The organism is Maribacter litoralis (genome assembly GCF_003075045.1).
GTDB lineage: Bacteria > Bacteroidota > Bacteroidia > Flavobacteriales > Flavobacteriaceae > Maribacter > Maribacter litoralis.
Genome location: NZ_QCZD01000001.1, coordinates 1 through 115,343, shown reverse-complemented (window position 1 = coordinate 115,343; position 115,343 = coordinate 1). Strand labels below are relative to the sequence as shown.

At 35.2% G+C, this 115,343-nt stretch carries 103 protein-coding genes and 2 tRNA genes (1 of these 105 running past the window's edge); 59 read left to right on the top strand and 46 right to left on the bottom strand.

All coding sequences use genetic code 11. The annotated features are described in order from the left end of the window. From DCS95_RS00525 to DCS95_RS00505, 5 genes are all read left to right on the top strand, one after another. Positions 1 to 399, top strand: partial view of a DUF6146 family protein gene (locus tag DCS95_RS00525; protein ID WP_116768909.1) — the 3' portion only. The gene continues 66 nt to the left of window position 1, outside the view; 399 of the gene's 465 nt are visible here — the last part of the coding sequence; its start codon lies off the left edge, out of view; it ends in the stop codon at positions 397 to 399. 30 nt (positions 400 to 429) lie between these two features. Beyond that, positions 430 to 744, top strand: coding sequence for a DUF6787 family protein (locus tag DCS95_RS00520; protein WP_116768908.1), 315 nt, complete (start codon positions 430 to 432; stop codon positions 742 to 744). Between the two features lie 110 nt (positions 745 to 854). Then, positions 855 to 1,109, top strand: a complete 255-nt coding sequence (locus DCS95_RS00515; protein ID WP_116768907.1) for a hypothetical protein — start codon at positions 855 to 857, stop codon at positions 1,107 to 1,109. A 68-nt stretch (positions 1,110 to 1,177) separates the two neighbouring features. Continuing rightward, positions 1,178 to 3,571 carry a TonB-dependent receptor gene (locus tag DCS95_RS00510; RefSeq protein ID WP_116768906.1) on the top strand — a complete coding sequence of 798 codons (2,394 nt, stop codon included), beginning with the start codon at positions 1,178 to 1,180 and terminating at the stop codon, positions 3,569 to 3,571. Between the two features lie 37 nt (positions 3,572 to 3,608). Then, the gene (locus DCS95_RS00505) at positions 3,609 to 4,163 is read left to right on the top strand and encodes a type 1 periplasmic binding fold superfamily protein (RefSeq protein WP_116770096.1); all 555 of its coding nucleotides are present in this window, start codon (positions 3,609 to 3,611) and stop codon (positions 4,161 to 4,163) included. A gap of 52 nt (positions 4,164 to 4,215) precedes the next feature. On the opposite strand, the gene DCS95_RS00500 is transcribed toward DCS95_RS00505, so the two are convergent. The 4 genes from DCS95_RS00500 to folE all read right to left on the bottom strand — a co-directional run bounded on the left by DCS95_RS00500 (position 4,216) and on the right by folE (position 6,958). After that, positions 4,216 to 4,701, bottom strand: a complete 486-nt coding sequence (locus tag DCS95_RS00500; protein WP_116768905.1) for a monoheme cytochrome C — start codon at positions 4,699 to 4,701, stop codon at positions 4,216 to 4,218. Further along, positions 4,702 to 5,922 carry a sulfite oxidase gene (locus DCS95_RS00495; RefSeq protein WP_116768904.1) on the bottom strand — a complete coding sequence of 407 codons (1,221 nt, stop codon included), beginning with the start codon at positions 5,920 to 5,922 and terminating at the stop codon, positions 4,702 to 4,704. It lies immediately after the preceding gene. Positions 5,923 to 5,974: 52 nt separating this feature from the next. Beyond that, entirely contained in the window at positions 5,975 to 6,274 is a 300-nt protein-coding gene (locus tag DCS95_RS00490; protein ID WP_116768903.1) for a hypothetical protein, read from the bottom strand. Positions 6,275 to 6,358: 84 nt separating this feature from the next. Next, on the bottom strand, positions 6,359 to 6,958 hold the full coding sequence (gene folE / locus DCS95_RS00485; protein WP_116768902.1) for a GTP cyclohydrolase I FolE: 600 nt from the start codon (positions 6,956 to 6,958) through the stop codon (positions 6,359 to 6,361). 228 nt (positions 6,959 to 7,186) lie between these two features. Here folE and DCS95_RS00480 point away from each other — a divergent pair, with 228 nt between their 5' ends. The 3 genes from DCS95_RS00480 to DCS95_RS00470 are packed head-to-tail and all read left to right on the top strand — an operon-like array spanning position 7,187 to position 9,197. After that, positions 7,187 to 7,867 (top strand): ABC transporter ATP-binding protein, encoded by a 681-nt coding sequence (locus DCS95_RS00480; protein WP_116768901.1) that lies wholly within the window; start codon positions 7,187 to 7,189, stop codon positions 7,865 to 7,867. An 11-nt stretch (positions 7,868 to 7,878) separates the two neighbouring features. Further along, a complete protein-coding gene (locus tag DCS95_RS00475; protein WP_116768900.1) occupies positions 7,879 to 8,436 on the top strand; it encodes a CPBP family intramembrane glutamic endopeptidase in 558 nt (185 codons plus the stop codon). Continuing rightward, positions 8,433 to 9,197, top strand: a complete 765-nt coding sequence (locus DCS95_RS00470; RefSeq protein ID WP_116768899.1) for a TIGR02757 family protein — start codon at positions 8,433 to 8,435, stop codon at positions 9,195 to 9,197. Before DCS95_RS00475 ends, DCS95_RS00470 begins: the two co-directional genes overlap by 4 nt. Here the strand turns inward: DCS95_RS00470 and DCS95_RS00465 are convergent. The 3 genes from DCS95_RS00465 to DCS95_RS00455 form a co-directional block, all read right to left on the bottom strand. Continuing rightward, on the bottom strand, positions 9,194 to 11,032 hold the full coding sequence (locus tag DCS95_RS00465; RefSeq protein ID WP_116768898.1) for a cytochrome-c peroxidase: 1,839 nt from the start codon (positions 11,030 to 11,032) through the stop codon (positions 9,194 to 9,196). The genes DCS95_RS00470 and DCS95_RS00465 overlap by 4 nt on opposite strands. 78 nt (positions 11,033 to 11,110) lie before the next feature. After that, positions 11,111 to 12,742 carry an alkaline phosphatase PhoX gene (locus DCS95_RS00460; RefSeq protein WP_116768897.1) on the bottom strand — a complete coding sequence of 544 codons (1,632 nt, stop codon included), beginning with the start codon at positions 12,740 to 12,742 and terminating at the stop codon, positions 11,111 to 11,113. A 190-nt stretch (positions 12,743 to 12,932) separates the two neighbouring features. Continuing rightward, positions 12,933 to 14,069, bottom strand: a complete 1,137-nt coding sequence (locus DCS95_RS00455; protein WP_116768896.1) for a Gfo/Idh/MocA family protein — start codon at positions 14,067 to 14,069, stop codon at positions 12,933 to 12,935. A 221-nt stretch (positions 14,070 to 14,290) separates the two neighbouring features. Here DCS95_RS00455 and DCS95_RS00450 point away from each other — a divergent pair, with 221 nt between their 5' ends. Further along, on the top strand, positions 14,291 to 15,775 hold the full coding sequence (locus DCS95_RS00450; RefSeq protein ID WP_116768895.1) for a S10 family peptidase: 1,485 nt from the start codon (positions 14,291 to 14,293) through the stop codon (positions 15,773 to 15,775). Positions 15,776 to 15,783: 8 nt separating this feature from the next. Here the strand turns inward: DCS95_RS00450 and DCS95_RS00445 are convergent, their stop codons facing one another. After that, positions 15,784 to 16,239, bottom strand: a complete 456-nt coding sequence (locus DCS95_RS00445; protein WP_208630721.1) for a YfiM family lipoprotein — start codon at positions 16,237 to 16,239, stop codon at positions 15,784 to 15,786. Positions 16,240 to 16,353: 114 nt separating this feature from the next. On the opposite strand from DCS95_RS00445, the gene DCS95_RS00440 reads away from it, so the two are divergent. The 3 genes from DCS95_RS00440 to DCS95_RS00430 all read left to right on the top strand — a co-directional run bounded on the left by DCS95_RS00440 (position 16,354) and on the right by DCS95_RS00430 (position 19,167). After that, a complete protein-coding gene (locus tag DCS95_RS00440) occupies positions 16,354 to 16,812 on the top strand; it encodes a hypothetical protein (protein ID WP_116768894.1) in 459 nt (152 codons plus the stop codon). Between the two features lie 12 nt (positions 16,813 to 16,824). Then, the gene (locus DCS95_RS00435; RefSeq protein ID WP_116768893.1) at positions 16,825 to 17,514 is read left to right on the top strand and encodes an SGNH/GDSL hydrolase family protein; all 690 of its coding nucleotides are present in this window, start codon (positions 16,825 to 16,827) and stop codon (positions 17,512 to 17,514) included. A gap of 102 nt (positions 17,515 to 17,616) precedes the next feature. After that, a complete protein-coding gene (locus tag DCS95_RS00430; protein WP_116770095.1) occupies positions 17,617 to 19,167 on the top strand; it encodes a M28 family metallopeptidase in 1,551 nt (516 codons plus the stop codon). A 131-nt stretch (positions 19,168 to 19,298) separates the two neighbouring features. Here DCS95_RS00430 and DCS95_RS00425 read toward each other — a convergent pair. After that, positions 19,299 to 19,374, bottom strand: a tRNA-His gene (locus tag DCS95_RS00425). Between the two features lie 156 nt (positions 19,375 to 19,530). Here DCS95_RS00425 and DCS95_RS00420 point away from each other — a divergent pair. Next, complete coding sequence (locus DCS95_RS00420; protein ID WP_116768892.1) at positions 19,531 to 21,579, top strand: tetratricopeptide repeat-containing sensor histidine kinase; 2,049 nt, start codon at positions 19,531 to 19,533, stop codon at positions 21,577 to 21,579. Between the two features lie 208 nt (positions 21,580 to 21,787). Further along, positions 21,788 to 23,887, top strand: coding sequence for a tetratricopeptide repeat-containing sensor histidine kinase (locus tag DCS95_RS00415; protein ID WP_116768891.1), 2,100 nt, complete (start codon positions 21,788 to 21,790; stop codon positions 23,885 to 23,887). On the opposite strand, the gene bshB1 is transcribed toward DCS95_RS00415, so the two are convergent. Together bshB1 and DCS95_RS00405 are read right to left on the bottom strand one after the other, a co-directional pair. Continuing rightward, positions 23,884 to 24,600, bottom strand: a complete 717-nt coding sequence (gene bshB1 / locus DCS95_RS00410; RefSeq protein WP_116768890.1) for a bacillithiol biosynthesis deacetylase BshB1 — start codon at positions 24,598 to 24,600, stop codon at positions 23,884 to 23,886. The genes DCS95_RS00415 and bshB1 overlap by 4 nt on opposite strands. 33 nt (positions 24,601 to 24,633) lie before the next feature. Beyond that, positions 24,634 to 25,785, bottom strand: a complete 1,152-nt coding sequence (locus DCS95_RS00405) for a trans-sulfuration enzyme family protein (protein WP_116768889.1) — start codon at positions 25,783 to 25,785, stop codon at positions 24,634 to 24,636. Positions 25,786 to 26,082: 297 nt separating this feature from the next. Here DCS95_RS00405 and DCS95_RS00400 point away from each other — a divergent pair, with 297 nt between their 5' ends. Further along, on the top strand, positions 26,083 to 27,351 hold the full coding sequence (locus DCS95_RS00400) for a M14 family metallopeptidase (RefSeq protein ID WP_116768888.1): 1,269 nt from the start codon (positions 26,083 to 26,085) through the stop codon (positions 27,349 to 27,351). 58 nt (positions 27,352 to 27,409) lie between these two features. Here the strand turns inward: DCS95_RS00400 and DCS95_RS00395 are convergent, their stop codons facing one another. After that, positions 27,410 to 30,589, bottom strand: coding sequence for a cytochrome c biogenesis protein (locus DCS95_RS00395; RefSeq protein ID WP_116768887.1), 3,180 nt, complete (start codon positions 30,587 to 30,589; stop codon positions 27,410 to 27,412). 138 nt (positions 30,590 to 30,727) lie between these two features. Between DCS95_RS00395 and DCS95_RS00390 the strand changes: the two genes are divergently transcribed. The 8 genes from DCS95_RS00390 (at position 30,728) to galK (ending at position 39,795) form a co-directional block, all read left to right on the top strand. After that, complete coding sequence (locus DCS95_RS00390) at positions 30,728 to 31,492, top strand: Rossmann-like and DUF2520 domain-containing protein (RefSeq protein ID WP_116768886.1); 765 nt, start codon at positions 30,728 to 30,730, stop codon at positions 31,490 to 31,492. Beyond that, entirely contained in the window at positions 31,476 to 32,003 is a 528-nt protein-coding gene (locus DCS95_RS00385; protein WP_116768885.1) for a KdsC family phosphatase, read from the top strand. The genes DCS95_RS00390 and DCS95_RS00385 overlap by 17 nt, the downstream gene beginning before the upstream one ends. A gap of 4 nt (positions 32,004 to 32,007) precedes the next feature. Continuing rightward, positions 32,008 to 32,595: a Maf family nucleotide pyrophosphatase gene (locus DCS95_RS00380; RefSeq protein ID WP_116768884.1), complete on the top strand. Its 588-nt coding sequence runs from the start codon at positions 32,008 to 32,010 to the stop codon at positions 32,593 to 32,595. A 14-nt stretch (positions 32,596 to 32,609) separates the two neighbouring features. Beyond that, positions 32,610 to 33,566, top strand: a complete 957-nt coding sequence (locus tag DCS95_RS00375; RefSeq protein WP_116768883.1) for a septum formation inhibitor Maf — start codon at positions 32,610 to 32,612, stop codon at positions 33,564 to 33,566. Positions 33,567 to 33,569: 3 nt separating this feature from the next. Then, on the top strand, positions 33,570 to 34,148 hold the full coding sequence (locus tag DCS95_RS00370) for a mechanosensitive ion channel domain-containing protein (protein WP_116768882.1): 579 nt from the start codon (positions 33,570 to 33,572) through the stop codon (positions 34,146 to 34,148). Positions 34,149 to 34,230: 82 nt separating this feature from the next. Beyond that, the gene (locus DCS95_RS00365) at positions 34,231 to 36,762 is read left to right on the top strand and encodes a PIG-L family deacetylase (RefSeq protein ID WP_116768881.1); all 2,532 of its coding nucleotides are present in this window, start codon (positions 34,231 to 34,233) and stop codon (positions 36,760 to 36,762) included. A 111-nt stretch (positions 36,763 to 36,873) separates the two neighbouring features. Then, positions 36,874 to 38,610, top strand: a complete 1,737-nt coding sequence (locus DCS95_RS00360) for a sodium:solute symporter family protein (RefSeq protein ID WP_116768880.1) — start codon at positions 36,874 to 36,876, stop codon at positions 38,608 to 38,610. Positions 38,611 to 38,637: 27 nt separating this feature from the next. Further along, positions 38,638 to 39,795 carry a galactokinase gene (gene galK / locus DCS95_RS00355; protein ID WP_116768879.1) on the top strand — a complete coding sequence of 386 codons (1,158 nt, stop codon included), beginning with the start codon at positions 38,638 to 38,640 and terminating at the stop codon, positions 39,793 to 39,795. Between the two features lie 71 nt (positions 39,796 to 39,866). Here the strand turns inward: galK and DCS95_RS00350 are convergent, their stop codons facing one another. Beyond that, complete coding sequence (locus DCS95_RS00350) at positions 39,867 to 40,712, bottom strand: DUF2911 domain-containing protein (protein WP_116768878.1); 846 nt, start codon at positions 40,710 to 40,712, stop codon at positions 39,867 to 39,869. A gap of 88 nt (positions 40,713 to 40,800) precedes the next feature. Then, entirely contained in the window at positions 40,801 to 41,997 is a 1,197-nt protein-coding gene (locus DCS95_RS00345) for a hypothetical protein (RefSeq protein WP_116768877.1), read from the bottom strand. A gap of 169 nt (positions 41,998 to 42,166) precedes the next feature. Between DCS95_RS00345 and DCS95_RS00340 the strand changes: the two genes are divergently transcribed. From DCS95_RS00340 to DCS95_RS00315, 6 genes are all read left to right on the top strand, one after another. After that, complete coding sequence (locus DCS95_RS00340) at positions 42,167 to 42,664, top strand: SRPBCC family protein (RefSeq protein ID WP_116768876.1); 498 nt, start codon at positions 42,167 to 42,169, stop codon at positions 42,662 to 42,664. Beyond that, positions 42,665 to 43,354, top strand: a complete 690-nt coding sequence (locus DCS95_RS00335) for an SDR family NAD(P)-dependent oxidoreductase (RefSeq protein WP_116768875.1) — start codon at positions 42,665 to 42,667, stop codon at positions 43,352 to 43,354. Next, a complete protein-coding gene (locus DCS95_RS00330; RefSeq protein WP_116768874.1) occupies positions 43,355 to 44,665 on the top strand; it encodes a cryptochrome/photolyase family protein in 1,311 nt (436 codons plus the stop codon). It begins immediately after the preceding gene. Between the two features lie 111 nt (positions 44,666 to 44,776). Beyond that, positions 44,777 to 46,204, top strand: a complete 1,428-nt coding sequence (locus DCS95_RS00325; protein WP_116768873.1) for an amidohydrolase — start codon at positions 44,777 to 44,779, stop codon at positions 46,202 to 46,204. 81 nt (positions 46,205 to 46,285) lie between these two features. After that, on the top strand, positions 46,286 to 46,729 hold the full coding sequence (locus DCS95_RS00320) for a VOC family protein (protein WP_116768872.1): 444 nt from the start codon (positions 46,286 to 46,288) through the stop codon (positions 46,727 to 46,729). A gap of 19 nt (positions 46,730 to 46,748) precedes the next feature. Then, a complete protein-coding gene (locus DCS95_RS00315; protein ID WP_116770094.1) occupies positions 46,749 to 47,747 on the top strand; it encodes a pirin family protein in 999 nt (332 codons plus the stop codon). An 80-nt stretch (positions 47,748 to 47,827) separates the two neighbouring features. Here DCS95_RS00315 and murA read toward each other — a convergent pair whose 3' ends face one another. The 3 genes from murA to DCS95_RS00300 all read right to left on the bottom strand — a co-directional run bounded on the left by murA (position 47,828) and on the right by DCS95_RS00300 (position 50,173). Then, the gene (gene murA / locus DCS95_RS00310) at positions 47,828 to 49,135 is read right to left on the bottom strand and encodes a UDP-N-acetylglucosamine 1-carboxyvinyltransferase (protein ID WP_116768871.1); all 1,308 of its coding nucleotides are present in this window, start codon (positions 49,133 to 49,135) and stop codon (positions 47,828 to 47,830) included. Positions 49,136 to 49,150: 15 nt separating this feature from the next. Further along, positions 49,151 to 49,804 carry a DUF4290 domain-containing protein gene (locus DCS95_RS00305; RefSeq protein ID WP_116768870.1) on the bottom strand — a complete coding sequence of 218 codons (654 nt, stop codon included), beginning with the start codon at positions 49,802 to 49,804 and terminating at the stop codon, positions 49,151 to 49,153. Positions 49,805 to 49,885: 81 nt separating this feature from the next. Next, complete coding sequence (locus DCS95_RS00300) at positions 49,886 to 50,173, bottom strand: DUF493 family protein (protein WP_116768869.1); 288 nt, start codon at positions 50,171 to 50,173, stop codon at positions 49,886 to 49,888. Positions 50,174 to 50,260: 87 nt separating this feature from the next. Between DCS95_RS00300 and DCS95_RS00295 the strand changes: the two genes are divergently transcribed. The 5 genes from DCS95_RS00295 (at position 50,261) to DCS95_RS00275 (ending at position 54,786) form a co-directional block, all read left to right on the top strand. Next, positions 50,261 to 50,830 carry an AAA family ATPase gene (locus DCS95_RS00295; RefSeq protein ID WP_164674087.1) on the top strand — a complete coding sequence of 190 codons (570 nt, stop codon included), beginning with the start codon at positions 50,261 to 50,263 and terminating at the stop codon, positions 50,828 to 50,830. Further along, the gene (locus DCS95_RS00290) at positions 50,823 to 52,718 is read left to right on the top strand and encodes a RecQ family ATP-dependent DNA helicase (RefSeq protein WP_116768867.1); all 1,896 of its coding nucleotides are present in this window, start codon (positions 50,823 to 50,825) and stop codon (positions 52,716 to 52,718) included. The genes DCS95_RS00295 and DCS95_RS00290 overlap by 8 nt, the downstream gene beginning before the upstream one ends. A gap of 1 nt (position 52,719) precedes the next feature. After that, positions 52,720 to 53,667: a methionyl-tRNA formyltransferase gene (fmt, locus tag DCS95_RS00285; RefSeq protein WP_116768866.1), complete on the top strand. Its 948-nt coding sequence runs from the start codon at positions 52,720 to 52,722 to the stop codon at positions 53,665 to 53,667. A 170-nt stretch (positions 53,668 to 53,837) separates the two neighbouring features. Continuing rightward, positions 53,838 to 54,113, top strand: a complete 276-nt coding sequence (locus DCS95_RS00280; RefSeq protein WP_262885585.1) for an HU family DNA-binding protein — start codon at positions 53,838 to 53,840, stop codon at positions 54,111 to 54,113. 112 nt (positions 54,114 to 54,225) lie between these two features. Beyond that, positions 54,226 to 54,786 (top strand): YqgE/AlgH family protein, encoded by a 561-nt coding sequence (locus DCS95_RS00275; protein WP_116768865.1) that lies wholly within the window; start codon positions 54,226 to 54,228, stop codon positions 54,784 to 54,786. Here DCS95_RS00275 and DCS95_RS00270 read toward each other — a convergent pair. Then, the gene (locus tag DCS95_RS00270; RefSeq protein WP_116768864.1) at positions 54,783 to 55,640 is read right to left on the bottom strand and encodes an aminotransferase class IV; all 858 of its coding nucleotides are present in this window, start codon (positions 55,638 to 55,640) and stop codon (positions 54,783 to 54,785) included. The genes DCS95_RS00275 and DCS95_RS00270 overlap by 4 nt on opposite strands. Before the next feature lie 51 nt (positions 55,641 to 55,691). Continuing rightward, positions 55,692 to 56,075 carry an START-like domain-containing protein gene (locus tag DCS95_RS00265; RefSeq protein WP_116770093.1) on the bottom strand — a complete coding sequence of 128 codons (384 nt, stop codon included), beginning with the start codon at positions 56,073 to 56,075 and terminating at the stop codon, positions 55,692 to 55,694. A gap of 138 nt (positions 56,076 to 56,213) precedes the next feature. Here DCS95_RS00265 and DCS95_RS00260 point away from each other — a divergent pair. From DCS95_RS00260 to DCS95_RS00250, 3 genes are all read left to right on the top strand, one after another. Next, a tRNA-Met gene (locus tag DCS95_RS00260) sits at positions 56,214 to 56,290 on the top strand. A 50-nt stretch (positions 56,291 to 56,340) separates the two neighbouring features. Further along, positions 56,341 to 57,294 carry a hypothetical protein gene (locus tag DCS95_RS00255; protein WP_116768863.1) on the top strand — a complete coding sequence of 318 codons (954 nt, stop codon included), beginning with the start codon at positions 56,341 to 56,343 and terminating at the stop codon, positions 57,292 to 57,294. Between the two features lie 171 nt (positions 57,295 to 57,465). Then, positions 57,466 to 57,690, top strand: coding sequence for a hypothetical protein (locus tag DCS95_RS00250; RefSeq protein ID WP_116768862.1), 225 nt, complete (start codon positions 57,466 to 57,468; stop codon positions 57,688 to 57,690). Positions 57,691 to 57,976: 286 nt separating this feature from the next. Here DCS95_RS00250 and DCS95_RS00245 read toward each other — a convergent pair whose 3' ends face one another. From DCS95_RS00245 to DCS95_RS00225, 5 genes are all read right to left on the bottom strand, one after another. Then, a complete protein-coding gene (locus DCS95_RS00245) occupies positions 57,977 to 58,438 on the bottom strand; it encodes a transposase (RefSeq protein WP_164674086.1) in 462 nt (153 codons plus the stop codon). Between the two features lie 508 nt (positions 58,439 to 58,946). After that, positions 58,947 to 59,831, bottom strand: a complete 885-nt coding sequence (locus DCS95_RS00240; protein ID WP_116768860.1) for a PorP/SprF family type IX secretion system membrane protein — start codon at positions 59,829 to 59,831, stop codon at positions 58,947 to 58,949. A 31-nt stretch (positions 59,832 to 59,862) separates the two neighbouring features. Further along, the gene (locus DCS95_RS00235; protein WP_116768859.1) at positions 59,863 to 63,045 is read right to left on the bottom strand and encodes a BspA family leucine-rich repeat surface protein; all 3,183 of its coding nucleotides are present in this window, start codon (positions 63,043 to 63,045) and stop codon (positions 59,863 to 59,865) included. Positions 63,046 to 63,316: 271 nt separating this feature from the next. Beyond that, positions 63,317 to 64,471 (bottom strand): helix-turn-helix domain-containing protein, encoded by a 1,155-nt coding sequence (locus tag DCS95_RS00230; RefSeq protein WP_164674085.1) that lies wholly within the window; start codon positions 64,469 to 64,471, stop codon positions 63,317 to 63,319. Between the two features lie 745 nt (positions 64,472 to 65,216). Continuing rightward, on the bottom strand, positions 65,217 to 65,396 hold the full coding sequence (locus tag DCS95_RS00225; protein ID WP_116768857.1) for a hypothetical protein: 180 nt from the start codon (positions 65,394 to 65,396) through the stop codon (positions 65,217 to 65,219). 218 nt (positions 65,397 to 65,614) lie between these two features. Here DCS95_RS00225 and DCS95_RS00220 point away from each other — a divergent pair, with 218 nt between their 5' ends. The 4 genes from DCS95_RS00220 to DCS95_RS00205 are packed head-to-tail and all read left to right on the top strand — an operon-like array spanning position 65,615 to position 67,640. Next, positions 65,615 to 66,136: a DUF421 domain-containing protein gene (locus DCS95_RS00220; RefSeq protein WP_116768856.1), complete on the top strand. Its 522-nt coding sequence runs from the start codon at positions 65,615 to 65,617 to the stop codon at positions 66,134 to 66,136. 4 nt (positions 66,137 to 66,140) lie between these two features. Next, a complete protein-coding gene (locus tag DCS95_RS00215; RefSeq protein WP_116768855.1) occupies positions 66,141 to 66,416 on the top strand; it encodes a SemiSWEET family sugar transporter in 276 nt (91 codons plus the stop codon). After that, a complete protein-coding gene (gene gntA, locus DCS95_RS00210) occupies positions 66,397 to 67,062 on the top strand; it encodes a guanitoxin biosynthesis heme-dependent pre-guanitoxin N-hydroxylase GntA (protein ID WP_116768854.1) in 666 nt (221 codons plus the stop codon). The genes DCS95_RS00215 and gntA overlap by 20 nt, the downstream gene beginning before the upstream one ends. After that, positions 67,059 to 67,640, top strand: coding sequence for a DUF1989 domain-containing protein (locus DCS95_RS00205; protein ID WP_116768853.1), 582 nt, complete (start codon positions 67,059 to 67,061; stop codon positions 67,638 to 67,640). The genes gntA and DCS95_RS00205 overlap by 4 nt, the downstream gene beginning before the upstream one ends. A gap of 134 nt (positions 67,641 to 67,774) precedes the next feature. On the opposite strand, the gene DCS95_RS00200 is transcribed toward DCS95_RS00205, so the two are convergent. The 6 genes from DCS95_RS00200 to DCS95_RS00175 form a co-directional block, all read right to left on the bottom strand. Continuing rightward, complete coding sequence (locus tag DCS95_RS00200; RefSeq protein ID WP_208630720.1) at positions 67,775 to 68,866, bottom strand: phytochrome family protein; 1,092 nt, start codon at positions 68,864 to 68,866, stop codon at positions 67,775 to 67,777. A 46-nt stretch (positions 68,867 to 68,912) separates the two neighbouring features. Further along, positions 68,913 to 69,740: an alpha/beta fold hydrolase gene (locus tag DCS95_RS00195; RefSeq protein WP_116768851.1), complete on the bottom strand. Its 828-nt coding sequence runs from the start codon at positions 69,738 to 69,740 to the stop codon at positions 68,913 to 68,915. Positions 69,741 to 69,862: 122 nt separating this feature from the next. After that, positions 69,863 to 72,073, bottom strand: a complete 2,211-nt coding sequence (locus DCS95_RS00190; RefSeq protein WP_116768850.1) for a xanthine dehydrogenase family protein molybdopterin-binding subunit — start codon at positions 72,071 to 72,073, stop codon at positions 69,863 to 69,865. 11 nt (positions 72,074 to 72,084) lie between these two features. After that, the gene (locus tag DCS95_RS00185; RefSeq protein WP_116768849.1) at positions 72,085 to 73,068 is read right to left on the bottom strand and encodes an FAD binding domain-containing protein; all 984 of its coding nucleotides are present in this window, start codon (positions 73,066 to 73,068) and stop codon (positions 72,085 to 72,087) included. 1 nt (position 73,069) lies between these two features. Then, the gene (locus DCS95_RS00180; protein WP_116768848.1) at positions 73,070 to 73,549 is read right to left on the bottom strand and encodes a (2Fe-2S)-binding protein; all 480 of its coding nucleotides are present in this window, start codon (positions 73,547 to 73,549) and stop codon (positions 73,070 to 73,072) included. Positions 73,550 to 73,891: 342 nt separating this feature from the next. Beyond that, the gene (locus DCS95_RS00175; RefSeq protein WP_244178348.1) at positions 73,892 to 74,977 is read right to left on the bottom strand and encodes an endonuclease/exonuclease/phosphatase family protein; all 1,086 of its coding nucleotides are present in this window, start codon (positions 74,975 to 74,977) and stop codon (positions 73,892 to 73,894) included. A gap of 195 nt (positions 74,978 to 75,172) precedes the next feature. On the opposite strand from DCS95_RS00175, the gene DCS95_RS00170 reads away from it, so the two are divergent. The 10 genes from DCS95_RS00170 (at position 75,173) to DCS95_RS00125 (ending at position 87,279) form a co-directional block, all read left to right on the top strand. Continuing rightward, the gene (locus DCS95_RS00170; RefSeq protein ID WP_116768847.1) at positions 75,173 to 76,012 is read left to right on the top strand and encodes a LytTR family DNA-binding domain-containing protein; all 840 of its coding nucleotides are present in this window, start codon (positions 75,173 to 75,175) and stop codon (positions 76,010 to 76,012) included. 102 nt (positions 76,013 to 76,114) lie between these two features. Continuing rightward, positions 76,115 to 76,468, top strand: a complete 354-nt coding sequence (locus DCS95_RS00165) for a hypothetical protein (RefSeq protein WP_116768846.1) — start codon at positions 76,115 to 76,117, stop codon at positions 76,466 to 76,468. Positions 76,469 to 76,519: 51 nt separating this feature from the next. After that, the gene (locus DCS95_RS00160) at positions 76,520 to 77,329 is read left to right on the top strand and encodes a hypothetical protein (RefSeq protein ID WP_164674084.1); all 810 of its coding nucleotides are present in this window, start codon (positions 76,520 to 76,522) and stop codon (positions 77,327 to 77,329) included. Positions 77,330 to 77,612: 283 nt separating this feature from the next. Then, a complete protein-coding gene (locus DCS95_RS00155; protein ID WP_116768844.1) occupies positions 77,613 to 78,515 on the top strand; it encodes a mechanosensitive ion channel family protein in 903 nt (300 codons plus the stop codon). A 35-nt stretch (positions 78,516 to 78,550) separates the two neighbouring features. After that, a complete protein-coding gene (ku, locus tag DCS95_RS00150) occupies positions 78,551 to 79,324 on the top strand; it encodes a non-homologous end joining protein Ku (RefSeq protein WP_116768843.1) in 774 nt (257 codons plus the stop codon). 3 nt (positions 79,325 to 79,327) lie between these two features. Beyond that, positions 79,328 to 81,751 (top strand): DNA ligase D, encoded by a 2,424-nt coding sequence (gene ligD / locus DCS95_RS00145; protein WP_116768842.1) that lies wholly within the window; start codon positions 79,328 to 79,330, stop codon positions 81,749 to 81,751. Positions 81,752 to 81,837: 86 nt separating this feature from the next. Then, positions 81,838 to 83,052 carry a sensor histidine kinase gene (locus DCS95_RS00140; RefSeq protein WP_116768841.1) on the top strand — a complete coding sequence of 405 codons (1,215 nt, stop codon included), beginning with the start codon at positions 81,838 to 81,840 and terminating at the stop codon, positions 83,050 to 83,052. Positions 83,053 to 83,230: 178 nt separating this feature from the next. Then, positions 83,231 to 85,291 (top strand): ATP-dependent helicase, encoded by a 2,061-nt coding sequence (locus DCS95_RS00135; protein ID WP_116768840.1) that lies wholly within the window; start codon positions 83,231 to 83,233, stop codon positions 85,289 to 85,291. 9 nt (positions 85,292 to 85,300) lie between these two features. Beyond that, positions 85,301 to 86,695, top strand: coding sequence for an exonuclease domain-containing protein (locus DCS95_RS00130; protein WP_116768839.1), 1,395 nt, complete (start codon positions 85,301 to 85,303; stop codon positions 86,693 to 86,695). A 131-nt stretch (positions 86,696 to 86,826) separates the two neighbouring features. Further along, complete coding sequence (locus DCS95_RS00125) at positions 86,827 to 87,279, top strand: ferritin-like domain-containing protein (RefSeq protein ID WP_116768838.1); 453 nt, start codon at positions 86,827 to 86,829, stop codon at positions 87,277 to 87,279. A gap of 121 nt (positions 87,280 to 87,400) precedes the next feature. On the opposite strand, the gene DCS95_RS00120 is transcribed toward DCS95_RS00125, so the two are convergent. The 14 genes from DCS95_RS00120 to DCS95_RS00055 all read right to left on the bottom strand — a co-directional run bounded on the left by DCS95_RS00120 (position 87,401) and on the right by DCS95_RS00055 (position 106,580). Beyond that, positions 87,401 to 87,865, bottom strand: coding sequence for a DUF4199 domain-containing protein (locus tag DCS95_RS00120; RefSeq protein WP_116768837.1), 465 nt, complete (start codon positions 87,863 to 87,865; stop codon positions 87,401 to 87,403). A 441-nt stretch (positions 87,866 to 88,306) separates the two neighbouring features. Further along, positions 88,307 to 89,095, bottom strand: coding sequence for an aspartate dehydrogenase domain-containing protein (locus tag DCS95_RS00115; RefSeq protein ID WP_116768836.1), 789 nt, complete (start codon positions 89,093 to 89,095; stop codon positions 88,307 to 88,309). A 47-nt stretch (positions 89,096 to 89,142) separates the two neighbouring features. After that, positions 89,143 to 90,594 carry an SLC13 family permease gene (locus DCS95_RS00110; RefSeq protein WP_116768835.1) on the bottom strand — a complete coding sequence of 484 codons (1,452 nt, stop codon included), beginning with the start codon at positions 90,592 to 90,594 and terminating at the stop codon, positions 89,143 to 89,145. Position 90,595: 1 nt separating this feature from the next. After that, entirely contained in the window at positions 90,596 to 91,405 is an 810-nt protein-coding gene (locus tag DCS95_RS00105) for an aspartate/glutamate racemase family protein (protein ID WP_116768834.1), read from the bottom strand. 35 nt (positions 91,406 to 91,440) lie between these two features. Further along, positions 91,441 to 92,331: a BPSS1187 family protein gene (locus DCS95_RS00100; protein ID WP_116768833.1), complete on the bottom strand. Its 891-nt coding sequence runs from the start codon at positions 92,329 to 92,331 to the stop codon at positions 91,441 to 91,443. Between the two features lie 29 nt (positions 92,332 to 92,360). After that, positions 92,361 to 93,218, bottom strand: a complete 858-nt coding sequence (locus tag DCS95_RS00095; protein ID WP_116768832.1) for a creatininase family protein — start codon at positions 93,216 to 93,218, stop codon at positions 92,361 to 92,363. Positions 93,219 to 93,326: 108 nt separating this feature from the next. Further along, the gene (locus DCS95_RS00090; RefSeq protein WP_116768831.1) at positions 93,327 to 95,369 is read right to left on the bottom strand and encodes an amidohydrolase family protein; all 2,043 of its coding nucleotides are present in this window, start codon (positions 95,367 to 95,369) and stop codon (positions 93,327 to 93,329) included. Positions 95,370 to 95,414: 45 nt separating this feature from the next. After that, positions 95,415 to 96,536 (bottom strand): FG-GAP repeat domain-containing protein, encoded by a 1,122-nt coding sequence (locus DCS95_RS00085; RefSeq protein ID WP_116768830.1) that lies wholly within the window; start codon positions 96,534 to 96,536, stop codon positions 95,415 to 95,417. 8 nt (positions 96,537 to 96,544) lie between these two features. Beyond that, positions 96,545 to 98,542 carry an amidohydrolase family protein gene (locus DCS95_RS00080; RefSeq protein ID WP_116768829.1) on the bottom strand — a complete coding sequence of 666 codons (1,998 nt, stop codon included), beginning with the start codon at positions 98,540 to 98,542 and terminating at the stop codon, positions 96,545 to 96,547. A gap of 47 nt (positions 98,543 to 98,589) precedes the next feature. Then, positions 98,590 to 99,744 (bottom strand): dipeptidase, encoded by a 1,155-nt coding sequence (locus DCS95_RS00075; RefSeq protein WP_116768828.1) that lies wholly within the window; start codon positions 99,742 to 99,744, stop codon positions 98,590 to 98,592. Between the two features lie 117 nt (positions 99,745 to 99,861). Then, the gene (locus tag DCS95_RS00070; RefSeq protein WP_164674083.1) at positions 99,862 to 101,265 is read right to left on the bottom strand and encodes a RagB/SusD family nutrient uptake outer membrane protein; all 1,404 of its coding nucleotides are present in this window, start codon (positions 101,263 to 101,265) and stop codon (positions 99,862 to 99,864) included. Between the two features lie 12 nt (positions 101,266 to 101,277). After that, positions 101,278 to 104,616: a TonB-dependent receptor gene (locus tag DCS95_RS00065; protein WP_116768826.1), complete on the bottom strand. Its 3,339-nt coding sequence runs from the start codon at positions 104,614 to 104,616 to the stop codon at positions 101,278 to 101,280. A 139-nt stretch (positions 104,617 to 104,755) separates the two neighbouring features. Then, positions 104,756 to 105,820, bottom strand: a complete 1,065-nt coding sequence (locus DCS95_RS00060) for a FecR family protein (protein ID WP_116768825.1) — start codon at positions 105,818 to 105,820, stop codon at positions 104,756 to 104,758. Between the two features lie 118 nt (positions 105,821 to 105,938). Then, positions 105,939 to 106,580 (bottom strand): RNA polymerase sigma factor, encoded by a 642-nt coding sequence (locus DCS95_RS00055; RefSeq protein WP_116768824.1) that lies wholly within the window; start codon positions 106,578 to 106,580, stop codon positions 105,939 to 105,941. Positions 106,581 to 107,060: 480 nt separating this feature from the next. Between DCS95_RS00055 and DCS95_RS00050 the strand changes: the two genes are divergently transcribed. Further along, complete coding sequence (locus DCS95_RS00050; RefSeq protein WP_116768823.1) at positions 107,061 to 107,498, top strand: response regulator; 438 nt, start codon at positions 107,061 to 107,063, stop codon at positions 107,496 to 107,498. On the opposite strand, the gene DCS95_RS00045 is transcribed toward DCS95_RS00050, so the two are convergent. Then, entirely contained in the window at positions 107,491 to 107,928 is a 438-nt protein-coding gene (locus DCS95_RS00045; RefSeq protein WP_116768822.1) for a response regulator, read from the bottom strand. The two genes, DCS95_RS00050 and DCS95_RS00045, sit on opposite strands and share 8 nt — an antisense overlap. Positions 107,929 to 108,154: 226 nt before the next feature. On the opposite strand from DCS95_RS00045, the gene DCS95_RS00040 reads away from it, so the two are divergent. Next, positions 108,155 to 108,430: a hypothetical protein gene (locus DCS95_RS00040; RefSeq protein ID WP_116768821.1), complete on the top strand. Its 276-nt coding sequence runs from the start codon at positions 108,155 to 108,157 to the stop codon at positions 108,428 to 108,430. A gap of 35 nt (positions 108,431 to 108,465) precedes the next feature. On the opposite strand, the gene DCS95_RS00035 is transcribed toward DCS95_RS00040, so the two are convergent. Further along, entirely contained in the window at positions 108,466 to 108,849 is a 384-nt protein-coding gene (locus DCS95_RS00035; protein ID WP_116768820.1) for a response regulator, read from the bottom strand. Positions 108,850 to 109,193: 344 nt separating this feature from the next. On the opposite strand from DCS95_RS00035, the gene DCS95_RS00030 reads away from it, so the two are divergent. The 6 genes from DCS95_RS00030 (at position 109,194) to DCS95_RS00005 (ending at position 115,027) form a co-directional block, all read left to right on the top strand. Further along, positions 109,194 to 110,249, top strand: coding sequence for a polysaccharide lyase family 7 protein (locus DCS95_RS00030; RefSeq protein ID WP_116768819.1), 1,056 nt, complete (start codon positions 109,194 to 109,196; stop codon positions 110,247 to 110,249). 30 nt (positions 110,250 to 110,279) lie between these two features. After that, a complete protein-coding gene (locus DCS95_RS00025; RefSeq protein ID WP_116768818.1) occupies positions 110,280 to 111,443 on the top strand; it encodes a DUF3095 family protein in 1,164 nt (387 codons plus the stop codon). A gap of 133 nt (positions 111,444 to 111,576) precedes the next feature. Further along, entirely contained in the window at positions 111,577 to 111,921 is a 345-nt protein-coding gene (locus DCS95_RS00020; protein WP_116768817.1) for a hypothetical protein, read from the top strand. Between the two features lie 2 nt (positions 111,922 to 111,923). Beyond that, positions 111,924 to 112,082, top strand: a complete 159-nt coding sequence (locus DCS95_RS00015; RefSeq protein WP_116768816.1) for a lmo0937 family membrane protein — start codon at positions 111,924 to 111,926, stop codon at positions 112,080 to 112,082. Between the two features lie 109 nt (positions 112,083 to 112,191). Then, entirely contained in the window at positions 112,192 to 113,829 is a 1,638-nt protein-coding gene (locus DCS95_RS00010; RefSeq protein ID WP_116768815.1) for an ABC-F family ATP-binding cassette domain-containing protein, read from the top strand. Between the two features lie 595 nt (positions 113,830 to 114,424). Then, positions 114,425 to 115,027 carry a hypothetical protein gene (locus tag DCS95_RS00005; RefSeq protein ID WP_116768814.1) on the top strand — a complete coding sequence of 201 codons (603 nt, stop codon included), beginning with the start codon at positions 114,425 to 114,427 and terminating at the stop codon, positions 115,025 to 115,027. Positions 115,028 to 115,343 lie beyond the last annotated feature (316 nt).

Sequence of the window (115,343 nt, the reverse complement as noted above, 5' to 3'; positions counted from 1 at the left end):
AATTGCGGTACAAGCAACAAGTCATTGTCCATCACAGAAGATGAAAAAGAGGTTTTCAATCAAGTAGAAGGAGATACCGTTTCAATTGCTAGTGATAAAACGGAATATGAGATAATAATTATAGAACCTGGTTTTAATATTTGGCTTGCATCAATAGCCAAACCAGAAGGCTATTACTCGCAAAGTTTCTTAGAAAACAGAAACCAAATAATGGTACTGGAATGGAACCAAAGAGTGCTACAGCCAACACGCTACAATCCTAATCTATATGAAATGCAAATAGACTATTCTAGGCAAATAGATTATGGCTACGAGGTAAACTACAAGCTTTATAATTATTTTATTTACTTCCAAAGAAAATACAATCAGCGTTTAGGTCCTTTTATACCACGTATATAAAAAGTATATTTGACCCTTTTAATAGAAGTCATGCAGAAATTAAAGGAACGCTGGGGAATCACCAGTAATTTTCAATTAATCATCATATTTGTTGTATTTGCTATTACGGGATCTTCATCTGTATATGTAGCTAAACCTTTTTTAAACTTAATTGGTCTTCAACAAGAAAATTTTTCTGAAGCCTGGTGGGGAGGTCCATTGTACTGGACATTACGAATTTTATTAATTTTCCCTTTCTATCAAGTATTATTGATAATTTATGGATGGTTATTTGGGCAATTTAATTTCTTCTGGGCTTTTGAGAAGAAAATGTTGAAGAGAATTGGACTTGGATTTTTATTCTAACACACCTCTGTTTGGTTTTCTTTAACATACAGTTCTTCATCTTTTAGTACTTTAGCGAAGTGAAGAACTCAATATTTACATATTTTTCTGTATTCACGTTGTTTTGCCTTATGCTAATTAAGGTAACCTCTTTTCATGTCTATACGCATCAAGATAATACTGCAGACACCATTGAAAACTGTAGTATCTGTGATTTGGCTGTTCAAAATCAAAATTCTGAATTTACTTTTGTAGCCATTTTATTGTTCGTATTTGCTTCGGCACTTATCATTACCGAAAAAAAACTGATACCTTTTTCAACAAAGGTAACTTCTACCTATTTTAGGTATTCAACTTTTGGTCGCCCCCCACCCTTCCAGGCTTAGTATCCATTCCAATTTATTCTATCGGTTTTCTTATTAAATCCGATTTTAAACTGCGCTAAACTTATATAATGAAGTATTATTTATGTGTTTTCGCAATCTTTTGTAGCACGTTGGTATATGCTCAAGATTGCAATTCAATATTACTAGGAGAAATAGTTGATTTCCATGACAACAGTCCGTTGAGTGGTGCAACTATTAATATTACCGGTAAAGACTATACAGCCACATCAAAAGAGAATGGCAAGTTCAGCATTAAGCAACTTTGCGATGGTGTTATAGAGCTTGAAATTTCGCATCCGGAGTGTACTACCAAATTTGTGACATTGACCATAAATGGGGACACGTATTCAGAGATACGATTAGAGCACCATTTGGAAGAATTAAAAGAAGTTAAGGTTGTTGGTGATGTTCCAAAAAACACCAACTCGGGACAAGAAAATATTTTATCGGTAAAAGACATAGAACAAAACAGTGGTAAAAGTTTAGGGGACGCTTTAAAAAAGATCGCCGGAGTTTCTACCTTAAATACCGGAGGCAATATTGTTAAACCGGTAATACAAGGATTAAATGGTAGTAGAATCTTAATACTGAACAACAATGTTCGTATGCAGGATATGGAGTGGGGAGAAGAACACGCCCCAAATGTAGACGTTAATGCAAATCAAAACATTAGCATTATTAAAGGTGCTGCAGCTATTGAATATGGCGGTGATGCCATTGGTGGTGTTATCGTACTTGAGCCTCTACCAATTGTAAGAACGGACTCCTTATTTGGTAAAACACAACTTAATCTTGCGTCAAACGGGCGCGGGGGAAACATAACATCATCATTGACCAAATCATATAAATCTGGGCTCTACATAAAAGGTCAGGGTTCATATAAAAGATTGGGAGATTTAGAAGCACCAGATTACATGTTATCAAATACAGGTATAAAAGAAAGCGGTGCTTCTTTAAGTGTTGGAAAGCGCGATTTTATACAGGGTTGGGAAGGTTATTATTCCTATTTCAATTCAGAAATTGGCATATTAAGAGCCTCACATATTGGTAACGTCGATGATTTAATATCGGCTATTAATAGTGATGTGCCTAGTGTTGTCAATGATTTTACTTATGATATAGACCAACCGTACCAAGAAGTTACCCACCATTTAGGAAAATTAAGTTATTACCGAAGATTTGAAGGTTTAGGTAAGTGGACCACACAGTATGATTTTCAACAAAATAGAAGATTTGAATACGATGTTCGCGTAGGCGATGATGCCGATAAAGCTTCATTAGACCTTAAGCTAACCACACATTCTATTTTAACCAATATTAAATTCGATGCAAAACAAGGCTTGGATTTTAAGGTTGGAGCGTTAGGTAGATATCAATCAAACTTCGCAAATCCTGATACCGGTGTAAGGAGACTTATTCCTGATTATGACAAATACGATTTTGGTCTCTTTGCCTTAGGAAGCTATGAGCTTAATAATGACTGGACCTTAGATGCAGGAGCGCGATACGACTTTAGCAGAATAGATGCTAAGAAATTTTACAGAACCTCTAGATGGGAAGAACGCGGGTATGATGTAGACTTCTCCGATATTATTCTTGAAGACCTAGACACTCAGTTACTTACCAATCCTGTTTTTGATTACCATAACTTTTCCGGCACATTAGGTTTTCACTACGAAATTAATGGCAAAGATCATTTACGCTTTAATTATGCATACGCACAAAGGGCTCCAAACCCTTCAGAATTATTTAGTGACGGCCTGCACCATTCTGCGGCACGTATAGAATTGGGCGACTTAAGAATAAAAAGCGAAACATCTTCTAAATTTTCTGCATCATTAGAAAGAAATACCACTAAATGGGGTTATACGGTCGCTCCCTTTTTAAATAGTATTAATGATTTCATACTGGTTGAACCAACTGGTGTAGAATTCACGATTAGAGGAGCTTTCCCGGTATGGTCTTATAGACAGACCGATGCCGTTTTATTAGGCGTAGATGCTTCATTATACAATAATTGGTCGTCTAGTATTAGAACAGATCACAAGTTTGCTTGGGTAAGAGGTACCGATACGGAAACGGACACTCCGTTAATTCATATACCTGCAGCTAATTTCACAAACAGCATTTCATATACCAACCCTAGGTGGAACAACTTTCTAATTAGTTTAGAAAGCCAGTATGTATTTGAACAAACCAGATACCCAGAGAACATTGAGGTTTATTCCCCAGAGCAACAAGAAAATGTAATCTTGGACATCAACACTCCGCCAGATGCTTATCACCTATTGTCGTTAAATACCGAAGCATCATTCACATTAAAGAACACAAACGATTTAACAATTGGTCTAAGTGCAACCAATTTATTGAATACAAATTATCGTGATTACTTAAATCGCCAACGATACTTTGCAGACGATTTGGGCAGAAATATTAATCTGCGCCTAATTTTTAACTATTAATACTAACGATTACTAACAAATGAAAACAAGTACAACTATGAAAAGAAACAAAACCTTAAAAACAGTTTTAGCATTAAGTTTAATGGCCACGGTAATGACATCATGTTCTAGTGATGACGATACACCAGAAGTAGTAAACGAAGAAGAAATTATTACTACTATGACGGTAACGTTAACAAACGCAGATGGTACCGCTACGCTGCAATCTCAAGATTTGGATGGTGACGGACCAGATGCACCAGTAGTAACTGCAGACAATTTAACCGCTAACACAACCTATACAGGAAGTATTGTTTTATTGAACGAAACTGAAACTCCTGCTGAAGACATTACCGAAGAGGTAGAAGAAGAAGCTGACGAGCACCAGTTTTTCTTTGGACTAACAGGCTCTCTTTCAGAGGTAACTTATTCTGATGAAGATGGTGATGGAAATCCAGTAGGTATTGAATTTGAATTGACAACAGGTGATGCAGGTACTGGTACTATTACAATTACATTGCGTCATGAGCCAACCAAGCCAAATAACGGTACTTTAGCTGACGCTGGTGGAGAAACCGACATTGCTCAAACTTTTACTGTAACAGTAGAATAAAAAACATATTGTTAAAAAAGCCTTTGAATTAAATTCAAAGGCTTTTTTATTTTTATTCCTCAAGTTGATACCACTCAATATCTGTGAGTACCGCTCTCCTACCCACTTTCTTAGGCGGATAATTAGTTACTAAATAATTGATGATAACAGCTTCATTCTCTCCCAAATCCCACAAGTTTTGAGTTTCTTGCATCCATTTAATGGTCGATTTCCAGCGTTCTTCGTTCATTCGGTTCTGCATTACCAACTTAGCAGAATGACAGTTGGTACAGTTTTGAACGGTAACCATCATTCCTGGGGCATCAATAAATCCGGTACGAACATGAATTCCATTTTCTATTTTATCGTAATCGTCATCTTCAGGAACACTTACCAGCTCGGTTTGTGGTACATCCGTTTTTAAAGCGGACAAACCTGGATCCACAATTAAATACACTAGTATAATTGCACCAATACCAATAACGGCACAAGCTAATATTGTCTTTCTATATAATTCCTGAAAATCGCGTTTTAGCTTATCATGATTCTGTTTTTTCATCTATGCGATTTTTACGGCTATCCTATGACAGGCATTGTTCAAATACCCTTTTGGATTCCACCCAGGTAATAACATAGGTTGACTAACCCCATTAGAATCCGTAGCTTTTGCCCAAACTTCATAATATCCTTCTTGAGGAAATGAAATTGCTGCAGAAAAATGCTGCCAAGCTAAACGATTAGCCGGTTTTTCTAAAATACACGATGACCAAGTAGCGCCAAAATCTATGGAATATTCCACTTTTGCAACTTCAAGTTCACCTGCCCATGCATGCCCTCTAATATTTAATTTCTTTCCTTTAGACAAGGTAGCCCCAGTTTTAGGATAAGTAATTAACGATTTTACGGGCATAGACTCAATAATGCACATATCTTCATCTGCTACCTTTTCACCCGGTGCAACCGGTTTACAAGGCACTCGATAAGCCGTACCTGTCATTTTAGTGCCATCATGAACTATATTTCTAATACTGATACGTTGCAACCATTTTCCAGAAACCGAAGCTGGCCAACCACCGGCAATTACCCGTAACGGATAACCGTGGGCTAATGGTATGTCCTCTCCGTTCATTTTAAAAGCCAATATAGTTTCATCTTGCAATGCTTTAGACATAGGTGCACCCCTAGAAATTGGTTCCTTTGTTGGGTCTCTACTCAAATGCACATCTGCAGCGTGATAACCAAAGTAAACGGCATCGTCCTTGATACCAACATCTTCTAAAACATCACGTAATCTAATACCTGTCCAGCTTGCACAATATACAGCTCCTATAGTCCATTGATTTCCTTTCGCCGGTGGATCGAATTCACTTCTACCATTACCACCACATTCTAATGTCAATTGATAGGTATGGTGCTTAAATTTTGATTTTAATTCGGAAAGGGAATATGTTTTTTCCTGCTTAACAGATTCGCCATCAATGGTAAGCGTCCAATTCTCTACATCTATATTTTCAGGAATGAGTCCGTTGTTACGAACAAAAATGGACTTATTGGGAGTCACTTTATCATCTAATAAATGAGCTTGCGCCTCAATATTCCATGGTTTGTCATTTAGAACAACCATATCTTTGTCCTTATTGAATAATTTAAATGGATCGGAATCTTGTAAAGCTACGGGTGTGTAGCCTTCGGGCATTAACTCTTTAAAAACAATCTCTACTCCTAGTAAGGCGACCAAACCACCTAAACTAGATTTTGCAACAAAACTTCTTCTCTTCAAAATGCGTAATATTTGAGCTAAAGTTAAAGAATATTTGCAATAAATGTTTCTTTTACACTTCTATTGTTCTGCCTTTTTTAGAACCACTTAATACATAGGTATATAACCACATTAAAGTAAAAGAAGGTATTAAATCGAAGCCTGGTACAATTTCTTCTATAAAGGTAAATACACCAGCTGCCTGCCCGATCTTACCCTTGTACATACGCGTCATTAACCAAGCGGATAACGGTGCCCATACTATATCGGAAAACTCACCTACAAAAGGTATTGCAAATGATAGCATACCTATACCATCAAAAAGCAACCCCAAAAAGAGTTGCTTATATTTTTTATCTTTTAAAATTGACATATTGAAAAATTAGTTATTCTAATTAAAGAATGCAACAAAGATGCCAAATTTTATATATTATTTTGAGGTGAAGTTTACGTCTTATCAAGAAAGTTTAGCGCTTATTAATTTTAAGAATTCATTTCTAGTTTCAATTTTCTCAAACTGACCTCTAAATCCTGAAGTTGTAGTTACCGAATTTTGTTTTTGTACACCACGCATCATCATACACATGTGCGAAGCCTCTATAACAACTGCGACACCTTTTGGTTTCAATGTATTGTTTATACACTCCAATATATCATGTGTTAATCTTTCTTGCACTTGTAACCTTCTAGCGAAAACATCCACTACCCTCGGTATTTTACTTAAACCAACAATATGGCCATTAGGTATATAAGCTATATGTGCCTTTCCAAAAAATGGTAACATATGGTGCTCGCAAAGAGAATATAATTCTATATCCTTAATGATGACCATATCATCATAATCTTCTTTGAACATAGCCCCTTTTAAAATTTCAACAGCATCTTGCTTGTACCCTTGCGTTAAGAACAACATTGCCTTTGCTGCACGTTCCGGTGTTTTAACTAACCCTTCCCTTGCTACATCTTCACCAATTTCATCAATTATAGATGAGTATCTATTTTTTACTTCATCGGTAATTTCAAGATTATATTCTTCTAAATTTCTATACGGGGACATGTTATTAATTTTATGTTTAACCTAATTAAGTTTAGGTTGAACAAATTTAGCGTTTTCTTTCATCAACAAACGTAAAAATATCATAAATAGTTCACATTGCTGTATTGTCATAAATAATCGATCAGAATCAAATTAAGGAGAAGTAATCCTCAATTTCTATTTTTAGCAAGCTCCTTTTTCATTAATTTTGAATTTCAACATACTAGAACATTAAACACAGCCTTACTTATGATCAAAGCTTCTAACATTCATAAATATTACGGAGACTTAGAGGTATTAAAAGGAGTTGACCTCCACATAAAGAAAGGTGAAATAGTTTCTATTGTTGGTGCGTCTGGTGCCGGTAAAACGACCTTATTGCAAATACTGGGAACTTTAGATGTACAATCGAACAGGAAAGATAGCACGTTATTGATCAATAACATAGAAACCACAAATCTTAACGATAAGGATTTGGCAAAATTCAGAAATGAACATATCGGCTTCATTTTTCAGTTTCATCAGTTATTACCTGAGTTTACGGCAATTGAAAATGTATGTCTACCTGCCTTTATAAAAAAAACACCCAAAGCCAAGGCAGAAGTTAGAGCCAAAGAACTTTTAAACTTCTTAGGACTATCTCATCGGTATGACCATAAACCCTCAGAACTATCAGGTGGTGAACAGCAACGAGTAGCTGTAGCCCGTGCTTTGATCAACAATCCTTCTATAATTTTTGCAGATGAACCTAGTGGGAATCTAGACTCAGAAAGCGCAGATAATCTTCACAAACTGTTTTTTGAATTAAGGGAGAAGTTTGGACAAACCTTTGTTATTGTTACCCACAACGCTGAATTAGCCGAAATGGCGGATCGTAAATTAACTATGGTAGACGGCAAAATAGTGGACAAAGAAATTATTATAGCATAACCAAAACCCGGATGCTTCAAGAACTACTTTTATTTATAAAACAACCGGTCTATGAGCAGGATAACGATAGTTCTATATCTCAAAAATTTCGGATACTTTTCAAACTTTTAATTATAGCATTATGCGCCAGTATTCTGTTATTAATGTTAGCAGGAGTTCTTGAAAGTGTATTGCAGCTTGAGATGGGCAAACATGCTATGGATGACTTATTCGACAATTACTCTGTCGTACTAATTTTCTTCTTAGCGGTAATCGTAGCACCATTTTTTGAAGAATTGCTGTTTAGGGGTCCTCTTATCTTTTTTAAAGATTCTAATTATTTTAAACCAATTTTCTACCTGTTCACCATTGCTTTTGGTTTTATGCATATCAGTAATTTTGAAATGTCTACACAGGTGTTGTTGTTCTCTCCGTTATTGGTAGCACCTCAAATAAGCGTAGGCTTTTTATTAGGGTACATAAGGGTGAAATTTGGGTTAATATGGTCAATGGCTTTACATGCCATTTATAACATGGTTCTGGTTGTTCCCGTACTAGTTATGCAACTGTTAGATATTTCTATTGAATGACGAAAAGTGAATTAAAAGTATTTTTAGATGAAAAGGTTGTAGAATATAACAATCCTGAATTTTTAAAAACAGACCCCATTCAAATACCACATCTTTTCACACAAAAAGAAGATATTGAAATCAGTGCTTTTCTAACGGCAACCATAGCTTGGGGAAATAGAAAGAGCATCATCAATAATTCTCATAAGTTGATGGAAAAGATGGGGCAGAGTCCGTATGACTTTGTTCTCAACCATACCGATGATGATTTAGAAAATTTATCGGGATTTGTTCATAGAACATTCAATGAAATAGATTTAAGGTATTTTATACGGAGTCTAAAAAACATTTACAGTAAGCACAACGGACTAGAAGGTATTTTCACAACTCATCAAGACAAAAATTCTCTACAGCCCACCATTTCCATATTCAAGAAAATATTTTTTGAATTACCGTTTGAGCAACGTACAACAAAACATGTTTCAGATCCATTAAAAGGTTCTGCAGCCAAAAGAATAAATATGTTTCTACGCTGGATGGTTAGAGATGCCGCTACCAATGTAGATTTTGGTATATGGAAAGATATTTCTGCCTCAAAATTATCTTGTCCATTAGACGTTCATTCGGGCAATGTAGCTAGAAAATTAGGATTGCTAAAGCGGAAACAAAATGATGCAAAGGCACTAGCTGAACTAGATAAAAACCTTAGAAAACTGGACCCATTGGATCCAGTTAAATATGATTTTGCACTCTTTGGTTTAGGTGTGTTCGAGAAATTCTAGTTTACGGCTTCTTTTTCAAATCTTTTATCGGTCAGTGTTTTCATAAAAGCAATAATTGCCTTTGATTCTGTAGTGGTTAGATGTAAAGAATCTGGAGGTAATGTTTGGTAAGGTACATCTAAGCCCATACCTTGACCACCACCAACATTATAGAATTCAACAACTTCTTCTAATGTTTTGTACACCCCGTTGTGCATATATGGTCCTGTTAAATCAACATTACGTACCGTTGATGTTTTAAAGAAATGCTTCTTCTCCTCTACTTCGTAAGGGTAATACTGCCCCCAATCATCATCTAAAACAGGATTCTCAAAACTTGCGTTATTAGGTACTCCAAGATTTTCAAATTCGCTCTCCATATATTTTGGTGGAACGGTACCGTTAAAAGCCGGTGGAAAATGACAAGTGGCACACGCAGCTTTACCCATAAAAAGATTAAAACCGGTAATCTCTTCGGTAGTCATGGTTTCTTCAAGATTGTTCATGTTTCTATCGAATTTAGAATCGAACGGAGCTAAACTTCTTATATATGTTGCAATAGCATTACGTACGTTCATATCGGTAATTTTACCATCATAAAGTGAATCAAATTGAACTTTATAGGCTGATTTTTCTTGAATTTTTTCTTCTAATTGTTCCAAATCGATGTGAAACTCATTTTTATTATTGGTAACTCCAACAATTTGATCTTCAAGTCCATCTGCCCTACCATCATAAAATAAAGAACGTTGGTAAACTGCATAAGTTAATGTAGGAGAATTACGTTGTAAATCTTGTCCGTTAATTCCCTTGGCTATTTTATGACCGTCAGTAAATGCTTTTTCCGCAATATGGCAAGTCGCACAACTTATGGTACCAGAGCCGGATAAATCTTTATCATTGAACAGCTGTCTACCTAGCTCAATTCTTTCTTCTGTAATATCTGGTGCTCTTTGGGTAGAGAACATTTTCATATTAAAGAAATTTTTATCGAATAAACTAGTTACTTTAGGATCTAACGCACGAGATTCACTTAATTTAATATTCCAATCTTGCGCGGTTTTAGCCACTAAGTCCAATTGATAATTAGTGTGAAATTTTATGAAAGAATAGCGGTCAAATTCATCAAAATTTCCATTTTTAAGTACATTAATGGTAGCAGTAATTTCATCTTCCCATTGATTGTACAATTTTTTATCAGCAAAAGCATCTTTGTAGATAGCTAATACATTTTGTAAGGTTTCGTAATTATAAATGGCTTCGTTTAGTGAGTTAGCTAACTTGGGCGAGTCAAACCCAGTTATACCTTTTGTAGCGATATTTACAATAGCATCGCGAATCATTTTTAGGTGATGTCTATCTCTTTGAGTGATGAGTATATGATTTTTTCGAACAAATGGAATTCTAATCTTTAAATACTCCAATACCCTATTTAATTCTTCATTTGAAAACCCTTCTTCATCATATAACAACTCTTCTAAAACTTGAAAACTCTTCGGTTTAAGGATTTTAATATCTTGATGGTCATCAATTTCTACTTTTAGCAAATTGGGCGCATTCATTGAAATATAATTCTCGTAATCATATGCAATTAGCATTGGTTCTACTCTTTTATACCATTTTCTGCTTTTTAAAAATAGTTCCTGATTTTTTGAAAGTGAATTCAGCGTATCTATTTGTTGCATATAATGGGCAGTGCTATCAAGGGCTGTAAAATATTGTTCACGAATAGCATCGTTGAACATTGATTGATCATCTGTGTTTATAGCCAACAACGATTTGGTTTCTTGATTTTTACAAGAAAGAAAAAAACTAACCAAGCCAACAAAAATCCATTTATAATGCAATACTCTCATGTTATTTTTTAAAAATTATTTTGAATAGAAAAAGGTTCCCTTAACTGGGAACCTTTAAATTTGGTATAATTATATCACTTATCTAGGCAAACCGGTCAATGTAAATAAAACGGAACCTTCTAAAGATGCACTACCTTCACTAATAGCGGTTGGATCTACAAATTTAAGTCCGTCAGCTCTTACTGCAGTTTCAGGAGTTGTACCATAATTCCAACCATGAACTTGAGCACCACCAATGAATGTTGGCTCAGAAGCACCGATAATATCAGTTACATCAATCAAACCTGTAATTTCCCACATGCTATCGGTATTACCAATACCAACACCTGCCGCATACGTTTGGTCACATTCCATAACTTCAACAAAATCACCAGTGTTCAAATCCAATTGCCATAGTTTAGCAAAACCTGTAATATCTGAATTCAAATCGGCATAACCATTTGGATCTTCTTGAACGTAAGCATAGTTTTCAGTTACTAAAATATTATCGGGTGAATGCATACCATCACCTTTACCGTTTTCTAAATCACCGTCAACAACAACAGTTAATTTAGCAGGAGCCGTTGGGTCTTCAGAATCAAGAACAAGCTTGTAAACACGTCCAAAACCTGTACCTCTTAAGTTTAAATCTGGATTATCTCCACGAATTCTTCCTGTTGCATTAAAATAAACTTCTCTTTGAGCTTCGGCTGTACCTCTTCTCCAATCTATATCTTCAATTCTTTGAAAACCAATAGCTCCTAAGTCAATAGCTTCTTGATTCAATTCGTCTATGGTTCTTTCGGTAACTTCTACCCATTCTACGTCATACTCAATATCTTGAGCCATACCCATTTCAAATAACTGACCACCTTCACCAGGAGCAGATTCTACAGGGTTAGTACCTCTCAATACATATAGTTTACCACCATAAAGATCACCTCTTTGACCTACATACATTCCAAAATGAGCTTGAGGATATGTATTGTCACTATGATCATCTCCCATAAAAATTACAGTTTGCGATGCATAAGCATCCTTACCGATAACAACGGCATTCTCAGTAGACCACTCTCCAAGCGCAGGAAGTCTTTCTACCTCTACCCTATCTTCTTTAGCTCTAAAAGGATTTACTTTAAATACCCCTTTAGCGTTACCGCCCCATTCTCCACCAGAAAGGTAAAGCGGACCAAAGCCATGCTCTTCAACAGTAATTGAAGAACCAGAACACATAGCCGTAAAAGCAGTAGCAGTAGAATTTACAATGTAATCGCCTTGTAAAGGTTGTAGTTCTGAATTCAACATAATTCGAGCGATTGAGTAATCTGCTTCTAAATTGTTGATCAAAGCATAGTTACCATTTTCAGCAGGGTAAAGTGCAGCACCATCCATATAAGAACCATATACAAATGTAGAATCAGATTCTAAAATATCTGCAGAAGACATAATCATGTTCAATTCAGCAGAACCGCTAAACGCACCTTTTAATTCAAATAGCTCATTAGGTGTTACTGAGCTTATTAATGGAATAGATTCTTCTAAAGTGAAATCTTGTCCGTCCGCACCATCGGCACCATCGGCTCCGTCAGCGCCATCGGCACCGTCAGCACCATCAACGCCGTCAATACCATCTGCACCATCCACACCATCTTCTCCGTCACAGCTCATTACAGCTAATCCTAAACAAGAAAGGAAAAGGGCTTTAAATAGTAAATTTTTCGATTTTTTCATTATCAATATAGTTTTTAGGTTATGAATTCCAAAACTATACAGACAACCTTTTGCTAACGTATTCTAAAAATTAGCAATGATTAAACTAAACTTTATGTTAATGTTAACATGTAAATTTAACTTGAAATCGAGGTGATCAAAACTTGAAATAAAGTTTAATTGGCAACTTAAATATTTAAAAACAAACATGTTAAGACACAATACCCATATTACCCAAAGATAATAATTGCTCTTTACCACCTTCGTCTATAGATTTATAAATAGCCTCAACAATAATCATATCTCTTTTCCCCATTTCACCCGGAGCTACGTTTTTGGTCCCCATAAGAATATGTTTTGCAAAATCGTCCATCTGTAGTGCTTGCTGCTTTTTATGAGGAAATTTTAAGATATCACCATTAGATGTGGTGCCGCTAATTGGTCCGTAGCTATGTGCAGGATCAAGTTCGAACCAGCCTTTACTGCAATGACATTTTAAACGATTACCGTTGGCATTGTGCGATGTCATCATATGTGCAACTGCTCCGTTAGCAAATTTAAATTGAGCCATAATGGTTTCGTCGGTATCTTTAAAATACTCTGGTCTTGTACTAAACTCTTGTGCAGAAACAGCGATAGGATTTTGCCCAGTACCATATATACTTGTCTGAATTGAATACACACCCATATTCATCAACGCACCACCACCAGAAAGCGACTTATCTAATCGCCATTGATCTGGATTACCTTTAGATATATACCCTGCATCTGAGGAAACGAACTTTACATCGCCAAAAGTTTTTTCCCTTACATATTTTTTAACCTCATTCGTATATGGGTCACTTTGCATTCTATACCCCACTGCCAATTTAACGTTGTTTTCGTTACAAGCATTTATAATGGCATCACATTCCGCAACACTAATGGCCATCGGTTTTTCGCAGATAACATGCTTACCGGCTTTTGCGGCACGAATGCAAAAATCTGCATGCATACTATTAGGTAATACTACATATATGATATCTATACTATCATTATCTGCGATAGTGTCGAAATTATCATAATTATAAACGTTCTTCTTTGGTATGATATATTTCTCTTGCCATATAGCCTCTTTGCTTTTAGTACCTGTTACAATTCCTGCCAAAAAACAATGCGCTGTTTCTTGTAAGGAAGGAGCTAATTGATACGTACTATAACTTCCTAAACCCACCAAAGCTATACCCAATTTTTTATCTTTTTTGTTTGTAGAAAGGGCATTCGCCAACGGCATGTTAGCAATTAACGCCGAACCTAATAAACCTTTACCGGCCAAATCATTAAATGAACGTCTTGTAAGCTGCTTCATGAGTGTTATTTATATGATGTAGAAAATTAAAAAAATATAATGTAACCCCATAATGTATCATACAGTATTAACATTATAATTTCAATCAAAAAAAATTGAACATTTCTATTTTAAAACTATCCTAATTAACGATTTGATATTAAAAAACGAATCGATCAAAACAGTAATTAAGATCGCACAATTATTCTTATTTTCGTTTAACAACAGAACCTTATCAAACCATGAAAAAACTTCTACAACTTACAATTTGTATGGCTACCACCGTTGCCATTGGTCAGTCTAGGGAATTACCCATAGATACCGTAATTACCACACAGCACAATGCCACTATAAATGGCGCAAGCTTCTCCTATACCGCCCAAACCGGAACACAACCCGTCTGGGATGAGAATGCAAAACCCATAGCTTCGTTACATTACACGTATTATACCCGTAATAATATTAAGGACCGCACCGCTAGACCTTTATTGATTTCTTTTAATGGCGGACCCGGATCTGGTTCCGTTTGGATGCATTTGGCATATACAGGCCCAAAAGTTTTAAAGATTGATGATGAAGGCTACCCCATTCAACCATATGGAGTAAGTGAAAACCCCTATTCTGTATTGGACATTGCCGATATAGTTTATGTGAACCCTGTAAACACCGGTTATAGCAGAACCATACCAGCTAGTGGAAAAGAGGTAGACAGGGATAAATTCTTTGGCATCAATGCAGATATTAAGTACTTGGCAGAATGGTTGAACACCTTCGTAACCAGAAAAAACAGATGGCGATCACCCAAATATATTATTGGAGAAAGTTATGGGGGAACACGTGTTATGGGTCTTTCATTAGCTCTTCAAAACCAACAATGGATGTACCTAAACGGCGTAATAATGGTTTCACCGGCTGACTATAAAGTGATACGAAATTCAGGTCCGGTTGCCGAAGCAATGAATTTACCTTATTACACGGCCGCTGCATGGCATCATAAAGCTTTACCACCTGTATTACAAAGCAAAGATCTTTTGGAAATTTTACCGGAATCAGAAGCGTACACCATTGATAACTTGGTACCTGCCTTAGCAAAAGGAGGATTTTTGGATGCTGCCGAAAAAGATGCCGTTGCAGATAAAATGGCCTATTATTCAGGATTGAATAAAAAGGATATTCTTGACCATAATCTATCTGTACCTACATCTTTCTTTTGGAAAAGCTTATTAAAGGACAAAAGTGGCCATACCGTAGGACGTTTAGATTCTAGATATTTAGGTATAGACAAGCAATTGGCCGGTACAAGACCCGACTATAATTCTGAATTAACATCATGGCTACATAGTTTTACCCCAGCAATCAATTATTATTTACAAGAAGAACTAAATTTTAAGACCGATGTTAAATATAACATGTTCGGGCCAGTTCACCCTTGGAACAATGACGATGATAATACCAGAGATGATCTAAGACAAGCCATGGCTCAAAACCCATATTTAAATGTATTGGTACAATCTGGGTATTATGATGGCGCTACCACCTATTTCAATGCAAAATATACCATGTGGCAAGTAGATCCAAGTGGCCGTATGAAAGATAGATTCAGTTTTAAAGGATACCGTTCAGGACATATGATGTACTTAAGAAGAGAAGATTTAAAAACCGCAAACGGCGATATACGCGATTTTATAAAACGTACTATTGCAACAGGAAAAAGTGCAAAATATTAGATAGTTTTTTACTTTTCTAAAACAGTAGTAGATATTCCCAATACAAGCAATGAGTTAATTTCCATTGTTTCTATTGGGATTATTTTTGGATATCGAAATTCTGTCGTCTTAGTTGCATCCCTAAACAACTGCTCTCTTTTACGTTGTTTCTTTTTTTTGAAAATATCAATGGTAGCGCCTATGGTAACACCACCTAAAACGGTTGCCAGCAAATCTTCATTGCTCCATCCTCCATATTGGTTTTGATCAATAGCCTCTTTTGCTACACCAATAAGCAAACTACCGCCTACAGCACCTACAAAGGTCCATGTTCTATCACCATCCGAAATTTCATTTGCTACCCCTGCACCAACTAGACCGTATAGATTACCTCCTAAATAATGTAGAACCTTATCCTGCTCTATTTGACCGTAAGAATTATGGGCTAAAATTATAAGAAGAGAAGTGACCAGGATCTTTTTCATACTGCGCAAAGATAAAAAAACCAACAGACGCTCTGGTGATAAAAAACACAACTATTAACCAACCATATTCTTCATGGGTCAATTTTATATTATCTTAGGATTTTAAAATATCATATGGAATTAAAAAGTTTTATAAAAAGTCTTACCGTTATGCACCTATTTTTATTAATCGGTCTAAGTATTTTTACCGTTTGGGTGTATTTTCAAATCAATTCTTTCAATACCAGTACCACAGGACAAGGTATATTTTTATACACGGTACCAATTTTTGCTATGTTGGGGTATTTTGGAAGTCAATGGGTTTTCAAAAAAATGTCCTCTAAAATTAAATTAGAAAATCGTCTAGAAGTGAAATTAAAAAAATATCAATCAGCGTTACATATCAAATATGCCCTTATCGAGGTTCCGGCATTCATAGGCTTATTTGCTTATTACAATACAGCAAATGCCTTACCATTGGTCATTTCAGTATGTTTATTGGCTTATTTAGCTGCTCAAAGACCAAATAAAGAGCATATAATTAATAGTGTACCATTAACACCCGAAGAGAAATCACGCATTCAACAAGCATAAACAACAAGTATAATGAAGAAAGTAAGTACAATAATCTTAATATGTATGCTATCTATTTTAGGATTAAATTCAACAAACGCTCAAGATTGGGCTGATCTAAACCATTTTAAAGAGGCAAATGACAGTCTCAATTTACCTGCGAAAAATGAAAATCGTGTCGTATTCATGGGGAATTCCATAACAATAGGGTGGTTAAACAAGCGACCTGAATTTTTTGAAGGTAAACCATATATTAATCGTGGTATTAGCGGACAAACAACACCTCAAATGTTGGTACGGTTTAGACAAGATGTTATAGACCTAAAACCTAAAGTGGTAACCATACTTGCAGGCACCAATGATATAGCAGGTAATACAGGACCTTCAACCTTAAAAATGATCATGGATAATATTAAGGGAATGGCAGAGATGGCACATGCTAATGAAATTAAAGTAATTTTATCCTCTACCCTGCCTGCGTATGATTACCCGTGGAAACCCGGTTTGGAGCCTTCCGGTAAAATTATAGAGCTTAATAAAATGATCAAGGAATATGCCATTGCTCACGGACATGTTTACTTAGACTATTTCTCTAAAATGGTTGACAAACGTAATGGTCTTCCAAAGAAATATGCAAAAGATGAAGTACACCCTACCGTTGAAGGCTATAAGGTTATGGAACCATTGGTAGAAGCTGCAATTGCTGAAGCCTTGAAGAATTAATTTGATTAATAAAACTTCAATGTAGTCATTTTAAAATCTACAAGGCTTCAAATGAAACCACTTAAGAATTGATTATTTTTGATGAAATTTGATAACTATATAATGAAAAAAGCACTATTCCTATTGGTCGCTACGGCCATTTCATGCAATTCCTCCCAAAAAACCGTTAAGGAGAGTACACCCGAAACTTCAGAAATTGCATCTGAAATTACTTATGCTGAAACAATTACCGAATCTGAATTAAAAGACCATCTCTATATCTATGCATCAGATGAATTTGAAGGTAGGGAAACAGGACAACCCGGTCAGAAAAAAGCAATAGCTTATTTAAAGGCCGAATATGAAAAATTAGGGATACCTGCAGCAAAAGAGGATGGCAATTATTTTCAAGAAGTACCTTTAGAGGTCAGTAAACTGCCTATCGGAAAATTAAGTATCAACGGAACAGACTTTCCTATTGGAGAACATGTACTTACTTTTTCATCTGCAGACACCTCTGTTGATGAAATTATTTATATAGGTTACGGTATTGAAGATAATGACTATTCTAGTTACAACAATACAGATGTGACCGATAAAATAGTATTGTTGAAATCTGGTGAGCCTATAAAAGCAGACGGAACCTACGTAATTTCTGGCACAACGGAAAAGTCTATTTGGAGCAACATGTCTGAGTCATTGACAAAGCGAATTGAAATTGCCGTGGACAAAGGAGCTAAAGGAGTTTTGTATTATGACGACGCCAATTATAGTCGTTTTAAGCGCAGGTTTGAATATATGAAGCAGAACAATAGCGGCAGAATGGAGGTAGTAGATAAAAATGCACCTGAATTCTATAATCTTTTCATAGACCAAACGCTTGCCGTAAACATTTTACCAACTATTGAAGCTGATAATGATTCGAAGGTTCTTAATAAAGAATTAAAACTAAATTTTGAAAGTGCTAACGATAAAGTTTCCTCAGAAAATGTTGTAGCAATGATCAAGGGTTCGGAAAAACCGAATGAATATTTGGTAATATCTTCGCACCTAGACCATATTGGTATAACTGGTGATGGTGAAATCAATAATGGAGCCGATGATGATGGATCTGGTAGTGTTGCCTTACTTGAAATCGCCGAAGCATTTAAAAAAGCTGCCGATGCCGGTAATGGTCCAAAAAGGTCTATTGTATTTTTACATGTTACAGGAGAAGAAAAAGGATTATTAGGATCTCAGTATTATACAGATGTAGACCCAATAGTACCCTTAGAGAATACCGTAGCCAATTTAAACATTGACATGATCGGTAGAATTGACCCTAAAAGAGAGGGTGACCGTAATTATATTTACTTAATAGGTTCGGACAAGCTTAGTATTGAATTGCATAATTTATCTGAAGAAGTAAATAAAAAGTACATGAATATCGAATTGGACTATACTTACAATGATGAAAACGACCCTAATCGTTTTTACTATAGAAGTGACCACTATAACTTTGCAAAAAACAATATTCCAATTATATTTTATTTTAATGGAACACATGATGATTATCATAAACCAAGTGATACTCCCGATAAAATAAATTATGATTTATTGGAGAACAGAAGTAGATTAATTTTTTACACAGCTTGGGAAATAGCCAATAGAGATCAAAAATTGAAGGTAGATTAACCTTTTAAAAATTTAAATGTAAAAGCCTAATAGTAATTATTAGGCTTTTTTTTATTGATAAAACACTGATTATTAGAAGTGTTAAAACAAAAAAGTCCTGGACGTATATCCAAGACTTTTTATCTGCTTTAGGGTGGAAGACCGGGTTCGAACCGGCGACCCTCGGTACCACAAACCGATGCTCTAACCAGCTGAGCTACAACCACCATTTGTAAGCGAGTGCGAAGATAATTTTTTTATGCAATTCTGACAAATAATAATTGAATTTTGAAGAAATATTTAATTTTAAGAAACGTTTAATTTATTTCTTTTTAACTTTAAGTTTAGAATATAACAACCTACTTGACATATACCGCCTACCTAATGCATTCTATATCAAATTATAAACGCAATTATTTACTCTTCGCATTAGTTACTTTCAATTGTTTTTTCTCGTTTTCTCAAATAGATAGTGTTAAGTTTTTTCAAGAAAAAATTTCAAAATTAGTAGAACAACCCAATTTTTCTGAAAATAATTTTGAATATATAGACAATTTAAATCAATTATCTTACTACCAAAGATTAATCGCACAAGATTCAATGCTTGTAAACTCAGAACGAGCACTTGAATTAAGTATTAAAAACAACTATACTCATGGGGAACTTGAAGCTTTGGCGAATTTTGCATCCTTATACCTATATACCGGCGAAACCGACAAATCAATTGACTTTTGTTTAAGGACAATTGAAAATACTGATTTAAAGAATTTTCCAAAAACGGAAATGAAGGTTTATAATGTTCTTGGTCAAGCTTATTTTTTTAAAAACGATTATCCGTCAACATACACCCAGTTTTTACATGCCCTTTCCATTGCTGAAAAAACCAATGATCAATTTCATTTATTTCGAATGAACATGAATTTGGGCACTATTTTTAGTCGCCTAGAAGATTCTGATGAGGCTTTAAAATATTATGCGGCAGCTTTTAAATTGGTAAAGAAATTAAATGACCCTACCAAAGAGGCAATGATGTTAAGTAACATGGCCTATCTAAACATAAAATTAGACAATCTTGAAGATGCAAAAGCTAATCTAAATGCAGCATTTAAGTTATATGAAACTAATAATAACACCACTTGGTTAGCTTGGACCTATTCTACTCTAGGATTATATCATTTAAAATTAAACGATTATAAGAATGCAGTGCTAAATTACCAGAAGTCACTAGACATGCATAATAATTTTAATGATGTAAAAACCAATGCCGACATGAAATTTGGTTTGGCAAGAGCTTATCTAGGTTTAAATGATTTAGCTAAATCAGAGGAAAGCATTCTTAAAAGTCTTGAACTCTATAAATCTTCTAATTATGAAGCAGGTTTAGAACAAGCTTACAGGACTTTATATGAAATTAAAAAAGCACAGAATAAAACTGCGGAGTCTTTAAAATATCTTGAATTGACCGAAAAGCTTTCCAACGATAATTTCAAGAAAAAAAACAGGCGAAATTTAACGATGCTCAATGCAAAGTTAAATTTTGAAAAAGAAGCTGAAAATCTTAAAGCACAGAACGAATTGGCGCTTAGCCAACAGCGTAAGTACATTAAATGGGCATTAGCAGCTTTATTAACCTTAACCATAATAGTATTTATAATTCTGTATGCCAATAGAAGAGAAAAAGTGCTAAATAAAAAATTAGCCAATCAAGCGAAAATATTAAGCGAAAACCAAAAAGCACTAACATTAATAAATAATAATCAAGATCGGTTATTCTCTATAGTAGGTCATGATTTAAGAAGCCCAATTATTTCATTAAATGAAATATTGGGGCTATATCTAGAAGATTCAGAAGGAAAAGAATATTTTGAAAAATTTGCTCCTCAGTTAAAAGAAGATATAGAACAAGTTCAATTTACGATGGACAACCTTTTACATTGGGGAAAAACCCAGATGCAAGGAAGTACTGTTAATATTAAGAGTATTTCGGTAAAAGATGAGTTAGATGTAATTCTACAATTATACCGAAACGAGATCAACAAAAAGCATATTACAGTAAACAATCAGGTTGCAGGCAATCATAAAGTCTTTGCCGATTTGCAACAGTTCAATATTATTTTTAGGAATTTAATTAATAACGCTATTAAGTTTACCCCAAACAATGGGATAATTACCATATCCACTAAAATAAAAAATAAAAACTTGGTCATTGAAGTTACAGATACCGGTGTTGGAATGACCGAAGCAGATGTACAAAAGCTTTTCAGCTCTTCTGAAAACTTTTCTAATTATGGAACCAATTTAGAAAAAGGAACCGGTTTAGGACTTAGACTTGTAAAAGCAATGGTCATTAATAACAGTGGTGAGATATCTGTAAAAAGTCAACCTAACAAGGGGAGTCAGTTCATTGTGGAACTCCCCATTGACATCAAATAATAAATTTTTTATTCCCTTCCATTTTTTAGTGATTACAAACAATGAATTCATTCTTTTGAAATAGGATGATAATTTACGCCTACACTTCAAAATCATCGACGAACTACACATTTACAACGTTAAAACACACAATAAATCGCATTTCACAACATTTTTTCTATATCCGTAAGCTTCTAACTTAATTTTAAACCAAGTTATAGGGATAACTATGAATTTTAGAAAATCTAAGACCATATTCAATTACAACCTGTTAAAGGGTTGGCTTTGTGTATTCCTAATTTCCTGTATTACTGTACACTATTCTCAAGCTCAAAGCACGAAAAAAGATTCTCTACTTCAAAATATAGCTGCATTTAAAAAATCTAAAGTCTTTAACCCTAAAGACACCCTCTATATTCACAATTTAGTCAATCTTGGAGCTGAATACCGTTTTCACAATTTAGATAGTCTGATTATTATAAGTAAACAAGGTCTTGAACTAAGTAGAAAAGCTAGCTATTTAAACGGTGAAATAAGTTCGTTACATAATATAGGAATATACTATTCCAATAAAGGTAAAATAGACCAAGCCATATCTTACTTTGAAAAAGCTTATGAGCTTTCTAAAAATAGTAATAGCCCTGTTTTAATGATTAGAACCTTAAATGACCTAGCAAAAGAATATGGTTATAAAGGTGATTATTCTAAAGCTTTAAAATTTTATCTGGCAACCATTGAAATTGCCGAAAAAAATAATGATAAAAATTCCATCTCCATTGTAAATGACAATATTGCCCACTTATATCTTGAACAGAAAGATTATGAACAAGCAATGGTATTTTTACAAAAATCTAAAGCTATTCACGAAGAGGTCGGCAATCCGGTTTTTATGGCAGAAACCTTAAGTAACATTGCTTCTACATATGCCGATATGAATGAGCTGGAATATGCTATGTATAATATAAACATTAGTATTTCAATTTTTGAAAAAGAAAAGATTTTAGAATGGCTTGCTTACTGTTATGAAGTTAAAGGCAAAATTTACTTAAAAAAGAATAAGAATACTTGGGCACTTTATTGGTACAAACAAAGTGAGTTATTACATAAAGAAATAGATGATGATCGAGGGAAAATAGACCTGCTAAACGGTATGGCCGAGGCATATATGAACCAAAATAAAGATAGTATAGCTGAAGTATATGCATTAAACGCCTATAATCTTTCTAAAAAGTTAGGACTAAGAAGTGGAATAAAAACCAGCGCGTACAAACTTTCTAAATTACATAAGAAAAAGAAAGATTTTGAAAAGTCATTATGGTATCATGAAATCTATCAGGTAACATATGAATCATTGACCCAAACAGGAAATGAAAAAGCATTGAACATGCTTAAAACAAAAATGGAATACGATCAACAAAAACAACAGTTGATCATAGACAATGAAAAAGCCTTGGCAAAACAAAAAGTATTCATATACGTAGCCCTAATTGTTCTAATAATTTTTGCCATAATCATGTTTATTATTCATAGAAATGAGCAACAGCAGAAAAAACTAAATTTAGAACTAAGAAATAAAAAAACCGATTTAGAGGAAAAACAAGCATATCTAAACGAACTAAATCAAACCAAAAACAAGTTGTTTTCCATTATTGGACACGATTTAAGAGGACCGATCGGTGCATTTCAAGGCCTTCTAAAACTATTTAAAGAGGGTGAAATGACCAAGGATGAGTTCTTAAACTTTGTTCCTAAACTCAAGGTAGATATTGATACGATCTCTTTTACCTTGAACAACTTATTATCTTGGGGACAAACACAAATGAACGGTTCAATAACCAAACATTCCACCACACAGTTAGATAGCATTGTAGAGGAAAATGTAGCCTTATTATCTGAAATAGCAGAGTCTAAATCTATCGCCATAATCAATAGAATTGAACCTAATTGTCAAATTTGGTCAGACCCAAATCAAATTGACATTATTATTAGAAATTTACTGAGCAACGCACTAAAATTTACCCCTAACAACGGTCAGATTGTTATAGGTGCCATTCAAAAGGCCAAAACATGCGAGATTTATGTAAAAGATAACGGTATGGGTATGAGCGATGATATTATCAGTAAATTATTTGAAAAAGACTCTAACCATACCACATACGGAACAAATGATGAAAAAGGAACCGGCCTCGGGCTTTCGCTTTGTAAAGAAATGGTCGAAAAAAATAACGGTAAAATATGGGTACACAGTGCAATGGGCAAAGGTTCTACATTTTACTTCACCATTCCAAGGGTACAACAACCGCAAAAACAATATAAAGTGTCCGCTTAAACTAAATTATCAAGCGAATCTACGGCCACTAATCTTTCTACTGTAAAGCCCTCAGCGTAATCTACACCTACCAATCTACCTAAATCCTTAGCTCTATAGTGAACACTTTGAATGAAAGTTTTACTACTTATAGGTGTTTCTGGCTCGTTACTATTTGGATCATGAAATTGAGAAGCATATGCTAAAATAGCATCGGTTTTTTTATCTATAAACGTACTGATATCCACAACAAAATCTGGAGTAATATTTTTCCACTGTATATAATGATATACTTGTTTAGGTCTCCACTCTTGTTGCTTCTCCCCTACTACTGTAGTTTCAATTCGTCTTAAACCACTTAAAAAGCAAGCATCACTAACCAATTTACTACCCTTTCCATGATCAATATGTCGATCGTCGATTGCATTGCATAAAACTGTGTTGGGTCGGTATTTACGTATCATTTTAATGATTTCTATTTGATGCGCTTCGTCATTAACAAAAAAACCATCTCTAAATCTTAAATTTTCACGTACCGCAACACCTAAAATTTTTGCAGCAGCTGCAGATTCCTTATCACGTATTTCAGCAGAACCTCTAGTTCCTAATTCGCCACGTGTTAAATCAATAATACCTACTTTTTTTCCTAATGCAATCTCTTTGGCAATGGTGCCCCCCGCCCCAAGTTCGGCATCATCTGGATGCGCGCCAAAAACTAAAATATCCAACTTCATACGCTATTCTTACTTTGTACTTCTAATTACTATTTATCTAATGGAATTCAATGCCTGTTGAATATCGTTCTTTAAGTCTTCTATTTCTTCGATTCCTAACGAAAAACGAATTAATCCGTCAGAAATACCTTGTTCTGCCCTTACCTCTGCACTCATTAAAGCGTGAGATGTTTGGGTAGGCGACAAAACCGTACTTTCTACGCCTGCCAAACTCATAGAAGGTTTTATCAATTGCAATGCCTTTTGAAACTTTGAAGCATCTAAGTCTGCATTCAATTCAAAAGATAACATACCTCCAAAACCTTTCATTTGCTTTTTAGCTATATCATGATCCTTATGGCTAGGCAGACCCGGGTAGTAAACTTGATCAACATCATCCAACTCATTGAGGTAATGAGCCATAGCCAAGGAATTTTCATTTTGTGCCTTTACGCGAATACCCATAGTTTTTATACTTCTCTCCAATAACCAAACGGTATAATCACTTAGGCTACCTCCAAAGTTTTTAGCCAAATGAAAAATTCGCTCCATATTCTCAGTAGTAGAAGCTACGGCGCCCGCACAAATATCTGAATGACCGCCCATGTACTTGGTAGCACTATGAATAACAACATCGATACCAAAATCAATAGGATTTTGATTCACCGGACTTGCAAATGTATTATCGATCATGCTAATTAAACTGTGTTTTTTGGCAAGCGTTGCTATTGCCTCTAAATCTGTAATGGTCAATAACGGATTTGAAGGTGTTTCGATATAAATAACCTTTGTGTTCTCTTTTATTTCAGCTTCAAAATCAGCAGCACTCCAGCCTGTGGTAAATGAATATTCAATACCATATTTAGAAAATTCCTCATTAATTAAATTATAGGTACCTCCATATAATGTTTGTTGTAGTACTACATGATCACCAGCACTTAAAAATGCTAACAAAGAAGTACTTACCGCGGCCATTCCACTACCAAAAATCAGCGCTGATTCCGCATGTTCCAATGCAGCTACTTTTTTGCAAAGTCCCTCTTGGTTAGGCGTATTAAAATATCTAGGGTAACGTTTAACATCTACATCTTCGTAAGCATATGATGTACTCATATATAATGGGGAAACCGCCCCTTTATGCTGTTTATCCTCTAGTTCACCTACATGCGTGCAGATAGTGTTTAAGCCTTTTTTATTCGAATTCATATGCAAAAATTATAAAGAATAAAGGTAAGGAAATAGAATGTAATCCAACCGGAACATATGCATTTGCTTAACTCCTAAAAGAAAAATAACACAACTAATTCTTGTTGTAAAATTCTTTTAAAAGCAGATAACCATTAAAACTTCAAAAGAAAGATGTTTGTTTTAAGAATTATGGAATAGTTGGAATGAAAGTGCTCATTAAGCAGAGCCTTTTAATTTTTGTTGATAGATTTATAACGATTAATGTTAAATAACCATCACCAAGGGTAGGTTGTATTATATGAATACTTATTAATTATGAAAAAATCAATATTTACTGTTGCACTCATCATGCTAATTTTATCCTGTAAAAATCAAAAACCTGTAGCCAAAGGTTATCAAGGTCAAGGTAAAAGTGCCGTTGTTAGTACACTATCAAAACCGGTACAGAGGCAATGGAAAGGCATATGGAGCTTTGATAATGAATCTATATTCTTTAGCAATGATTTTCAGGGAGGAAGACTCAACGGAATTACCTCTGACGGAAATGATCATTACACCGCCTTGATTACAGCCGAGAACACCCCCATAAATGTTAGTCCATGGTATGCGTTTAAAGTGTGGTCAAACACAACAAAGACCATTACTATCAAAATGACTTACCAAGATTCGCGCAGTAGGTATTACCCAAAAATTAGTACTGACGGAGAAAACTTTACCCCAATAGACAGTACAAATTTCATAGGAATCAATGAAGGCACGGGTACATTCGGTATTAAAGCCGTACCGGAAATGGTAGAAATCAAAGTAAAAACCACCAAAACACCTACATATATTACAGCACAAGAGCTTTATGGCTCAACAAGAGTTAAAGCTTGGATAGACTCGTTGGCTTCCAAACCATTTATTACCACTTATGAAATTGGGAGAAGTAGAGAAAACAGATCAATGAATTTAATGGAGATCAGCAATGGTCAACACAAAAAGGCCGTTATGGTCATTTCTAGACAACATCCACCAGAGGTTACCGGGTTTCTTGCCATGAAATCATTTATTGAAACATTGAGCGGCGATACTCCTAAGGCCAAAAACTTTAGGGAAAATTATGACCTATTCGTAGTACCATTAATGAATCCTGATGGTGTAGATAATGGCCATTGGAGACACAATATGGGAGGCATCGACTTAAATAGAGACTGGCAAGAATTTAATCAACCCGAAACGAAAAGTGTTAGGGACTTTTTGGTAAAAAAGGAATCTGAAGGTTATGAATTTGTTTTTGGTGCAGATTTCCATTCTACTTGGGATGATATCTACTACCCAATAGACTCAACGATTACAGGTGAAAAAGGTGAAATTGTTTTTGATTGGATTGAAAATATAACCAGTAGACTACCACAGAAACATACCAATATAAAACCCTCTATGGATATAAAACCAACAATGGTATCTAGAAATTACTTTTATGTAAACCATGGTATGCCAGCTATTGTATTTGAATTGGGCGATAACACTCCTAGAGATTTTCTTAAACAAAAAGGAAAAGTCGCTGCTGAAGAATTGATGGATTTACTAGCTAAAGATTAAACATAAAAAAAAAGGGTCTCTTAATTAATAAGAGACCCTTTTTAAATGTAGTAAATATTTACTTGCTAAAGTTTGCCTTGTATCTCCAGAAACTTATGGCGCCTAGTACAAATACACCTGCTACCAAGTAATATATAAATGTAGGCGTAATCACTTGTGCTCCACTAGCATAACTATGCAGACCTACCAAATAAAAATTAACTCCAAAATAGGTCATCATTATACTACCGAAAGCAACGACGCTCATAAAATTAAAAGTCCATTTACCTCTTAAACCTGGCACCAATCTAGTATGTATTACAAATGCGTAAATCATAATAGATATTAATGCCCAAGTTTCTTTAGGGTCCCAACCCCAATATCGCCCCCAGCTTTCATTTGCCCATTGTCCTCCTAAAAAGTTACCAATGGTAAGCATTACAAGCCCCGTTGTTAATGCCAGTTCATTTATAATGGTCAATTCTTTTATATTGATTGCCATACGTTCTTTATTCTTTTTGGTCGTTAAGATCATCAATATCAATGAAACAAGGCCTAAGATCATACCTACGGTTAAAGGGCCATAACTACCAACGATAACGGCCACGTGTATCATTAACCAATAACTATCCAACACTGGCTGTAAATTAGCAATTGAGGGATCAATCCAACTTTGGTGTGCAATCCATAATAACATTGATGTCACAAAAGCAGAGGCAGCAAATGTCATATCACTTTTACGGCCCAAGGCCCAACCAATTCCCATAGTAGCCCAAGCTACATAAAGAATACTTTCATAAGCATCACTCCAAGGTGCATGACCAGAAATATACCAACGTAATATTAAGCCCGCAGTATGCCAAAGAAACAGCAACATTATTGTACCCTTGAAAAAGTAGATAGCCACTCTCCAAATGGAACGGTCTTTAAAAATTTGAAATACCAAAACAAAGAACATTAAAAGTCCAACCAATGCATAATATTGATATAGCCTATTAAAAATATTCAGCTTATTATAGATTACTTCGGTATCTATTTTTTGCTGAGAAGGCAGAACTTCGCTACCATGATTAAGTTGATTTTGGTGAAATGCAGCCAATAACTTGTCGGCAGAGCTATAGTCGCCACTTTGTTGCGCTTTGCCCAAAGTCATTAAATAATACGGCATGGCATTTTTTACGAAATTGGAGTATAATGAATCCCTAATTTCATATTGCCCTCCCCTATATTCAACAGCAGATATCCATTTGTTGTTCTCATCATCTAACAATGGAAATATCTTAACAATATCTTGACCCAAAGCTTGGTTCAACAAACTTAACCTAATATTGGCATCCTTAAAATCTTGCTGAAATTTATTAGGGTTATTTGTTGCAGTTGCCTCACGTAAAAAAGGCTCTAGTTTATACTGTCCTTTTTTATCAAAGAAATCTGTAGCCTTAACGTATTTTTGACCAGAAGGGATTCCTATAATTTTCCTAATACTATCATTCTGCGATTTTTTATCTAGGGCAATAAATTCAGTATTATACCAAACCGCCGGATTCATCATCATTGAAAGTAATATCTGGTCTGAAGTATAGCCCATATAATTATCTTTCAAACTCAATTTACGAAGTAATTCTGATGAAAATGTATTGATAGGCTTCATACGACCTCCTTCATCCTGTATGACCAGTTTACCAAACTTGTCGGCATGTTCTTTGCTCACCATACTGGCTTCTAGCAAAGAATCTATTTGTGCTTTACTTGGTGCTTGTTGATGCCCTTCTTCTGGGGTATGTTGTTCTTGTGCAAAAGTTGAGAACGAGAATGCCATTAACAGTGTTATAACACCGAACATTTTTTTCTTTTTCACTTTTAGCTTATCTAAAGAATCTGCTAAATCTTGAAAACGAGTTTTACCAAAGAACATAATTCCCATTAAACCAATATATAATAGAAAATACCCTATATAAGTTATCCAAGTACCCCAAAAATCATGGTTGACAGATAAGGTAGTACCTTTCTCGTCTGGGTCAAATCCTGATTGAAAAAAACGATATCCCTCGTGGTCTAATACATGGTTCATAAATATATCATAATCAAAAGGTCTTTCATCTTCAATGGTTACCCTACTCATAAAAGATGCGTAACCTTTATCTGTACCAGGATACTTTTCTGCAATAAAATCGTTCAATTTAATCCCAAATGGCAACTCATGCAGTTTAGAACCATATCTAATAGAAAAGTTGAGTCCGCCAACTGTTACCTTATCACTAAAATCCGACGGTCCTTTACTACCTAACAACTTAATCTGTTTGGTTTCACCGTTAGCTGAAACATCAAAAACAATGGCATCTTGATCCATTTTGGTTTTTTCGGCAGCCGGTATTTCCACAATTCCATATGAGCCTTGCGTTATAGAATCAGGAATTACAAATTGCATACCAGCGGTATTATATAGCGAACGTAATTGTAATGGTTGAACACTATCTTTAACCAAAACCCCTTGAAACTGATCTGCCATTCGCATAAAATTACCATCAAAAGGTGCATGAATCTGATACACAGAATCTGTGGTCATAATATTTATTGCACCATTTGTCTTATTATTCAAGGCAAACAGTACATTATGAATACTTGCGACTTTACCATCCTCTAAATAATGGTCGTGACGGTCACCATCACCAGCTTCTACAATTTTCAGAAATTTTGTGCCATTTGAGTCCGGTAACAATCCTTGTTTAGCTCCCTTAATAAAATCAACATATGAAATTTCAAATTCCTCACCATTAAAATCGGCTTTCCATGGCAGGTTAGATTTTATGGCTTCTGGAGTAACAATTAAATCGTCTTCAAGAATTTTTCTTCTAGCCTCACCATTTATTTCGCCATCAACATAAACCGTTAAATAAGTCTTGTCCGAATAAAACACATTTTCGGTATTACCCTCACGTATGGGCATCATTCCTTCAAAACTGATATAACGGGTAACAAAGGCACCAATAATAATTAAAACCCATGATAAATGTAAAATTAAAACAGGCCATTTCTCTAAACGTAATAATCGATAACGTGAAATATTACCAATAAAATTGATAACAAAGAACACCATTATAAGTTCGAACCACCAAGCATTATAAATCCAAATTCTAGCGGTTTCTGTGCTGTACCAACTTTCAATGAAGGTGCCAAATGCCATTGCAGTGGCAAAAACAATAAACAAAATAGACATTAAGCGTGTAGAGAAGAATATTTTCTTGAACATTTCCGTCATGGAAGATAGGAGTTGATTTTCAAGATGCAAAAATAAGGTCTTTTGACCATTTACGAATGACTTTTATCGCTTTAAAATATCATTGAAACTGTTAATTTTAATACAACAAGACTATTATAAACTTTGTACTTTTGCGTCATGATATCCGTAATAATAGTTGGCTCCGGTAATGTAGCGCAAAATCTTTTTCATGCATTGCAACAAACCGTTGGCGTTAATATCAAACAAGTACTTGGTAGAAACAAAACCCATTTACAATTCGTAAAGAAGGATAAGTTGATCAATACCGATTTTTCCAAAATACCAACAGCGGACATATATATATTGGCAATTTCCGATGATGCGATTGGCATAGTGGCCGAACATTTCAAGAACAAAGAAGGACTCGTAGTACATACTTCTGGCGCTACGCCTGTTGAAGTTTTAAGTAGCTTAAAACGACCAGGCATATTTTACCCTTTGCAGACATTTACTAAAGGAAAAATCGTATCTTTTAACAACATACCCATATGCATTGAAGCTAACGATGACAAGGATGTTAAACTTTTGTACAAGCTTGGCAATGCTTTAAGCAAAACTGTTGTTGAGATAGATTCAGACCAACGGAAAACATTACATGTAGCCGCTGTTTTTGTAAATAATTTCACCAATTACCTATACACTTTGGGGGCAGAAATTTGCGAAGAACATCAAATTGATTTCAACTTATTAAAACCATTAATTACAGAAACTGCCGCAAAACTTGAAGACCTTTCTCCATTACAGGCACAAACGGGACCAGCAAAACGTGGAGATCAAAAAACATTACATAATCATTTACAAATTTTAAAAGACAAACACCAAAGGGAATTATACACCCTATTGAGCAACGCAATAAAAGAAAAACATGGAAAAGAGCTATAAGGAATATTTAAAGGACATTACTACATTTATTTTTGATGTCGATGGTGTTTTTACAGACGGTAACGTTCTAATTACCAGCGAAGGAGAATTATTGCGCCAAATGAGTGTAAAAGATGGTTACGCTCTTAAGGTTGCCTTAAAAAAAGGTTATAACGTGTGTATAATTACAGGAGGCACCAATGAAGGGGTACGAACAAGACTTAGAGGTCTAGGAGTTACCGATATTTATATGGGCGCACATTATAAAATGGACGCTTTAGACGAGTATATGGATATATATCATATTGAAGCCGAAAATATATTATATATGGGCGATGACATACCAGACATACCGCCATTGAAGGCAGTTGCATTACCTACGTGTCCGCAAAACGCCGTTGCAGAAGTTAAAAATGTTAGTAAATACATATCACACAAAAATGGAGGGCATGGTTGTGTTAGGGATGTTATTGAACAAGTTTTAAAAGTACGTGGAGATTGGACCAGTCATTTCAGCGCAACAAACGATTAATTAAATGCTAAGAGACAAATTAAATAATCATCGTTTAATATTAGCCTCGGGATCCCCTAGAAGACATCAGTTTTTTAAGGATATGGAACTTGATTTCGAAGTTCGTATAAAGTCGGTAGAAGAGGTATATCCATCAAATTTAAAGGGTGCTGAAATTTCCGATTACTTAGCCCAATTAAAGGCAAGTGCTTTTAAAGATGAGCTTCTACCCAAAGAAATTCTCATTACTTCAGATACCGTGGTATGGCACAAAAATGAATCGCTTGCAAAAGCGATAGATAGTGCAGAGGCAGAAGAAATGCTAAGGAAACTATCGGGAGACTGGCACCAAGTTATTTCCTCTGTATGTTTTACAACCATAGAACGACAAATTGTACAACACTCGATTACCGAAGTTAATTTCAAGAATTTATCTACATCAGAAATTCGTCATTATATTGAGAAGTATAAACCATATGATAAAGCCGGTGCATACGGCATTCAAGAATGGATAGGACTCATAGGGATTGAAGAAATTAAAGGCTCATACACTAGCGTAGTAGGTTTGCCTACACAACTAGTTTATGACACCTTATTACAATTGATAACATAAAATAAACTATCGTCATGAAAAGTATACGACTATTAATTCTAAAAACATCAGTTTACAGCATTCTCGGAATTCTTTTAATTTTTTCAAGCTGCAAAGAAACACCGGAAAACAATAGCGATACATTAGCCATGTCAACTACCATAAAAAATGTAGAAGCACCAAAAAAACAACTATCGGAACAATTTAAAGAATATTGGTACAATGGCACGGCAGAAATCACCTCTTATACACTAGAACAGGCTAGATATGGTGAAATTAGAAAAGGTAGTGCCGTAATGATTTATGTTACCGAACCTTTTTTACCAGAACAACAGGTAAAGGCCGATAACGATCATAAAAGTAATATTCCGGTTTTAAAATTGAATTCCACGAAAAACTACATCACTGGTATTTATCCCTACTCTATCATGACCAGTAGTTTTTATCCCGTTCATGACAATCAGCATGCTATAAAGCTTTCTTTTTCTTCACAAGAATGGTGCGGGCATGTCTATGCGCAGTTAAATAATAGAGATGATTTTGAAGTTACGAGTCATTCTTATTTCGAATCGGAAGGTGATCAAGAATACCACTTAGAAAAAGCTGTTCTTGAAAATGAAATATGGAATAAAATAAGAATTTCACCAAACGACTTGCCAACAAGAGAAATTCACATGATCCCTTCGTTAGAATATATTAGGTTAAGTCACAAAGAGATAAAAGCCTATAAAGCAATAACGACATTAACCAAAGCTGAAAGTATAAGCACATACTCAATTAACTATCCTGAATTAGAACGTACACTGAACATCAATTTTGGAAACGAATTTCCATATCTCATAGAGAGCTGGACAGATACTTTTAATGACGGATTTGGTGATAACAAAAAAGTGCTAACCTCAAAAGCAACAAGAATTAACAGGATTACAACACCCTATTGGCAACAAAAATCGAATAAGGATTTATCTTTGCGCGATAGTTTAGGGTTATAGTATATGAAAGCGTTTATCAATGAGCATTACAATGAACTTATTTATAGTCTCATTGTCTTTATAGTTATCTTAATATTAAAATTCCTTTTCACTACAGCGGTAAGAAAGGTCAGTAAAATCAGTGATTTTAATCCTGTAAGAACCAATTTGATCATTAAATTCATCAACATTGGTTTAACAATTATAACCATTGTGGCACTTACCTTGGTTTGGAGTGTAAACTACCAAGATTTAGGTGTAATGCTCTCTTCTGTTTTTGCGGTTATTGGTGTAGCGCTGTTTGCACAATGGTCCATTTTAAGTAATATTACCGCAGGAGTTATCATCTTTTTCTCATTCCCATTTAAAATCGGGAATACCATTCGAATTTTAGATAAGGAATTACTTGACCCTAACAATAGTGATTTAGACAAATTTGTTATAGAGGACATTAGGGCTTTTCACCTTCATTTACGAAGAAGCAATGGCGAAATTCTTACTTATCCAAATAACTTGGTTTTACAAAAAGGCGTCATATTAATATCCACATATCAACAAGGTGAATTTATCAGTACCGAAGAAGAGGAAGAGCAAACCATGTGATTTTGTTAAAGAAGTTGTAAAAACAAGTACGCGTAGGGGCTAATCTTATTATATTTGGAATTACTACCAAAACCAACTTAAAATGCGATATCTATTAGGGTTTATAGCCTGTAGTCTTTTTGCACTCGGCACACTAAACGCCCAAACCCCTAAGATCAATTCGTCTACAGACATATACCATGCAATTGAAAAGCTTAATTTTCTAGGCACTGCACTTTACATAGCTGCTCACCCAGATGATGAAAACACACGTTTAATTGCCTACTTGGCCAACAATGTTAAGGCAAGAACAGCTTATTTGTCTTTGACCAGAGGAGATGGAGGGCAAAATCTAATAGGTCCGGAGTTACGCGAGCTTTTAGGAGTTTTAAGAACTCAAGAATTACTGGCTGCGAGAAGAGTTGATGGAGGTCAGCAGTTTTTTAGCCGCGCCAACGATTTTGGATATTCAAAGCAACCTGCTGAAACCCTAGAAATATGGGATAAGGAAGCCATTCTTGGCGATGTGGTAAGAACCATTCGAAAGTTTAAACCAGATGTTATTATCAACAGGTTTGATCATAGAACTCCAGGTACAACCCATGGGCATCACACCGCATCGGCTATGTTAAGCTATGAAGCCTTTGATCTTGCCAATGATGAAAGTGCTTACCCTGAGCAACTTGAAGCTACCAAAACATGGCAACCAAAAAGATTGTTCTTTAATACATCATGGTGGTTTTATGGAAGTCAGGAAAAATTTAAGGCTGCCGATAAAACTAATCTTTTACATATGGACGTTGGCACCTACTACCCCATGTTAGGAATGTCGAATAATGAAATTGCCTCATTGGCAAGCAGCCAACATCTATGCCAAGGGTTTGGCAGACTAAGCACAAGAGGTACTGAAGATGAATACATTGAATTGTTAAAAGGTGATTTACCAAAAAACAAATCGAACCTTTTTGATGGTATTGATACCACTTGGAAAAGGGTTGATGGCGGTAAGGCGATAGGGGATATTCTTTACGACGTACAAGAAAATTTTAATTTCAAAGACCCTACCATTCACATACCTGCTTTACTTAAAGCATATAACTTAATACAAGGTTTATCTAACGACCATTGGAAAAATATAAAAACGGAAGAGCTAACTTCTATAATTTTTGCCATCTCAGGATTGCATTTAGAAGCATCTACAGAAACTGCATACACCAACCCTGGGGAAGAAGTTGAAGTTCAGGTGCAAGCATTAAATAGAAGTAATTTAAACATCAAGTTAAAATCGGTTTTTTTAAATACTCAAAAAGTAGCCATTGAAAACGAAGCTTTAACCAATAACAATCTTATAACTAAAAAGGTTGACCTGGCTATTCCCGCATCAACGAACTACACTAGCCCGTATTGGTTAATGGAAAAAGGAACTTTAGGCACCTATAAGGTCACCAATGAAGATTTAATTGGCAAACCCGAAACACCAAGAGCCTTTAATGCCAAATTTTTACTTGACATCAATGGTACAACCATACCTATTACCACTCCTGTAGTTTATAAATATGCCAAACCAGATAAGGGTGAAATTTACCACCCTTTTGAAGTTGTGCCAGAAGCTACAGCGAGCTTTACCGATAAGGTTTTAATTTTCGCCGATGCCAATAAGAAAAAAATTCCGGTAACCATAAAAGCACACCAAGACAATATTTCTGGTACCATAGAATTAAAATATGGTAAAGACTGGAAGGTAGATGCCTATAAGCAAAACTTTTCTATAGCCAAAAAAGGTGATGAACAAACAGTTTATTTCACGTTGAGTCCGCCTTCTACCGAAAGCGAAAGTATCATCTCCCCTATTCTAAGTATAAACGGAAAGGAAATCACCAAAGAACTGGCAACCATTGCTTACGACCATGTGCCTACCCAGACTGTTTTACTTCCGTCTGAGGCAAAAGTTGTTCGCTTAAACATTCAAAAAGCCGGTGAAAACATTGGTTACATTATGGGAGCAGGCGATGAAGTACCTACCAGTTTAGAACAGATCGGATACAACGTACAGCTAATTGACCCAACAGCAATAACTACAGAATCATTAAAAAAATACGACGCCGTTGTACTTGGCATAAGAGCATATAATGTTGTAGATGAACTGAAGTTTAAACAGCGTTTTATTTTAGATTATGCTAAAAATGGTGGTACGGTAATTGTGCAATATAATACAGCTAGTAGATGGGGTGCACAATTTGAAAATATTGCTCCATATGATATAGAAATTTCAAGAGATAGGGTAACCAATGAAAACTCTGAGGTTAACATAATAGCAAAAGATCATTCTTTGGTAAATTTTCCTAATGAAATCGATGAAAACGATTTTAATGGTTGGGTACAGGAAAGAGGTCTATATTTTCCCGATAAATGGAGTCAAGAATTTACACCTATTCTTGAAATGCATGATGAGGGCGAAGATGCCTCAAAAGGCAGCTTATTAATTGCCCCATATGGTAAAGGAAACTATATTTATACGGGACTCAGCTTTTTTAGGGAATTACCTGTAGGTGTACCAGGAGCATATAAATTATTTTCTAATATGTTATCTATTGGCAAGGATAAAGTAGAAACAAACGTGAAAATTAAAGGATGAACAAAGAACGAGATGAAAATGCTACTTGGAAAAAAGAGTATACCATTTTATTGGTACTCAATTTTATTTATGTTCTTGTTTTCTATTACATAATGACATCATTCAATTAATATGAGAGAATTAGATTGGATAATTCTCGCCGGTACACTACTCTTTATAGTTATATATGGAGTTTGGAAAACCAAAGGAAGTAAAAACGTCGACGACTATGTTCGTGGTGGTAATGATTCCAAATGGTGGACCATAGGATTATCCGTTATGGCGACACAAGCGAGTGCCATAACGTTCTTATCAACACCAGGTCAAGCTTTTCACGATGGTATGGGCTTTGTTCAATTCTATTTTGGACTCCCATTAGCTATGATAATCATTTGTATGGTATTTGTACCTCTTTACCATAAAATGAAAGTTTACACCGCCTATGAATTTTTAGAAGGTAGGTTCGATTTAAAAACGAGGTCGTTAGCTGCCGTTCTATTTCTTATTCAAAGAGGTTTAGCTGCAGGTATTACCATATTCGCACCTTCTATTATTTTATCGGCGGTATTAGGTTGGGATTTAAGAACCTTGAATATAATTATTGGAACACTCGTTATCATCTACACAGTATCTGGTGGAACCAATGCAGTCAGTGTTACCCAAAAACAACAGATGTTCATAATCATGACGGGGATGTTCATCACTTTCTTTTTTATTCTCGGCTACCTACCTACCGATATCACATTTAGTAAAGCAATGAAAATTGCAGGTGCCAGCAATAAACTTGAAATATTGAATTTTGATTTTGACACCTCTAGTCGATATACATTTTGGAGCGGTATTACCGGCGGGCTATTTCTATTTCTTGCGTATTTTGGTACAGATCAGAGTCAGGTGCAAAGATACCTATCGGGTAAATCGATTAGGGAAAGTCAGTTAGGTCTAGTTTTCAACGCCATCTTTAAAATACCGATGCAATTCTTCATATTATTGGTTGGTGTAATGGTGTTCGTATTTTATCAATACAATCCTTCACCACTTAACTTTAACCCTTCTGCTACACAAGCGGTTATGGAATCTGAATATGCAGATGACTATAAAGTATTACAAGAAGGTCAAATAGCATTAGAGGCAGAAAAAAGAATCGCACAAAACAAGTTTTCTGCGGCATTGGAAATAAAGGAATATACTGCTGTTGAAGAAGCAAAAAAACAGATTATACGCATAAACCAAAAGGACAGTACTAATAGAGTGGCTGCTAAATCACTTATTAGTCAAGCCAACGATGTGGTTGAAACCAATGATAAAGATTATGTATTCATCCACTTCATACTCAACAACCTTCCAACTGGTTTGGTCGGGCTTCTTTTGGCAGTCATTTTATCTGCTGCCATGTCATCGACAGCGTCTGAACTTAATGCATTGGGAACTATCACCGCATTAGATTTATATAAACGAAATAAGGGCGATACCAACCTTACCGAAGAACATTATGTTAAAGCCTCTAAATTCTTCACCCTAATTTGGGGCGTGATTGCCATTCTAATTGCATGCGTCGCCAATCTTTTTGATAATTTAATTCAGCTTGTTAATATTATTGGTAGTATTTTTTATGGTAATGTTTTAGGGATATTCTTAATCGCATTCTTTTTTAAGTTTATCAAAGGAAATGCTGTATTCTTTGCTGCGGTAGTAACACAGGTTATCGTTTGCATTATATACTACTATCTCATACATATTTACCCTTCGGGTCAAGAAAAACTTGGGTACTTATGGCTTAACTTTTTCGGTGCCGCTTTGGTTATAATAATTTCATTTATATTTGAAGCCTTTGACCGTATGCTGAACAAGCCATTGGCATCTACCTAAGAATTATAGATTTTAATAAAACACTTAATGGTACATAAGAAAGTTGCGTCTTACTTTGAAGAGAATTACAGTAAAAATCACATTCTTATCAAAGCTCCAGGACGAATCAATTTAATCGGTGAGCATACTGATTACAATGAAGGTCTTGTACTACCCGCATCAATTGAAAAAGGAATATACTTTGCTGTTTCCGATAATGATCAAAATAGCATTCGCATTGAAACATTTTTGACTCAGCCAGAAAAAGTGGAATTCCAACTTAACGGAGCGCACAAACCGTTCGATTCTTTTTGGGGAAATTATTTTAAAGCAATAATTGAAATTTTAGATTCAAAGAACTACCCTTTAAAAGGTATGGACTGTGTATTTGGAGGTGATATACCTATTGGATCAGGTCTTTCTTCCTCCGCTGCCCTATGTTGCGGATTTATCTATGCTATTACTCAAATTTCAAAACAAAAAATTACTAGAGAAGAAATAGCTTTAATTGCCCAAGAAGCTGAACACAAAATTGGTCTTAATTGTGGATTAATGGACCAGTATGCAGTTCTATTTGGCAAAAAAGGAAATGCCTTTTTTTTAGATTGTAAAGACCTAAGTCATAAATACATTCCTATTAATCTAAAAGGCTATAGTTGGGTTTTAATCAACTCTAATATAAAACATAATTTAGCCGTTGATTCTGAATATAATAAAAGGCGTGTTTCTTGTGAGAACATTGTTAAACAAGTACAAGAATACAAATCACAAATTACATCGTTAAGAGAGGTTGACAAAGATGATTTAGAAAAGGTAAAAAAAAAGGTCTATTTAATTGACGTACAACGTGCAACCTATATTATAGAAGAAAATGAACGTGTACTTAAAATGATGCAATTGCTGACCAATGGAGATGCTGTAGGTGTTGGCAAGGTATTGAAAGAAGGGCATTGGGCAATGTCCACTCAATATGAAATTACTACTAGCGAATTGGATTACCTAGTACAGATTGGAGAAGAACTTGAAGGAGTTTTAGGTTCTAGAATGATGGGTGGCGGATTTGGTGGTTGCACAATAAACTTAATGGAAACAGAAAATTTGGAATCAAACATAAGATCTCTTTTACAATCTTATAAAGAAAAGACCAATATCGATGCTGAATTCTACCATTTGGATATTGATGATGGCGTTAAGGTTTTTGAATAACACTCAGTGTTAAACCATAAAAAAAGTCCGTGCAATAGCACGGACTTTTTAGTTCTATAGAATGAATCAATTTACTTAGAACTCCATTCTTTTATTGAATCGTTGTTCATTTTAATATAATCATTGTTTCCGGCAGCAGTAGCTCCTTCCAATGATTTTTTAGCAGCTGCGATTGCTCCTTTTTTATCGCCTGCTTTTGCTAATATTAAAGACTGTTGTCTTAATTGCCAAAATGCCGGTTTTTCGGTCATGGATATTGCTTTATCCATCCACTCTTTGGCTTTATTGATATCTTTTCCTTCACTGGAGTAGTATACTGCCGCTGCGTAATAATCTTCAGCAGACGGTCCGTTTAAGGCTTTGTCTATATTACTCATTACGGTAGCATCTGTAGGAACTGAAAAAGGAATTGCCACATAAGTGTTTTCCCATATAATCCCAATATTTGCTCCTGTACTGGTGACATCATCAATAGTTATGGTAAAAGTTTCAACTGGCATTTCAATATTATAGACCGGTGCCGTTATTTGAGCGGCAATTTTACTTTCCTCCCAATTACTAGGTGTTCCACCACCAACAATATCTGTGTAGATATACACTTCCCAGTTAGAAGCTCCAGGTTTTGAGAAAATAGAATAAGTACCAGCTTTAACTTCTTTACCACCAATGGTAACGTCAGTATCAAAAGAAACTTTAGTATATGCATTAGCACCTGTACGCCATAATTTATCAAAAGGAACAAGGTTACCATAAACTTTTCTACCTCTCATAGATGGTCTTGAATAGTCAATAGTTACCTCTGTTAAACCTACAGTCTGCATTAATTTTGCAGCAGGGCTAGGTGCTGGTGTATTAATCTGTGCTTCAACGGTTAATGAAGCTACAATTGCCAATAAAAAAAGTACTACTTTGTTCATAATTGTTTATCTGATTAGTTATAATCACAAAACTACTTATAAAGAAAGGGTAGAAATGTTAACAAATACTTAAATAGCAAGTGGAGCCCTAAAAAACTGCAAATGAAGTGGCAATGACCCCATCTTCGAGAAAAATAGCCAAATAGTATATGGAAGATTCCAGATGATGTGCAATAATACCTTTTCTCTCCACATTTTCAGAGTTTTTATAAACCTCTTTTCCCGTAACATCATAGATAACTTGACCGTAAACAGCCTTATCTGTAGTAATGGAATAATAGTAACGATCAGAAGAATTATCCCTATAAATAATCAGTTTTTCGTTTTCATCATCGTTTTCGGGTAACTCGGGCTCTTCTGGATTTTCTGGCTCTTCTGGCTCCTCTGGAATTTCTGGTTCAACCGGTTCTTCCTCTTCAATTTCGGGTACTTGAAATGTAAACAACCTTGAGGGAGATACTATAGTTGGGGTTTGCCTTGAATAGTATTCAGAAGAAAAAAAATACTGCCCCGATATAGTTTGTGTAATTCCTTCTGCTTGAACAAAATTTAGCCCGAGAGAATGTTCGGTATATCCTTCGAAAGGAATAGTTAAATTAAAATCTTCTATTATACCGACAAAGGGACTTAAAATTGAAGAATACCCCAAGAATACTAACCTGTTAGAATCTATATCATATGTAGCATCAGAAATTAGCCCGACGTTGTCTATAGCTCCTACCCTACTTGCGATATAGGTACCCGGAACTTTAGAAAATTGATATGCCACCGAGCCAAGACTTTGCCATTGTTTAGTGAAAACAAGTATGCCATCATTTAATACTACAAAAGCCTCTGCATCCCAATCACTATTACCGTTGTTACTAAAGTCTACTTGATCTTCATATGAAAAATTAATAATTTCTGCTGTTACGGAATCTGAAGCGGTGTAGTCGGCTTTGGAAATTCTGTATACGGCCAAATCTGTTCTTGTTCCTACATTATTGCCAAAATCGCCTATATAAATGTAATCCTGATCTTGTGAGATGGCTTCCCAGTCAATATTGGAAATATTATTAATTGTCACCTGTCTTTGTATTGATAAAGACAAAGTATCCAATTCATATAGTGTAGGCTCATTACCAGAATCATTGTGAGTAATCAAATTACCGTTGAAATATATTAGTCCCGATGTTTCAAATATTTCATTAGGTAATTCCCCCACGGTTTGTACATTTTGCTGAGCTAATCCTTTAGCGCTGCAAATGACCATTATTAGAAGTAAAAATTGATTTAAAACCTTCATGGTTACAAAATAAGTCAGAATAATGTTAACCGCTTGTTTTTAAGTGACCTAAATTCAATTTTATCGATAAAGTTAATTTTTAAACCGATAAGAAAGCTAATTTCAATTTGTTTAATTATTTTTACATAATGTTAAACAAACATTTTTTGTTTGACTATTAAATACCTTTATGAAACTATATCAACTACATTCTAAACAAGCCTTACCAATTTCAAGACTTGAAGCATGGCAATTTTTATCCAACCCAGCCAACTTAAAAGTTATTACACCAAAACAAATGGGTTTCAATATTATATCGGGAGCCGATAGAGATATGTTTCCCGGTCAAATTATTCAATATAAAGTTTCTCCTTTTCCTGGATATACTACAAAATGGGTCACTGAAATCACACATGTAGAACAGGGAAATTACTTTGTTGATGAACAAAGATTTGGACCTTATGCATTATGGCATCACAAACATTTCATTAAAGAAATTAATGAAGGCGTAGAAATGGAAGACATCATTGATTATAAATTACCAATGGGTGTTCTAGGGCAAATGGTACACCCCATCTTAGTAAAAAATCAATTAAAGGAAATATTCCATTTTCGCGAACAAAAATTAAAAGAATTATTCGGCTCTATAGAAACGATTCCGAATCAACTTGAATTTAAATCTTTTTAAATGAAAAATATATTATTAATAGGAGGTTCCTACGGTATTGGGCAATCGATTGTTGAGGAACTTAAAGAAACACATAAGCTATTCGTAGCTTCAAGAACAAGCGAAAATCTACAACATAAGAACATTACTCACATTTCTTTCGATGTTACCGTAGATGAACTTGACTTGTCTACACTACCAGAAAAATTAGACGGATTTGTATATTGCCCCGGCAGCATCAATTTGAAACCTTTTAAGATGATGTCTTTAGAAACGATGAAAGATGATATGCATCTTAATTTCTTTTCTTTGGTAAATGTTATTAAAGGTATTATCTCAAAAATGAACGACAAATCAAGTATAGTCTTTTTTAGTACTATTGCTGTTGGTACCGGTATGCCATACCACACCAGTGTTGCCGCTTCAAAAGGAGCAATTGAAGGTTTTGCAAAATCTTTGGCAGCTGAGTATGCACCTAAGATTAGAGTAAATGTTGTGGCTCCGTCATTGGTAGATACACCTTTGGCAAAAAGACTTTTAAATAATGATAAAAAAAGGGAAGCCATGAACGAAAGACATCCTTTAAATAGAATAGGAAATGCAGAAGACATTGCCCAAACTGCAATATTTCTATTGAGTGATAAAAGCTCTTGGATGTCAGGTCAAATTATTGGAGTAGATGGCGGACTATCAACCTTAAACGTTCATTAAATGGCACAAGAAGTATCTGTATTTTGGTTCAGAAGAGATTTAAGGCTTGATGATAATATTGGTTTTTTAGAAGCGCTTAAAAGTGATGTTCCTGTACTACCTATTTTTATTTTTGATAAAGAAATACTCTCAAAACTACCAAAAGATGATGCAAGGGTTTCTTTTATACATGATACCTTGCAAGCCATGCGCAAGCAGCTACAAGATGACCATGAAAGTTCTTTAGCTATTTATAATGATACCCCATTAGAAGCATTTAAAAATATAATTAAAAATTATAAGGTAGTTTCTGTCTTTACCAATAGAGATTATGAACCATATGCCAAGGAAAGGGATGAGAAAATATCTGATTTCCTTAAGAAGAATGATATTCAATTTATAACATTTAAAGATCAGGTAATTTTCGAAAAATCTGAAATAGTAAAGGGTGATGGCGACCCTTATGTTGTTTATACTCCTTATAAGAATAAATGGCAAGAACAGTTTAATGAAAGTAAAGATTTACATATTCATTACACAAGTCAGTATTTATCAAATCTTATTAAAAATTCAAGACTGCCCAATGTATCATTAAATGATATCGGTTTTGAAAAATCTAAAATTAAAGTTCCAGATTATAATGTAACACCAACCCTTATAGATAATTATGAAGACACCAGAAACTTCCCCGCTAAAGATAGCGGAACATCTCGATTAGGACCTCATTTACGTTTTGGTACGGTATCGGTTCGAAAAATGATGAAAAAGGCAATTGCGGAAAAGAACAAAGTATTTTGGAGCGAGTTAATTTGGAGAGAGTTTTTCATGTCCATTCTTTACCATTTCCCACATACGGTGAACAAATCTTTTAGGGCTAAGTACGATCGAATAGAATGGCGTAACAACGAAGAAGAATTCGAAAAATGGAAAAACGGTAAAACAGGGTATTTGTTAGTTGATGCAGGTATGCGCCAATTAAATGAAACCGGCTATATGCATAACAGGGTAAGAATGCTGGTAGCTAGTTTTCTATGCAAACATTTATTGATAGACTGGCGCTGGGGAGAAGCCTATTTCGCTGAGAAATTATTAGATTATGAAATGAGCTCAAACATTGGTAATTGGCAATGGGCAGCAGGTAGTGGCGTTGATGCTGCTCCTTATTTTAGAATTTTCAATCCAATGACACAGGTTGATAAATTTGATAAAAACAAGAAATACATAAAAGAGTGGATCCATGAATACGGTACAACAGATTACCCAGAAAAAATGGTAGATCATAAAATAGCCAGAGAGCGCTGTTTAGAAACCTATAAAGAAGCGGTCGCTTAATTACGATTTTCATAATTTTTTATCGTACATAAATTCAAAAGAAGGAATTAGATTAAAGTTGAGTATCTTTAAAAAGACTAATCAAAACAACTACTTAAACTAATTCTAAAAATGAAAAAAACATTTCTAATGGCGCTCTGTCTATGCATGAGCGCATCGGTTTTTGCCCAAAAAATGAGCAAGGACAAAAATTTAATTGTTGCTTCGGTTGAAAAACATAAAGCAGAATTAATAAAAATCAGTGATTCTATTTGGGCACTGGCCGAAACTGCTTTCAACGAAAGCGAATCTTCACGAATTTTAGCTGACTATGCAGAAAAGAACGGTTTAAAAGTAACCAGAGGTGTAGCTGATATACCTACGGCTTTTACCGCGACTTACGGGTCTGGTAGTCCAGTTATCAGTATTCTAGGCGAGTTTGATGCACTACCTGGCATTTCACAAAAGACTACACCGGTAAAAGAACCCTTAAAAGAAGGTGCTGCTGGGCATGGCTGTGGGCATAACATGTTCGGCACCGCAAGTTTAGGGTCTGCAATTGCCATAAAGGAATTAATGGATGCAGGAAAAATAAAAGGAACAGTTAAGTTTTTAGGAACACCTGCTGAAGAAAAATACTTTGCAAAAGTTTGGATGGTGAAAGCAGGACTTTGGGACGATGTAGATGTGAATATAAGCTGGCACCCATCTGCACAGATTGAAGCAGATGTTCAAAGTGGCCTTTCTTTAATCGATTTTATTGTAGAGTTCTACGGACAAACCGCACACGCCTCTATGGATCCATGGAACGGACGAAGTGCATCTGATGCATTAGAACTTTATACCACTGGTATAAACTATTACAGAGAGCATATTTTACCCACTTCAAGAATACACTATCACATACAAGATGGAGGTCAAGTTGTAAATGTAGTACCAGATTATGCCAAATTATGGGTACGTGTTAGAGATCCTAAAAGAGCAAAAATGCTTCCAACTTATGAGCGTGTAAAAGAAATGGCCGAAGGTGCCGCGATTATGGCAAATGTAGACTATAAGATCTCTTTGGTTTCCGGAATTTACGAAACACTGGTAAACCGTTCTGGAGGAGAAATCATGCAGAATAATTTAGAGCTTTTGGGACCTATTACATACACTGAAGAAGAAACCATATTTGGAAAAGCAATTCAAAAAGCAACGGGCAAACCAGAAGTCGGCCTAGATGGCACGGTACACCCATTACGAAAAACCCTTGAGAGTCCTGGTGGTGGTTCTACAGATGTTGGAGATGTTAGTTGGAACGTGCCAAATATTAACTTAGGCGTATCGGTAGCACCAACTGGAACTCCATGGCATTCTTGGGCCGTGGTAGCCTGTGGAGGAATGTCCATTGGTCATAAAGGAATGATTCACGCATCAAAAGCAATGGCTATGACCATGTTAGATCTGTTTCAAAACCCTAAACTGGTCAGTAAAGTAAAGGAAGAGTTTAAAACTAGAAAAGGAGACGAGGTCTACGAACCGATGATCGATGGTCCTCCTCCATTAAATGGTCAATAAGTCTCAAATAAAAGAAGCTATCTTAACAGATAGCTTCTTTTATTTTTAAGTAAATTGAACCAAACTTAAACAACAAAAACAATGAAAAAATTTACCGTAATTCTACTGGTACTTTACAGCTCTATTATCTTTGCCCAGTCATTTGATTTTAATTACGACCACTACTCCGTTATAGTAAAAGACCTCGATAAAGTTGGTTCCTTCTACAAAAATGTATTAAACCTAAAAGATATTCCTCATCCTTCAACTCCAACCGGTTTTAAGTGGTTTATAATTCAAGGAAATTCTCAATTACATTTAATAGGAAAAGACAGCGTTGCCATGCAGCATAGCAAAAGTGTTCATTTATGTCTGGCTACTCAAAAATTAGATGAATTAATAGCTTCCTTAGAAGAAAAAGATATTACATATTACGACTGGCCAGGTAAAGAAAACTCGGTAACCTTAAGAGCGGATGGTGTTAGACAGATTTATTTAAAAGATCCAGAAAACAATTGGATTGAAATTAATAATGCAGCACATTGAAAAGATAAAAAGCGATATCATGAAAAATGAAATTAAAAGCATATTTAAGCTGGGCTTTCCTTGGCAAACACAAGATCCTTTTTTGTTCTGTGTTTACCACTTGGATCATTATCCAAAAGGGAATGGTGAATTAGGTCCCGACGACTCATTGGAAGGTAGAAACTTAGGAAACGATTTTCAGATAAAGGATGGTTATAGAATGTACCATGGTACAACCATACCAGGTTTTCCGGCTCATCCACATCGCGGATTTGAAACCATCACTGTTGTAAACAAAGGGTTTTGTGATCATTCGGATTCACTTGGCGCCGCAGGACGTTTTGGTGAAGGCGATGTACAATGGATGACTGCAGGTAGTGGGGTTCAACATTCAGAAATGTTCCCTTTACTACATACCGACAAGGAAAATACACTTGAACTTTTTCAAATATGGTTGAATTTACCAGCTAAAAGTAAATTTGTAGATCCACACTTTAAAATGCTGTGGCATGAAGATATTCCTGTTATAAACTTAAAAAATGCTAGAATAAAAGTAATTGCCGGTGAATTCAACAGTGAAAAAGCACCAGACCCGGCACCAGATTCTTGGGCAATTGACAAGGATAACGATGTTGCAATTTGGAACATTACTATTGATGAAAATGGAACAATTACACTACCTAAAGCTGAGATAAATTCTCATAGAACAATATATTTCTATGACGGTAGCACTATAGAACTATTAGGGGAATCGGTAAAACCAAACCATGGCGTAGATATAGATCCCTCTAAGGAGGTTGAAATTAAAGCTATTGGAGCCAATGCCCATATTTTAGTTTTACAAGGAAAACCTATAGGTGAGCCAGTAGCAAAATACGGTCCGTTTGTAATGAATTCCGATGAAGAATTACAAAATGCAATGAATGAATTTAAAACTACCCAATTTGGAGGTTGGCCATGGAGACACCCAGATCATACCCATGATGCCACCCGAGGTAGATTTGCCAAATATCCGGATGGTACTTTAATTGAAAAATAACACAACATATTTATAAAATAAAAACTCCATAAAAGGTTAAACCTAATTATGGAGTTTTTTATATCTAATAGAAAAAATGCTTAAACTCGTACGATTTTAGCACCTATTGCACGTAGTCTTTCGTCAATGTTCTCATAACCACGATCAATCTGTTCTATATTATGAATGGTAGAAGTTCCTTTCGCGGATAACGCCGCAATTAGCAAAGAAACACCCGCTCTAATATCTGGTGAAGTCATGGTTGTCGCTTTTAAAGTAGACTTAAAGTCATGACCAATAACGGTTGCTCTATGAGGGTCACATAGAATTACTTTTGCTCCCATATCCAACAACTTATCTACAAAGAATAAGCGGCTTTCAAACATTTTTTGATGTATTAACACTTCACCCCTAGACTGTGTAGCTACCACTAAAATAATGCTAAGTAAATCTGGTGTCAACCCGGGCCAAGGTGCATCGGCTATCGTCAAGATAGAACCATCTATATAATTTTGAATCTCGTAACCATCTTTATGGGCAGGTATGTAAATATCATCTCCTTTACGCTCTAAAGTAATTCCCAACTTACCAAATACAGTAGGAATTTGACCTAAATCGTCCCAACTAACATCTTTGATCGTTAATTCACTTTTCGTCATGGCAGCCAATCCGATCCAGCTTCCAATTTCGATCATATCCGGCAACATGCGGTGATCTGTTCCTCCTAACTTCTCAACACCATCAATAACCAATAGATTAGAACCAACACCGGTAATTTTAGCGCCCATCCTATTCAACATCTTACATAACTGTTGTAGATATGGTTCACATGCAGCATTGTAAATCGTAGTTTGACCCTCTGCCAAAACAGCTGCCATTACAATATTTGCTGTTCCTGTTACAGAAGCCTCATCTAATAACATATAGGTCCCCTTCAGCTTATCAGCTTCAACCCCATAGAAGTATTCTTCTTTATTATATCTAAATTTGGCACCAAGGTTAATGAAACCTTCGAAGTGAGTATCTAAACGTCTGCGTCCTATTTTATCGCCACCAGGTTTAGGTATATATCCTTTTCCAAAACGAGCCAAAAGCGGTCCTACCAACATAATAGAACCTCTTAAGCCTCTACCATCTTGTTTAAATTGGTCAGATTGCAAATAATCCAAATTAACATCATCGGCCTTAAAAGTGTAAGAGCCTTTGCCTTTCTTTTGAATTTTTACACCTAAATCTTCTAATAGTGCTATAAGTTTATTGACATCAACAATATCGGGGATGTTGTTGATCGTTACTTTTTCATCTGTAAGTAAAACAGCGCAAAGTATTTGAAGTGCTTCGTTCTTTGCTCCTTGAGGTGTTATTTCACCAGATAACTGGTGTCCTCCTTCTATTTTGAATGTTCCCATCTAGAGAAGTGGAAATTAATAGCGTTTTTTACCGCGGTTATTATTTCTTTGATTTTTTTTGTTTGAACTGGATCTAGGGTTCTTGGCAACTCTATTTTTCAAAAACTGACCGCTGTCCGTTAAGCTCTCACCAGTTGAAGCTAGATCAATTTGACCATCGCTTAACTCGAACAAGTGCTTAAATATGGCTTTATCGTCTACCACATCTTTATTCCAGTTCAAATAGCATTTTTTCATGTGGTTGGCAATGGCATATTCCAATCCAGAACGCTTATCGCCTTTCTCCCACTCTACCGCTACATCGATCATTCGTTTTATGTTATTTCCATAAAATCTGTATTTTGGAAAATTCTGCGGATATTCCAACGCCTCTGGTCTTTGTTTCAACACCTCTTTTGAGGTTATAGGAAAAGGTGAATCTACATCCAACTTAAAATCGGACATGATAAATAATTGATCCCATAATTTATGTTGAAAATCTGGCACATCACGTAAATGAGGTTGAAGATTTCCCATCACACTTATAATGGACTGGGCTACTTTATTTCTTTCTTCGCGATCTTCTATTGATACTGCATGATCTACCATTTTTTGAAAATGACGACCGTATTCAGGAATGATCAAATGAGGACGCTCCGTATTATATTCTAGGTTTTCTACTAATTGCAAATTGAAAATTTTAGCTTATTGTGTTTGAGAAGTGTTCTTATAACGATGCCAAAATAATAAAATTATAGATGAAAAGCTATTTTATAAGGAGATTACCCCACCTATTTCACCTACTTCCTTATATTTTTCTATAACCTGATCCGGTCCTTTTAAATTCACCGTAATGGAAACGCTTGTATATTTTCCGTTTTTAGATTTTTTTAAATCGATTACCGCACCCATATTATCAAAAATACCCTCAATCTTAGCTATCTTATCCGTAGCTGTTTCCACTATGAATTTGTAAAGATAATTAGACGGCCATTTTGTGGTTTCCGTTAGTTGTTCTCTTAATTTTTTATAAAATTCCTCTGGATTCTTTTCGTCCATAACTCTTATTTTATGCAAAGATAAGTCTAATACCCCAGTTTTTTAATACTGGCGGTTTATGTACTTTTGCGTTTATAAATTAAGAGTTTGAAAAGCAAAAGAATTGTTGTAACAGGTGGTCCTGGAACAGGAAAAACAGTATTAATATCTTCGTTGGAAAAAAATGGCTACCATTGTTTTCATGAAGTGATCAGAACCATGACTTTAAATGCGTTGGATGATGTTTCATTAGAAGACCAACTCGTTAACCCTATTGATTTTGTAAAGGATGCAAAAAGCTTTAATGATGAGCTGATCAGCGCAAGATTGAAGCATTTTGAAAATGGCAAAAATATAAACAAAGAACATGTCTTTTATGATCGTGGCTTGCCCGATGTTATCGCTTATATGAATTATTTTGGACAAACTACAGAACCACGTTACGCAGATTTGTGCCTAAAGAATAGATATGACGAAGTGCTGATTTTACCACCCTGGAAAGAGATTTATGTGCAAGACAATGAGAGAATGGAAAATTTTGAGCAAGCTTGCGGCATACATGAACAATTGGAAAACACCTATATTGAACTTGGTTACAAACCCATAGAAGTTCCTTTCGGCACCATTGATAATAGATTGCAATTTGTAATAGACCATATAAACGGAGCGAGTGAATAGTACTCCAAAAGAAATCTTATCCAATTATTGGGGTTTTGAAAGTTTTAGAGGCTCTCAAGAAGAAATTATCAATGCCATAATCAATGGTCAAGATGTTTTGGGCCTACTGCCTACTGGCGGTGGAAAATCTTTGTGTTTTCAAGTTCCGGCATTATCAAAAGATGGTATCTGTATCGTTATTTCACCGCTAAGAGCTTTAATTGAAAATCAAGTAAATAATCTTCAGAAGCTTGGTATTAAAGCCATAGGTCTAAAAGGCGGACTTAAATTTAACGAACTTGATAAGCTATTGGATAATTGTATTTATGGCAACTATAAATTCTTATATCTATCGCCAGAACGTCTGCAACAAGAATTTGTACAAGAACGAATAAAAAGCATGAACGTTTCTATGTTCGTTATTGATGAGGCACACTGTATATCTCAATGGGGACATGATTTTAGACCCGCCTATTTAAGCTGTTCGGTTTTACGCCAATTACATGCTACGCCACCAATAGTAGCTTTGACCGCTACGGCCACAAAAAGAGTTAGTGAAGATATTATCAATTCTCTAGAACTCACCTTCCCTTTGGTCATAAAAGACTCGTTCTTTAGAAAAAATATTGGGCTTGAAGTACAGTTTACCGAAGACAAAAGAGGATACCTAAAACAATACTGCCAACAAGTACAGCAAAGTGCCATTATTTATGTTAGAAGTAGAAGAATGGCAGAAGAGCTATCAAAGTTTTTGGTTCAGAATAATATTAGTGCAACATTTTACCACGGTGGTGTTGATCAAAATAAAAAAACGGAACGCTTAGAACTTTGGTTAAAGAACAACTATAAAATAATCGTTGCCACCAACGCCTTTGGTATGGGTATAGACAAACCAGATGTAGAATTGGTGATACATTACCAAATACCGGATAGCGTAGAAAATTACTTTCAGGAGGCAGGTAGAGCCGGTAGAAATGGTGCTTTTGCAAAAGCTATAATATTGACCAATACTACAGATAAGGTTTTAGTCAAAAAGCAATTTTTAGATATTTTGCCGAGTGTTGCCCAGGTTAAAATGATTTATAAAAAATTAAGTACATTTTTTCAGATTGGATATGGAGAGTTTACGGAAGCAAGGTTTCATCTTAATTTCAATGAATTCTGTAGTATTTATAAGCTTAATACATTCGTTACCTATAATACTTTACAAATACTGGATAGGAATTCGGTAATCTCGTTATCCGAAAATTTCTCTAAAAAAATTACCATTAATTTTATTACCGACAAAGACACCTTATATAGGTATATCGACCAAAACAATAAACTGGCAGATTTTATAAAGATAGTTCTACGCACTTATGGAGGATTGTTTGAATTTGATACACCTATAAACACCTATATGTTATCAAAAAAAACGTCAATGCCGGAATATAAAATTCATGAAAATTTTGAGCTTTTAGCAAAAGATGAAATTATTGAGTACTCCAGTGCAACGAGCGATTTAGAGATTTTTTTTCTGGTACCAAGAGATGATGATAGAACCATTAATCTTTTCGCGAAAAATATAGAAGAACAAAATCAGCTTAAAATAGAGAAAGTGAACGCTATGCTTTCTTATATAGAAAATGATACTGTTTGCAGAAGCATTCAACTCTTAGGCTATTTTGGAGAACTACAAGAACAACCTTGTGGCATATGTGATGTTTGCACGAGCCAAAAAACCGAGAACACATCCATTGTTCACGCCAAAATAAAAATCATAAAAGCATTAAAGGAGAAAGATGCAGGTTCACGAGAGCTGCAATTAAAGCTAAATATTTCTCAAGAAACTATTATTTCGGCATTACAGGAACTATTAGAAGATAATTTGATAACATTAAATAACATTAACGAATACCAACTACTATAATATGGAAGCATTGAAAATTGTATTTATGGGAACACCTGATTTTGCCGTTGGCATTTTAGATATGCTGGTAAAAAATGAATATAATATCGTTGGTGTCATTACCGCACCAGATCGACCTGCAGGTAGGGGTAGAAAATTAAACGAATCTGCCGTTAAAAAATATGCCGTAGAAAATGATTTAAAGGTGCTTCAACCAACCAACTTAAAAGATGAAGCTTTTTTAGCAACATTAAAAAATTTGAACGCCAATTTACAGGTGGTGGTCGCTTTTAGAATGCTACCCAAGTTAGTTTGGAATATGCCCAAGTATGGCACCTTTAATCTACATGCCTCATTATTGCCACAATACCGAGGTGCAGCACCCATAAATTGGGCGATAATAAATGGGGAGACCAAAACTGGGGTAACTACATTCTTTATTGATGAGAAAATAGATACCGGTGAGATAATAATGCAAGACGAGGCGGTAATTAAAAAAACCGATAACGCTGAGGATCTACATGATCGATTAATGCATTTGGGAGCCAATACCGTATTAAAGACGGTAGAACAAATTGAATCTGGAAATTTCACCACCCATAAACAGCCCGATTTACAGAATTTAAAAGATGCCCATAAAATACATAGGGAGACTTGTGAAATAGACTGGAACAAATCTTCAAACGACATTTATAACTTTATTAGAGGGTTGAGTCCGTATCCTGCGGCATGGACAACATTAACCAACGGAGAGCAAACAGTTATTACTAAAATTTACAAGGTAGAAATTGAAACTGCAAAGCATGACTTATCCACGGGAACTCTGGTTTTTAATAAAAAAGAAATGAAAGTTGCGGTTGATGATGGTTACTTAAACCTACTTGAAATACAGTTACAGGGCAAGAAAAGAATGCAAGTAAAGGATCTGTTGAACGGTCTTAATTTAGAAGAAAATGCCAAAATGGGCTAAAGCCCCGTTATTATTGGGCTGAAAGAAACGTAGAAAAAAACCTACTTTATCAACAAACACGCTGAGTTATCAACAAAATAAGGGATTTCCGCCCGTTTTACTTGTGTTGCTCAGAAATCCATATAAATTTGTTAATAGGTATAAATTATTTAATCACAATTAATTATCACATTATGAACAAAACAGAATTGATCGATGCAATGGCAGCAGACGCTGGCATCACAAAAGCTGCGGCAAAAAAGTCATTGGAATCTTTCTTGGGAAATGTTGAAAGTTCTCTTAAAAAAGGAGATAGAGTTTCTTTAGTAGGTTTCGGTTCTTGGTCCGTATCTAAAAGAAATGCAAGAGAAGGTAGAAATCCATCAACTGGAAAAACTATCCAAATCGCTGCTAAAAATGTAGTTAAGTTTAAAGCAGGTGCTGATTTAGGTAAAGCTGTAAACTAATTTTACACTGATAAATTTTTGAAAAGCGCCTTAAAAGGCGCTTTTTTTATTTCTATGTTTTTGATTTTTAAGAGGATTTGTCTTACTTTAGAAATATAATCATATAATATTTATGATAGCACTAAAGCCAACCAAAGGAAAATTACTAGTGGCGGAACCTTCGTTAACAGGAGATGTTTCGTTCAATAGATCTGTAGTTTTACTTGCAGAACACAGTAACGAGGGCTCAGTTGGTTTTATTCTAAACAAGCCATTAGAGTATCAAATAAATGAATTGGTTACCGAAATCGAAATTCCTTTTCAAGTGTATAATGGCGGACCGGTAGAGCAAGACAACCTATATTTTATTCATAAAGTTCCACATTTAATTGATAACAGTGTTGAGATTTCAGACGGAATTTATTGGGGAGGTGATTTTGAAACTACCGTAGAGTTGATCAATAAAGAAATAATCTCTGAAGATGATATCCGTTTCTTTTTAGGTTATTCTGGCTGGTCATCACTACAATTAGATGAAGAGCTAACCTCAAAATCTTGGATCGTAGTAGAGAATGAGCACGAAAGTAGAATCATTCAAAAAGCCGCAACAGCTATTTGGAAAGAAAATATGATACAATTAGGCGGTAATTACCTGCTTTGGTCCAATGCCCCAGAAAACCCTAGTTTAAATTAAACTCCTGGACTTACAGATAATCTTGCAGCAGCATTAAGTTTCCCTAATAGATTCTTTGCAACGGTATTTACAAACGCTTTCTTTCTATATTTTGTTATTGGAACAATTCCATCAATTGTATTTACGATAAAGAGCTCGTCTGCTTTTTGAAGCTCAAACGGTGAAATACTGTCTTCCAAGAAATCGAAACCATCTAATTTTGATAGAAGTTCGATCAATTTTTTTCTTAGAACGCCATTGGTACAACCATCTGTAACAGGTGGTGTTTTAATCTTATTTCCTTTTACAATAAAAATATTACCGTTTAGAGCCTCTATAACCTGCTTTCTCTCGTTCAGCAGCAAACAATCTTGATAATCATTTTCGCGGGCGTAAATAGCTCCTACCACATTCAGAATCTTATTATTGGTATCTAAATTAGATAGCATACTAGAATTCTTATAAAAGTCCTTAAAAAGTTCTACCTCATAATTGTCTTCGCTTAAAACAAAAAAATGATTGTTTAAAGTGTCACTTACAATGAAATAAGATATACTGTTATCAGACTCAAAAAAATTGTGTTGACTATTTCTAAAAACGGTGAATTTTACCCGTTTCGCTTGTTTTAAATCATTTTCAGAGAAGATTTTTAGAATTTCAGTCTCCATAAATTCCATAGTAAAATTCATAGGAATCTCCATTCGTAAAATTCTCATGGATGACATAAGGCGTAAATAATGATCTTCTAGATAAATAATTTCACCATTGATTACCCGTAATTCTTCATAGACGGCATCACCAAGCTGAACTCCCCTATTCTTTTCATTTAAAAAAGATGAATTATCCTCAAGTAGTCCGCCATTAAAATTGAACATAAAAAAAGCCTTAAAAAATTAAGGCTCAAAGATACTGTAAATAAGAATATTTTAAGATGAACCTAGCACCTGTTTCAAATCGGAAACTTGATTTGTCCATAGCATTTTAGATTCGTCAATTTCATCATCTTCGGCAAAATCGGTTATAAACAAAGAAACATCTTTTGTTATTTCATCAACGATTATTTTCATTTCAAAAAAGCTATCGTCTTCTGCTTCTTCCCAAGCAAAACGAACGAACTCATCTGTTTTTCTCTTTAACAGCTTAGCTTCCTCTTCTGCTCCATCCCAAATAAAAGTGAATTTTTCACCTCTAGAATTTACGTTATCGGCAAACCATTCAGACAGTCCTGAAGGTGTTGCTAGGTACTGATATAACATTTGTGGGGAAGACTGTATTACAAACTCTAATTCAAATTTTATTTTATCGCTCATTGTCATGCTACTTTATGCCGAGCAATATATATATTTCTAAATGATAAAAAAATAAATGACCAGTATTATTTTTTTAATCAAGTTTTGTTGAAGAACAAATAAATTACCCCTATATTTGCAGCCGTTTAAAAATAATATGGCGAGGTAGCTCAGTTGGTTAGAGCGTCGGATTCATAACCCGGAGGTCGGGGGATCGTGCCCCCCTCTCGCTACCATAGTAAAACGTACGGAAACAACGGTTTAGTTCACTCTAAACCGTTTTTTTATGTCTATATTTCAGCTTGCAATTACAATTGAACACGAAAGTGAACACGATTTAGAACACGATTTGTCTACAAAACCAAATTTTTCAGTACCAAAAATCTATACCGCCAAAGGTGATCTTTCAAAAAGATGGTACGTCTATTTTTCATTTAGGAACCCAAAAACTAATAAGTTGGAACGAATGAAGAATATTTACGGCAAAGCAAATAATTATAAGACCAAGGCAGATAGATTGACAATTCTCACCTCGTACCGTAAAAATCTATTAAAATTATTAAGAGCAGGGTACAGTCCATTTGAAAATAAATCGGCCGGAAAAATTCATGAACCGAATTTAAAGCAAGTAAGGGTAGACAATAAAGTAGAAAAAATTAAAACCGAACATAAAAAATCTAACAACAACAAAGCGAATATAGAATTGCCGACTCAATCGGAAACAAAGGATTTAGGAATGCCCCTAAAAGATGCCTTCGATTACGTTTTAAAGTTGAAGAAAAATCAAGTTAAAGCTAGAACAGTTCAAGATTATAGACTTAAAGGTCAAGCCTTTTTAAAATGGCTATCAGAAAATTATCCAAATATTAAATACAGCCATCAATTAACTAAAAAAATGTTGCTTGACTTTTTAAACGAAATAGTCATCAATACCAGCCCAAGAAATAGAAATAATTTCAGATTGACCCTTGGTATTTTTTTACAAACTTTAGAAGAAAATGAAATTATAAAATTCAACTTTATAAAAACGATTAAGGTTTTAAAATCTGTCCCAAATCGGAATAAAACATTTTCTCTCGAGGTAGAAAAAAGTATATTTAAACATTTGACGGAAGAAGACCCGATATTATTACTATATATCAAATTCGTTGCACATAACTTTCTAAGACCTATAGAAGTATCTAGGCTTCGCATTAAAGACGTAGATTTACGTAAACAGAACACTTACCTTCCATGCTAAAAACAGTAAGTTAAAAAAGAAAATAATTCCACAAATGCTATTTGATGAAATACTAGACTTATCAAATTTGAATCCAATCATTTACTTTTTACCCCTACCGAAATTGGTGGAGCTTGGGATACTAAAGAAACCAACAGAAGAAATTATTTCTCTAAACGATTTAAACAAAAAGTGAAAGAACATTTTAATCTAAACGAAGATTTTGGATTATACAGCTTCAGACATACGTATATCACAAAACTATATCGGGTAATATTAAAAGATGCTACACCATTTGAAGCCAAAAGTAAATTAATGTTGATTACGGGTCATAATTCAATGTCCGCCTTAGAAAAATATTTACGTGATATAGATGCTGAACTGGCCGAAGATTACTCCAATCTTTTAAAAGAATAGAATGGATACAAGCAAAACACTAAAAAGTTTAATAAAACAGCTCTATACACCTCTTCTATTTTTTATTCCAAAAAGTATCATTCCTTTAAGTGAACTCAGTGAGTTTAGAAATATTAAAACAGAAGAATTTTTTAATACCATTGTTTTACTGTCTGAAAATAATTCAACAGAAAAAGTATTAGCTATAACAGATTGTATACCGTTATTAGAGAAGGCGTCTATTCTTAACTATAATACAATAAGGAAAATACGAGGTACTGTGTCTATAAGTTTTTTCTTTAATCCTTTAGAAAACAGATTGATTTATCAAACTGTTATCCCGCGCAGCAAGGGCTTCATGCTTTTGCTGCTTTTTTATTTCAAATTTAGCGTTATAGATTTCTTTGTTCTTCCATAAGGTGTACATTAGAATCAACAGTTTTCTCTGATCCGCTACAAGCGCCACCAAAGGTTTTGCCTTATTAGGTTTCAGTCTATTATAGAACTGTTTCAATGTCGGGTTACAGCGTACGCAGGTCATCGAGGGCATATGCAGTACCGCCCTGATATGGCTGTTTCCTTTTTTGCTGATCCTGGTCTTTGCCTTGAAGTTTCCCGATTCCCTCAGTACCACATCATAACCGGCGTAACTTGCAAACTGCTTACCATTGATTATATATTCAAAACCCAAGGTTTCCCCGACCACCATAGCTGCCGATATTAAAGATACACCAGGGATGCTCGTTAAATATTCAAGCTTCCTTTTCAATACTTCATTTTTAGAAATCAGAAGTTACATATCTTCTTCAACTGCCGCTATTTGAGTGTTTAGAATTTAATCTACTGTATAATTTTCAAGTAAATTAAAGAACAGCGTGATACCTATGAAACGATGTCATCTTGGTGTGTATCTGACCCAAACCTCTCTGCTCCTTTATATGCTTTCGATTGAATCCATACCACTACTTTATAAATACATTAGCTTAAAATAATTAATCTATGAAACAATATCAATAACCTTGCATCTAGCCCAACCTGTAAACCTATCTCCTTTGTTTATATAATTATTGCATCTTTAAATTGAAAACCTAAATACTAGTCGAATAGCTAATAGCATTAAACTATTTGAAAAAGTTAATTAATAAATGTATCTCCTTTTACTCAAACTTAACTAAAGATATCAACATCCATTTTGGTTAAGATATTATCATTCAAAAAAGATGAGGTACCAAATGCACCTCATCTTTATATTCTTTTTGCAACTTAACTCCTGTTATTTAGAATATAAACCTCAAGAATAGTTCATTGGTATTTTTAACACTGGCCAGTTCGCTTCTGGTACTCACCTCATACGCATAGCCTAAGATTAGTCGCTTTTGTAGACTCAGATTAACCAACCCTGCAAATGCAGAATCGGTCCTGTAGCTGGCTCCTAGTTCAAAATCATTATTAAAAGACAACATGGTGTTAAAATCTATAGATAATGGTGCTCCGCTAACTTGTCGCATCATCGCAGAAGGCTTTAGCATAAGATTACCTTTACCCAATTGAAGGTCATAACCTAACGTTACGTAAAGGTGAGGCTTGGCCACTGTAGCAATGGCTGTACCGTTGTCGTTCTCTGCCCTGTCTGTGCTTAATATTCTGGGAATAGCTAATGAAAGGAAAAGTGCTTCCCTTTTAAACAGAACCCCGACCCCAACATTAGGGTTAAAATCTGAGATGGATGCTATACCGGGATCCGACTGTATATTATAGGTCTCTAAGCCAGCTGTGTTCACTGAATAACTGTTGCCACCCGCCTTAAGACCCAAATACAGTTCTGTTTTTTCTGAAATCTGAAGCTTGTACGAGTAGTCGACACCGATAAATGTCTGACTCTCAACAAAGGTCTTGTCGTTCATAATTGAAACTCCTAAACCCATTTTTTCGCCCAATCGGGTACCAAAGGAGATTACCATGGTCCTTGGTGCCTCTTCCACTCCCGTCCATTGCTGGCGGAAGCTGGAAGTAATGGCCGTCTCTCCCCCTGGGGAGACATAGGCTGGGTTATAGGCATTCATATGGTAACGGTAATTAGTCAACAGTCCTTCTTGCTGTGCACTTAAGGTCCCAAAGATGAGGAAGAGTGCGATGGATACTATATTCTTTATATTCTGCATGGTATTTTATTGTATTTCTTTTATATTGTGATTATTGTTTGGATAAGAATAGCCACCCGTCCATGTCGATCTTTCCATCGCCTTCAAGGTCAACCTGGAAGTAATAGGAACCACCGTCGGGTAAACCACTGCTCAAGTTCTTGTAATGGCCGTCCCAATCGTTTTGGTAATTCTTGGCAGAGAATACTTCTGTTCCCCAACTGTTGAATACCCTTACCAGAGAGTTAGGGAAGTTTTCTATACCATAGATGGTCCAGGTATCGTTTACCCCATCGCCATTGGGCGTAAAAGCTTGGGAAACGTTCAACTCTATGGTATCACAAGCATCCCCAAGGCCATCACCGTCCCTGTCTTCCTGACCGGGATTAGCAACTGTTGGACAATTATCCAAGGAATCCTGGATCCCATCACCATCGGCATCTTTCTGTACCTCGGCACAACCGTTGGTATCTACGGTTAAGCCAGATGGTGTGCTAGGGCATTCGTCCTCACTATCTGCAACACCATCGGCATCGCTATCCTTTTGGGAAGGGGTACAACCATTGGCATCCACGGCCTCGTCTTCAGGGGAATCCGGACATAGGTCATCTGCATCGCTTACCCCGTCAAAGTCGCTGTCCTTCTGGCTATCGGAGCAGCCCTCGGCATCCACAGCTTCCCCAGCAGGGGTATTGGGACAGAGGTCTAAATCGTTGATAACCCCATCGGCATCGGCATCCTTTTGGCTATCCGAACACCCATTGGCATCTACAGCCTCACCATTTGGAGTATTGGGACAATTGTCAATATCATCGGTTAACCCGTCCTTATCACTATCTTTTTGGGAGTCTGAACAACCATTGGCATCAGGCGTTTCACCTAAAGGAGTATTGGAACAGCTATCAAGAGTATCCAGAATTCCATCATTGTCATCATCCATATCGGCATTGTCCCCAGTGCCATCCCCATCGGTATCGGTATCCTCGTTCTCATCAAATGGGAAGGCGTCTTCCGCATCAGGAGTACCATCGTTGTCGTCATCATCATCGGCATTATCGCCAGTGCCGTCACCATCCGTATCGGTATCCTCATTTTCATCCAATGGAAAGGCATCTTTCGTATCAAGAGTACCATCATTATCATCGTCCTCATCGGCATTGTCCCCAGTACCATCCCCATCGGTATCGGTATCCTCGTTTTCATCTAACGGAAAAGCATCTTTAGAATCAGGAGTGCCATCATTATCATCGTCTTCATCAGCATTGTCCCCGGTACCGTCACCATCCGTATCGGTATCCTCATTTTCATCAAATGGGAAGGCGTCTTCTGAATCAGGTGTGCCATCGTTATCATCGTCCTCATCGGCATTATCACCCGTTCCGTCTCCATCCGTATCCGTATCCTCGTTTTCATCTAACGGAAAAGCATCTTCAGAATCAGGTGTGCCATCGTTATCATCATCTTCATCGGCATTGTCACCCGTTCCGTCACCATCGGTATCCGTATCCTCTTTTTCATCCAATGGGAAGGCGTCTTCCCCGTCAGAAGTGCCATCGTTATCATCGTCCTCATCGGCATTGTCGCCAGTTCCGTCACCATCGGTATCCGTATCCTCGTTTTCATCTAACGGAAAAGCATCTTCAGAATCAAGTGTGCCATCATTATCGTCATCGGGGTCACAAACATCCCCGAGCTCATCGGAATCAGTGTCCAACTGATCGCTATTGGCTACGGAAACACAATTATCCTCCATGTCCAATATTCCATCGCCGTCTTCATCGTAGTCTGTGCAATCCTTACCGTTATCAATGATATTCCATCCATAGGTATCAATTAGGCTTTGACGATCATCCTCGCCCAGGCAATAGGTTAAACTTCCTCCGAATTCAACACCGTGCTTTAGGCTTAGGGAACTCCACGCACTAAGCAATTTATCATAGTTTTTCGTGGAAAGTCCGGCGTCTTCGAACATACTGGACATATCCGTGACACTAGCTACGTTCCAAGAACCAAGGTCCTGATCGAATTTTGATGCCCTCTTGAACATTGAATTCATATTAGTTACCTGCCCTACATCCCAGGAAGAAATATTTTGATTGAAGCTCCTTGTCGCATAAAACATTCTACCCATATCCGTCACATTGGACACATCCCAACCACTGATATCCTGATTAAAGTTGGTTGCAGTGGAAAACATGGAGTTCATATTCTCTACCTGACCAACATTCCAGCTACCAATATCTTGGTTAAAGGAAGTTGCCAAATAAAACATATAGCCCATATTCTCAACCTGACCTACTTGCCATGAAGAAATATCCTGGTTAAATGCCCTGGCACTATAAAACATACCGATCATATTGGTAACATTTCCCACGTTCCAACCTCCAATATCTTGATTAAAGGCGTATGCCTGTGTGAACATGTAGGACATATTGGTCACATTGCTTACGTCCCAACCACTTATATCCTGGTTAAAGGATCCGGCAGAATAGAACATGGTACTCATATTGGTAGCGTTCCGCACGTCCCAGCCACTAATATTTTGGTTAAAAGCTGAGGCATAAAAGAACAAACCTCTCATATTGGATACATTGGCCACATTCCAATTGCCCAAATTTTGGTTAAAGTATTTGGCACCATTGAACATCTCCTGTATATCTGTCACATTGGATACATCCCAATTTCCAATGTCCTGGTTAAATTGAGTGGCTCCTCTAAACATATAGGCCATACTGGTCACATTGCTTACGTCCCAACCACTTATATCCTGATTGAAGGATGATGCCTCTAAAAACATACCGGTCATATCTAATACCTGTGAAAGGTCAGGGGCATCTGATGCATTAATAATTAAATTGGTGCAATTGTAAAAACTGTACGCCATGGAACCCCATATTTGGTCTCCCCATTGCTCTACCGACAGTAGTTTCTCATTATCTTCTCCAGATTCAAATTTTAAATGAGGAAAATCGCCAATGATTTTTACCGTATAGGTGTCATCAGTGGAATAGGTATGAGTGGCATCGCCAGTGTAGACCGTATTGTCCACAGAGCCATCGCCCCAGTCTACGGTATAGGCAAAAGTGCCTTCGCCGGTGGGTATGGTAATTTGATAGTCGTTGGAAGCTCCCGGATTATCTGTCTTCCAGGTGGTAATAAATGGATTCTGTGCCATGATACTGCCAAAACCGAGGCAGCAAAAGAGCAAGAGCATACACTTGAGGGTACTTTTCATAAGGTTTGATTAATTAGTAATTGGTTTAGATTTTAGATTACCAGGCAGTAAGATTTTCTCTAGATTATAAAACAGGTCTATCTTTTTATTTTAGCCTATCTCTTAGTATTAAAGTAAATTCTTACAGTCTGTGAACCGAAGTCTGCAAAAAAACTAGAATAGGTACGAAAAAGTATAAACAATGGAGGGTTATTGGTGCCCAAATTAAATCTCGACACCAATTTTATGGATTCTTAAAAGAAAGGAAGGGGAGCTGATAAGCTACGCTATATTAGCTATCTGCCGCTAGCTTTAATACGTAATCACTTGGACTATACTTTGTTGCATTTTTAAAAACCTTACTAAAAGAGCTTCTATTGGCAAAACCACACTCCCAAGCCAAGGCTTCCATAGTATTGGTATCCAAAAAACCTTCTTCAATGAGATTTTTGGCATACTCCATGCGTAAATTGTTCTTATAGGAAGTAAAATTAAGTCCATACTGCTGCTTAATGAAATAAGACAAATGATGCGTAGGCATTTCCATCTCACGTGCACAGTTGGTAACATTAAAATCTTGATGCAGGTGCAATTTCTTTTCAACGAGAAGCTTCAATTTTCTTTTTATCCTCGATTCATCCAATCCATACTTACTATCGAGTTGTTGGTCGGAAATCGATTGTTTTGAATCTACAGTAGTTTCGATTACCTGAGGATACCCATGTAAAATGGTAGGAAAGTAAATTGGGATGACCCCAATGGAGAACATTATCGTATATAGTATTATCGGTACCAGAGCCCCCCCTTCAAAAATATTTACCGCCAGCATATTCTCTATAGCATATATAATGGCAAAAACAGCGAATAATGCCAATCCGATCCAAAAGACCAACAACCATTTATTCAAAATATTCTTTAGATTATCTGCATTGCCTTTCTTGATAAAGTTCAACAACTTGGGCAATACCACCAATAAGGCAGCCAATTGCCAAACATGACGCAAAAGCATATGCTGATCTAGGTCTAACAGCCAATAGCTTACATGGAGTCTGTTTTTAGGGTCGGTCATGGCATCATGCAACATTTCTGCATAAACCGCATCTGGCTGTAAATAAATATAGCCCACATCGATGACACTCAAAATAAAGGGAATAAAAAGAATACTATATTCTTTTTTCCACCTGAGTCTATCTTCCATGATCGTTTCAAAATAAAAATAAATGGGCAAGGCGAACAGGTTATACAGCATAAGTGGCCACAAGAAAAACCAACTACATTTTGCCAAGTGAACCCCATCTATAATATATGCCTGTAAAGCATACACCGATAGTAAAAAGTAAAAGCCTCCTAGAGAAATAATGGCTTTTGGTTGGGTAGACTTTTTTAAAAACAATAAAGTGGTTAGAACAAAACCAAAAATAGCGGCAATCAATAATATATTAAACAAAATACAGATTTTATAAATTACACCTTTGACGATTTAAACTCCTCTATTAATAATTTTAAAATAATTGTCCAATTTGGATTATTTTTTTGTCTAAAAGCTATTTCCTACAATTTTTCAAAAGAGCGCTCATGTTTAATAAGCGTTCATGAAGTTTAATTAAAATCCGCTATTTAGATATGTATAATAATATTTAAAAGCCTTATCAAACATTCTAAATCAGAATCAATAAGCAATATGATTAAACTGACTTGTTATGTCTAAGATACTTTCTAGACCAAATATGATATAGCAAATAAAAAGAATGATTCAACGAACTCCAACTATTATCAACCTATATTATAAATAAATTTACTTCAATTAGTAACAGATAAGTCTTAATAATTTGAGGTTAAACAAACTACGAAAAAATCTTAAAGAGACTTTTTTATGGTTTGGTTATTTGGTAATGTTGGTGGAACTCTACTTTTTGCATCTGCAAGATTTCTTAAACAACTAATATTAATAGAATCTGAGAGTAATTATGGAATATTTAGTTTTAGTGTCACCCATTTCTTTAAATAATGACTATCACCTCTTAAAGTTACCTGAATATGCTGTTATTAATATTTTAAAGTAGCAAAGTTACAGGTAATTATTTACGAATAACCTACAGATATTCTGAAATATCTCATTATCTATTCTAGCCCTTCTTCATAAATAGTATCTATCATCTTTCTTAAAATACCATCTAATTCTTTGGAGAAAATTATATATACTTTAAAACCTTATCTACATCACCATTTAGTGAACCTTCATTGTTCAATAACTCAACAAGACCCATAATACTTGAAAGCTGTGCACACACCTCATGAGATTGTGTCCAAGCAAATTTCTTAAATATAGTATTCTGTCCTTCAATTGCTTTAAGACATATAAAGGAGAGCATATTCTATAGAACAGGTAAATCGCTAATTCGAAATTTAATTTAAATGTAAAATACCCTACGCTTTAGTTTAATAGTAATTTGACACTTAAACCATCCTAAAGACATATCAACCACACAAAATTTGATGCTTATCAATAGCGTCATGGATAAAAACGATTGAGGTAATCGATAGCTATTTCGTAATCTACTTTTACAACCCAATCAATTCAATTAAAAAAATGGAAAACTGGTTATACGCATCATCTGATATTATTACTAAGGTGATTTTTACCGTATTGGTAATATTTACTTTAATAATTGTAATCACACGAGTTTCAGGTTTAAGAACCTTTGCTAAGATGTCAAGCTTCGATTTCGCTTCCACAATTGCTATAGGGTCGATTCTTGCATCAATTGTTCTAAACCCTGACCAGTCTATTCTTAAGGGAGCGGTTGCCTTAGCGGTAATCATATTATTTCAAACCATATTTTCCTTTGCAAAACGAAAATCTGATTGGTTCAACAATCTATCTACCAACAAGCCCATGTTACTAATGGAAAATGGTAAGTTTTTAATGAACAATCTTAAAAAGACCAACATTAGTGATAATGATGTGTATGCCAAACTGCGTGATGCCAATGTCAAAGATAAATGCGAGGTACTAGCCGTTATTTTAGAAAGTACCGGTGACATTTCAGTAATTCATGAACATAAGGAAACCCCTCTTTCTGAAGAGGTGTTGACAGGGGTGCAAAAATAGTATAATGGAAACTTCTGAAATAATTGGAACCCTCGCAGGAATATTTACCACAATCGCTGTAATTCCACAAATTTTTAAAGCAATTAGAACTGACAAAGTAGATGATATCAGTCCGCTGTTCTTTTCCACATTGGTTCTAGGTGTTGGTCTATGGACTGTTTATGGAATTTTAAAATGCGATTGGCCAATAATAATTACGAACGGTATTTCTTTCATGTTGAACCTAACCATGATCGGAATCTACCTAAAAAACAAATTCTATGGAAATAAGCACATTTGATAATATAATCACTATAGAGGAAATGGTAAGAGATTTTATTCTTGATGACCATCCTTGTGTTATGGCTCAAAGTCTTGTCGCTAATGATAATCTTACAATTCATAATTACGGCAATTTTGAAACTGTAACTATACCTCATATATTAGAAGATTTAAACAACTACTTAAATGACATTGATGATGATTCAAAAAAATTTCAAACATTCATCGCAGTATTTGAAGATGATGAATTCGAAACTGAATTAGCCTTTGAAAAAGCATTGTGGAAATTACTTTACCAATTACATAAAGAAGATTACTATGAATGGGACAAAAGCACAGAGTCTGATGTGTCATCATCAAATTTTAGCATGAGCATCTTAGGAAATTCTTTTTATATCGTAGGAATGCACCCTAATGCATCAAGAAAAGCTAGGTCATCACCGGTACCGATGATTGTTTTTAATCTACACAATCAGTTCGAGATACTTCGCAAATCTAATCGCTATACTCGTGTAAGGGATTTGATCAGAAGCAGAGATAAAGAATATCAAGGTTCCATAAATCCAATGTTAGAAGATTTTGGAACCAATAGCGAAGCAAGACAATATAGTGGAAGAGCAGTAGATAACAAATGGAAATGTCCATATCAATTCGATACTAAATGATAATTATACCACCAAAATCCGGAGCTTCTTTAGAACTTAAAAAAGGTCAAATACTCAAGGTCGTTGACATTGAAGGCATGCAAGTATCTGATATTTTATTTTTGAATAAAGCGGATAAAGAAGAAAAAATATCTTCAGGCAAAACATTTGATTTTGAAGAGTCTATCCTGCTTACGAAAGGGAATTACCTCTGGAGTAACAGGAGTAATAAAATGGTAAAAATCATAGAAGACACAAATGGTAGAAATGATTTTTTACTTGCACCCTGCGATAGGAAAACGTTTAAACATTTTTACGGTATGGAAGAATATCACCCAAGTTGTTTTGAGAATCTTTACAAAAACTTAGAACAATACGGTATCGGTAAAGATGACATACCAACCGCATTCAACATATTTATGAATGTTGTTTTCGAAAAATCTGGAAAGATAACAGTTGACCCACCCACATCAAAATCAGGAGATTATGTTTGTTTTGAAGCACAGATGGATCTAATAGTTGCTTTGACCGCTTGTTCTGCAAAAGACAGTAATGGTGGCAGTTTTAAATCCATTGGTTATGAAATAGTAGATAAATGAATATTTTTTTAAAATCTATAACTGGAAATTAATTTGGCGCTCTTCAAATTATTAACGCGAATCAAATAATAGTATTTTAAACAGTAGTTTCTTGAATTTCGGAATGCATTGCATTTAATTAAAATGAACTATCACTATAAAGAAACATGGGGAAGCATAATCGCGATTCGAATTTTTCCTGAATCGAGAATTTCAATATTAAACGTACCGCCATGTAATGAGGTTATTTTCTCACAAAAAACCGTATCCAAGTTTATACCCATACGATGCCCACCTGCATGGTGTACCATTTCCTTTGCATCTTCATTATTTATTTTGGGTTCCACCATTAGCAAAATTTTCAACTTACCAATTTCTAAATTTGTGGGGCTCTTTGTCTCTTTTGCAGAAATACTCGAAGATAGGTTCATTGATTTCACCCCATTTGAACCTATAAGCCGACCAATCAAATGAAATAGTTCTGTAAATAATATAGTTATCTTATCCTCATCGCCATAAAGCGAATTTATTTCTAAATCATATATAAAATCATACGTTGATAAAGGGCTCTCGGTTTTTATCGATTCTATAATACCCGTCAAATTAACATGGGCCTTTCTTAAGGTATAATACTCAAGTTCACTATATTGCTGTAATCTTTTGGTCAATGAATGCCCTCGGCCTGCGACTTCAATAATTCTATTTAGGTTATGCAGTACATCGTCCATACTATTTAAGCTATCAGCTTTTAAAATAGTTCTACTAGCAAAGAGCTGAATTTTACGCAATGGTTCTTGTAAATCGTGGGAAATCATTTTATTCAGTATACGCAATTCTTTATTGGTCGTCTTTTCTTCACGCAACTGGCTTTCAAGTTCTTTTTGAATTTTTCCGAGCTCATTATGGGCCAACATCAATTCCTTATTTTTTAACAAGGCTGTTTCCGCTGCATTTTTTGCCTCGATAAGACCACTTTCAAAATCACTTCTCTTATTTAAAATTAAACCCGAGATATGTATTTGACTAGCATCCATAGACATATTGAAAAGGAAAGGATATTTAGTTCCATCTTTTCCTGTCAAACTCAACACAATTTCTTGAACCTTACCCTTACCCATCAGAGTAGGATAAAAATGAGTTTTATAAAGAATTCTACTGCCTGTGCTTAAAATTGAATTGATACTAGTATTTTCCAACTCTGAAAAAGTATAGCCTAGTTTTTCAATAATATAAGAGTTTACTGCCAATATCTTTTCATTGAGATTTAAGCTGATTACCCCACATGGTAACAAATCATAGTCCGGCATCTGTTATAAGGAATTTTTCGTTGAAAAGTTCTTTCTTAAGAACCTCAATAGTCTCTTGCGGATGACTTATATGTGGGCAGTGACCAGAAGCCTCCATATAGGTAATTTTACTGTTGGCTAAGTTATCCTTTACATATTCACCAACTTTTTCATTTGCTATATCATCTTCTACGCATTGAACTATAAGGCATGGAATATCGACCTTTTTTAAGTCTTCCCTATTGTCCGAAAAGAAAGTTACCCTCGCGAAATTTTTTGTTATACTCTTGTCCATAGAGCAAAAGCTTTCCGCCAATTCATTGGTTAGGTGAGATTTTTCAGGGTTTTTCATGACCACTGGAGCAAGATAATTTGCCCATTCAATATAATTTGAATCAAGCAGTTCCAATAAATCTTCCAATTCACTCTCTTCGAAGCCTCCTTGATAATCTCCAGTATTTAAATAACAACTGGAAGGACAAATCATTACCATGGAACGAAATATTCGTGGTTTTTCAATAGCGGCCAAAACCCCTATCATTGAGCTTACGGAATGACCAATAAAAATGCTCTGTTTAATATTAAGATCTTCACAAATTTCAATTATATCTTGGGCATAACCTGATAAACTTCCATATCTATCCTTATCATAACTAGATATATCTGATTTTCCACATCCAACATAATCAAAAACCAACACTTTGAAATGTTTTTCCAGAAACGGAATAATATAACGCCACATTGCCTGATCACACCCAAAACCATGGGCAAGAATTATGGTTTGGCCTCCATTGCCAAACACTCGTACATTATTTCTGGTGGTTACTGTAGACAATATATTTGATTTAGGTTAAGTGCAAGTTAGACAAATAAAATTGACTTGTTCATTGATCATCATCGATAAAATTAACTATATCCGTTTGATAGAATTGATGAGAAATCAATGAGAGCATAAGGTTATGCTAATATTTTATCTAAAGTAATGGGTAGATTGCGCACCCTTTTACCTGTAGCATCATATACAGCGTTCGCGATTGCCGAAGCAACACCCACAATACCAATTTCACCGAGTCCCTTTGCTCCTAAAGGATTTACGATATCATCATGCTCTTCAACAAATAATACATCCAATTGTTGTACATCGGCATGGACGGCCATATGGTATTCCGCAAGGTTGGCATTCATTATTCTACCATTCCGGTCATCTATCATGCCCTCTTCTTCCAAGGCCATGCCAATTCCCCAAGTAATAGCTCCTAAAATTTGGCTTTCTGCCGTTTTAGGATTAATAATGCGTCCACCAGCAATTGCACTTGTTACTCTTGGTACTGTTATCATACCCAAGTCTTTGTCAACGTTCACTTCTACCATAACGCATGAGTGTGCATAGCAAGAATATTGTTCTTGCCTTTCTTCAGGGTCCAAAGTATTTTCCGCTTCTATTTTATCCAGTGCCGCTTTTTTCAATATTTTCTTGATGTTGATAGATCTTCCATTTGGCAAAACCAATTCACCATCGGCACAAGAAACCTCATCGTAACTAACCTCATCTAAATTTTCATTAGAGCTCACCTTTGCCAAATCAACCAGTTGCTCCTTTATTTTTATGCATACCGCCTTTACTGCAGAGCCTACCGATGAAACGGTCCAAGACCCACCTTCTATAGGTGCCTTGGGCATGGAAGTATCACCCAAATCAAATTGTACATCCTTCATGGAAACTCCTAAGGTTTCAGCTGCAATCTGTGACATAACGGTATAAGTACCGGTACCAATATCTGCTGTACTTGAACTGACCACTAACTTACCAGAGGAATCAAGTACCGCCTTTGCCGATGATTTCTGTTGCATGGCTTCCCAACAACCGGTTGCCATGCCGTAGCCTACCAATACGGAATCATCTTTTTTCTCGATTGCCTTAGTTTTTCTCTGGTGCCAACCAAAATGTTCTGCAGCTTGTCGATAACACTCCTTAAGTTCTTTACTTGAATAAGGTTTATCTTCATTTTGGTCCTTATTCGCATAATTGATGAGTCTAAATTCCAGTGGGTCTATATTCGCTTTTACGGCAAGTTCATCCATTGCACATTCTAACGCGAACATTCCTGTTGCACCACCTGGTGCCCTCATATCCATTGGAGTATAAACATTTACGGGTATTAGCTCATATTCCAATTTTACATGGTCGCAACGATACATCATACCAGACCAGTCAACAATAGTTTCATTATACTTTTCAAATTTTGAAGTTTCCCCGTAAGCTTTATGAATAATAGACTCCAACTTCCCTTCCTTCGAAGCACCCAGTTGTATATTTTGAATACATGCAGGCCGATGACCAAACGAAAACATTTGCTTTCTTGTTAATGAAACCTTTACCGGTCTATGAAGTTCTCTTGCCGCCATGGCTGCCAAAAATAGCTGATATTGCGGACGCAATCCAGAGCCAAAACCTCCACCAACAAAAGGAGATAAAATTTGCACTTTTTCAGAGTTCAAATTAAAAATACCGCAAATGTATTTTTGACTGCTATTAACTCCCTGTACTTTATCATATATCTTGAACGATTTATTATCAACATCCCATTCCGCTATCGAAACATGAGGCTCCATAGGATTATGATAATGTCTGGGTTGGCTGTATTCAACATCTATTTGTACTTCGGCATTGGTAAAGGCCAATTCTGGATTGCCCCTTTTTGGTGCGGTATCTTCTACCCCTTCTGATGTAGCACTGTCCCTGTTTTTCATTATATCGGTAGAACATTCCTCTACTTGGTATTCAACCTCTACCAAACCTGCGGCATACCGTGCAAGCTCAAAACTTTCTGCAACTACTAAAGCAATTGGTTGCCCGTTGTACAGTATATCATCATTGTACAATGGTCGAAATGGGTGACCAGGTGGTGACAGGGGATCGGTATAATCTACATTATGCACTAAATCTTCAGGAAGATTCTCATGGGTGAAAATTTCTAATACCCCTTCTATCAACTTGGCTTTATCAGTATGTATCGCCACAATTTTTCCATTGGCAATAGTACTGTTCACCACATAGCCGTGTACTAGCCCGTTAGGCTTAAATTCGCCAACGTAAGTTGCCGTTCCGGTAACTTTTTTCACACCGTCTACCCTTTTCCTCGATTTACCTATATATGCCGTATCCATCTATCGCTACATTAAAGTTTCTTTGCTTCGTTTAAAGCCCTTACTATTGTTTTATGAGCCAATGCCATCTTAAAATCATTATCACCAAAACCCTGGGCTCCAGTCAGTAATTCTTCTGCAAGGGAATCAAAATTCTCATTACTGGCCTCTCTACCTATTAATTTTTGCTCTACATGAGGTAAACGCCAAGGCTTGTGGGCCACACCTCCCAAGGCAACTTTAATTGAGGCAATATTATTTCCGTTCAATTGTAGTGCCGCCGCTACGGATACCAAAGCAAATGCATAAGAAGGTCTATCTCTAACTTTTAGATACGCGTAATTTTTATTAAACAAGTCCCCTGGTAGATTTATCGAAGTAATAATTTCATTTGGCATAAGGTTGTTATCTTTTTCCGGAGTATCTCCAGGAAGCCTATGAAAATCTAAAATAGGTATTCGACGTTCACCATCTCGCCCTTGCACCACTATCTCAGCATCTAAAGCTGCCAGAGCAACACACATATCTGAAGGATGGGTCGCTATACAATCTTCACTAGTACCTAGAATGGCGTGAATTCTATTGAAGCCCCCAATTGCCGAACAACCGCTGCCAGGTTCTCTTTTGTTACATGGCGTAGCTGTATCGTAAAAATAATAGCACCTTGTACGCTGCATAAGATTTCCGCCATTGGTAGCTGCATTTCTCAATTGTGCTGAAGCACCGGACAGAATTGCCTTAGATAACAAAGGATAATTTTTTTCTACAAGTGGATGATATGCCGTATCTGCATTTGTCACCATAGCACCCAAGCGTAACCCACCCGATGCATTACGAACTATCTCACGATAAGGCAAATGGTTAACATCAATTAAGTAATGTGGATTCTCTACCCTATATTTCATTAAGTCCAAAAGATTGGTTCCCCCTCCAATAGCTTTGGCGTGGTTTTTAGTGGTCAATTCTTCTACTGCTTGCCCTATTTCCGTAGACTTACTATAATCAAAATCATTCATATTAATTCTTTTTTGCGACCATTGCCTCAGCCACCTTAAATATATTGGAGTAAGCACCACATCTACATAAGTTTCCGCTCATAAGATCCCTAATTTCCTCTGGAGAATTCCCCTTGTCCATATTCAGCATACTCACCATAGAACATATTTGACCTGAAGTACAATATCCGCACTGAAAGGCATCGTTATCTATAAATGCTTGTTGAACTTGGTGCAGACCATCATCATTTGCCAAACCTTCAATCGTAACAATTTCTTTGTTCTCGTTCATAATAGCCAAGGAAAGACATGAATTAATGGCTTTGCCATCTACCAAAACTGTACAAGCACCACATTGCCCGTGATCACAACCTTTTTTAGTGCCGGTTAAATTTAGAACCTCCCTTAGTGCGTCTAAAAGTGTAGTACTTATTGGTACCGTTAATTGATGCCTTTTACCATTTATGTTCAAATAAATAGCACTTTCGTTTAAGAATCCCATATGCTTATATTTAAATAAAGTGCATCGCCATTTCTAATGAAGTATAAATTAGACGAACAGTTATTAGATTTGTAATTCAACCTACCTAATAATATCTGAGCAATGGTTTTACACCTGGTATAAAATTAGCTTTACCTTAACTATAAAATTGTCCTATAAAAAGTTTTATTGATCCATTAAAAAGAAAGTGCTTTAAAATAGCTACACAGATTGCAGAACTTTGAAACTTGAATATTATTAAATGCAAAATAGAAGATTTAGCAGATCAAATCTTTTCTACTTTTTTGAAAGAACAGCTTTATCGTGTAATTAATACCGTAGGTAAATATTATAAACTAATGGTTACGAAATCTTATTTTCCTTTTCAATTTGATTTTTCGCTGTTTTAATTTCTTCTTCTGTTGGTTCAGGTAATTTCTGTTCTGATGACAATTCTGGCTCAAAACTAAAATTCGTATAAAACGGAAAGTGATCGGAACCAATATCCTCACCCACCTTAATATCGATAACTCTAAATGCTGCAGATGAAAAAACATGATCAAGAGGCCATCTCATAATATAACTATCCGCATTATAAGTATTATACAAGCCTCTACCTTTTCTAGAGTCTAGCAAACCACTTACTTTCTGAAATAATTCTGTAGTTTCCGACCATGCAACATCATTAAAATCTCCCATTACCACTACCGGATATTTTGAGCTTCTTGTAAGCATTGCGACTTTCATCATCTCCGCATCTCTATCGACGGAAGAAGGGTTATGTTGTGGTGTTGGAGGTGCAGGATGAATAGCGAAAATTTGTATGGTATCTTTTGTCGGCAATATTAATTTAGTATGGATAGAAGGTATAGTATCCTCCACCATGTATTTCACCATAGGTTCAAATAATTCATATTTTGAATACATTGTCATTCCGTAAGTGTTTTCTAACGGAACTTCTATTTGATATTCATAATGACCATGAAAACTTTCATTAAGTTTCTCTGTCCAATTTTGGTTGGTTTCGGTAAATAATAAAACATCTGCACTTTTGAGTGTTGCATCCTGAATAACTAATTTTTTATTTTCATTATTCTGAAGAACATTAGCTGCATAAATAGAAAGATTTGTTTTGGCATTTTCACTTGCCATTTTTATTTCATACTTGGCTAAAGGAGTATATATGTATATTTTTTGTAGCTGAACTGTAATACAACCTAATAAAATAATCACAAAAATTTGATCGAACCTATCTTTAATTTCAAACCTAAAAAAATAAACTAGAAAAGCTATGGTAGAAAGAACTGTAAGCTGCAAATGAGGAAAATCAAAAACTCTAACTATCCAACTGTTTACTGGTATATAAGGAAATATCGTAAGAACGATAGCTAGAAATCCAAAAGCTCGAAGGGCGATTTTTAATTTTGACATCTCTATAGGTTTGGTCATATTTCGATAAGTTACGCCAATTAACTACAGATTATTAATACAATAAAATAATTTTTATAATCATATAGAAGTTTGGGAAATAAAATATCAGGAATGTTACAAATTCATGAAACCATGTTCTATCGTAATGGGGAAAAATTTCTTTCGTTTTGTTAACTTTATTTTTTTGATTCAAAATAGCAGCAAATTTGACTAATGATTTCATTGAATAAAACTATTGCCTATACAAAAAATTGGAAGTACACTTTTATAATCGCATTGATATTAGGTGCTTTTGTACCTCTCCTTTTAATTACATTAGAACCATTTGACAATAGTAATTCATTTTCGTACAAATATGCAATTCTACTTGGCTATGCTATTTGCATCGCAATTCCCTTGATAATTCTTCATCCTATTGAAAATTATATTTATGAGAAGCAGACAAATCGCTGGTTCGTTATTAACGAGTTTTTCTATATCCTCCTTTCCCTATTAGTCATTTTTCTATTCTCATTTTTATATCATTTTATAATAATTAGAAATCAAACTTCTATTTCTATAGAGTTAATATGGAGTTTTATCAAGTTTTTCTGTTTACCATTTACACCCATTGTAGTTCCATTATGGCTTTATCTACGTTCTAAATATGGTATTATAGAGGTGCCATTATATGATGAAAAAAAACTAGAAAAAAGCAAGTCTATCACCATTACCGGTACAAATAAATCTGAGGTTTTAACTATTTCAGAATCTGATTTTATATATGGCAAAGCCCAACAAAATTATGTTGATGTTTATTTTGATACGGAATCTGGCACACAACAAAAAACTTTGCGAAGCACTTTATCAAATATCATGAAGCAATTACCTAATGCCTGGCAAGTGCATCGTTCTTACTTGGTTAATCTAGATTATCTTAAATCTATAGAAGGTAATGCAAGAAAACGCTCAATAAGACTTTCTCAAACAGAAGAAGTTATACCTATCTCTCAAATGTACTATAAAGCTTTGAGTGCAAGGCTTTCAAATTCATCCCAAAAGCTTCAAGATTAGCCCTTGTACATCAATTTAAACCCAAAAAGTTCAGGTTAGTCACTCTCTTTTTTTGTTGTTGTTTTTATGTTTTCTATTTGTTGAGAACTTAAAAATAAACATATGAAAACTAGTGTACTTACCACTCTATTAATTTCAATTCTAACTTTTGCAAGTTGCTCTTCAAGTAAATATGTCAACTACTTAAAAGAAAACACAGAAGTAGTTCAAATGAGCGATTCACTTCAGTTTAATTCACTTGATAATGAATTTTATGCTCATAATCTTTTTTTAGTAGGCGAAGTACACGAAGTTGAAACATCGCCAAGAATTGATTTTGCATTATTTACACAACTTAACGAGACAATACATATTAATACGTATTTAGCTGAAATGGATATCGCGCAGGGCTATTACCTTCAAGAATATATAAAAGGATCAAATGAAATTGAGCTAAAAAGAATATTAAAACAATGACCCGTATTTATTGGAAGTATTTCAGAACAGCATAGAACCAAATGGATGAAAATGAGGCACTATTACTCTCAACTTCCAGCTCATAAAAAGTTTAATCTAGTAGGCATTGATAGAATAGCTGACTTTGAATTGGTTAGAAGGTTGTTGAAGGAAAAAATCCCAGTCAAATACCATAACCAAATACAGAACGTAAATGACTCTTTGATTTCTTGGTCCAATGAAAAACTTACTACTATTTTAGAAAAAGAAAAACATGAATTTGACAAAGCTACTTTAAACCTACTACAAAACATAGCTTACAATTTATCTCATTATAAAAAGACAAGAAGCCGAGACGCATTTATGTATGAGAATTTTAAAAGATTATATATACAAAACCAATGGAAGGATCAAAACTTGTATAGTGGTTTAGGCTTTTCCCATACCTTACAAGCATATAGTTATACTTTTGCCGGCCGCTTAAAACACGACACTACTCTACCCTACACTAATAAAATGGTCAGTTTAAATACCCTATACATAGATTCTAAATTAACTGTAGATAGTAAAGCCCTGCCAAAATTTATGCAAGACAAAGGAAAAGAGTTTACAAAATTTAAGTACTCCCAAGACAATAGGTTATTTATGTATATACAAGGTATTGCCGATTATAAAAGAGTAACAGAACCACATACTATTAGCTTACTTAAATTAGATACCGAAGGTTCGCCCTATCTAAATTCAACTAGAGGAACTAAAGTTAAAAACCTGATAACCATATGGGATGCCTATGAAATTCTAGAGGGAACTTCTACGACCGACTATGCACAATACATATTTTTTGTACGAAATGCTAATTGGATAAAACCCGATGAGAATTAATTAACATTCTTCAATGAAGAACGCTGGGCAATGATTTATATAAGAAAAAAACCACCTCGAGGCGAGGTGGTTGACCAAATCTAAATAGTAACCCCTTCAAACACGTTGAAGAGATTCAAAAACTTAATTGATGGTACAAAAATACATATCGTTAATAATGATAATGATTAAATTTTTAACGCAATTGAGAATTAAAGCACTTTATTCAATAAGGCTAATTATAATGTAGTTAGAGTTATTAAGCTTAGCATTGGTTTTATACATTAGGTGAAATCATAATTATATGACCTTGCTATTACAACAAGACACTACAACCACTATTTCAGAATCGATAACATCATTCTATAATGATTTTATAGCGCAGTTACCAGGCATAGGTATTGGAATATTAATTGTAATACTTGGATTGTTATTAGGCTCATGGATAGGTGGCTTTGTAAAGCGAAAATTAGCCGCCAGAACTGGAGATCCTTTAATGAGCAAGTTTTTAGGTCAGGCCATAAAATATGTATCTGTAATAATCGCGATCATGCTTGCTCTTGAAGCTTCAGGTTTAGGTGCGATAGCTACAGGTATACTTACAGCTGCAGGTGCCAGTGCCGTTGTATTGGGCTTCGCATTCAAAGATATTGGACAGAATTTTATAGCTGGTATCATTATGGCATTCAGCAGACCCTTTGACGTTGACGACACCGTTCAAATAGATGATAATTTTGGTAAAGTGAAGGCTTTGGAATTTAGATACACCAAACTTAAAACTTTTGATGGTAAAGATGTGTACATACCCAATAGCGATGTGTTGACCAAACCGGTTACCAATTTTACAGAAGACGGATTCTTTAGATGGGATTTTATTATCGGTATAGCGTACGAAAACAATATTGAAGGTGCTAAAGAGACCATTTTAAAAGCTCTAAGTAAAGAACCAAATGTTATTGAAGATGAAGAGCATGAAAACTTTGTCATTGAAGATGAGCTAGCTACAAGTACGGTAAACCTAAAAGTTTTCTTTTGGGTTGACACTAAAGACTTTCGGAGAATGGCATTAATTACAAAAGGTAATGTAGTTAGAAATGTAAAAGAAGAATTAGAGGAAGCCGGCTATTACATGCCTGCAGATATTCAAGAAATAAAACTATATGGTGGTGAAACTGAATTCCCGGTCAAAATAAATCCGAAGGAATAAGATATCAAAAACACTAAAACAATAAATAAAATTGTATGAGATCAATTTGGAACGGCTCAATAAGCTTTGGATTAGTATCTATACCCATAAAACTATTTTCAGGTTCGGAAGATAGAAAACTAGATTTAGATATGCTAGATAGTCACGATGGCGCAAGAATACGCTATAAACGTGTTAACGAGGATACCGGTAAAGAGGTGGAATGGAAAGACATTGTTAAAGGGTACAAAAAAGATGACCAATACATTGTTCTTGAAAAAGAGGATTTTGAGAACGCGAATATGAAGAAGAGTAAAACCATTGATATTGAACAATTTATCATGGAAGACGAAGTGTCAGATGTGCTTTTCAAAAAACCATACTTTATTAAACCTCAAAAAGGTGGCGAAAAATCATACTCCTTGTTGCGTGATGCTTTAAAGAAAACCGAAAAGCTAGGTGTAGCTACTTTTGTAATGCGCCAAAAAGAACATCTTTCCTTAATTGGCATTTATAATGATGCTTTGGTTTTGCATGTTATTCGATTTGAAGATGAGATCAGAAGCACCGAAGAACTTGAACTTCCAAAAACGAAAATTGCAAAAAAGGAAATGGATATGGCTATTTCCTTGATCGATCAGTACACAGAGAAGTTTGATTTTTCTGAATTTAAAGATGTATACAACGAGCAATTATTAAAAATTATAGAATCTAAATCTGCCGGAAAAGTAAATAAACCAGAAAAGTTTGAATCTAAACCAACACCTGCTAAAGATTTAATGGCACAATTAAAAGCCAGTTTAGAAAAACGGGAAAAAAAAGCATCGTAGAGCGTGAGTTTAAAAAAGTATTACGATAAAAGAAACTTTGATAATACCCCAGAACCTAAAGGGGAACTACAATCCGTTTCTAAAAACCAAAGATTTGTAATACAGCGTCATGCCGCTAGTAGATTACATTACGATCTGCGCTTAGAGGTTCATGGAACATTAAAAAGTTGGGCAATACCAAAAGGGCCTTCCATGAACCCTAATGATAAACGATTGGCAGTACGCACAGAAGACCACCCTATTGAATACTTAACTTTTCATGGTACCATACCAAAAGGAAATTATGGTGCTGGAAATATGATTATTTGGGACACAGGTACTTTCGCCATCGATACGAGCGAAACGGACAAGGAATTAACTGAGCAACTTGCCGTAGGAAATATAAAATTGATTTTTTATGGTAATAAAATACAGGGGCGTTTTGCACTAGTACGTACCACTTCAAAAAATGATTCTGAACAATGGCTATTACTAAAAAAGAATGATGACTTTGCCATTACTACCTTTTACGATGCGGAAACCTTGGTTCCTATAACCGAAACCAGAAAAAAGAAATTTTCATCTAAACTGTCTCCCGGGTCGATCATTCAACCTATGTTGGCATCGACCTCCAAGGAAATTTTCAATGACCCAAACTTTATATACGAGCTTAAATGGGACGGCTATAGGGTAATTTCCCATATTACCGATGGCAAAGTACTTTTACAGTCAAGAAATGGCATCAACTACAATTCAAAATTTTCAAAACTTCATGATGAACTAGCTGCAATTCAACATGATGTTATTTTAGATGGTGAAGTTGTGCTAGTAAATAGCGACGGTGTTTCTCAATTTGGTGAACTTCAAAACTACCCAAACAGTAATGGAGAATTACGTTACTATGTTTTTGATATGCTTTTTCTAAACGGTCATAGTATGTTAGATTTAAAATTGATTGAAAGAAAAAGTTTAATTAATGAAGTTATTGGTGAATTGACCATCACGCAATACTGCGATCATATTGAAGGTATGGGTACCGCTTTGTTTAATAAAGCACTTGAAGCTGGTATGGAGGGGGTAATGGCAAAAGAGAAAAATTCAAATTATGCCGTTGGCTTTAGAACAGAAAAATGGCTAAAAATTAAGGGTATTCAAAGTACTGACGCCATCATTTGTGGCTATACGGAATCTAGTAACGGACCAGAATACATAGGTTCTCTAATACTTGGGCAATATATTAATGATGATTTAAAGTACATCGGCAATTGCGGAACAGGTTTTTCGGATAAGAGCAGACGAGAATTACAAATGCTTCTTAGCAATTATGAAATTAAAGAGCGTGCATTTAAAAAGAAAATTCCGCTAAAAGGTAGAATACCACATTGGATACAGCCTATTTTAGAATGCGAAGTAACGTTCTCCGAACGCACTAAAAATGGGCTGTTGAGAAATCCTGTTTTAAAACGCATCAAAACCGAAATTCCTAAAACACATACAAATGAAAACACAACCACGATTCAAACTAAAAAATCTTCAAGTTCAAAAGAAGTAATTACTATCGAGGGTTTTAAAGTGCCCATCAGTAACCTTGATAAGATTTATTGGCCACAATCAAAACTGACCAAGTACGATTTAATCGATTATTATTTAAACATATCACAGTATATACTTCCTCATTTAATAGATAGACCACAGAATTTACATCGTCATCCTAATGGAATTGATCAAGAAAGTTTTTACCAGAAAGACAATGAACATCTACCCGAATGGTTCGAAACAGTTTCTATATACTCAAAATCGTCGGAACGAGAAATCAACTATTTGCTATGTCAAAATACGGCTTCGTTAATCTATTTGGCAAATTTAGGATGCATAGAAATAAATCCTTGGAGCTCAAGAATAAAAGACTTAGATCAACCGGATTATGGAATAATTGATTTAGACCCACCACAGAACATGGATTTTAAACATGTGATAACTGTAGCGAAAGAGTTCCGTAAAATTTTGAAAGACCTACACATTCAAAGCTTTTGCAAAGTATCTGGATCCAAGGGAATACATATCTACCTGCCAATGTCCCAAAAATACAGTTATGAAGAAGTGAGGAATTTTATAAAGTTATTATGCCATTTAGTTGAAGAACGCCTACCTAAGCTAACCACCTTAGAGCGAACAATTAATAAAAGAAAAGGCAAAATATATTTGGACTATCTACAAAACAGAAGAGGACATACCATAGCTACCGTACACTCGGTAAGACCAATTGAAAATGCACCAATTTCAGCTCCTATCCATTGGGATGAATTAAACAATAAGTTAACTCCCAGACAATTTATATTAAAAGATTATTTAAAGCGATTAAAACAAGAAGATGACCTGTTTAAAGATATTTTAAAGGTAAATTTTGATATGTATAAAACTTTAAAATTATTTGATAGTATAAACTGAATTATCAAATTATGAATGTGTATCTTAATACACTTAATGCCCTTTAAGTTACTTGATGGTATACAATACTATCGATAAAAGAGAATATGATAGAAAATTTTGAACAAAACGTAGAGGATATTCAATCCATAAAAATTCTGCCAACAATACTCAATGTTATAAACCAATCAACAGGATTAGGATTTGTAGCCGTAGCACGAGTAACTCCCAACAAATGGCTTACCTGTGGCGTTTTGGATAATTTAAACTTTGGTTTAACACCTGGTGACGAATTACAAGTTGAAACTACAATTTGTCATGAAGTTAGACAAGCAGATAAATTAGTGGTAATTGATCATGTCGATAATGATGAAATATTTGCCAAACACCATACCCCATTACAATATGGTTTTCAAAGTTATATATCCGTACCAATAACTTTACAAGACGGTACTTTTTTTGGAACACTATGCGCTTTAGATCCTGCACCGAACAAGCTTAACAACGCTAAGGTAATAGGTATGTTCACTTCTTATGCAGAAGTTATTTCCTTCCATTTAGACGCTATAGAAAAAATGAGGTTGAAGGATTTGGAAATCAAAAAGAAAAATTTCCAACTGGAATCTTTTGATTTTGTCTCCAGTCATGATCTTCAAGAACCACTTAGAAAAATACAGATGTTCTCTAGTGTAATTCTAGAAAAAAACAATCAAAACCTTACTACTGATATTGTTAAATATTTAGATGGTATTAAAAATGAATCTCAGCGCATGAGAAACATTCTTAATGATCTTTTGGTTTTTTCTGAATACAAAAAATCTTCGCAAGAATTTGTAGCTACAGATTTAAATAGCTTAGTAGAGAATATTCGTAAAAGACTATCAAAAGAATTTTCTGAATGTAATGGCAAAATTGTATTAGACGAATTACCTAGCGTACCAATTATGCCCGATCAAATTGAGCAACTTTTCTACAACTTAATTATAAATGCAATCACTTTTAGATCAAACCATTGCGACTTAGAAATATCGATTTCAAGTAAAATTGAAAAAGGCATTGATTTGTCATATGAAAAGCTTGATGCCAACACCACTTATTGTACACTGACCTTTACCGATAATGGAACAGGGTTTGATCCAAGATACAATGAAAAAATATTTGGAATGTTCAATCGTCTAGATAAAGAAAAGCATTGCAATTCTACTGGTATAGGTTTAACAATTGCCAGAAGAATCACTGAAAACCATAACGGTTTTATTATAGCGAATGGCAACTTGAACAAGGGAGCGTCATTTACGGTTTATTTACCAATGAAACAATGAGTCAATACTTTATCACTACATAATTTAATATATTTCATTAATTTTACAGCTGCAATCAACCTTCCTTACAATTTTATTGAACCATTCAGTTTTAAAAGCATCAACCGATGTGCTTATAACTGAATAAAATTACGTTAGCCATCTTTTGGCCAACCTTTAAATCAATTGCAACATATAAATGCACTTAAAAGAAGAGTTAAATAAGCAGCAATTAAAAGCTGTTGAATTTTCAGGCAAACACTTATTGGTACTGGCAGGTGCAGGAACCGGAAAAACCCGTACCATTATTGCCAGGGCTGCATATTTGATCGAGAATGGAGCAAATCCGTCTAAAATTCAAATACTTACGTTTACCAAAAAAGCTGCTAACGAGATAGTTGAACGCGTAAAAGCCAGTTTACCACAGTCAAACGGAAAGTCCTTAAGCGGCGCCACCTTTCATAGTTGGTGCAATCAGTTAATCATTAAATACCCGAACTTATTTGGGGCTGCAAATTTTACGGTAATTGATCCAGATGATCAATTGGGTTTAATGAAAATGGTTTCGGGCAACCATAGTGAAGTGTATAGCAAGCTGAGAATAAAACCACAACAGCTTTTAGATGTGTATTCTTATGCCAGAAATACAAAGAAGAACTTAACGGAATCTATTCGTAGTCTTGTGTATAAGGGCAAGGAAGACAAAGATACCGAGTATGAAATCACAGCGATAAAACCCAATATTGAAATACTGTTAAGGGCTTATCAAAAGAAAAAGATGGAGCAACGGTATTTAGATTATGATGATTTACTGTTGGTGGTATCTACTCAATTAAAAGCTAATGCTGAAGCGAGAAAACTTTTATCCCAAAATCTTGATTATCTACTTGTAGATGAAATGCAGGATACCAACCCTTTACAATGGGAATTACTATCCCCATTTATTGAAATATGTAATCTCTTCTGTGTTGGAGATGATGCACAATCCATCTATTCTTTTAGAGGGGCAGATTTTAGGAACGTTCATCAATTTAAAGAACGAGTACCTAACGCAGAGGTTTATAAGCTTGAAAAAAACTACCGTTCCACACAAGAAATTTTAGATGTTTCCAATTGGCTTTTAGAGAAGTCCCCTATAGATTATAATAAACAATTGCAATCGGTTAGAGGAAGTGGTGAAGTACCATTACTGCTCAATGTGAGCGACGAGTGGCAAGAAGCAAATTGGGTCGCCGATGAAATTTTAAAAAATTATACAGATGAAGACCGCCAATTTTCCGATCATCTTATTTTATCTCGCTCCCAATATTACACAAAAACTTTACAAGCGGTTTTCATAAGAAGAAAAATACCTTATGTCACTTATGGAGGACGTAAATTTTTACAAGCCGCCCATATTAAAGATTTGGTTTCCTTATTGCGAATAGTCAATAATCCGTACGATGAAATTGCATGGGTAAGGTTTTTAACTTTCTGGGAAGGAATAGGCGAAGTTAGAGCATCAAGAATAATGGCGGTTATATTAGCCGATGAAGGTAAAACCGACATCCCTACCCTGTTAAAAGGTGCAATACCGGGCAAAGACGGAATTAAAATCGCAGAATTGTATAATGACGTACAAAAGGAAAAAGGTAAAGTAGGTAAAATGGTCGATATCGCTTACGAAGCCATGTCTTTAGGTTTGGCCTTTAGATATCGAAAAGATTGGATTGAAAAACGAAAAGCAGATTTTCCAGTATTAAAACTGCTTGCCAATAGCTATTCTAGTTTAGGAGAGTTTATAGGTGAAGGTTTATTAGATAATGCCGAAAAAATGAACGGCGCACCAGTTCTATCTGAATCTCAATTGGCTACAGCAGAAGAAAAAGACCATGTAATCATATCAACCATACACTCCGCAAAAGGCTTGGAAGCAGATGTGTGTATAGTTATAAATGTATCTCCTAAATCTTTTCCATCATCTTGGTCTTTAGATGATATTGATGCCATTGAGGAAGATCGCAGAGTATTGTATGTGGCATTGACCCGTGCAAAAAACAGGTTGATCATCACCAGAAATACCGCATCAATATCTGCCATACACAGCAAAGCAATACCTGCCAATGCCGGTCAACAAACAGATGGCACAGAGACCTATTTTTTAACCGCCATACCCGATGGATTGGTACTTCAGGAAACAATTGGCTATGACTTTAAATCGGTAAAAGATGCTCCTGAACCAAATAAATTAGACCTGTCTTCTGGTATGGATTTTAGTTAATAGTTGAACATGTCCAATAGAAAATTTGCCATCATATCGTTAACCACCTTTGGTTACAAGCCAAATCCGTTACGTATAGTGCAATTGACCATAAGCAAGCTTATGGGTGATTATTACGAACCTGTATTTCAGATAAATATCAACCCTGAGGAACGTTTACCAAGTTATATTCAGCAAAAAACAGACTTAACAGATACTATCTTATTACAGGCACCTCCTTTTTCAGAAATTGCCAATACAATTCTAAAAGAACTTGATGGTCATCTATTGGTAGCTCACAATGCATCATTTGTGCATTATGCATTACAATCTGAGTTTAAATATTTGGGTTACTCCTTTAAAATACCCCAAATATGTACACAACGTTTGTCAAAAAAGGTCCTTCCAAACATGACCAATTATGAGTTACCCTATTTAACTAGCGTTTTAAACATTCCCTTAGCATCATCACATGAACTAACAGAAAGAAATAATGCAGTTGCCCTATTATTTCAGAGGTTACTTCAGTTAGATGATAATGAATCTATCATTTCTAAAATGTTAGAACCTAAGGACCAAAAAACGCACTTTGTACCAAAGAATATTGAATATCAAAAACTAAATTCCTTACCCAACTCACCAGGAGTTTATAAGTTTCAAAATCAATTTGGGGAAGTATTATATGTAGGTAAGGCAAAAGATATTAAAAAAAGGGTTTTAAGTCATTTTTATAGCTCTAACGAGAAAGAACTAATATTGTGCAATGCAACTTATCATGTGGACTACGAAACCACAGGTAGCGAACTAATAGCACTGTTACGAGAAGCAGACCTAATCGCTAAATTAGCCCCCCCACATAATTACATCCAAAAAAAGGATTATGTTACCTACCATTTAGTACCTCAAAAAAACAGAAAGGGCATTCTCCAAATAAAGATAGAAAGAAGACCTTATCAACATGTGCCGACAGAAATATTCTTAAAAAGAGGTGATGCAACCCAACGTTTAATAGAACTGACAAAAAGGTTTAGATTATGTCCGCTACAAACTGGTTTAAAAACTAAATTAGGAAGATGTACCCATGGTGAATATACCGAATGTGATGGTATTTGCACTGGAAACGAAGAACTAGGCCTTTATAATGAAAAAGTAGAAAATGCCTTAGATTATCTTAACAACGAAAACGATAATTATATAATTTTTGAAAAAGGAAGAACTAAAGAAGAACGCAGTTTTGTTCTGATCTTACATGGCGTCTATCAAGGTTATGGCTTTCTAGACAATTCTCAATCGATATCCACTCTAGAGGATTTCCAAGATATGCTGAATCCTAAAAAACATTCTTATCATACCGCAAAAATAATTTCCAGCTACAAGCAGCGTAATCCATGGAAAATCAAAACCCTATTAACAACAACATCTTAAATCGTTAAACAAATTAACACAGTATATGTTAAAGGTTTATGACTATTCTTTTTGAATCAAAATCCACATGTAATACGGCAAACTTTATGCCTCTAAGCCCATAATTTTAAGTATAATTAAAACTAAAAAATATGGAAACGAAGAATAGAACCTTAGTAAATCAATTAGAAGAAATTTTAGAAAAAAACCGTGATGCCCAAAAGGGATATGCAAAAGCGGCAGAGAATGCAAAAGATCAAAATTTAAAGGCATATTTTCAGAACAAATCCCGAGAACGCAGCACCTTTAATCAGACTCTGAACAAAGAACTAGTAGCTAGTTATGATGAGATTGAAACCGAAGGTAGCTTCACCGGCAGCTTGCACAGAGGGTGGATGGACATTAAAGCTTTCTTTTCTGCAGACAACGATGAATCTATGCTTGAAGAAGCGATTAGAGGAGACAAATCAGCGGTAGAAGAATATGAAGATGTTCTAGATGATAAGGACTTGCCAGCGAATGTTGCATCCATAATTCGCGAACAGCTAATTAAAATAAGAACCGATTTGAATAAAGTAAAATCAATGGAAGATTTAGTAGATTAAATCTTCTTTCTTTATATCTGCAAAAAGGCAGCTTTATCTTAGGATATAAGCTGCCTTTTTATTTGAATAACCGCATTACTTCAAAATTGAGATTTCACTAACTCAATAATACAAACTTGATTTATAATTCATGTTTTCGCCCCTCTTTAGTGTTCCAGCTTCTTTTAAAAAGCTGCATTAATAATAAGGCGCATATAATACTTGTAGAGAAGCCCATTAGGGCAAGTCCTAATACTGCAAAGCCGGGCGTTAGGTCATAACTGGTTTTCCAAGTAGTAAGCATCTCGGTCAAAATTCCGTCATTTAACTCTGTAATGTATAATGCAAAAAATGCTACTATGATGAAAGTAGCGATTATTCCTGCTTGAAAAATGACCCAAAATCCATTTAAATATTTAAAGACTCCGTTCTGTTCATTTTTATATTTAGAAATAGTATAGTAGAGACCTACGCCCATTATAATTAGGTTGAATGCACTAAAAATGGGCTTCTTATGTAAATCGACTAGCGATAAAAGAAGAAAATATGCAATCATTGCACAACCTATATATGTTCCAAATAATGGTGATATTTTATTCTGTTTCATGATAGTAAATAGTTTATCGTATTAATAATTAGCTTATTATCATAGCCAAACACTTAAATTTATAGTGGTGTATATTTTTAGTTTGACTGAAAAGAAAAATATCTTAGTGCTATTCTTAACCATCTAAAAGGTAGCAACAACCTTACTATTATTTGCGCACAAGAAAGTGAATTAAATGGCTAATGGTAAACTTCTATATCTAAATCGAATACTTAATGTATTTACATGGATTAATACCTCAATTTAAATAAGATACCTTCCTTAGATCTTAGGGAATTAAAAAACCTTAAAGTTGTAAACTCTGATTAAAAAAATTTGAAACTTTAAGGTTAACGTAAGACTGAACACAATTGGGGAACAACATTAGTTCACTAATCCAGCTTTTTTTTATCATTCGTAATATTTCTTGTGAAGAACAAAAATCATTAAGCTAGCAAAAGGCTAATTGATTTTAATATTAGTATTCAAATTTCTTAGAACACTAACTACACTCTTAACGGCTAAAAAACTTGTTTTAGGGTTACTCGGACTCGGCTTGTTCTCAGTTCGTGTAGAAATTTTACCAAAACCACCTTCGCAAGTAATCTCATGCATATTACTGGTAGCCTTGGGGTCAGCGACTATTTTGATTACCAAATCCTCACATTTAGAAGCAAAATAAATACTTGCAGCAACATTTATATTTTTTGGAAATTGTGCTACTGCCTCGCTAACTTTTCCTTCCCAAATGGTTTGGCTCGTTGATATTGCTGAAAGATTAATAGTTGAATTCTCGAAAAAAGGAGCACCTTCCAAACTTTTAGGGTGTTTTGTTGTCTTCAACTGTATAGAAGTAATTTCGTCATTCACAGCTTTTATGGCATCTAGTCCTGCAATGGCACCCACCGGCAATATCACCTCACAATTTTTCAATTCTTCTAGAACCATTTTATTCTCATAAAGACCTCCGGTACTAATCATTATTAATTTTAAGCCAGTACGGTCTATTTCGGGAAATTTCAATAATTTTGTAACGACATCTTTATTTGCGCATTCAATAATAATATCTACATCCTCAATTAAATCGGGTGTAATTTCTTTTCTACATTGAATAGCTTGGTTAAAACCTATTTTCTCTTTGTCAATATCTTTACGGGCAACTATATAACATAATTCGTAAGTGGGATTATTACCAATCCATTCCGCAAGGTATTTACCAATATTTCCAAAACCTATTATAGCTATTCTCATTGTAATATTATTTATTCGAAGTATTATTACTGAACTTTTAAATCCTATTAAACCATTGCATTCAGGTCCCAAACCAACGGTAGTACCACATATACGATAACCGTTAATATTATGATAGATATGATATTGAGCCAAAATCCTTTTTTTACCATGTCTTGCATTTCCAAATATCCAGATCCAAAAACTACGGCATTTGGTGGTGTAGCCACAGGTAGCATAAATGCACATGAAGCTGCCAAGGTAGCCGCAATCATTAGATAATAAGGGTGTACACCTAATACCGGTGCTAAAGAAACCAAAACAGGCAATAAAATTGCTGTTGTAGCAATATTTGAAGTTATCTCTGTCATGAAATTTACTATCGCGATTAAAATCATGAGCAATAGAAAGAATGGTAAAATTTGTAAAGCAGATAACTTGCTCCCTATCCAAAGCGCTAAACCACTTTGATCAAAACCTAGTGCCAATGTCAATCCGCCACCAAATAACAATAATATTCCCCAAGGTAACTTAACAGCATCTTCCCAATCCATCAATCTTTTTCCTTTTTTACGGGTAGGTAGCAAAAACAAAATTACCACGGTACACATCGCTATAATGGTATCGTCCATTTTGGGTATGAGCCTTTGTAATAGAAATGATCGGGCGATCCATGCAAAAGCTGTTGCTGCAAACACCACTAAAACCGTTTTTTCCTCAAAGCCCATTTTACCCAATGCTTTTAATCTAGCGGCAATTTCGGTACGACCGCCAGGAAATTCTTTTTGATTAAAAGTAAAAGCAAAACGAGTAAGGTAATACCAGCATAAAAAAAGTAAAATGATAGCGATTGGAAACCCTAGAACAAACCATTCTGAGAAGGTTATCTCTTTACCAAAAGTTGACTGTACCACCCCTGCTAAAACCAAATTTGTAGGTGTACCGATTAAAGTTCCAATTCCACCAATAGAAGCACTATAGGCTATAGCAAGCATTAAGGCTTTCCCAAAAATTTTGTTCTCATTTTTTTCGGTATCAGGATTGTCATTCAATTGATGCACAATAGCCATTGCAATAGGTAGAATAATTACTGCTGCAGCGGTGTTGGAAATCCACATGGAAAGAAACGCCGTTGCCAGCATAAAACCCAATATAATATTAATAACGTTGGTACCAATAAGGTTTATGATCGTTAAGGCAATTCGCCGGTGCAAATTCCATTTTTCAATGGCAATGGCCATTATAAATCCGCCCATATAAAGAAAGATGTATTTATGCCCATAAGACGTTGCCGTTTCAGATAAACTTAATCCACCGGTTAAAGGAAATAAAATTAGAGGCAACAAAGCAGTTACGTAAATAGGAATAGCTTCGGTTATCCACCAAATAGCTACCCAGGCCACTGAAGCTAATACTGCATTGGCAGCTTCTGATAAATCATCTGGATGAAAAAAGAATAAAATATAGAAGAAAACCAATGGTCCTAAAACGCGACCAATATTCTGTTTTGAAAACTGCATATTATTTTTTTAAGATATAGTCGACACCTGCCTTCGAATGAATCTCAGTGGTATTAAAAACTGCGATATCAAGATCCTCGGGAAAAATCATAAGCGGAAATTCCGTGCATCCTAAAATAACCCCATCCGCACCTTGTTCCTTTGCATTTTCTATAACGCCCATTACATATTCTTTAGAAGACGGCACAATTTTACCATAGGTAAGCTCTTCTATTATAATTCTATGTAATTCATCTACAACAGGCTGTTCTTTTGGCACTAAAACCTCTATACCATTATCTTCAATTCTCTTGGTAATGAACGTTTCTTCCATACTGTACTTAGTACCTAAGAACAACACTTTTTTCACTTTCCTTTTATGAATCTCTTTAGCTGTAGCGTCTGCAATGTGAATAATTGGAAAATCTAATTCCTGTTGTACTAAATCATATACTTTATGGGGTGTATTTGCACAAAACAGTACAGAGGTTGCCCCGGCCTTATTTAACTTTTTTGCCGCGTAGGTAAGCATATGTGCAATAGAATCCCATTTATTTTCTATTTGATATCTATGTACTTCCGCTTGGTTTAAGGTGTAAACCACTAATGGAGAATTGGTATTATTGCCGTAATGATCGTTTACCGACTGGTTAATTGCACTATAGTATTCAATGGTAGAATGCCAAGAGGTACCTCCTATCAGTCCTAAAGAATTCATTTCAGAGTTTCCTTTTTCTTCGATAGTAGTTTTGGCTATTTTATCTTTCTTAGCTTCCGTACAAGAGCCTAATAACAAAATCAAAAAGCAGTAGCGATATATTCTTATTCTCATATAATACAACTATTGTTCATTAATAAATTGGATGTTTAATTTCCTTTTCCAAGTAACTCGATCCATTGATCTTTATATCCTAAATTCCTGACACCATTAGAATGTGCACGTTTACCCTTAGGTACATCCAAATCAAATGCGTAGATATGATTATCTGGAATTTTCATGGCTTTATAGGTCTCAATGATTGTCTCGGCGGTAGGTTCTTTTATATGATATGTGGCAAAATAACGGTCGATGGGAGTCGCACTAGTATCAAAATACCAATTGGCAATTTTGTTTTTAGCGGAATAATCCCAGCCACCAGAAAAATCTATAACCCTCGCCACTACGTGTGTTTTTGCAATAAAGGCAGACATTCCACCTCCTTGTGATTGGCCAGCTAAAGCAATTTCGCTCCACTTTGGTTCTCCATTATCTAAAAACCGATTCCAACCACCTTGTTTATCATTTTTAGCCAAATACTGTAAAAGCTTAGTTAATCTATTTACAATTGCATCGTATGAAACATCTTCAATTAATTCAAATTCTTTGACACCATATACTCTCCAATTTCTAAAATCCGCCGCACAATTAGAATTAGCCGCTAAGTTTTCGTTTTTACAAATTCGAGCAATTGCGGGCGTATTTATATAGGATAAATTAATTACGGCATACCCTTGATCAATGGCCGTAGCAAATAGGTGCATTGGTCCTCTTAATGCAATACCATTAGTACCCGGGATAAAAAGCAACAGTTTCCCCTTTTCTATAGATGGATTATATGCTATAAAATGTGGCGTATCGGCATTCTTAATTCTACTGTCCGTTTCAGATGGTTTAATCTTTAAAACAACTTGTGGTTCAGGAAAGAGAATAGGGTCTTGCGAACGTACTTGTGTATAGACAAAGAGTACCAAAAGGAAAATAATCAATTGCTGTTTCATACTAATGACGATATTTTTATTGAAAATCATTACTGTATATATTCATTCCACTTATCAATGAATTTAGAACATGCGGCTACCATTCTTTTTGCGTTATTCGCTCCTCTTTCCAAAGTTGCTTCCTTAGGATGTAATTCTCCCCAAACACCGGTTTTTGTCATTTCTACAGTTGACGTTTTTTTACCTGTTTCTTCAGCCTTTAATCCTTCAGCCAAGAATAACAACTTTGCCGTTGGTTCCTCTTTAATGACATCGGGAAGCATTTTTTCTAAGTGCTTTGGATGATGTACACCTGGCTCTGTAGCCTTATCAATTTCTACCAAACTCGGCATTAAATACAAACTATCAGATGTTTCCCCTACTCCTGCGTGCCTGTCCAACGAGGTTGCTTTCTCTGTCTTTTCAGGTGTAAGAAAAGGAGCAATCGCTACACTATAATCTACCGCAACTGCCGAAGTTTTTTGGTTGATCTGATCCACCAAAAAAGTAGTTATCGCTCTATTACCTCCGTGCGAATTCATAAATATGAAGCGCTTAAAGCCATTCTGCACCAAACTTTCAACAGTCTCCATATGAACCCGTATTATAGTTTCTGCACTTAAGGAAATGGTTCCTGCAAAAGCCATATGATAAGGAGATTGACCTGCCATTAATACAGGTGCCACCAAAACGTCGCGTTCTTGAGCGATGAGCTTACAAAGCTCAACACCGTTGATAAAATCGGTACCAATAGGTAAATGGCTTGAATGCTGTTCTAAAGCCCCGATGGGAATAATTACCAAATCAGACCTCGTTAAAAATGTCTCTACTTCTGGCACCGTCATATGTGGCAAATAATTTTTAATCTTAGCCTCTTTCCACAGCGGATTTGTTTGTGTTTCTGCCATTTATAAAATTAAATTACTGATACTATTTTTTTCCTTGAACATTGTTCTATAGTGATGGTAGTTATAAACAACGATTAACAATTCATTAAACCAATTATAGCCTTATAATCAATCTCTAGTTGGTTTAAAATCTGCTGCGACCCACAAGGGCTCACTTTCATAATAGTTTCCATTGGTCATTACCGCAGACACACTTCTGATATTTTTGATATCTTCTAAAGGATTACTTTCTAGAATAGCAATATCTGCTTGTTTACCAATTTCTAAAGTACCTGTAACGTCATCATATCCCATAGCTCTTGCAGGAATTATAGTTGCCGTTTTAATAGCATCTAGAGGAGATAAATGAGCATATTTTACGTAAGATTCCAATTCTAAGAAGAGTCCAAATCCAGGAGTGTGATTATCTGTACCTGCAACAACGGGTATACCAGCTTTGTAGAACTTACCAATTACCTCAGCGGCTTTAGTTACATCTTCTTTTGATAAAGCAGCTGTTTTTTCTTTGGAACCAGCTCTAAACCTTTTGCTCTCGAAAAGCTCATAAGCCATTCTATATGAATCTGGTTCAATGGTTTCTACAGGATTTCCTTTTGGTAAAGTACGTATCACCCCTAGACCAAGGGTAACATCTAAAACGGTACCATGCTCTTTATAAAAATCAATAGCGTCGTCTACCATTGCATCGGTAATTTCATTATGCGCCAAAAAATAACGTCCGTCTTTAACAAGTTCAGATATTTTTTTGTCAGGAAAAAGAGCACCCATAATTCTATTGTAATGGCTTAACATATCCATACCGCTTTCTACCGCTACACGCGTATCATCTACCAAAGCCGGTACATGACCTGTTACCGTCATACCTACTTTATGTGCTTCTTCCGACAAGACCTTTAAAATTTCCGGTTCTATAGACGTATAAATTTTAATCTGTTCATATCCATTTTTATGATAAAGTCCAACGACCTCTTTTGCCTCTTCTACAGATCTAGCTCTAATAATTCCGTTTCCTTTAGGACCAGGACCATCTGTCATACCTGCTAAAAGAATATCCGGACCAACTGCTCCTTCTTTTGCAATTGCATCCCTAAAAGCGGTAGCAAATTCCAATTCATTTCCATTATCCCTGATAGTTGTAACACCACTAGCTAAATATGCCGGTGCCCATTGAACTTGGTTAGAATGTGCATGCATATCCCAAAGTCCGGGTATTAATGTTTTGCCTGCAACATCTATAATTTTAGCTCCTTTTGGTACTTCTACAGCATCATTTTTACCAATTGCCACAATTTTACCATCTTCAATTAGAAGCGTCATGTCTTCTTTAATGTTGTTGCTTACAACATCTACAACATTACCGCCTACCAATGCTGTTACTGGGTATTCGGGACCTTTAACGCTTTCTGTATACTCTTTTAATTGAGCCATTTGCTCTTCAACATTTCCCTTGATAAAAAATGGTTTAGCTTCTTCATAACCCTTTTTTATCAACTCTCTTATTTGTGTATTTGCCTTAACTACGGCAACCAAGTTTTTAGATTTATCTAACCAAATGGTGCGACCGCCCCAATTAATTCCTTCAACCACATAGCGGTCTAGTGCTACATTTTCACCATTTATCTGTACTGTGTCTTCCCCTCTATGTGTTAAAGAAATTTCGCCCCTTGGTAGCGTTGGTAATGACTCAATATCGTTTTGGCTAAAATAGTAGTGATACAGCATCATCTCTATACCCGCAGGAATATTACTATTTACCCCAAAAAAGACATCTTTTTTGTTTGAGGTAACAACATCAAAATGTTTTTCCCATACCGACACCTGATCACCGTTAACTTCCATTTTAAAAATGTTGGTAGTATCGTTTTTAGATATACGTCTACTGTAATAAGATAGCGGTTCAAGTTCTGTAGTTAAATACAATTTAGATTCTACACCACTTATGCGTCCTCTTTCATTTTCTCCTTGAATTGACGTTACAATAATGGAATCTTTGTTAGAAGTTATATTATACGTCTCCTCTCCTATTTGCGATTGTCTTCTGTACACAAAAAAAGTACCTTCATCTGTATAGTTTTCCCATTTTGACGATTCTGGCGAACAGGAAGCTAGCAGTACCAAAATGGCACCTTTAAATAAGTTTTTTATATTCATAGTATAGTATTAATTGTATTGTAAAATGTGATGAAATAGGTTTTGTTATGGAAACTCCGGAGTAAACCTATTGAAGTAATATCGGTTTATTTCATCCGAATTACTTTCTATGATATCTAATTTACCATCACCGTTAAGGTCAAAAACGGTTACATCATATGTATTGAAATTTTCGTCTGCCAAAGCGATTTTTTCCCAGCTAGTCCCCTTATCATTATTAATAAAAACTGAGTTAGATGATTTAACATTGGCAATTATAATATCCATATCACCATCTTTATCCAAGTCTCCTAAAGCTATGGCATAAGATCTACTAGAACTTTCATCGAAGGTCATTTTACGGGTATACTGCTGCTTTTTATCTCCAAAATAGATAACATTTGGCTCACCAATATTTGCAGTTACAATATCTAAGAAACCATCTTTATCTATATCTGAAATTGCCACAGAACGAGTAATATCATTACCTGTTCCGTATGGTATTTTCTTAGTAAATTTTAAATTGCCATCATTCAAGTACACATAATTAGGCTGGTCATCTCTATTGGCAAGGATTAGATCTAAATGTCCGTCCCCATTCATGTCAGCAACCTCAACATCTATGGTAGAATCTTCTTTGTTACCAAAGCCAATAGATTTTGAGAATGTACCATCACCATTGTTAAGACATATTTCATTTTCTTTCCCTCTATTGGTAATAAGAATATCTTTGTCTCCATCTTGATCTATATCTGCAACCACAATATTTCTGGTAGGTGCATACGCTTCACCAAAACTAGATGCTTTTGTGAAATGTCCTTTTCCATCATTTAGAAAAAGAAAATTGGGCGCCATATCATTACCAACGGCAATATCTAAATCGCCATCTCCATCAAAATCTGCCAATTCAGTAGAATAACTTGTTTCGCTTTCTGAATCTACCGCTCTAGATACGGTAAAAACGCCTCTTCCATTATTTACAAATACCCTGTTCTGACCAGGCCAATGACGACCATTTGCCACTAAAATATCTGCATCGCCATCATTATCGATATCTCCTACTCCTATAGAAGCAGTTCTTTCCTTATGTGTTCCAAGTATTAGTCTACCACTTGTAAAAAACTCCAACGACTGTGCATTTGCCGTTGTAATGGCAAGAGTAAAAAGAACTATTAATTTTATTTTCATTTTATATGCTATTTGAAATGTTTAATACCCATTTTGTTATAAAGCTCTTCAGCAAAATAGAGGTTACCACCTTTTATAGTCCATTCTACTTTTCTTATATCACTGATATTATTTACAGGATTTCCATCTATGAGAATTAAATCTGCGTTTTTACCTTCTTCTATAGACCCTAATGTATCTGACATACCGGTTATTTTTGCAGAATTGATGGTTGCCATTTTTAGAATATCAACAGTAGGTATACCTGCTTTTTGGTATAGTTCTAATTCTCTATGATATAAAAACCCAGGTAAACCATCTGTACCGGGTACTATAGAAACACCCCTTTGGTGCATGTCATACAACGCATTAAGCATGTTTTGATAGCTCTCTTTATAAAGTGCCACTTTACTACCCGATTTTGGAAGTCCGCCACTGTAAAAAGCTCTTTGTTCTATAAGTGGCAACCTGTTCATAATTGTACTATATGTAGGACTAGGCTCACCTTTTTGGGAAACGAACATATTCTCAAAAATTGCCATAGTAGCATCTACAAGAATATCTTTGGACTTCAATAACTCAACAAAATCTAAGTATTCCTTTGATTTTAAATCTAATTCTACCCCATGGTTGGCCACCATTGTAAAACGAAGTGGAGTTCGGGTGTCAATAGTATCTGTCATGAAATTTAAAAACAACATGTTCATATGCTGAATTTCATTGTACCCTTGTTCAATTGCCTGTGATGCCGTCATGTATGCCGTTATATGCCCGCTTACCCGCATATTTAATTCATGTGCTTTTGCAGCTAAAGGTTTAACCCACTCTGGTCTTATAGAACTATACAGTTTAATTTGATCATAGTCCAAATCTTTGTAAGACTGAATTTCAGCAAGTCCTTCCTCTAAATTATCTACTACGTTTCTCTGATTTGCAAAAGGACCTGAACCATCTATGATTCCACAAAAGGTTACAATGTTAGGACCTATAATTTCATTTTTATCAAACTGCGCGCTTAATTGTTTTAATTGCTTATTGTTAGCTAAATCCCTTACAGACGTTACACCACCTGCCAAGTGTAATAATCCCCTGAATTTAGTATTATGCGTATGCATATCGAACATACCGGGCAGAAGCGTTTTATTCGTTCCATCTATAACTTGAGCTGTTCCGTTCAACACCTTTCCCATTGATGGTTTTATTGATTCAATGATATTACCATCAACAAGAACATCTTGGTTTTCTAAAATTGAACCATCTTTAGAAAAGACATTTACATTTTTAATAAGCACCTTATCAATTTGATTGGAAACCTTTTTGGAAATCTTAAAAAGATACTCATCTTCATAAGTGCTCTGTAGCGACTGTAATTCTTTTCTTAATGCTGAGAAATCTTCTCTTACAATATGAAGGTTACCAGAAATACTGGCTATCATAGCGTTATCTTTTAACCAGATATATCTAGGATTCATTTCTAGACCTTTGATCATTACAAGGTTTACAGATGTACTATCTGAAAGTGTTATAGAAAAATTATCTACCAACTCTACTTCTCCATTAGGATATAGATCAACTTTCTTATTATCTGAATTGACCAAAAGTTGAGCTAAAATCTCATAAACAGCAGGAGAACCATCATGTCTAAAATATAGTTTATCACCATCGAATTCCGCTTCATCTTCACCCATAGGGTTTTTCCAAGATGCAGAACCATTTAAACCTTTAAAATTTTCACTAATGGAATCTTTTAAATAATTGACACCAGTAATATTTTCAGAAACAATATAGTTGTCGTCATTTAAAACAATCTTTTCTGTAATCTCTGGTCCGCGTCCCCTATCCGTATAGTTATAAGTGTATTTGAAGCTACTATCTCCCGAGCTCCATTTTTCAAATTTACCAGCAAGGTTTTCACGAAATACAACATCGTACTTGATTTTCTCGGTAGCATTATCTTCTGATTTTTGAGATTCAGAACAACTCATAAATACTATGAACAATAGCGAAAAAGTTAGGTAGCTTCTCATACTTTAGGATTGGTTTGATAATTCTGTATTTTTTTGAATGCTTAGGACTATGGTTTTAATGTTTCTTTATAAAATCTCAACCAATTTTGACCCAGTATTTTCTCTATATCTCCAGTACTATATCCTCTTTTGTCAAGGATTTTGGCTACTTGTAAATATCTATCTGGCTTATCTAGTTCAGGGATCCATGGTGGCCATTGTACTTTGTATGAAGGTTTAAATCTGGTAAGTCTTGGTACATACCAATTTTCTCGTGTAGCACCAGTAGCTTCCAAACCTTGTATAGCAAAATCAGATGCCAAACCTACATGGTCAATTCCCCCTATTTTAACAGCATGATCAATGTGATCTACATAAGTTTCCAATGTGGTATCTGTACCTAGGTTAGGCCCGATCATATATCCTAAACAGATAATACCGATAATACCTCCCTTATCTGCCATTGCCTTTATCTGTTCATCTGTTTTAGAACGTGGATGATTTTTATGTAATGCCTCGCACATAGAATGGTTAATGGAAACCGGCGATTTACTGAACGCTATACCATCGTTAGTGGTCTGCTCTCCACAATGAGATAAATCTATCATAATACCCAGCTCGTTCATACGGTTTACTACCTCTATACCAAAATCGGATAAACCACAATTGGTACGCTCTGTACTACCATCTCCTAAATAGTTACGTTGATTATAGGTCAACTGCATCCAACGCATTCCGGCTTCATATAGCTTATCTAAATTCTTGATTGATCTACCGAGCATAGTTGAATTTTGAAAACCAAGCATTACTACTACTTTACCTTCTTTTTTGGCTCTATTATAATCATCGGCACTTGTACCCAAAATCAATCGATCTGGATTTTCTTTGATGATGGTTTGCCAATTATGTAAGTTTTTAAGTCCCTTCTCTAAATTTCCCGAATCTACAGAGGCATTGAAACCGGTATAACCAGATTCTGCAAGTGCTTTGAACGAATCTTGATTCCAATTTCGTGAAATGATCAAGCCATCATTTACGATAGCATTTTTGTATAATTTTTCTATTCCTTTTTCCCCAAGGTTTTTCACCAATTGATCAGTTAATTCTTCGTTTGAATCCATATCAATAGATTCTAAAATGGAATTTAACGAATAGGCAGCTTGACCAGGAAAGATAGTACCTAACGAAAATAATTTCGCAAGATTTCTACGTTGTGTGTCCATATATTTCTTGATTTTTAAAGTAAAAAAATCCTAATTAATTATAGATAAGTACACATTGAGAGAAACATTAAAGTCTCTCAATGTGTTCTAAAGCTAACAAACAAATTATCCGGTAAATTAATACCCGGGATTCTGCTCAATATTAGGATTGACATCTGTCTCATCTTGTGGTATTGGCATAATCACAGTATCTGCTCCGTAAGGAATTAAACACGTTTGTGCGGTACAGTTGGTTCTAACAATATCCATTTGATTACGCATCAAATCCCATAATCGATGCCCTTCAAAGGCTAATTCTAACCTTCTTTCTAAAAATATTGCATCTTTTAGGGCATCACCAGTATCTGAATTATCCGGCTCATCTGCCACTGCACGTTGACGTACCATATCCAAATCATCTTGTGCTCCTGCTATATCAGTACCAATTTCAGCTCTTGCCTCTGCACGTATCAAGTACATTTCAGCAAGTCTTACAATTTTCACGTTATCAAATCCATTGATGTCCGCATATTTGATCATTCTGTACGGAGCAAATTCTCCAGTTAACAAGGGATCAACTTCAAAAGTGCTTAAACGCGCATCATTTTCTGTATAAAGATCAACTACATCATTTGAAGGAAGGTAATCTCCATAACCAGCTTGTAAATACAGTCCTGCGATACCATTACCGCCAACATTGTCCGTTTCGGTCATAGATATTTCAAAAATTGATTCAGAGCTATTGTCAGTAGTCCATAGGTCATAATAATTATCATTAGAGATCAAACTGTAATCTCCTGACTCTATAACACTAGTAGCCATAGCTTCCGCATTGTTCCAATCTTCCTTAAACAAATACACCTTTGCCAATAATGCCCTTGTAGCAGTTGGAGACAAGGTATTTGAATTACCACTTCTAGAAGAATCGCTCATTAGAGATATACCGGTAGTCATATCAGAAATAATCTGCTCGTACACTTCTGCTACGGTACTTCTAGCCGGTTCGCTTTCTAAATCAAAATTTAAAACAATAGGTACACCTAAATGGCTGGCGTCTGAAGTGTAATTATACTGCTGAGCAAACATGCGTACCAAATCAAAATATATAAGACCTCTTAACGCGTAAGCCTCACCAATAATGTGATTTTGATCATCTACAACAGCATCTGCCAAAATTGTCTCGGAATTTATAATGGCATTGGCTGCATTGATACCTTCATAAGCACTGCCCCAAAGAGCCAATGCCTGACCATCTGATACTCTTTGAATATGCTCAGCATAATCTACAATTCTATTTGCCTGACTATTTTGTTTAACGTCATCTGCCAATACATCTGGTATCATAATCATGTACCGCCCATAGTATTCTGAACCGGATAGTTTGTTGTAAATACCGGTAATAGAAGATTCATAACCATCAAGGTCTAACAAGGCGTCAGTATCCGCAACAGATTGTTGCGGAGTAAGTTCTAAAAAAGAGTCTGAACAGGAGAATACGAGTCCAGCCAATATCGCTAATATGAATATTTTATATGTTTTCATGTGTTTCATCATTTAAAGTTGAATATCTAAACCAATGGAAATAGTTTTCACTGCAGGTGTCTGCCCTGTGTAACTACCATTAATTCCTTGCTCTGGATCAATGTATAGGATATCCTCTTTTACAAAAGTTAGAATATTCGTTCCCCTAGCATACAATCGCATTGAATTCAAGCCTAACAGCGAAGTAATATCTTCGTTGAAATTGTAGGCAACCGTTAAATCCCTTAAACGAATATAACTACCGTCATACAACCATCTTGATTGGTTTGCTTCATTACTACCGTTACGACCACCCCAAACAAACTGAGGCACTAAGGCATCTGTTGAACCAGGTTGCCACCTATTATCATAAATAAAGTCGGCCGTACTTCTTGGTGTAAGTCTACCATCACCTAAAGTACCTCTTGCCCTAGAATCAAAAATATAATTGCCATAAGAATAGATAAAGTTGGCACTTAGACTAAAATCCTTATAAGAAACCATGGTATTGAAACCACCAAAAAACTCTGGAGTAGCAGATTTATCATCTAAAAAGCGTTCGGCTTCACTAATATCATTGGTTATCGTTGTCTTTGTTGCATCGGTATACCATTGTGGTTCCCCATTTTCTTGGTTTACACCTGCCCAGCCGTATAAATAAAACGATTGAAAGTCTTCACCTTCTTGCCTTCTATACGCACCATCTGTAAAGTCATCTGTAAGTTCAGTAATTTCATTCTTTAAAAAGGTGGTATTGAACCCAACATTCCAATTAAAATTATCATTGCTAATGATATCTGCATTCATTGAAATTTCAAAACCTGAGTTTTTCATTTCACCAAAGTTTTGGGTCAATGAAGAGAAACCAGAGGTTAAGGTAATTGGTACATTTAAAATTAGATCCGAAGAAGTACGTTCAAAATATTCTAACGTACCGCTTATTTTTGAAAATATTCCAAAATCTACACCTACGTTAAAATTCTGCTGACTCTCCCAAGTTAGATCAGGGTTAGCAATTTGGCTTGGACTACCACCGGGATCACCGTCATAATCTTGACCATATACATAAAGCCCTTGTGATGGAAAATTACCAATAGCGGCATTACCTGTAACACCCCATGAACTTCTAACTTTAAGTAGATCTAAAAAATCAGCATCTTCTAAAAACGATTCTCTACTGGCAACCCAGCTACCACCAAATGAATAAAAAGTACCCCATCTGTTATCTGCTCCGAATCTAGACGAACCGTCTCTTCTTAAACTAGCAGATAGAAAATATTTACTGTCATAGTTATAGTTTGCTCTAGAAAAGGCAGAAACGAACGTATATTCAGATTTTGATCCACTTATAGAAAATTCTGCCGAGGCACTATTTAGCGTTCTTAAACTTTGATTAGGAAACTGTGTACCAGAAGCACTAAAAGATTCACTCACCGTTTCTTGAGCTTCAAAGCCACCTAGAACATTAAAATTATGGTCATTACCCAAGTTAAAATTATAATCTGCAGTTTGGGTTCCTACAAATGTTTTAACCGAGGTATCTGCCTCATACCCAATTCCACCAGAGTTTCTTCCTCCTCCATATCTTGGGTTTTGATATTGAGATTCATTTAAGCTTAATAAGTCAAAATTCAGCTGCGAACGTAATGTCAAATTTCTTATTGGTTTAATAGAAACCGCAAAATTATCGATCACCCTAAACTGCTTATTTTCCCATAGGTCATCACCACTTAAAGAACCAACCGGGTTAGCACCTCCTAAAGGAAAATAATCGGCATGCTCTCCATTATAACGACCTTCTTCATCGTAAATCGGTATTAATGGCGACAACTCTAAAGAGTTTTTAAACGGGTTGTTAAAAGAACCACCATCAAAGAACGTATTAGTTGTACTGTTAGAAACAGATATGTTGTTTGACACCGTTAAGTAATCCGTCGCTTTAAATTCAATATTACTACGGGCACTCAATCTTTTAAAACCAGATCCAATAATATAGTTTTCTTGATCATAGTATGCTCCTGAGAAAAAATACTTCAAATTGTCGGTACCCCCACTAGCACTTAGGTCATAACTTTGGGTAATTCCCGTTCTAGTTATTGCATCTAACCAATTGGTATCTGTAGGTTCACCAGTAGACGGATCGATCAGTTGCTGAAAAGTAGCATCAAATCTCGCCTGAGCCTCTTCTGGAGTATCTCCAAGGTTTACATAACCTTCAAGAAAAAGTTCTGTATACTCAGCTGCATTCAATGGTTTTAAGATATTGTTGTATGCCTGTGAGTTGAAACCGGTAAGCGTTTTCAGGGTAATTTTAGCTTTACCTGAACTACCAGACTTTGTGGTAATTAAAATAACACCGTTTGCACCTCTAGACCCATAGATTGCTGTAGAAGCTGCATCTTTTAAAACTGAAATAGATGCAATATCATTAGGATTTATCGATGCCATAACATTGGTACTACTACCACCGTTATCTATGGTACCGATACTTCCGTTCTGTACAGGAATACCATCAATTACGTATAATGGCTCACTTGAAGCAGATATTGAACCTATACCCCTAATTCTAACTTGTGTATTTCCACCTGGGGCACCATCTACCGCACTCGCCTGTAGACCTGCCGTACTACCTCTTAATGTTTGCTCAAAAGTTGATACGGGCACTTGTTCTAACTCCTCACTTTTTACAACACCTACAGAACCTGTAATAGATTCTTTGGTAGATGTTCCATATGCCACAACGACTACTTCATCTAACGAAGCTACATCTTCTTGCAATACAACATTTACTACCGATCTATTATCTATAGATACTTCTTTTGTAAGCATACCTATATAAGAAAAGACCAATGTAGTACCGTCAGTAACATCGATGGTATAGTTACCATCAAAATCTGATTGTGTACCCGCGGTAGTACCTTTAACCAAAACATTTACACCTGGTAAAGGTTCTCCGGTGGCATCGGTAACAGTACCTGTAATTGTATTTTGAACAACGGTCTTTAATTCTGATAAAGAATTATTGGGGGAACTTGGGGGCATTTTCTTGACAATTACTTGATTGCCAATAATTTTATACGTTAGATCGGTATTAGAGAAAGCTTTTTCCAAAACGGTTTTCATTTTGGCATCTTTCAGTTTAACCGAAATCTTTTTATCTGTATTTATAACATTATCCTTATAAAAAAAGACATAGTTACTTGTGTTCTGAATTTTTTCGAAAAATTCTTCGACAGAGATATTCTTTACATCTACCTGTATTTTCTGTTGAGCAAATACAGTATTAGCGTAAACTGATGAAAGTCCTATTCCGATAAATAGTAGAAATATTCTCATAATCGTTAGAATTCCGACTGGTATGATATTTTTCATATTTTTGTATTGGTTATTTAATGTTGCTGCAAAACAGCAATATTGAAATTAATTGCCGGAAGATGCGGGAACATCTTCTGGCTTTTTTATTTATTGCTACTTCAAAAAAAAAAAGCTTTCAGTTCATTGGCGTTTGGTATTACTTGATTAATATTTGATTTTCGGTTTGTATGTATTCCATATTGGTACTTTCCTTAATACTATTTATTACGGAAAGAATATCTTCGTTTAAATCTAGGTAACCTGAAAAGGTCTCGGTAGCCAAACTCTCATTGTCAATAATGATATCAATATTGTAATAACGAGAAATACGTTTTAAGATAAATTGAAGGTCATTGTTCTTAAAAATCAGAACACCTTCTTTCCAAGAAAAGTAATTGTCTACATTCACTTTTTCAGAAACAATACTTTTGCTATTCTTATCAAAACTTGCTTTAGTACCAGGTGTTATCTTCATTTTGTCGGTATGGGATGAAGCTTGGTTTATATCTTTAAAGCTAATTTGAACACTACCACTTTTTAATATGGTATTGGTTGCATTTTCATCGGGATAATTGGTGACTCCAAAAACAGTTCCTAAAACCTCTACTACTTGATAATCTGAAATAACATGAAAAGGTTTCTTTTCGTTATGTGTTACATCAAAAATTGCTTCACCAACAATATATACCTCTCTTTTATCTCCATTAAAAGCAATGGGATATACCAATTTAGAACCTGAATTAAGCCACACTTTCGTACCATCTGAAAGCGTAAGGTTTGAACGCTTACCATATGGCACCGATAGCGTATTGAATACTGCCTTTTTATTTTTGGTTGCCTTTTGGTTCACTACTTCATCTGCGCCAATAGTTACATTTTCACCAGTGTTAGAATAATTTACAGATGCAACATCTTCTTTAATCTTTAAACTATTGCCTTCTCCTAAAGTAAGTACAACTTCACCTTCTTTAAGGCTGTCATTATCGGCATCGGTAGAATTAACGAAATCTGTTATTGAACTTTCAACATTAACGATGTTGTAATAATAAAAGGTTAAGCCTATACAACCTATTAAACAAGCTGCCGCTAAGCCAGAAAACCAAAAATTTCTTTTCTTAGTTTTCTTTTGGTGTACTGTATTGAAAATCCTTTTTTTCAATGCTGAAGTCTCCTCTTCAGTCATAGATGAAAAATTGATATTTTTAGGATTTATTTTTTCCATAGTTAAGTATTGATTTAATGATTTGGTTTCTTTGAAAACCTTATCATAGCACTCTAAAATAATAAGTAAGAAAATGTAATTATATAGACAGTTATTACGAGAAAATTATTACAAACAATTATCTTAAAGCTTTCAAAGCCCTATAAACTATAGTTCTAGCGGTCTGTACAGAAACTTCCATAATTTCAGAAATTTCTTCGTAACTCTTATCTTGGTTAAATCTTAGGAAAAGACCTCTTCTTTGTTTTTTAGTTAATGACTCCAACGCATTTGCTAAAACCATTCGCTTTTCGGTGAGCCTTTCTTTTTTAATGATTTCTTCTTCACAAGAAGTAGTATAATTTCTTGTTTGTTCATTTAAAGAATATTGATATTCTTCTGTAACCGAAATTGTTTTAGTCGCGTATTTTCGATTAATTTTTCTCTTTAAACTTCTGAACAGATAGTACTTTACATTATCTGTCATTGATAAGTTTTCTCTGTACTTATACAAATCAACGAATAGGTCATGAATACAATCCATAACATACGTTCTGTCTTTAGTACAATTTATACCATAGCTAAATAAACAGTCTACATATATATTGTATAAATCACCAAGTGCAGACTCATCACCATCAATTAGTTTTTTCCAGATTACCGTCTCAGTATTCTTGACAACAAAAACTTTTTGATTTCCTGATTTCGGAATCTTTTCAGACGCTGAATCCATTCCAAAATCGGAATTTACAGCTAAACCATGTTTATTACGTTTTTGCATCTAGTAAAGAATTTAATGGAATTATCAACAATTCCTTTCTATTCTAAGCAATCAATTTAAGTTTTATAGACATTCTTGAGAAAAATTTAATGATTTATGGCATTTCACTAATAATATAGTATCTAAAATTTGTCATTCCTAATCAAGACGCCCTTAAATTTCCATTTTGATAATTTTTTTTTAACATTTTATTTACTCGGATAAATAAAATGACGAAATTATGGTCTACATATAGCATGTAAAAGTTGTTTAATCTATTATTAAACCAAATACATCAATAAAAATTTAAATAAGAGAATATAGGGAATGCATGGAATAGCCCTAAAACAGGTTGCTCTGAAAGATGAGCAAAAAAATTCAACTCCATAAATATTTCTGCGCAAAACAGTTACAGGTTTATTTGATATTGTTATTAGAACTACATTTTAAACGATAACTTTATAAGAAATTGGGCTGCAAGGCTTTAACAAATTATTTATTATGATAGACTATAGTTTTTTTAGCCCCTTAGCCTACGCAGATGACGATGAAGATGACAGAATGTTCTTTTCTGATGCCATGAATGAAATATTTCCTGGTATTAACATGAAACTTTTTCACAACGGAGAAGTGCTTGTTACCTATTTGCTCTCCACCATTACTAACGGTATTGTACCCAAAATCATTTTTTTAGATTTGAACATGCCTATAATGAATGGGTTTGAATGTTTATCAGTTTTAAAGAAAAATACACTGTTAAGTAAAATACCTGTCGTAATTTATTCTACGTCTTCTTCTGAGAGAGACCGGAGTAAAATTTTAGAAATGGGTGCCACTCGTTTTGTAACGAAAGAAATGTCCTTTAAAAAAATGCTTTTACAATTAAAGGCTACTATGGACGATCTTTATTGCAACGAGTTAAATTCTAAGCTTATTTAAGGATTATAAATTCGTTGTTTTCAACTTCTTTCTTTTTGAACTTTTTTACTTTGTTTAAAGATTCTAACAACAACCTTTTTAACTCTTTATACGAAGATGATTTCTTTAAAAATTGGTTTGCCCCATCATCTTTTAATTGATTTACTTCCCGTTCCCTATAAATTCCCGAATATGCTATAACGTATATATCGTTGAATTTTTTAAAATTCCTAATATCCATTAAACATTCAAACCCGTCCATGATGGGCATGTACAAGTCAAGAAAGATTACATGTGGCAAGCAATCATCAGAAAAAAGCTTGTCCATAAGATCTACGCCATTGTTAAATTGAGTAACCTCAGTATTCAAGGGTATATCATCTAACGCTTCTATGAAAAAACTTCGATCTTCATGGTCATCATCTGCTATATAAATGTTCAATGCTGTCATTATTCAGTGAGATATCAATATATCCTCCAAAATTATAAGGAAATCCTTTAAAAATGAATACTATCCGTATAGAATTATAACTCAAAAGAATAAAATTTCGTTGAACGATCTAAAGGTGTCGTTGGTATAAAAAAATGAAAAATAAAAATAAATTTATGTAGTAAAATACTTACATTTAGATTTGAACGTTATTATTAAAATAGGTTCCCATTAAATAATTATAATTATGATGGCAACAGACGAGCTGAACGAAATCTTAAGGGTACTTCAAAAGTTTCAAAAAGATTATTACACTAGAGGAAATGCTTTTGAAGCCTATACCTATTTGAAGGAATCAATTTCAAAAATCAGATTCGATGATAACTTTATTTCATCTCAATTTCAAAAAAGACTTCTTCAATTAAAAGAGGTTGAGCTAATAACCGATCTTGATTTGTATGCAGAAAAGTTTGCTGAAAATCTTTTGAAACTGATTCTAATACTTAAAAATTCTAAAAAGTAAAAAGTATAGAAAACTGTAGTTACTAACTTTAACTACTACCTTATCATATTTTGAATCATGTTTCTAGATACAGGCTTTTCATAATAACCCTCTATAAATTGATGTTGCTTAGCCTTTTCCCTATCCTTTGAGTTTGTAAACGCCGACATGACAAACACCTTAGTAGCATTAATATTTGCATTGTAATGCTGTAGTTGGTCAATAAACTCCCATCCATTCATTTCTGGCATCACAAGATCTAATAAAATATAATCTGGTATAGGTTTGTCTTCCTTTCTTAATTGGGACAACAGATCTAAAGCTTCAATAGCACTTTCACAGACATAAATTTGTGAATCTTCACCACATTGTTCAACAGCATATCTTGCCGTAAACTGTGAAACCAAATCATCATCAATTACCAAAAACACAGCGCTCATGAAATAGTTGTATTAAATAGACTTCAAATATAAGGTTGTAAAAGTAGGTATAATTAAATTTTACGTTCAAATGCGCTATTACAAGATGAAAACAGTAAGGCATAAAAAAGGCCTCTGAAATTAGAGACCTTTTCCCAACTATATACTATTTACACTAACCATTAACAAACGCATACAGTTGAACTTACTTTAAACTAAACGTATGTCAAAATTAACGAAGCATACCCATAATGCTTATTCCATTTAAGCATATATTTAACTGTTTTACTTGAAATTAGGTGACATTACCAAAAATGACAGTTGGTCTATGTATATTTAAAAAAGTGAACTAAACAACAATTAGAATGATTTTACGCAACAATTATTATTTAACCACATTGGCAATTATTACCATGGGAATTTCGGTTTTATCTTGTAAAAACAAGGCAAAAAAAACTGCGGTTACAGAAAAGGAAAAAACCGTATACCCTAGTGATGTTATTCCATTCATGGATGAATTTAAAATTCTCTGTGGTGATGGTAAAAGTTTTAACGACTTAACCGATGTTGAGCATAAAGATTTCTTTTATGTGGAAAATGAAAACAATACTAATTGGGTCGTTTATAAAGCACCAAATTCTGTTGTTACTTCTAGAACATCGAGCAACACAAGAACAGAGTTGGGCCAAAAAGAAGAATGGAAACCAGATACAGGCGGTAAACTAACCGGCACCTTAAAAGTGAAGCATGTTTCTACTTCTGGTGATGCCAGGGTTGCGGCGTCCTATTCTGTGGTTATAGGTCAAATTCATGGTACGGAAGGTCATGAGAACGAACCGCTAAAAATCTTTTACAAAAAATTTCCAGGTCATACTAAAGGTTCTGTTTTTTGGAACTATGAGATCAACACTAAAGGCGACAATTCTAAACGATGGGATTATTCTACTGCAGTTTGGGGCTACGATATGTCGGTCGTTGGTGATACCCCTAACACCTACCCGACCGAACCGGAAGACGGAATTGAATTGGGCGAGGAGTTCAGCTATGAAATCAATGTTTATAAAGGCATCATGTATTTGACATTTAAAAGCGATGGCCATAAAACTAAACAATTCGCCAAAAGTTTGATACAGACCGATTTCGGAACATCATCTGATATTCCTGAACAAATATTGACACTATATGCTGCCATAGGTCGCGATGGTGTAGAAAGAGATAGTGCATATGCCGGCGAATTACAAAATTTTAAGCAAGGTGCCTATAACCAGACCAACGGCAAAGACCCAGAAGAAAATATTGTTTGGCATACCGGGTCGGAAACCTATAACGGCGATATCAAAAAACAATACGAAAACGGCTGTTATACAGAGGTTTGGTTTAAAGAAGCTACGGTTGGGGCCGGCACTCCACCGCAACATTAATAATTTCTCATTGTAGGTTACACAAGGTTAATGGCAGACAAACAATTCTATAAAAATCTTCGCCCCTTTAAAGGTACACTCATTGAACTTTTGGAAGATGACACCTATTTTGTAGATGTGCCAAAATCATGGCACGTTGTCGTTGTAGACATCTTAAATTCTACCAATGCGGTAAATAATGGTAATCACCATCAGGTGAATTTAACGGCTACAGGTGCTATTATCTCCGTACTCAATACGCTTAGAAAAGCAAAGGGAGGCAATGAAATTCCGTATTTCTTTGGTGGTGATGGTGCAACCTTTATTGTACCGTCATCATTACTTCAAAAAACCATAAGCGTTCTCGATAATTACAGCATACATATCAAGAGTAAAATTGATTTGGTACTTCGTGTAGGTGAAATTCCCGTTAGTCATCTGATCGAGAAAAATATCCAGTTAAAAATCGCCAAGCACCGCCTGACTGAAAAATTATCAATTCCCGTTGTTTTAGGGAACGGATTAAAAGTAGCCGAAGACATGATCAAATCATCCTTCAAGGAGAAGGAAACCACATCATTTGATGAAACACTTTTGAATTTAGAAGGAATGGAATGTCGTTGGGATCAAATTCTACCCGATCAACAACAAGCAAAGGTAATTTGCCTATTGCTAGATGCTACATCAGAAGATAACCAACGTGTTGTGTATAAAGATGTACTTGCACAAATGGACAAGGAATTCGGGAATTTTGAAAATAGACAGCCCATAAAAAGTAACAATCTTAAATTAGACCCCAACCCTACCAAAGTGTGGGAAGAAATGAAAATTAAACTAACCTCCACTAGCTGGATCTACTTTTTTAAAAGCTGGTTAAAAACCAACTTTGGCAGAATTTATTTGAATCTTACAAGTAGCGGAAAACAATACCTGAACCAAATAGAACAACTGTCGCACACCTTTATGTTAGACGGCATGGTCAATACCGTATTTACTGCAGAACAGCACAATATTGATCGGTTTATTAACTTTTTAGATGGCATGGAAAAAGAGAATAAATTAATTTACGGTATTCACGTTACCCATGCATCGGTTATGTCTTGTTATGTTCTTGATCGTAGAACTAGCCACTCCCACTTTGTAGATGGTACTGAAGGTGGCTATACCTCTGCAGCGAAAATGTTCAAAATTAAAAAGAAGGCTTTGTCGGTTTAGCATCTAAATCAACATTGACCGTTATTCTTATCATCAAATTTTATCCCGTCAATTAAAGTAATATTAGAGCAACGCTGAAATGTTGTGTCTCACTACCTTGTTGCTACTTTAATGAATACATAAAATTATAACGATGATTACAGAAGATAAGAGTAAAGATAAATCACGTTCTACAGGCGGATTACAGAATAACGTACCCCAACATCAAAATATAGCTGATCATGGCAATACACAGAAAGAAGTTGGTAAACCCGTAAATAATGGCGGCGTAGCCACTGCTACATATGATATACATATAGAAAAGCAATGGATGGCGGTAAAAGATGAATACTTGGCAAATTTTCCTGAAACGGAAGATTTAGATGCCAACAATGAACCGGACAGTCTTGGTGCACTAATAGCCAAAATTGCTAAAAGAAGACAGAAATCTACCGAAGAAATCCATACGGAAATAATGAACTGGCCAACAAAAAAATAAGGATGAAGAATATCATATATTTTATTATTGTGGCCCTGATTATAGGGTGGATTTTGGGCTTTGTAGTATTTAAAATTCTTGGGGCACTTATACACCTATTGCTTGTACTTGCCGTTGTACTTTTAATTTACAACTGGTTAAGCAATAAAAAAAGCACATAGAGAATCCGTCTCAGACAATAATATCTGGCATTGATCTGCTATAAGTTTTTAATGCGGTTAGTAAAAAGCACCATATCTTATTACTAGTTTTGCATTTTAAATTTATAGCATGATCTCAGTAGACAATTTAGCCGTTGAATTTAGTGGCACTACCCTTTTTAGCGATGTATCATTTGTAATAAATCCGACCGATAAAATTGCCCTTATGGGTAAGAACGGAGCCGGAAAATCTACCATGATGAAAATTATTGCCGGGGAACAGAACGGAACTCGAGGTAATGTTCGTGTGCCCAAAGATGCGGTAATTGCCTACCTGCCCCAACACCTACTTACCGAAGATGATTGCACCGTTTTTGAAGAAGCCGCAAAAGCATTTAAGCATGTTTTTGATATGCGTGATGAAATGGAAAAGCTGAACAAAGAGCTGGAAACAAGAACGGATTATGAAAGTGATGCCTATATGGGCATTATTGAAAAGGTATCCGATATTGGTGAAAAATACTATGCTTTAGAAGATGTAAACTATGATGCTGAAGTAGAAAAAGCATTAAAGGGATTAGGCTTTAAACAAGAAGATTTTACAAGGCAGACCAATGAATTTAGCGGTGGTTGGCGCATGCGTATAGAACTGGCCAAAATTCTGTTACAGAAACCAGATTTAATTCTGTTAGATGAGCCCACTAACCATATTGATATAGAATCGGTTATTTGGCTAGAAGATTTTTTATTGAACAAAGCCAATGCGGTTATGGTCATTTCGCATGACAGGGCTTTTATAGATAACATTACCAACCGCACCATAGAAGTCACCATGGGGCGTATTTATGACTATAAGGCAAACTACTCACACTATCTGCAATTACGTGAAGACCGTAGGGCACACCAAATCAAAGCTTACCAAGAACAACAAAAGTTCATTGCCGATAATATGGCATTTATTGAACGATTTAAAGGCACCTATTCCAAAACCAACCAGGTAAACTCTAGAGAGCGAATGCTTGAAAAGTTGGAAATTATTGAAATTGACGAAATAGATACTTCATCGTTAAAGCTTCGTTTTCCACCAGCGCCGCGTTCTGGTGACTACCCAGTAACAGTAAAAGATGTGTCTAAATCCTATGATGGGCATGTGGTATTCAAAAATGCAAATATGTCCATCTCCAGAGGAGAAAAAGTCTCTTTTGTAGGTAGAAACGGTGAAGGTAAATCTACCATGATAAAGGCTATTTTAAATGAAATACCCGTGGAAGGCACTTGCCAATTGGGGCACAATGTAAAAGTGGGCTATTTTGCACAGAACCAAGCATCATTATTAGACCCAGACCTTACAATTTTTCAAACGGTAGATGAAGTCGCCTTTGGCGATATTCGAAATCAGATCAAGAATATATTGGGCAGATTTATGTTCAGCGGTGATGATATCGATAAAAAAGTAAGTATGCTATCCGGTGGGGAAAAAACCCGTTTAGCCATGGTGAAATTACTGTTAGAACCTGTAAACCTATTAATATTGGATGAGCCTACAAATCACCTAGATCTTAAATCAAAAGATGTATTGAAAGAAGCGCTATCTACATACGATGGTACACTTATTCTTGTTTCTCACGATCGAGATTTTTTACAAGGTCTGTCTCAAAAAGTATTTGAATTTAAAGAGCAACGCGTTATCGAACATTTTGAAACGATTGATGCTTTCTTAGAGCGAAACCGAATTAAAAGCATTGCCGAAATTAACTTGATAAAGTAATAATCTTTTTCTCTTTTTTATTTTTTTTAAATTACCGATATAATAGAAATATGTGCAATTGTGCACATATACAATTGTTAGCAAACATATTGCCATTAAAATCCAATCGTTCCGCAATTAGCCTGAAAATTTAAAAAATAAGAGTTTTGTTCGGGCAAATCAGTATTTTTAAAATGGTTTCTTTAGGCTTGTTACTTTCTCAAACTTCAGATATTTAATTAAAAAAATACCTTGCCAAAGTTCTCGCTCGGACGGACTTTACTCAGACGCAACTGTTGCGTGGACGGACTTGTCAATTTCTTGGATAAGCCTGCATAAAAATGATATACATAAATCCTTCTCTATTTGGTTTCGACGGACTTAAAAAAAGAAACCATTTTAAAAGAGTTCGGGAAATCTATCAGTGATCTGCGACCAGGCAAAGGTTTGCGCTGCAACACGTTTGCTAACAAAATGTATAATCTATACTGTCCGATTTTCCGTCGGAAAATCTACGTATATTTAGAATGTTATCGTACGGCGGGAAATCCTACGGATTTCAAAGCCGTACAGATCATACATTAGACGTTGTAACCAATGCGCAAAGAAAGTATAAATGAGAATAACTGATGCCGATAAATTATTTAAAAGTGAGGTAGAACAAAGACCAACTTCAATAGAGAATAATACTGAAAATAATTTACGATTATACTCTGAAGGATATAAAGAAGCTGGAAATGTATTATATGAGTTTTGTATAGAAAACCAATATTATGAAAACTGGATTCTATTTCCATTAGTTTTTAATTACAGACATTATATTGAGTTAAAACTTAAAGAGCTGATATTCATTGGAAAATCATATTTAGGTGAAGAACGTGAATTCCCAACAAATGAACACGGATTATTAAGACTTTGGAGACAATATAGAAATGACGTGTTAGCTAAAATTGACAATTCAATTGAGCAAACAATATTAGATAACATAGAAAAACTAATAACTGAGTTTAACCAAAAAGACTCAAAATCAATGAAATTTAGATATCCAATAAATAAAAATGATTTTGAAAATAGAAGCTTAGAAAAACCATATTTTGATGTTGTAAACTTTAAGGATGTTATGGATAAAATAATAAACTTCTTCAATGAGCAAACATTTATTATTCAAAACTATCAAGAGATGGAAGAAGAATTAATGAGTAGCTTATATTGGGAATAATAACACTGGTTACAACAATGGCTATAATTAATACGGGTTTTAGTGTTTAACCCAAAGCCTAGAGTTTTTTAACAAAGTCCGCCAAATCTTTGGGATTTCGCTTTGACACAAAAAAAGAAAAAACAAAACCAAAAGATTTCGCTATGTGCTTGGCGGAAAGCAAACGGTAGTTTGCTCCCGTACGGTTCATAGGTACTGTGTCAAAAAACAAGTTTTTTCTTTAATAATTTAGGAAACAGATTGATTTATCAAACTGTTATCCCGCGCAGCAAGGGCTTCATGCTTTTGCTGCTTTTTTATTTCAAATTCAGCATCA

Excerpts from the sequence above, each read along its gene's own strand:
- DCS95_RS00460 (WP_116768897.1), bottom strand. The coding sequence starts at position 12,742 with ATGAAAAAATCGAAAAATTTACTATTTAAAGCCCTTTTCCTTTCTTGT.
- DCS95_RS00135 (WP_116768840.1), top strand. The coding sequence starts at position 83,231 with ATGCACTTAAAAGAAGAGTTAAATAAGCAGCAATTAAAAGCTGTTGAA.
- DCS95_RS00095 (WP_116768832.1), bottom strand. The coding sequence starts at position 93,218 with ATGGCAGAAACACAAACAAATCCGCTGTGGAAAGAGGCTAAGATTAAA.
- DCS95_RS00170 (WP_116768847.1), top strand. The coding sequence starts at position 75,173 with ATGATTTCATTGAATAAAACTATTGCCTATACAAAAAATTGGAAGTAC.
- DCS95_RS00185 (WP_116768849.1), bottom strand. The coding sequence starts at position 73,068 with ATGAATGATTTTGATTATAGTAAGTCTACGGAAATAGGGCAAGCAGTA.
- DCS95_RS00155 (WP_116768844.1), top strand. The coding sequence starts at position 77,613 with ATGACCTTGCTATTACAACAAGACACTACAACCACTATTTCAGAATCG.
- DCS95_RS00060 (WP_116768825.1), bottom strand. The coding sequence starts at position 105,820 with ATGGAAAAAATAAATCCTAAAAATATCAATTTTTCATCTATGACTGAA.
- DCS95_RS00440 (WP_116768894.1), top strand. The coding sequence starts at position 16,354 with ATGGAATTAAAAAGTTTTATAAAAAGTCTTACCGTTATGCACCTATTT.
- DCS95_RS00215 (WP_116768855.1), top strand. The coding sequence starts at position 66,141 with ATGGAAACTTCTGAAATAATTGGAACCCTCGCAGGAATATTTACCACA.
- DCS95_RS00350 (WP_116768878.1), bottom strand. The coding sequence starts at position 40,712 with ATGAACAAAGTAGTACTTTTTTTATTGGCAATTGTAGCTTCATTAACC.
- DCS95_RS00365 (WP_116768881.1), top strand. The coding sequence starts at position 34,231 with ATGCGATATCTATTAGGGTTTATAGCCTGTAGTCTTTTTGCACTCGGC.
- DCS95_RS00265 (WP_116770093.1), bottom strand. The coding sequence starts at position 56,075 with ATGAGCGATAAAATAAAATTTGAATTAGAGTTTGTAATACAGTCTTCC.
- DCS95_RS00380 (WP_116768884.1), top strand. The coding sequence starts at position 32,008 with ATGCTAAGAGACAAATTAAATAATCATCGTTTAATATTAGCCTCGGGA.
- DCS95_RS00345 (WP_116768877.1), bottom strand. The coding sequence starts at position 41,997 with ATGAAGGTTTTAAATCAATTTTTACTTCTAATAATGGTCATTTGCAGC.
- DCS95_RS00130 (WP_116768839.1), top strand. The coding sequence starts at position 85,301 with ATGTCCAATAGAAAATTTGCCATCATATCGTTAACCACCTTTGGTTAC.
- fmt (WP_116768866.1), top strand. The coding sequence starts at position 52,720 with ATGGAAGCATTGAAAATTGTATTTATGGGAACACCTGATTTTGCCGTT.
- DCS95_RS00475 (WP_116768900.1), top strand. The coding sequence starts at position 7,879 with ATGCTTCAAGAACTACTTTTATTTATAAAACAACCGGTCTATGAGCAG.
- DCS95_RS00105 (WP_116768834.1), bottom strand. The coding sequence starts at position 91,405 with ATGAGAATAAGAATATATCGCTACTGCTTTTTGATTTTGTTATTAGGC.
- DCS95_RS00050 (WP_116768823.1), top strand. The coding sequence starts at position 107,061 with ATGATAGACTATAGTTTTTTTAGCCCCTTAGCCTACGCAGATGACGAT.
- DCS95_RS00070 (WP_164674083.1), bottom strand. The coding sequence starts at position 101,265 with ATGAAAACATATAAAATATTCATATTAGCGATATTGGCTGGACTCGTA.
- DCS95_RS00240 (WP_116768860.1), bottom strand. The coding sequence starts at position 59,831 with ATGCAGAATATAAAGAATATAGTATCCATCGCACTCTTCCTCATCTTT.
- bshB1 (WP_116768890.1), bottom strand. The coding sequence starts at position 24,600 with ATGAAGTTGGATATTTTAGTTTTTGGCGCGCATCCAGATGATGCCGAA.
- DCS95_RS00180 (WP_116768848.1), bottom strand. The coding sequence starts at position 73,549 with ATGGGATTCTTAAACGAAAGTGCTATTTATTTGAACATAAATGGTAAA.
- DCS95_RS00325 (WP_116768873.1), top strand. The coding sequence starts at position 44,777 with ATGAAAAAAACATTTCTAATGGCGCTCTGTCTATGCATGAGCGCATCG.
- DCS95_RS00275 (WP_116768865.1), top strand. The coding sequence starts at position 54,226 with ATGATAGCACTAAAGCCAACCAAAGGAAAATTACTAGTGGCGGAACCT.
- DCS95_RS00065 (WP_116768826.1), bottom strand. The coding sequence starts at position 104,616 with ATGAAAAATATCATACCAGTCGGAATTCTAACGATTATGAGAATATTT.
- DCS95_RS00330 (WP_116768874.1), top strand. The coding sequence starts at position 43,355 with ATGGCACAAGAAGTATCTGTATTTTGGTTCAGAAGAGATTTAAGGCTT.
- DCS95_RS00090 (WP_116768831.1), bottom strand. The coding sequence starts at position 95,369 with ATGAATATAAAAAACTTATTTAAAGGTGCCATTTTGGTACTGCTAGCT.
- DCS95_RS00370 (WP_116768882.1), top strand. The coding sequence starts at position 33,570 with ATGAAAGCGTTTATCAATGAGCATTACAATGAACTTATTTATAGTCTC.
- DCS95_RS00035 (WP_116768820.1), bottom strand. The coding sequence starts at position 108,849 with ATGAGCGCTGTGTTTTTGGTAATTGATGATGATTTGGTTTCACAGTTT.
- DCS95_RS00375 (WP_116768883.1), top strand. The coding sequence starts at position 32,610 with ATGAAAAGTATACGACTATTAATTCTAAAAACATCAGTTTACAGCATT.
- DCS95_RS00115 (WP_116768836.1), bottom strand. The coding sequence starts at position 89,095 with ATGAGAATAGCTATAATAGGTTTTGGAAATATTGGTAAATACCTTGCG.
- DCS95_RS00220 (WP_116768856.1), top strand. The coding sequence starts at position 65,615 with ATGGAAAACTGGTTATACGCATCATCTGATATTATTACTAAGGTGATT.
- DCS95_RS00340 (WP_116768876.1), top strand. The coding sequence starts at position 42,167 with ATGAAACTATATCAACTACATTCTAAACAAGCCTTACCAATTTCAAGA.
- DCS95_RS00435 (WP_116768893.1), top strand. The coding sequence starts at position 16,825 with ATGAAGAAAGTAAGTACAATAATCTTAATATGTATGCTATCTATTTTA.
- murA (WP_116768871.1), bottom strand. The coding sequence starts at position 49,135 with ATGGGAACATTCAAAATAGAAGGAGGACACCAGTTATCTGGTGAAATA.
- gntA (WP_116768854.1), top strand. The coding sequence starts at position 66,397 with ATGGAAATAAGCACATTTGATAATATAATCACTATAGAGGAAATGGTA.
- DCS95_RS00360 (WP_116768880.1), top strand. The coding sequence starts at position 36,874 with ATGAGAGAATTAGATTGGATAATTCTCGCCGGTACACTACTCTTTATA.
- DCS95_RS00300 (WP_116768869.1), bottom strand. The coding sequence starts at position 50,173 with ATGGACGAAAAGAATCCAGAGGAATTTTATAAAAAATTAAGAGAACAA.
- DCS95_RS00205 (WP_116768853.1), top strand. The coding sequence starts at position 67,059 with ATGATAATTATACCACCAAAATCCGGAGCTTCTTTAGAACTTAAAAAA.
- DCS95_RS00405 (WP_116768889.1), bottom strand. The coding sequence starts at position 25,785 with ATGAATTCGAATAAAAAAGGCTTAAACACTATCTGCACGCATGTAGGT.
- galK (WP_116768879.1), top strand. The coding sequence starts at position 38,638 with ATGGTACATAAGAAAGTTGCGTCTTACTTTGAAGAGAATTACAGTAAA.
- DCS95_RS00125 (WP_116768838.1), top strand. The coding sequence starts at position 86,827 with ATGGAAACGAAGAATAGAACCTTAGTAAATCAATTAGAAGAAATTTTA.
- DCS95_RS00015 (WP_116768816.1), top strand. The coding sequence starts at position 111,924 with ATGAAGAATATCATATATTTTATTATTGTGGCCCTGATTATAGGGTGG.
- DCS95_RS00315 (WP_116770094.1), top strand. The coding sequence starts at position 46,749 with ATGAAAAATGAAATTAAAAGCATATTTAAGCTGGGCTTTCCTTGGCAA.
- DCS95_RS00465 (WP_116768898.1), bottom strand. The coding sequence starts at position 11,032 with ATGAGAGTATTGCATTATAAATGGATTTTTGTTGGCTTGGTTAGTTTT.
- folE (WP_116768902.1), bottom strand. The coding sequence starts at position 6,958 with ATGTCCCCGTATAGAAATTTAGAAGAATATAATCTTGAAATTACCGAT.
- DCS95_RS00445 (WP_208630721.1), bottom strand. The coding sequence starts at position 16,239 with ATGAAAAAGATCCTGGTCACTTCTCTTCTTATAATTTTAGCCCATAAT.
- DCS95_RS00225 (WP_116768857.1), bottom strand. The coding sequence starts at position 65,396 with ATGCTCTCCTTTATATGTCTTAAAGCAATTGAAGGACAGAATACTATA.
- DCS95_RS00505 (WP_116770096.1), top strand. The coding sequence starts at position 3,609 with ATGAAAAGAAACAAAACCTTAAAAACAGTTTTAGCATTAAGTTTAATG.
- DCS95_RS00385 (WP_116768885.1), top strand. The coding sequence starts at position 31,476 with ATGGAAAAGAGCTATAAGGAATATTTAAAGGACATTACTACATTTATT.
- DCS95_RS00025 (WP_116768818.1), top strand. The coding sequence starts at position 110,280 with ATGGCAGACAAACAATTCTATAAAAATCTTCGCCCCTTTAAAGGTACA.
- DCS95_RS00255 (WP_116768863.1), top strand. The coding sequence starts at position 56,341 with ATGTCTATATTTCAGCTTGCAATTACAATTGAACACGAAAGTGAACAC.
- DCS95_RS00395 (WP_116768887.1), bottom strand. The coding sequence starts at position 30,589 with ATGACGGAAATGTTCAAGAAAATATTCTTCTCTACACGCTTAATGTCT.
- DCS95_RS00270 (WP_116768864.1), bottom strand. The coding sequence starts at position 55,640 with ATGTTCAATTTTAATGGCGGACTACTTGAGGATAATTCATCTTTTTTA.
- DCS95_RS00470 (WP_116768899.1), top strand. The coding sequence starts at position 8,433 with ATGACGAAAAGTGAATTAAAAGTATTTTTAGATGAAAAGGTTGTAGAA.
- ku (WP_116768843.1), top strand. The coding sequence starts at position 78,551 with ATGAGATCAATTTGGAACGGCTCAATAAGCTTTGGATTAGTATCTATA.
- DCS95_RS00430 (WP_116770095.1), top strand. The coding sequence starts at position 17,617 with ATGAAAAAAGCACTATTCCTATTGGTCGCTACGGCCATTTCATGCAAT.
- DCS95_RS00335 (WP_116768875.1), top strand. The coding sequence starts at position 42,665 with ATGAAAAATATATTATTAATAGGAGGTTCCTACGGTATTGGGCAATCG.
- DCS95_RS00055 (WP_116768824.1), bottom strand. The coding sequence starts at position 106,580 with ATGCAAAAACGTAATAAACATGGTTTAGCTGTAAATTCCGATTTTGGA.
- DCS95_RS00510 (WP_116768906.1), top strand. The coding sequence starts at position 1,178 with ATGAAGTATTATTTATGTGTTTTCGCAATCTTTTGTAGCACGTTGGTA.
- DCS95_RS00100 (WP_116768833.1), bottom strand. The coding sequence starts at position 92,331 with ATGAAACAGCAATTGATTATTTTCCTTTTGGTACTCTTTGTCTATACA.
- DCS95_RS00160 (WP_164674084.1), top strand. The coding sequence starts at position 76,520 with ATGAGGCACTATTACTCTCAACTTCCAGCTCATAAAAAGTTTAATCTA.
- DCS95_RS00110 (WP_116768835.1), bottom strand. The coding sequence starts at position 90,594 with ATGCAGTTTTCAAAACAGAATATTGGTCGCGTTTTAGGACCATTGGTT.
- DCS95_RS00045 (WP_116768822.1), bottom strand. The coding sequence starts at position 107,928 with ATGACAGCATTGAACATTTATATAGCAGATGATGACCATGAAGATCGA.
- DCS95_RS00175 (WP_244178348.1), bottom strand. The coding sequence starts at position 74,977 with ATGACCAAACCTATAGAGATGTCAAAATTAAAAATCGCCCTTCGAGCT.
- DCS95_RS00080 (WP_116768829.1), bottom strand. The coding sequence starts at position 98,542 with ATGAGAAGCTACCTAACTTTTTCGCTATTGTTCATAGTATTTATGAGT.
- DCS95_RS00005 (WP_116768814.1), top strand. The coding sequence starts at position 114,425 with ATGAGAATAACTGATGCCGATAAATTATTTAAAAGTGAGGTAGAACAA.
- DCS95_RS00140 (WP_116768841.1), top strand. The coding sequence starts at position 81,838 with ATGATAGAAAATTTTGAACAAAACGTAGAGGATATTCAATCCATAAAA.
- DCS95_RS00390 (WP_116768886.1), top strand. The coding sequence starts at position 30,728 with ATGATATCCGTAATAATAGTTGGCTCCGGTAATGTAGCGCAAAATCTT.
- DCS95_RS00085 (WP_116768830.1), bottom strand. The coding sequence starts at position 96,536 with ATGAAAATAAAATTAATAGTTCTTTTTACTCTTGCCATTACAACGGCA.
- DCS95_RS00520 (WP_116768908.1), top strand. The coding sequence starts at position 430 with ATGCAGAAATTAAAGGAACGCTGGGGAATCACCAGTAATTTTCAATTA.
- DCS95_RS00235 (WP_116768859.1), bottom strand. The coding sequence starts at position 63,045 with ATGAAAAGTACCCTCAAGTGTATGCTCTTGCTCTTTTGCTGCCTCGGT.
- DCS95_RS00120 (WP_116768837.1), bottom strand. The coding sequence starts at position 87,865 with ATGAAACAGAATAAAATATCACCATTATTTGGAACATATATAGGTTGT.
- DCS95_RS00040 (WP_116768821.1), top strand. The coding sequence starts at position 108,155 with ATGATGGCAACAGACGAGCTGAACGAAATCTTAAGGGTACTTCAAAAG.
- DCS95_RS00450 (WP_116768895.1), top strand. The coding sequence starts at position 14,291 with ATGAAAAAACTTCTACAACTTACAATTTGTATGGCTACCACCGTTGCC.
- DCS95_RS00515 (WP_116768907.1), top strand. The coding sequence starts at position 855 with ATGCTAATTAAGGTAACCTCTTTTCATGTCTATACGCATCAAGATAAT.
- DCS95_RS00455 (WP_116768896.1), bottom strand. The coding sequence starts at position 14,069 with ATGAAGCAGCTTACAAGACGTTCATTTAATGATTTGGCCGGTAAAGGT.
- DCS95_RS00415 (WP_116768891.1), top strand. The coding sequence starts at position 21,788 with ATGAATTTTAGAAAATCTAAGACCATATTCAATTACAACCTGTTAAAG.
- DCS95_RS00320 (WP_116768872.1), top strand. The coding sequence starts at position 46,286 with ATGAAAAAATTTACCGTAATTCTACTGGTACTTTACAGCTCTATTATC.
- DCS95_RS00420 (WP_116768892.1), top strand. The coding sequence starts at position 19,531 with ATGCATTCTATATCAAATTATAAACGCAATTATTTACTCTTCGCATTA.
- DCS95_RS00075 (WP_116768828.1), bottom strand. The coding sequence starts at position 99,744 with ATGGACACACAACGTAGAAATCTTGCGAAATTATTTTCGTTAGGTACT.
- DCS95_RS00480 (WP_116768901.1), top strand. The coding sequence starts at position 7,187 with ATGATCAAAGCTTCTAACATTCATAAATATTACGGAGACTTAGAGGTA.
- DCS95_RS00020 (WP_116768817.1), top strand. The coding sequence starts at position 111,577 with ATGATTACAGAAGATAAGAGTAAAGATAAATCACGTTCTACAGGCGGA.
- DCS95_RS00490 (WP_116768903.1), bottom strand. The coding sequence starts at position 6,274 with ATGTCAATTTTAAAAGATAAAAAATATAAGCAACTCTTTTTGGGGTTG.
- DCS95_RS00030 (WP_116768819.1), top strand. The coding sequence starts at position 109,194 with ATGATTTTACGCAACAATTATTATTTAACCACATTGGCAATTATTACC.
- DCS95_RS00500 (WP_116768905.1), bottom strand. The coding sequence starts at position 4,701 with ATGAAAAAACAGAATCATGATAAGCTAAAACGCGATTTTCAGGAATTA.
- DCS95_RS00165 (WP_116768846.1), top strand. The coding sequence starts at position 76,115 with ATGAAAACTAGTGTACTTACCACTCTATTAATTTCAATTCTAACTTTT.
- DCS95_RS00190 (WP_116768850.1), bottom strand. The coding sequence starts at position 72,073 with ATGGATACGGCATATATAGGTAAATCGAGGAAAAGGGTAGACGGTGTG.
- DCS95_RS00400 (WP_116768888.1), top strand. The coding sequence starts at position 26,083 with ATGAAAAAATCAATATTTACTGTTGCACTCATCATGCTAATTTTATCC.
- DCS95_RS00010 (WP_116768815.1), top strand. The coding sequence starts at position 112,192 with ATGATCTCAGTAGACAATTTAGCCGTTGAATTTAGTGGCACTACCCTT.